The 115,343-nt window shown below is 61.1% G+C and carries 96 protein-coding genes, 4 tRNA genes, 1 other RNA gene and 3 pseudogenes (2 of these 104 running past the window's edge); 57 read left to right on the forward strand and 47 right to left on the reverse strand.

Features of this window, described 5'->3' with window-relative positions:
- The 4 genes in view from C1T17_RS10695 to trxA are tightly spaced (at most 32 nt apart) and all read left to right on the forward strand, a layout consistent with a single transcriptional unit that may run on beyond the window.
- Nucleotides 1-119: the 3' portion of a nucleotidyltransferase family protein gene (locus C1T17_RS10695; protein WP_104953437.1), read on the forward strand. 601 nt of this gene lie to the left of the window's left edge; the window shows 119 of its 720 coding nt (coding positions 602-720); its start codon lies beyond the left edge, outside the window; its stop codon occupies nt 117-119.
- Nucleotides 112-3,093: a double-strand break repair protein AddB gene (gene addB, locus C1T17_RS10700; RefSeq protein ID WP_104953438.1), complete on the forward strand. Its 2,982-nt coding sequence runs from the start codon at nt 112-114 to the stop codon at nt 3,091-3,093. The genes C1T17_RS10695 and addB overlap by 8 nt, the downstream gene beginning before the upstream one ends.
- Entirely contained in the window at nt 3,086-6,544 is a 3,459-nt protein-coding gene (addA, locus tag C1T17_RS10705) for a double-strand break repair helicase AddA (protein WP_411269189.1), read from the forward strand. The genes addB and addA overlap by 8 nt, the downstream gene beginning before the upstream one ends.
- A 32-nt stretch (nt 6,545-6,576) precedes the next feature.
- On the forward strand, nt 6,577-6,897 hold the full coding sequence (gene trxA / locus C1T17_RS10710; RefSeq protein ID WP_104953440.1) for a thioredoxin: 321 nt from the start codon (nt 6,577-6,579) through the stop codon (nt 6,895-6,897).
- 22 nt (nt 6,898-6,919) lie between these two features.
- On the opposite strand, the pseudogene C1T17_RS10715 reads toward trxA, so the two are convergent.
- The 7 genes and pseudogenes from C1T17_RS10715 to rpsD form a co-directional block, all read right to left on the reverse strand.
- Nucleotides 6,920-7,530 (reverse strand): annotated as a pseudogene (locus C1T17_RS10715) (glutathione S-transferase family protein).
- Complete coding sequence (locus C1T17_RS10720; protein WP_104953441.1) at nt 7,524-8,315, reverse strand: inositol monophosphatase family protein; 792 nt, start codon at nt 8,313-8,315, stop codon at nt 7,524-7,526. The pseudogene C1T17_RS10715 and the gene C1T17_RS10720 overlap by 7 nt, the downstream one beginning before the upstream one ends.
- 4 nt (nt 8,316-8,319) lie before the next feature.
- Nucleotides 8,320-9,546: a bifunctional glutamate N-acetyltransferase/amino-acid acetyltransferase ArgJ gene (gene argJ, locus C1T17_RS10725; RefSeq protein WP_104955152.1), complete on the reverse strand. Its 1,227-nt coding sequence runs from the start codon at nt 9,544-9,546 to the stop codon at nt 8,320-8,322.
- Nucleotides 9,547-9,599: 53 nt separating this feature from the next.
- On the reverse strand, nt 9,600-10,448 hold the full coding sequence (gene aguB / locus C1T17_RS10730; RefSeq protein ID WP_104953442.1) for an N-carbamoylputrescine amidase: 849 nt from the start codon (nt 10,446-10,448) through the stop codon (nt 9,600-9,602).
- A 16-nt stretch (nt 10,449-10,464) separates the two neighbouring features.
- Nucleotides 10,465-11,448: an agmatine deiminase family protein gene (locus tag C1T17_RS10735; protein WP_104953443.1), complete on the reverse strand. Its 984-nt coding sequence runs from the start codon at nt 11,446-11,448 to the stop codon at nt 10,465-10,467.
- Between the two features lie 71 nt (nt 11,449-11,519).
- Entirely contained in the window at nt 11,520-13,166 is a 1,647-nt protein-coding gene (locus C1T17_RS10740; protein ID WP_104953444.1) for a M28 family peptidase, read from the reverse strand.
- A 117-nt stretch (nt 13,167-13,283) separates the two neighbouring features.
- Nucleotides 13,284-13,898 (reverse strand): 30S ribosomal protein S4, encoded by a 615-nt coding sequence (gene rpsD, locus C1T17_RS10745; RefSeq protein ID WP_104953445.1) that lies wholly within the window; start codon nt 13,896-13,898, stop codon nt 13,284-13,286.
- A gap of 221 nt (nt 13,899-14,119) precedes the next feature.
- Between rpsD and C1T17_RS10750 the strand changes: the two genes are divergently transcribed.
- Nucleotides 14,120-14,428 (forward strand): chorismate mutase, encoded by a 309-nt coding sequence (locus tag C1T17_RS10750; protein ID WP_104953446.1) that lies wholly within the window; start codon nt 14,120-14,122, stop codon nt 14,426-14,428.
- On the opposite strand, the gene C1T17_RS10755 is transcribed toward C1T17_RS10750, so the two are convergent.
- The 4 genes from C1T17_RS10755 to rpiB form a co-directional block, all read right to left on the reverse strand.
- Nucleotides 14,425-15,507: a TrmJ/YjtD family RNA methyltransferase gene (locus C1T17_RS10755; RefSeq protein ID WP_104953447.1), complete on the reverse strand. Its 1,083-nt coding sequence runs from the start codon at nt 15,505-15,507 to the stop codon at nt 14,425-14,427. The two genes, C1T17_RS10750 and C1T17_RS10755, sit on opposite strands and share 4 nt — an antisense overlap.
- A 78-nt stretch (nt 15,508-15,585) precedes the next feature.
- Entirely contained in the window at nt 15,586-16,047 is a 462-nt protein-coding gene (nrdR, locus tag C1T17_RS10760; protein ID WP_104953448.1) for a transcriptional regulator NrdR, read from the reverse strand.
- Nucleotides 16,048-16,050: 3 nt separating this feature from the next.
- On the reverse strand, nt 16,051-17,391 hold the full coding sequence (glyA, locus tag C1T17_RS10765) for a serine hydroxymethyltransferase (RefSeq protein WP_104953449.1): 1,341 nt from the start codon (nt 17,389-17,391) through the stop codon (nt 16,051-16,053).
- A 27-nt stretch (nt 17,392-17,418) separates the two neighbouring features.
- Nucleotides 17,419-17,856: a ribose 5-phosphate isomerase B gene (gene rpiB / locus C1T17_RS10770; RefSeq protein ID WP_104953450.1), complete on the reverse strand. Its 438-nt coding sequence runs from the start codon at nt 17,854-17,856 to the stop codon at nt 17,419-17,421.
- 147 nt (nt 17,857-18,003) lie between these two features.
- Between rpiB and C1T17_RS10775 the strand changes: the two genes are divergently transcribed.
- Nucleotides 18,004-18,462 (forward strand): DUF3429 domain-containing protein, encoded by a 459-nt coding sequence (locus C1T17_RS10775; protein WP_104955153.1) that lies wholly within the window; start codon nt 18,004-18,006, stop codon nt 18,460-18,462.
- Nucleotides 18,459-18,623, forward strand: coding sequence for a hypothetical protein (locus tag C1T17_RS21315; RefSeq protein ID WP_189338310.1), 165 nt, complete (start codon nt 18,459-18,461; stop codon nt 18,621-18,623). Before C1T17_RS10775 ends, C1T17_RS21315 begins: the two co-directional genes overlap by 4 nt.
- Before the next feature lie 13 nt (nt 18,624-18,636).
- On the opposite strand, the gene C1T17_RS10780 is transcribed toward C1T17_RS21315, so the two are convergent.
- Nucleotides 18,637-19,293 (reverse strand): alpha/beta hydrolase, encoded by a 657-nt coding sequence (locus C1T17_RS10780; RefSeq protein ID WP_104953451.1) that lies wholly within the window; start codon nt 19,291-19,293, stop codon nt 18,637-18,639.
- 150 nt (nt 19,294-19,443) lie between these two features.
- Here C1T17_RS10780 and C1T17_RS10785 point away from each other — a divergent pair, with 150 nt between their 5' ends.
- The 11 genes and pseudogenes from C1T17_RS10785 (at nt 19,444) to C1T17_RS10835 (ending at nt 29,409) form a co-directional block, all read left to right on the forward strand.
- Nucleotides 19,444-20,451 carry a cysteine desulfurase family protein gene (locus C1T17_RS10785; RefSeq protein WP_104955154.1) on the forward strand — a complete coding sequence of 336 codons (1,008 nt, stop codon included), beginning with the start codon at nt 19,444-19,446 and terminating at the stop codon, nt 20,449-20,451.
- The gene (locus tag C1T17_RS10790) at nt 20,448-21,578 is read left to right on the forward strand and encodes a cysteine desulfurase family protein (protein WP_104953452.1); all 1,131 of its coding nucleotides are present in this window, start codon (nt 20,448-20,450) and stop codon (nt 21,576-21,578) included. The genes C1T17_RS10785 and C1T17_RS10790 overlap by 4 nt, the downstream gene beginning before the upstream one ends.
- Entirely contained in the window at nt 21,575-21,910 is a 336-nt protein-coding gene (locus C1T17_RS10795) for a 2Fe-2S iron-sulfur cluster-binding protein (protein ID WP_104953453.1), read from the forward strand. The genes C1T17_RS10790 and C1T17_RS10795 overlap by 4 nt, the downstream gene beginning before the upstream one ends.
- A gap of 4 nt (nt 21,911-21,914) precedes the next feature.
- Nucleotides 21,915-22,831 (forward strand): annotated as a pseudogene (bla, locus tag C1T17_RS10800) (class A beta-lactamase).
- A 54-nt stretch (nt 22,832-22,885) separates the two neighbouring features.
- Nucleotides 22,886-22,983: signal recognition particle sRNA small type (gene ffs / locus C1T17_RS10805), an RNA gene on the forward strand.
- A gap of 89 nt (nt 22,984-23,072) precedes the next feature.
- Nucleotides 23,073-24,701: a DNA polymerase III subunit gamma/tau gene (locus C1T17_RS10810; RefSeq protein ID WP_104953454.1), complete on the forward strand. Its 1,629-nt coding sequence runs from the start codon at nt 23,073-23,075 to the stop codon at nt 24,699-24,701.
- On the forward strand, nt 24,698-25,021 hold the full coding sequence (locus C1T17_RS10815) for a YbaB/EbfC family nucleoid-associated protein (RefSeq protein ID WP_104953455.1): 324 nt from the start codon (nt 24,698-24,700) through the stop codon (nt 25,019-25,021). Before C1T17_RS10810 ends, C1T17_RS10815 begins: the two co-directional genes overlap by 4 nt.
- A gap of 107 nt (nt 25,022-25,128) precedes the next feature.
- The gene (gene lon, locus C1T17_RS10820; RefSeq protein WP_104953456.1) at nt 25,129-27,525 is read left to right on the forward strand and encodes an endopeptidase La; all 2,397 of its coding nucleotides are present in this window, start codon (nt 25,129-25,131) and stop codon (nt 27,523-27,525) included.
- A gap of 163 nt (nt 27,526-27,688) precedes the next feature.
- Complete coding sequence (locus tag C1T17_RS10825; protein ID WP_104953457.1) at nt 27,689-27,961, forward strand: HU family DNA-binding protein; 273 nt, start codon at nt 27,689-27,691, stop codon at nt 27,959-27,961.
- Nucleotides 27,962-28,180: 219 nt separating this feature from the next.
- Nucleotides 28,181-28,257: transfer RNA gene (locus tag C1T17_RS10830), tRNA-His, on the forward strand.
- A 102-nt stretch (nt 28,258-28,359) separates the two neighbouring features.
- On the forward strand, nt 28,360-29,409 hold the full coding sequence (locus tag C1T17_RS10835) for a Glu/Leu/Phe/Val family dehydrogenase (protein WP_104953458.1): 1,050 nt from the start codon (nt 28,360-28,362) through the stop codon (nt 29,407-29,409).
- 174 nt (nt 29,410-29,583) lie between these two features.
- Here C1T17_RS10835 and lexA read toward each other — a convergent pair whose 3' ends face one another.
- The 8 genes from lexA to C1T17_RS10875 all read right to left on the reverse strand — a co-directional run bounded on the left by lexA (nt 29,584) and on the right by C1T17_RS10875 (nt 37,907).
- Nucleotides 29,584-30,282, reverse strand: coding sequence for a transcriptional repressor LexA (gene lexA / locus C1T17_RS10840; RefSeq protein WP_104953459.1), 699 nt, complete (start codon nt 30,280-30,282; stop codon nt 29,584-29,586).
- A gap of 78 nt (nt 30,283-30,360) precedes the next feature.
- A complete protein-coding gene (gene glp, locus C1T17_RS10845; RefSeq protein WP_104953460.1) occupies nt 30,361-31,536 on the reverse strand; it encodes a gephyrin-like molybdotransferase Glp in 1,176 nt (391 codons plus the stop codon).
- Nucleotides 31,533-32,021: a cyclic pyranopterin monophosphate synthase MoaC gene (moaC, locus tag C1T17_RS10850; RefSeq protein ID WP_104953461.1), complete on the reverse strand. Its 489-nt coding sequence runs from the start codon at nt 32,019-32,021 to the stop codon at nt 31,533-31,535. Before moaC ends, glp begins: the two co-directional genes overlap by 4 nt.
- A complete protein-coding gene (gene trpC / locus C1T17_RS10855; protein ID WP_104953462.1) occupies nt 32,018-32,806 on the reverse strand; it encodes an indole-3-glycerol phosphate synthase TrpC in 789 nt (262 codons plus the stop codon). The genes moaC and trpC overlap by 4 nt, the downstream gene beginning before the upstream one ends.
- Nucleotides 32,803-33,795 carry an anthranilate phosphoribosyltransferase gene (gene trpD, locus C1T17_RS10860; protein ID WP_104953463.1) on the reverse strand — a complete coding sequence of 331 codons (993 nt, stop codon included), beginning with the start codon at nt 33,793-33,795 and terminating at the stop codon, nt 32,803-32,805. The genes trpC and trpD overlap by 4 nt, the downstream gene beginning before the upstream one ends.
- Before the next feature lie 47 nt (nt 33,796-33,842).
- The gene (locus C1T17_RS10865) at nt 33,843-34,427 is read right to left on the reverse strand and encodes an anthranilate synthase component II (protein ID WP_104955155.1); all 585 of its coding nucleotides are present in this window, start codon (nt 34,425-34,427) and stop codon (nt 33,843-33,845) included.
- Nucleotides 34,428-34,434: 7 nt separating this feature from the next.
- Nucleotides 34,435-35,949, reverse strand: a complete 1,515-nt coding sequence (trpE, locus tag C1T17_RS10870) for an anthranilate synthase component I (protein ID WP_104953464.1) — start codon at nt 35,947-35,949, stop codon at nt 34,435-34,437.
- Nucleotides 35,950-35,954: 5 nt separating this feature from the next.
- The gene (locus C1T17_RS10875) at nt 35,955-37,907 is read right to left on the reverse strand and encodes a peptidylprolyl isomerase (protein WP_104953465.1); all 1,953 of its coding nucleotides are present in this window, start codon (nt 37,905-37,907) and stop codon (nt 35,955-35,957) included.
- A gap of 161 nt (nt 37,908-38,068) precedes the next feature.
- On the opposite strand from C1T17_RS10875, the gene tpiA reads away from it, so the two are divergent.
- From tpiA to C1T17_RS10905, 6 genes are all read left to right on the forward strand, one after another.
- Nucleotides 38,069-38,812, forward strand: a complete 744-nt coding sequence (gene tpiA, locus C1T17_RS10880; protein ID WP_104953466.1) for a triose-phosphate isomerase — start codon at nt 38,069-38,071, stop codon at nt 38,810-38,812.
- A gap of 88 nt (nt 38,813-38,900) precedes the next feature.
- Nucleotides 38,901-39,299 carry a preprotein translocase subunit SecG gene (gene secG / locus C1T17_RS10885; protein WP_104955156.1) on the forward strand — a complete coding sequence of 133 codons (399 nt, stop codon included), beginning with the start codon at nt 38,901-38,903 and terminating at the stop codon, nt 39,297-39,299.
- Nucleotides 39,300-39,406: 107 nt separating this feature from the next.
- Nucleotides 39,407-41,041 (forward strand): CTP synthase, encoded by a 1,635-nt coding sequence (locus C1T17_RS10890; RefSeq protein WP_104953467.1) that lies wholly within the window; start codon nt 39,407-39,409, stop codon nt 41,039-41,041.
- A gap of 54 nt (nt 41,042-41,095) precedes the next feature.
- Nucleotides 41,096-41,773, forward strand: coding sequence for a Crp/Fnr family transcriptional regulator (locus tag C1T17_RS10895; RefSeq protein ID WP_104953468.1), 678 nt, complete (start codon nt 41,096-41,098; stop codon nt 41,771-41,773).
- Nucleotides 41,774-41,831: 58 nt separating this feature from the next.
- Nucleotides 41,832-41,906 (forward strand) — tRNA-Val (locus tag C1T17_RS10900).
- A gap of 119 nt (nt 41,907-42,025) precedes the next feature.
- The gene (locus C1T17_RS10905) at nt 42,026-44,302 is read left to right on the forward strand and encodes a S9 family peptidase (protein ID WP_223262544.1); all 2,277 of its coding nucleotides are present in this window, start codon (nt 42,026-42,028) and stop codon (nt 44,300-44,302) included.
- 15 nt (nt 44,303-44,317) lie between these two features.
- On the opposite strand, the gene C1T17_RS10910 is transcribed toward C1T17_RS10905, so the two are convergent.
- The 3 genes from C1T17_RS10910 to folK form a co-directional block, all read right to left on the reverse strand.
- Entirely contained in the window at nt 44,318-45,010 is a 693-nt protein-coding gene (locus C1T17_RS10910; RefSeq protein ID WP_223262545.1) for a class I SAM-dependent methyltransferase, read from the reverse strand.
- Nucleotides 45,011-45,112: 102 nt separating this feature from the next.
- Nucleotides 45,113-45,188 (reverse strand) — tRNA-Lys (locus tag C1T17_RS10915).
- A 39-nt stretch (nt 45,189-45,227) separates the two neighbouring features.
- A complete protein-coding gene (folK, locus tag C1T17_RS10920) occupies nt 45,228-45,752 on the reverse strand; it encodes a 2-amino-4-hydroxy-6-hydroxymethyldihydropteridine diphosphokinase (RefSeq protein ID WP_104955159.1) in 525 nt (174 codons plus the stop codon).
- A gap of 188 nt (nt 45,753-45,940) precedes the next feature.
- On the opposite strand from folK, the gene secA reads away from it, so the two are divergent.
- A complete protein-coding gene (gene secA / locus C1T17_RS10925) occupies nt 45,941-48,673 on the forward strand; it encodes a preprotein translocase subunit SecA (protein WP_104953469.1) in 2,733 nt (910 codons plus the stop codon).
- Between the two features lie 122 nt (nt 48,674-48,795).
- On the opposite strand, the gene C1T17_RS10930 is transcribed toward secA, so the two are convergent.
- From C1T17_RS10930 to C1T17_RS10945, 4 genes are read right to left on the reverse strand one after another with little or no spacing between them, the layout of a single operon-like run.
- Complete coding sequence (locus tag C1T17_RS10930) at nt 48,796-49,191, reverse strand: c-type cytochrome (RefSeq protein WP_104953470.1); 396 nt, start codon at nt 49,189-49,191, stop codon at nt 48,796-48,798.
- 60 nt (nt 49,192-49,251) lie between these two features.
- The gene (gene moaB / locus C1T17_RS10935; RefSeq protein ID WP_104953471.1) at nt 49,252-49,779 is read right to left on the reverse strand and encodes a molybdenum cofactor biosynthesis protein B; all 528 of its coding nucleotides are present in this window, start codon (nt 49,777-49,779) and stop codon (nt 49,252-49,254) included.
- Entirely contained in the window at nt 49,769-51,529 is a 1,761-nt protein-coding gene (locus tag C1T17_RS10940; protein ID WP_104953472.1) for a lytic transglycosylase domain-containing protein, read from the reverse strand. The genes moaB and C1T17_RS10940 overlap by 11 nt, the downstream gene beginning before the upstream one ends.
- Nucleotides 51,526-52,275, reverse strand: a complete 750-nt coding sequence (locus C1T17_RS10945; RefSeq protein ID WP_104953473.1) for a uracil-DNA glycosylase family protein — start codon at nt 52,273-52,275, stop codon at nt 51,526-51,528. The genes C1T17_RS10940 and C1T17_RS10945 overlap by 4 nt, the downstream gene beginning before the upstream one ends.
- 168 nt (nt 52,276-52,443) lie before the next feature.
- On the opposite strand from C1T17_RS10945, the gene C1T17_RS10950 reads away from it, so the two are divergent.
- The 9 genes from C1T17_RS10950 to C1T17_RS10990 all read left to right on the forward strand — a co-directional run bounded on the left by C1T17_RS10950 (nt 52,444) and on the right by C1T17_RS10990 (nt 63,004).
- Nucleotides 52,444-54,096: an electron transfer flavoprotein-ubiquinone oxidoreductase gene (locus C1T17_RS10950; protein ID WP_104953474.1), complete on the forward strand. Its 1,653-nt coding sequence runs from the start codon at nt 52,444-52,446 to the stop codon at nt 54,094-54,096.
- A gap of 121 nt (nt 54,097-54,217) precedes the next feature.
- Nucleotides 54,218-55,735, forward strand: coding sequence for a hypothetical protein (locus C1T17_RS10955; protein WP_223262546.1), 1,518 nt, complete (start codon nt 54,218-54,220; stop codon nt 55,733-55,735).
- On the forward strand, nt 55,732-56,577 hold the full coding sequence (locus C1T17_RS10960) for a 4-(cytidine 5'-diphospho)-2-C-methyl-D-erythritol kinase (protein ID WP_104953476.1): 846 nt from the start codon (nt 55,732-55,734) through the stop codon (nt 56,575-56,577). The genes C1T17_RS10955 and C1T17_RS10960 overlap by 4 nt, the downstream gene beginning before the upstream one ends.
- Nucleotides 56,574-57,287 (forward strand): N-formylglutamate amidohydrolase, encoded by a 714-nt coding sequence (locus tag C1T17_RS10965; RefSeq protein ID WP_104955160.1) that lies wholly within the window; start codon nt 56,574-56,576, stop codon nt 57,285-57,287. Before C1T17_RS10960 ends, C1T17_RS10965 begins: the two co-directional genes overlap by 4 nt.
- A gap of 44 nt (nt 57,288-57,331) precedes the next feature.
- Nucleotides 57,332-59,053: a dihydroxy-acid dehydratase gene (ilvD, locus tag C1T17_RS10970; RefSeq protein WP_104953477.1), complete on the forward strand. Its 1,722-nt coding sequence runs from the start codon at nt 57,332-57,334 to the stop codon at nt 59,051-59,053.
- Entirely contained in the window at nt 59,034-59,399 is a 366-nt protein-coding gene (locus tag C1T17_RS10975; RefSeq protein WP_104953478.1) for a hypothetical protein, read from the forward strand. Before ilvD ends, C1T17_RS10975 begins: the two co-directional genes overlap by 20 nt.
- Nucleotides 59,396-60,778, forward strand: a complete 1,383-nt coding sequence (locus tag C1T17_RS10980) for an NAD(P)H-hydrate dehydratase (protein ID WP_104953479.1) — start codon at nt 59,396-59,398, stop codon at nt 60,776-60,778. Before C1T17_RS10975 ends, C1T17_RS10980 begins: the two co-directional genes overlap by 4 nt.
- Before the next feature lie 21 nt (nt 60,779-60,799).
- On the forward strand, nt 60,800-62,011 hold the full coding sequence (locus C1T17_RS10985) for a class I SAM-dependent RNA methyltransferase (RefSeq protein WP_104953480.1): 1,212 nt from the start codon (nt 60,800-60,802) through the stop codon (nt 62,009-62,011).
- 636 nt (nt 62,012-62,647) lie between these two features.
- Nucleotides 62,648-63,004: a hypothetical protein gene (locus tag C1T17_RS10990; protein WP_104953481.1), complete on the forward strand. Its 357-nt coding sequence runs from the start codon at nt 62,648-62,650 to the stop codon at nt 63,002-63,004.
- A 467-nt stretch (nt 63,005-63,471) separates the two neighbouring features.
- Here C1T17_RS10990 and C1T17_RS10995 read toward each other — a convergent pair whose 3' ends face one another.
- Together C1T17_RS10995 and C1T17_RS11000 are read right to left on the reverse strand one after the other, a co-directional pair.
- Nucleotides 63,472-64,698 (reverse strand): dipeptidase, encoded by a 1,227-nt coding sequence (locus C1T17_RS10995; protein WP_104953482.1) that lies wholly within the window; start codon nt 64,696-64,698, stop codon nt 63,472-63,474.
- A gap of 2 nt (nt 64,699-64,700) precedes the next feature.
- Nucleotides 64,701-67,082, reverse strand: a complete 2,382-nt coding sequence (locus C1T17_RS11000; protein WP_104953483.1) for a TonB-dependent receptor — start codon at nt 67,080-67,082, stop codon at nt 64,701-64,703.
- A gap of 626 nt (nt 67,083-67,708) precedes the next feature.
- Here C1T17_RS11000 and C1T17_RS11005 point away from each other — a divergent pair.
- The 7 genes from C1T17_RS11005 to C1T17_RS11035 all read left to right on the forward strand — a co-directional run bounded on the left by C1T17_RS11005 (nt 67,709) and on the right by C1T17_RS11035 (nt 73,812).
- Nucleotides 67,709-68,611, forward strand: a complete 903-nt coding sequence (locus C1T17_RS11005) for a LysR family transcriptional regulator (RefSeq protein ID WP_104953484.1) — start codon at nt 67,709-67,711, stop codon at nt 68,609-68,611.
- 119 nt (nt 68,612-68,730) lie between these two features.
- Nucleotides 68,731-69,939, forward strand: coding sequence for an MFS transporter (locus tag C1T17_RS11010; RefSeq protein WP_104953485.1), 1,209 nt, complete (start codon nt 68,731-68,733; stop codon nt 69,937-69,939).
- 347 nt (nt 69,940-70,286) lie between these two features.
- The gene (locus C1T17_RS11015) at nt 70,287-71,033 is read left to right on the forward strand and encodes an alpha/beta hydrolase (protein ID WP_223262547.1); all 747 of its coding nucleotides are present in this window, start codon (nt 70,287-70,289) and stop codon (nt 71,031-71,033) included.
- A gap of 111 nt (nt 71,034-71,144) precedes the next feature.
- Entirely contained in the window at nt 71,145-71,561 is a 417-nt protein-coding gene (locus C1T17_RS11020) for a cupin domain-containing protein (protein WP_104953486.1), read from the forward strand.
- Between the two features lie 5 nt (nt 71,562-71,566).
- Nucleotides 71,567-72,451 carry an aldo/keto reductase gene (locus tag C1T17_RS11025; RefSeq protein WP_104953487.1) on the forward strand — a complete coding sequence of 295 codons (885 nt, stop codon included), beginning with the start codon at nt 71,567-71,569 and terminating at the stop codon, nt 72,449-72,451.
- A 140-nt stretch (nt 72,452-72,591) separates the two neighbouring features.
- Nucleotides 72,592-72,954 (forward strand): cyclophilin-like fold protein, encoded by a 363-nt coding sequence (locus tag C1T17_RS11030; protein WP_104953488.1) that lies wholly within the window; start codon nt 72,592-72,594, stop codon nt 72,952-72,954.
- 100 nt (nt 72,955-73,054) lie between these two features.
- Nucleotides 73,055-73,812 (forward strand): IS5 family transposase gene (locus C1T17_RS11035; RefSeq protein ID WP_104953489.1). Its coding sequence is split into 2 segments (ribosomal slippage): nt 73,055-73,379 and nt 73,379-73,812, totalling 759 coding nucleotides; the frame shifts between segments, so codons are not numbered across the junction.
- Between the two features lie 315 nt (nt 73,813-74,127).
- Here the strand turns inward: C1T17_RS11035 and C1T17_RS11040 are convergent.
- The 5 genes from C1T17_RS11040 to C1T17_RS11060 form a co-directional block, all read right to left on the reverse strand.
- Entirely contained in the window at nt 74,128-74,802 is a 675-nt protein-coding gene (locus C1T17_RS11040; protein WP_189338313.1) for an MBL fold metallo-hydrolase, read from the reverse strand.
- Between the two features lie 319 nt (nt 74,803-75,121).
- Complete coding sequence (locus tag C1T17_RS11045) at nt 75,122-77,305, reverse strand: TonB-dependent receptor (RefSeq protein WP_104953491.1); 2,184 nt, start codon at nt 77,303-77,305, stop codon at nt 75,122-75,124.
- 930 nt (nt 77,306-78,235) lie between these two features.
- Entirely contained in the window at nt 78,236-78,916 is a 681-nt protein-coding gene (locus tag C1T17_RS11050; RefSeq protein WP_189338314.1) for a TetR/AcrR family transcriptional regulator, read from the reverse strand.
- A 407-nt stretch (nt 78,917-79,323) separates the two neighbouring features.
- Nucleotides 79,324-79,989, reverse strand: coding sequence for a glutathione S-transferase family protein (locus tag C1T17_RS11055; RefSeq protein WP_104953493.1), 666 nt, complete (start codon nt 79,987-79,989; stop codon nt 79,324-79,326).
- Nucleotides 79,986-81,149 carry an amidohydrolase family protein gene (locus C1T17_RS11060; protein WP_223262548.1) on the reverse strand — a complete coding sequence of 388 codons (1,164 nt, stop codon included), beginning with the start codon at nt 81,147-81,149 and terminating at the stop codon, nt 79,986-79,988. The genes C1T17_RS11055 and C1T17_RS11060 overlap by 4 nt, the downstream gene beginning before the upstream one ends.
- A gap of 216 nt (nt 81,150-81,365) precedes the next feature.
- Between C1T17_RS11060 and C1T17_RS11065 the strand changes: the two genes are divergently transcribed.
- The 5 genes from C1T17_RS11065 (at nt 81,366) to C1T17_RS11085 (ending at nt 87,670) form a co-directional block, all read left to right on the forward strand.
- Nucleotides 81,366-82,289: a 3-keto-5-aminohexanoate cleavage protein gene (locus C1T17_RS11065; RefSeq protein WP_104953494.1), complete on the forward strand. Its 924-nt coding sequence runs from the start codon at nt 81,366-81,368 to the stop codon at nt 82,287-82,289.
- Between the two features lie 121 nt (nt 82,290-82,410).
- Nucleotides 82,411-83,343: a VOC family protein gene (locus tag C1T17_RS11070; protein ID WP_223262549.1), complete on the forward strand. Its 933-nt coding sequence runs from the start codon at nt 82,411-82,413 to the stop codon at nt 83,341-83,343.
- Between the two features lie 26 nt (nt 83,344-83,369).
- The gene (locus C1T17_RS11075) at nt 83,370-84,893 is read left to right on the forward strand and encodes a bifunctional 3-(3-hydroxy-phenyl)propionate/3-hydroxycinnamic acid hydroxylase (RefSeq protein WP_189338315.1); all 1,524 of its coding nucleotides are present in this window, start codon (nt 83,370-83,372) and stop codon (nt 84,891-84,893) included.
- A gap of 22 nt (nt 84,894-84,915) precedes the next feature.
- Nucleotides 84,916-85,749, forward strand: a complete 834-nt coding sequence (locus C1T17_RS11080; protein WP_223262550.1) for a fumarylacetoacetate hydrolase family protein — start codon at nt 84,916-84,918, stop codon at nt 85,747-85,749.
- A 226-nt stretch (nt 85,750-85,975) separates the two neighbouring features.
- Complete coding sequence (locus C1T17_RS11085; protein WP_104953497.1) at nt 85,976-87,670, forward strand: acyl-CoA dehydrogenase; 1,695 nt, start codon at nt 85,976-85,978, stop codon at nt 87,668-87,670.
- A 181-nt stretch (nt 87,671-87,851) separates the two neighbouring features.
- Here C1T17_RS11085 and C1T17_RS11095 read toward each other — a convergent pair whose 3' ends face one another.
- On the reverse strand, nt 87,852-89,375 hold the full coding sequence (locus tag C1T17_RS11095) for an amidohydrolase family protein (RefSeq protein WP_104953499.1): 1,524 nt from the start codon (nt 89,373-89,375) through the stop codon (nt 87,852-87,854).
- A 152-nt stretch (nt 89,376-89,527) separates the two neighbouring features.
- Here C1T17_RS11095 and C1T17_RS11100 point away from each other — a divergent pair, with 152 nt between their 5' ends.
- Together C1T17_RS11100 and C1T17_RS22125 are read left to right on the forward strand one after the other, a co-directional pair.
- Complete coding sequence (locus C1T17_RS11100) at nt 89,528-89,710, forward strand: hypothetical protein (protein WP_104953500.1); 183 nt, start codon at nt 89,528-89,530, stop codon at nt 89,708-89,710.
- 657 nt (nt 89,711-90,367) lie between these two features.
- Nucleotides 90,368-90,646: an Arm DNA-binding domain-containing protein gene (locus C1T17_RS22125; protein WP_189338316.1), complete on the forward strand. Its 279-nt coding sequence runs from the start codon at nt 90,368-90,370 to the stop codon at nt 90,644-90,646.
- 232 nt (nt 90,647-90,878) lie between these two features.
- Here the strand turns inward: C1T17_RS22125 and C1T17_RS11110 are convergent, their stop codons facing one another.
- Nucleotides 90,879-91,757 (reverse strand): OmpA family protein, encoded by an 879-nt coding sequence (locus tag C1T17_RS11110; protein WP_104953502.1) that lies wholly within the window; start codon nt 91,755-91,757, stop codon nt 90,879-90,881.
- A gap of 632 nt (nt 91,758-92,389) precedes the next feature.
- Nucleotides 92,390-92,466, reverse strand: a tRNA-Pro gene (locus tag C1T17_RS11115).
- A 206-nt stretch (nt 92,467-92,672) separates the two neighbouring features.
- Between C1T17_RS11115 and C1T17_RS11120 the strand changes: the two genes are divergently transcribed.
- Nucleotides 92,673-94,814: a TonB-dependent siderophore receptor gene (locus C1T17_RS11120; protein WP_104953503.1), complete on the forward strand. Its 2,142-nt coding sequence runs from the start codon at nt 92,673-92,675 to the stop codon at nt 94,812-94,814.
- 62 nt (nt 94,815-94,876) lie between these two features.
- Here C1T17_RS11120 and C1T17_RS11125 read toward each other — a convergent pair.
- Nucleotides 94,877-95,748 (reverse strand): annotated as a pseudogene (locus tag C1T17_RS11125) (alpha/beta fold hydrolase).
- Nucleotides 95,749-95,834: 86 nt separating this feature from the next.
- Nucleotides 95,835-96,521 (reverse strand): TMEM175 family protein, encoded by a 687-nt coding sequence (locus C1T17_RS11130; protein ID WP_104953504.1) that lies wholly within the window; start codon nt 96,519-96,521, stop codon nt 95,835-95,837.
- Between the two features lie 269 nt (nt 96,522-96,790).
- Between C1T17_RS11130 and glf the strand changes: the two genes are divergently transcribed.
- The 4 genes from glf to C1T17_RS11150 all read left to right on the forward strand — a co-directional run bounded on the left by glf (nt 96,791) and on the right by C1T17_RS11150 (nt 101,979).
- Nucleotides 96,791-99,190 (forward strand): UDP-galactopyranose mutase, encoded by a 2,400-nt coding sequence (gene glf / locus C1T17_RS11135; protein WP_223262551.1) that lies wholly within the window; start codon nt 96,791-96,793, stop codon nt 99,188-99,190.
- 69 nt (nt 99,191-99,259) lie between these two features.
- Nucleotides 99,260-100,876, forward strand: coding sequence for an MFS transporter (locus C1T17_RS11140; protein ID WP_145958992.1), 1,617 nt, complete (start codon nt 99,260-99,262; stop codon nt 100,874-100,876).
- A gap of 262 nt (nt 100,877-101,138) precedes the next feature.
- Entirely contained in the window at nt 101,139-101,363 is a 225-nt protein-coding gene (locus C1T17_RS11145) for a hypothetical protein (protein ID WP_145958993.1), read from the forward strand.
- A gap of 46 nt (nt 101,364-101,409) precedes the next feature.
- Nucleotides 101,410-101,979 (forward strand): CC0125/CC1285 family lipoprotein, encoded by a 570-nt coding sequence (locus tag C1T17_RS11150; protein WP_104953507.1) that lies wholly within the window; start codon nt 101,410-101,412, stop codon nt 101,977-101,979.
- Between the two features lie 6 nt (nt 101,980-101,985).
- On the opposite strand, the gene C1T17_RS11155 is transcribed toward C1T17_RS11150, so the two are convergent.
- Nucleotides 101,986-102,204 (reverse strand): hypothetical protein, encoded by a 219-nt coding sequence (locus C1T17_RS11155; RefSeq protein ID WP_104953508.1) that lies wholly within the window; start codon nt 102,202-102,204, stop codon nt 101,986-101,988.
- 241 nt (nt 102,205-102,445) lie between these two features.
- Between C1T17_RS11155 and C1T17_RS11160 the strand changes: the two genes are divergently transcribed.
- A complete protein-coding gene (locus C1T17_RS11160; protein WP_104953509.1) occupies nt 102,446-102,625 on the forward strand; it encodes a hypothetical protein in 180 nt (59 codons plus the stop codon).
- Nucleotides 102,626-102,645: 20 nt separating this feature from the next.
- On the opposite strand, the gene C1T17_RS11165 is transcribed toward C1T17_RS11160, so the two are convergent.
- The 3 genes from C1T17_RS11165 to C1T17_RS11175 all read right to left on the reverse strand — a co-directional run bounded on the left by C1T17_RS11165 (nt 102,646) and on the right by C1T17_RS11175 (nt 104,749).
- Nucleotides 102,646-103,254, reverse strand: a complete 609-nt coding sequence (locus C1T17_RS11165; RefSeq protein WP_223262552.1) for a hypothetical protein — start codon at nt 103,252-103,254, stop codon at nt 102,646-102,648.
- 50 nt (nt 103,255-103,304) lie between these two features.
- On the reverse strand, nt 103,305-103,925 hold the full coding sequence (locus C1T17_RS11170) for a response regulator transcription factor (RefSeq protein WP_262982698.1): 621 nt from the start codon (nt 103,923-103,925) through the stop codon (nt 103,305-103,307).
- Between the two features lie 248 nt (nt 103,926-104,173).
- The gene (locus C1T17_RS11175; protein WP_104953511.1) at nt 104,174-104,749 is read right to left on the reverse strand and encodes a TetR/AcrR family transcriptional regulator; all 576 of its coding nucleotides are present in this window, start codon (nt 104,747-104,749) and stop codon (nt 104,174-104,176) included.
- A 92-nt stretch (nt 104,750-104,841) separates the two neighbouring features.
- Between C1T17_RS11175 and C1T17_RS11180 the strand changes: the two genes are divergently transcribed.
- From C1T17_RS11180 to C1T17_RS11190, 3 genes are read left to right on the forward strand one after another with little or no spacing between them, the layout of a single operon-like run.
- Complete coding sequence (locus C1T17_RS11180) at nt 104,842-105,336, forward strand: (2Fe-2S)-binding protein (RefSeq protein WP_104953512.1); 495 nt, start codon at nt 104,842-104,844, stop codon at nt 105,334-105,336.
- On the forward strand, nt 105,333-106,391 hold the full coding sequence (locus C1T17_RS11185; RefSeq protein WP_104953513.1) for an FAD binding domain-containing protein: 1,059 nt from the start codon (nt 105,333-105,335) through the stop codon (nt 106,389-106,391). The genes C1T17_RS11180 and C1T17_RS11185 overlap by 4 nt, the downstream gene beginning before the upstream one ends.
- Complete coding sequence (locus C1T17_RS11190; RefSeq protein WP_104953514.1) at nt 106,384-108,648, forward strand: xanthine dehydrogenase family protein molybdopterin-binding subunit; 2,265 nt, start codon at nt 106,384-106,386, stop codon at nt 108,646-108,648. Before C1T17_RS11185 ends, C1T17_RS11190 begins: the two co-directional genes overlap by 8 nt.
- A gap of 41 nt (nt 108,649-108,689) precedes the next feature.
- On the opposite strand, the gene C1T17_RS11195 is transcribed toward C1T17_RS11190, so the two are convergent.
- From C1T17_RS11195 to C1T17_RS11210, 4 genes are all read right to left on the reverse strand, one after another.
- Complete coding sequence (locus C1T17_RS11195) at nt 108,690-111,158, reverse strand: glycoside hydrolase family 3 protein (RefSeq protein ID WP_104953515.1); 2,469 nt, start codon at nt 111,156-111,158, stop codon at nt 108,690-108,692.
- Between the two features lie 8 nt (nt 111,159-111,166).
- Nucleotides 111,167-112,549: a cation:proton antiporter gene (locus C1T17_RS11200; RefSeq protein WP_223262553.1), complete on the reverse strand. Its 1,383-nt coding sequence runs from the start codon at nt 112,547-112,549 to the stop codon at nt 111,167-111,169.
- A 281-nt stretch (nt 112,550-112,830) separates the two neighbouring features.
- Complete coding sequence (locus C1T17_RS11205) at nt 112,831-114,390, reverse strand: tryptophan halogenase family protein (RefSeq protein WP_104953516.1); 1,560 nt, start codon at nt 114,388-114,390, stop codon at nt 112,831-112,833.
- 11 nt (nt 114,391-114,401) lie between these two features.
- A protein-coding gene (locus C1T17_RS11210; protein ID WP_104953517.1) for a TonB-dependent receptor crosses the window boundary here: on the reverse strand, nt 114,402-115,343 show its 3' end. 1,512 nt of this gene lie beyond the right edge of the window; only the last 942 of its 2,454 coding nucleotides appear in the window; the start codon falls outside the window, past its right edge; the stop codon is at nt 114,402-114,404.

A 115,343-nucleotide genomic window follows, 5' to 3' on the forward strand; every position in this document is an offset into this window, starting at 1 on the left:
TCTGGAACCGCGCCATCGAAGCAGGCCGCCTCTACGGCGTGTCCCATCAGGGCCTCTGGTTCGACGTTGGCACGCCACAGGCCATTCCGGTGGTCGAATCCGTCATCGCCAATGGGTGAGCGGACCAGGCCCGCCGTTTACACCATTCCGGCGCACCGCGCGTTTTCCGATGCGCTGGCGGCGGGCATACTCGCGCAGCACGGCAGCGATCCAATGGCGCTGGCGCGAGGTACGATCCTCGTCCCCAACAACCGGGCGGCTCGCTCCATCACGGAGGCGTTCGTTCGGCGCTCGGAAGGTGGCCTGCTATTGCCGCGCCTCGTCCATATCGGCGACCCTGAGCTGGATGAAACCCTAAGCGGCGCGCTCGATCCCATCGGCGTGGAGATCATCCCCCCCGCGATCCCGCCGATGGAGCGGCAGATGCTGCTGGCGCGGCTGGTCCAGCACGCCCGCGCCCGCACAGGCCAGCCCGTCGATGCCGCCGAAGCCATCCGCCTTGCCCAAGCGCTGGCCAGCACGCTCGACCAGATGCTTATTGCCCAAATCGATCCCCGCAAGATCGCAGAACTCGATATCGCCGGGGAGTTGTCGACTCATTGGCAGAAGTCGCTGCAACTCTTTGAAATTCTGCTGAACACCTTGCCAAAAATGCTGGCGGAGCGCGGCATGATCGATATGGCGGATCGCCGTAATCGCCTACTCGCGCATGTCACACACCGTTGGGCAGAAAGCCCGCCACCGGGATTTGTCATCGCGGCCGGTATCAACACCACGGCGCCCGCGATTGCGGCTCTCCTTGGGCAAGTGGCGCGGATGGCGCGCGGGCAGGTGGTGCTTGCCGACCTCGACCAGAATATGAGTGCCGATGAGTGGGACGCCATCGGCCCATTCCCGCCAGACCCGGTCACCGGCCGCAGCCGTCGCCCGCACGAAACCCATCCGCAATATGGCTTGAAGCGCCTGCTCGACCTGATGAGCGTTGCGCGGGAGGAAGTCGCACTCTGGCGCTGGGGTGGTGGTCATGACGCCCGCGCGATCCGCAGCCGCAACATCTCGCACGCCATGCTGGTGCCGCATCTTACGTCCAAATGGCGCGATCTGGACACTGTCGAGCGGTCCCTTGCGGGCGTAGAGGCGCTGGAAGTCGCCACGCCCGCCGAGGAAGCGCAGGCTATCGGGATCGCGCTGCGCGAAGTTCTGGAAACGCCGGAGCGCACCGCCGCGCTGGTGACGCCTGATCGCGCGCTGGCCACGCGTGTCGCCGCACATCTGCGCCGCTGGGGGATTGAAGCCGACGATTCCGCTGGACAGCCGCTCTCCCGCCTCGCGCCCGGCACGTTGCTGGTCGGACTGGCCGAAGCAGCCGCGGAGCATTTTGCTCCGGTTGCGATGCTGAACCTGCTCAAACACCCGCTGGTAATGCGCGGCGACAGGCGCTTAGAATGGCTGGAGAATGTCCGCCGTTTCGACCTGCTCCTGCGCGGCCCGCGTCCGCCTGCGGGGCTTGCCGGGATTGACGCTCTGATTGTGCCTCGGGAGGATGACCGCCAGCGTGTGCTCCGTTCCGAAGTGGCGTCATGGTGGCCACAGGCCCGCGCGTTGCTGATGCCTCTTGAAGCAGCATTCACGGCCCACAGCGACCTCGCGTCGCTTCTGGCGGCGCTCAGAACTACGGCCAGTGCACTTAGCGCCGACGCTGTGTGGGCAGGGCATCACGGCCATGCCGCCGCCGAATTGTTTGCCGATATGGAAGCCGCTGCGCCGCTCGGGCCGCAAGATGCCACGCCGCAATCCATTCCCGCATTGCTCGACCGGATGCTCGGCCAAGTCGCCGTGCGCCCGCCACAGGGCGGCCATCCGCGCATCGCCATCCTCGGGCTGATCGAAGCGCAACTCCAGCAATCGGACTTGATGATCCTGGCGGGGCTCAACGAAGGCACATGGCCCGCGATCCCCGCGCCAGATCCATGGCTCGCGCCGCGCATCCGGCAGGAACTTGGGTTGCCTGGCCTCGAAGGCCGCATTGGCATATCGGCGCATGACTTTGCCAGTGGCCTTGGCGCGCCGCGTGTTCTCATCACGCGCGCGCGCAGGGATGCGAGCGCCCCGGCGGTGGCTTCGCGCTTCTGGTTACGGCTTAAAGCCATGGCCGGACCGCAGTGGAAGGAGGCCAGTCGCTACGTCACCTTGGGTCGCGCGCTGGACCACGCCGCGGAGCAGCATCCCGCGCCTCGACCCGCGCCATGCCCTCCACTCGCCATCCGCCCGCGCAAAATCGCCGTCACCGATGTCGACCGCCTGAAAGCCGACCCTTATGCTTTCTACGCGCGCAAGATCCTCGGGCTGTCGGTTCTCGACGCCGTCGATGCCGACCCCAGCGCTGCGTGGCGGGGTACGGAAGTTCACCGCATCCTCCAGCATTGGGCAGAGCAGGATAATCGCGATCCGGCCCGCCTCGAACAGCGCGCCCGCGACATGCTCGCCCGAGCCGACTCCCACCCGCTGATGCGTGCGCTTTGGCAACCCCGCCTCCTCGCAGCGATTCATTGGATTGCATCACAAGTCGTTGAAGACGAAAAGAATGATCGCCACATTGCTATTGTGGAGGGCAGGGGGGAGGCAACGCTCGCAGGAGTGACACTCTACGGCGCGGCGGATCGGATTGATCGCCTTCCTGACGGCAAATGGGCCATAGTCGATTACAAGACCGGCAAGCCTCCGCGCGCCAAGCAGGTACAGGCCGGGTTTGCCATGCAACTTGGACTACTTGGGCTGATCCTGGAACATGGCGGTTTTGCGGACCAGAACGCCACAGGGATTGCAGGCGAGTTCGAATATTGGTCGCTCGGCAAAAAGGGCGACAGCTTCGGCTACCGTGAAAGCCCCGCCGATCCCGTCGGCAAGCGCGGCAAGATCGTCACTGCCGATTTCACTTCTGAAGCCCTTCAGAACTTCAGCGAAGCCGCTGCGCGCTGGCTCACCGGAATGGAGCCCTATGTCGCCAAACTGCATCCCGAAATCCCGACCTACGCCGATTACGACCAGTTGATGCGGCTCGAAGAATGGTATGGACGCGAGAAGCATGTCTAGGCCCGCCTCCGCCCTCCAGCCGCTCCACGGCGAGCAGGCGCTGGCCGCCGGACCGGACGCCCACGTCTGGCTGTCGGCATCGGCAGGAACCGGCAAGACTCATGTGCTTACGGCTCGAGTCTATCGCCTATTACTAAGTGGGGTCCGCCCTGAGAATATCCTGTGCCTCACCTTCACCAAGGCCGGCGCGGCGGAAATGGCCGAGCGTATCCACAACCGCCTTGCCGCATGGGTGCAGATGGATGGTCCCGCCCTCGCCGCCGATCTTCGTGCTTTGGGAGAAGACTTCGGCCCAGAGGCGCAGGATAATGCCCGCCGCCTGTTCGCCGAGGTACTGGAAGCTACCGGCGGCGGCCTGCGCATTCAGACGATCCATGCTTTTTGCCAGCAATTGCTTTCCGCCTTCCCGGTTGAGGCGGGTCTGATCCCCGGTTTCCGGCCATTGGAAGCGCGCGAGCAGGCGCAACTTGCGCGACAGGCATTGGCCGACATGGTTCTGGAGGCGGAAGCCACTGGCGACACCATGCTGATCGACGCGATGCAGGCGCTGAGCCTCCGCCTCGGCGAAGGCGCTGCCGAGGCATTCCTGATGCGGTGCGCGCGCCGGTTCGACGTCATGGCTGCTTTGCCGTCGAACGTGCGCGATTGGTTGTTCACGCAACTCGACTTACCGCCCGGAGACGTGGAGGACGCTATTGCTGCAGGATGCGGCGATGATGTGTTCGATGTCCGGGCGTTGTCCCGCATCGCCGCCGCCAACGCAGCGTGGGCCACTGCGACGGGGCTTGCCGATGCGGACAAGATCGCCGTCTGGCGCGCGGCTACTGCCGCCGATCGGGCGAAAACGCTTGCCGATATCGTCAGCATATTCTGCACCGCCAAGCGCGAAGCCAAGAAGCACAAGCCCAAATTGCTGGACGCTGAGCCGGATTATGCAGACCTTTGTGCACGGCTGTCAGACCATTGCTATGCGCTGATCGACTTGCGCGACCGCGCCGCCTATGCCGAACTGCTCGCGAAAGCGCTTCACGCGGGCCGCGCCTACGCCAACGCCTATGCGCAAGCCAAGCGGCAGGCCGGCGCGGTAGATTTCGACGACCTGATCGCCCGGGCGCAATCGCTGCTCAGCGAACCCGGCATGGGCGACTGGGTCCGCTACAAGCTCGATCAGCAGACCGACCATATTCTTGTCGATGAGGCGCAGGACACGAATTCCCAGCAATGGGAGATAGTTGCGGCACTCACCGAAGAGTTTTTCGCAGGAGAAGGCGCGAAGGGCGACCGCATCCGCACCATCTTCACCGTCGGCGATTTCAAGCAGGCGATTTTCGGTTTCCAGGGCACCAGCCCGCTCGCTTTCGAATATGCCCGCCGCCGCTTCGCCGACTTTGCAGAAGCAGCACAGCATATATTCCACGACCTTTCTTTGGACCGCAGCTTCCGTTCTACGCCTGCCGTACTCGATGTCGTAGACGCCACGATTGCGGCACTCGATCCCGGCGCGCTGGGTTTCGCCTCCGATAGCGTCCACCACATCAGCGCCAATCGCTACCCCGGCGAAGTCATCCTCCTCAAACCCGTCGCCGCAGGATTGCCGGACGACGAGGACGCCGACCCCGAAGGCGAGGAGGATTGGCTCTCCGATCAGGACCGCACACTGGCCGAGCGGATCGCCGAGCAGATCCGAACGTGGATCGCCAGCGGAACCATGTTGGAGAGCAAGGGCAGGGCGATCACGGCGGGCGACGTCATGATCCTTGTCCGCAAGCGCGGCGATCTTGCGCGCCTCATCGTTGCGCGCCTCTACGAAGCGGGGGTTCCGGTCGCGGGGATCGACCGCCTGCGCCTTAACGCGCCGCTCGCAGTGCGCGATTTGCTCGCCGCATTGCGCTTCGCCGTGCAGCCGGAGGACGATCTCAACCTCGCCAATCTCCTGGTTTCGCCGCTGATCGGGTGGACGCAGGACGAATTGCTGGAGCGCGCCCACTCCCGCAAGCTAGGCCTGTGGGCGCATCTGCGCGCCACCGTGGACGAGGCGCGCCTCACACATCTGCGGGATCTTCTCGCGCAAGCCGACTTCACCACGCCATATCGCTATCTTGAACAGATACTCTCCGGCCCGATGCAGGGACGTCATGCGCTAATCCGCAGGCTTGGCGTAGAGGCCCGCGATCCGATCGAGGAACTGTTGAACGCCGCGCTGGCGTTCGAGATGGATAGCCGCCCTTCGTTGCAACGGTTCGTGGACTGGTTCGACCGTGGCGATGTGGAGATCGTCCGCGACGCCGCGGCGCAGGGCGATGCCGTCCGCCTCCTCACCGTGCATGGCGCCAAGGGGTTGCAGGCGCCGGTGGTCATTCTGGCCGATGCTGCGCATGATCCCGACGCAGGCAACCGCACCGACAGCCTCGAGTGGACGATGGACGCAGGCAATCTCCCGCTCGTCTCTCCGCGCAAGACGGAGCGTTTCGGCCCTATAGCAGAGGCCTTCGAAGCCACTGCCGCTTCGGACCGGCAGGAACACTGGCGTCTCCTCTACGTCGCGATCACGCGGGCGGAGGAGAAGCTAGTCATCGCCGGATCGCTCTCCGCACGCGCCAAGGGCGTGGTGCCGGAGGCAAGCTGGCACGCTGCTGTGGAGCGCGGCATGGCGTCACTTGGCAGCGAATGGGAAGCCGACCCGCTCTGGAACGCGCGCCGCGTCTGGCGCGGCAAGGAGCAACTTGCCCCCGCCAAGCCCGATAAGCGCGAAGCCAAGGCATTCGCCGCAACCGCCGAACCCGTATGGCTCCGTAAACCCGCCCCTATCGAAGCGCGCCCGCCGCGCCCGCTTGCCCCTTCCGCGCCGGTCGAGGACGATACGCCCAATCCGCCACCTACCGCCACGCAGCGCAAGGCGGCAGAGCGCGGGAAATGGCTTCACGCTTTGTTCGAGCGGCTTCCCGCCGTGCCGTCGCTCGACCGCCGCGCCGCCGCCGACCGCTGGCTTGAAAGCATTGCGCGCGTGGAAGCGCCTTCGGAACGCAGCGCTATCATCGACCATGCGCTCGCCGTGATTGAGGGATCGCAATTTGTGGGTCTCTTTACCCCGGACGCCCTTGCCGAAGCGCCGATCGCCGCCGTGGTCGGAGAGACTGTTATCAGCGGCACGGTAGACCGACTTTGCATCGGCGACGCGCTGGTGCAGGTGGTCGATTTCAAGACCGGCAGCGCGGTTCCGGCCAGCGCCGATGAGGTTCCGGTCCCGCATCTGCGGCAGATGGCCGCCTATGTCGCAGCGCTGGCAGCCATCTTCCCCGGCCGCCGCATCGAGGCGGGGCTGCTCTACACTGCCGCTCCTGTGCTCATCCTGCTGCCGGACGCGCTGCTCGCACCCTACAAGCCCGGCTTTCCGCCCCAGCAATACAAATTGGACCTCTTGCCCGTTGAGGCTGACGGACAGACACCCTAGATACGCATCAACTTACCACAGGAGAATTCCGCATGGCCACCAAGGCAGTATCCGACGCCAGCTTCAAATCTGACGTAATCGACAGCGGCCGACCCGTTCTGGTCGACTTCTGGGCGGAGTGGTGCGGCCCGTGCAAGATGATCGGCCCGGCCCTGGAGGAGATTTCCGAGGAACTCGCCGACAAGCTGGACATCGTGAAGATCAACATCGACGAAAATCCCGATGCGCCCACGCAATATGGTGTGCGCGGCATCCCGACGATGATCCTGTTCAAGGGTGGCCAGATCGCCGCCACTAAGGTCGGCGCTGCACCCAAGAGCCAGCTTAAGAGCTGGATCGAAGGCGAGCTTTAATCCACCTAACGAAGCGGCCTGCCTATGTCAGTGGTATCATCACTGTTCGGACATAGGCGGGACGTTTCATCAACCGTTCGTACCACGCGCGCACGTTCGGCAGTTCGGGACGAGCCCAGTCCAGCGTGAACCATGTGTGGGCGTAGACGCCCAACGGTATGTCGCCGAGGCCAAGAGCCTTGCCCGACAGCCATCCCGTTTGATCCAGTGCCGCGTCCAGTGTTTTCATGAGGCTCGCGCACGCCTCCAGCGAGCGGGCAATCTGCGCCTCATCCCGCTGCTCGGGCGAGCGGCGGATGAGGTTAATGAAGGCATCACGTTGCGCGTCGGCAAAGGCGAACTGCCAATCCATCCATTTGTCGCCAATTGCACGCTCGGCCGGGCCCGCCGTCCAGAACCGCTCCGGCGCGTGGCGCGCTGCCAAGTAGCGCAGGATAGCGTTTGACTCCAAAGAGTTACACCGTCATCTTCAATTGTCGGAATAAGTGCGTTCGGGTTCATGGCCAGATATGCTTCCGGCATGCCGAAGGTGCCGCCCACATCGTGACGCACATATTCCAGCCCGATTTCCTCCGCCAGCCAAGCAACTTTTTTGACGTTGTGCGAGTTCAGCCGGCCCCAAATTGTCAGCATAGGATGCTCTGCGCCAAATCCCACATCCGCGGCGAAGCAGCACCCAATAAGCCGCGCTTTTTATCCCCCACAACATAAGGGGTCCCGTCCCGGCGCGCGAGCTTCGCGCCCGACTCGTTCAACAGCAGCGCCCCCGCCACATGATCCCATGGCAGCGATCGTTCGAACAGCGACACGTCATTCTGGCCCAGCACCAGCCGGGGATATTGCTCCGCTGCGCAACGGGGGATGTCGACCAGCGTGAACTTGCCCTCAGCCCGCTCGGCGATCTCGGCGCGCTGTTCATCGGTCATGAAATAAACGGCGAGTGCTGCGACGGGCTTGTCCGAACCACTCTCCCGCGCCGTGACGCGCTCGTCATCGATGAACGCGCCGCCGCCGAGCGCCGCGTGGCACATCCGTCCGGTCAGTGGGTCGAGTATCCATCCCGCCTGAATAATGCCATCGTTCACCAATCCAACCATAATGCCGAAAGGCGCGCGCCCCGCTGCGAAATTGCCGGTGCCGTCGATCGGGTCGATGATCCAGTTCAGCCCACCGCCTGCGCGGTCCAGCACTGCCGGATCGGCGGCGGTCGCTTCCTCACCGATCACGTCCGCTTCGGGAAGAATTTTCAGCAGCCCCTCATGCAGCCGCAGCTCGCTTTCCTTGTCGGCGATGGTCACATAATCGTCCGCCGCCTTCTCCTCGATCTCGTGCACGGCCAGGTTCTGGTATCGCGGCAGCACGACCTCGGCCGCCACGGTTTCCATCAGCGTCGCGACGGAACGATAGAGTGCGTGCATGGGCTTAGCTCCGGTAATCTGCGTTGATGGCGATATAGCCATGGGTCAGGTCGCAGGTCCAAACCGTTGCGCGGCCTTCGCCCAATCCCAGATCAACGTCGATGTCGATTTCGGAACCCTTCAGGTGCGCGGCGACTGGCGCTTCATCATAGTCATCGACAGCAAGACCCTCGCGCGCCACCTGTACGCCACCGAAGCGGATCGACAGCTTGTCGCGCTCGGCCGGTTCGCCTGCCTTGCCCACGGCCATGACGATACGGCCCCAATTGGCGTCTTCCCCGGCAATTGCAGTCTTCACAAGTGGCGAGTTGGCGATGGAAAGCGCGATGCGGTGGGCGCTGGCGTCGCTGCTCGCGCCGCTGACATGTACGGCGATAAACTTGGAAGCGCCTTCGCCGTCGCGCACGACCAGATGCGCCAGTTGTCGGCACAGATCGGCCAATGCCGAGGCGAATGCGTCCGCGCCTGCATCGTCGAAGCTCGTTAATGGCATATTGCCCGCCACGCCTGTCGCGAAGGCCAGAACGGTGTCGGAAGTCGAAGTGTCGCTATCCACTGTGATGCAGGAGAAACTCGTCCGGTTCGCCGCGCTCAGCAACGATTGCAGGAACACGGGGTCCACCGCAGCGTCAGTGAATACGTAGCCCAGCATCGTCGCCATATCCGGCGCAATCATGCCCGATCCCTTGACGATCCCCACCAGGTTCACCGTCCGGTCCCCGATCACAGCGCGCGTCACCGCTGCCTTGGCGAAGGTGTCGGTCGTCATGATCGTCGCGGCGGCTTCTTCCCAGCCACAGGGCTCCGCCACGAATGCCGCGTCGAGGCCGGCCTCCGCCTTGTCCACCGGCAGAGGCACGCCGATCACGCCTGTGGAAGAAATGAACACGTCGCTCGGCACGCAGCCCAGATGATTGGCCACACGCGCCGCAATGGCCTCGACCGCCGTCCGCCCGCGATGCCCGGTGAACGCGTTGCTGTTGCCTGCATTCACCACAAGCGCCCGCGCGTGGCCCAGCGGAATGGCGTCGCGACACCACTCGACCTCCGGGGACGGGCACAGGCTCTGCGTCGTCACGCCTGCGACCGCCGTGCCGGGCGCCAATTCGACATAGGTCAAATCGCACCGGTCCCACGTCTTGTATCGCGCCCGTGCCACGCGCAACGTCACGCCGCCGATGACCGGCAGTTCGGGGAAAGAGGCAGGGGCGAGGGGAGATCGATCTGTCATGCGGCGGGAATAGCGCAATCAGGTGACGGATCAACGTCTTTGCATGGCGCCGCTCAGATATCCTGCGCGATCCGCCCGTATAATTCCGGCCGCCGGTCGCGGAAGAAGCCCATGCCCGCCCTGTGCGTCCGTGCCGCATCCAGGTCGAGCGTCGCCACCAGGGCACCGTGCTCCTGATCGCCGACTTCTGCGAGGTAATCACCCCATTCGTCGGTGATGAAGCTATGCCCGTAGAAGCGCTGGCCTTCTTCCTCGCCTATCCGGTTCGCGGCAATCACCGGCATGCAATTGCTCACCGCATGGCCCAGCATCGCCCGCCGCCACATCCGGCTGGTGTCGAGGTCAGCGTCATAAGGTTCCGATCCGATGGCCGTCGGGTAGAACAGCATTTCCGCCCCCATCAACGCCATCACCCGTGCACTTTCGGGATACCATTGATCCCAGCAGATGCCGACGCCGATGGTGCCGTACTTCGTCTTCCACACCTTGAAGCCGCTATTGCCGGGCCGGAAATAATATTTCTCTTCATAGCCCGGGCCGTCGGGAATATGGCTCTTGCGATACACGCCCATGATCTCGCCCTGATCGTCTATCATCGCGAGGCTATTGTAGTGATGATGCCCATCCCGCTCGAAGAAGCTCGTCGGGATATAGATTTCCAGTTCCTTCGCCAGCCGCTGCATCGCCAGCACCGCATGATGGCTCTCCACGGGCTGCGCGGTAGCGAATAGCGCCTCATCCTCGACGCGGCAGAAATACAGACCTTCGAACAGCTCTGGCGGCAATATGATCTTCGCGCCGCGCGCCGCAGCCTTGCGCACATGCGTCTCCACGCGCGCGATATTTTCGTCGATGTCGTCAGTGAAGGCGAGTTGCAGGGCGGCAACGGTCACTTTGGTCATATTGGCTCCGGAAGGATCAGGCGCTCGGCATCTGCTGGCTGGTGCAATGGAAGCTCCCGCCGCCCGCCAATATGGCATCGCTGCGCAATCCGACAATCTCCCGATCCGGGAAAAATGTACGAATGGCATCCAAAGCCGCCCGATCGTTTGGTTGTCCGTAGATCGGCACCACCACCGCCGCATTGCCGATGTAGAAGTTCATATAGCTCGCCGGGATGATCTCTCCGTCCACAATCACGCGGCCGGGGGAGGGCACCGAGACCACCTCGACCCCATAAGCCTTCGCCCGCGCCCGCGCATCGGCATAGATCCCGGAATTGGGATCATCTGCTTGCGTCGCTTCCGGCACCGCCAGCACGCCGGGCGCCACGAACCGCGCCAGATTGTCGACATGCCCATCGGTATGATCGTTCAGCAAGCCGTCGCCCAGCCACAGCATGTGCGATAACCCGAGACTCCCGGCCAGCAGCGTCTCGATCTTTCCCCGGTCCAGATCCGGATTGCGGTTGGGGTTCAGCAGGCATTGCTCAGTCGTGACGAACAGCCCGGTTCCGTCGGTGTCCACCGCGCCGCCCTCGAATACCCAGGGCGCGCTCGTCACGGGCAGGTCCGTCTGCGCCGCCAACCGTGCGCCGATGTCCTCGTCGCCCGCCATCACATATTTCCCGCCCCAGCCGTTGAAGCGGAAGTCCACCAGCGCCCGCACAGCGCCATTGCGCACGCAGATCGGCCCGGTATCGCGCAGCCAAACATCGCCATGCTTCTCGACCTGCACGACCACGCCGTCGCCGACCAGCGCCCTCGCGATATCGGCGTTCGCCTGGTCCGCCGCGACGAGCCGGACTTGCTCGCCCCTGCCGCCCGCGTGCACCGCATCGGCAAAGGCCGCGATCTGCCGCTGCGCCTCCGGCAATGTGGCAGGCCACTCGGCGGCATCGCCCGGAAAGCCGATCCACACCCAGTCATGCGGCGCCCATTCGGCGGGCATAAGAAACGTCATGGGGAGGCTCCGATTAGCGCGTGAGAGTCAGCCGCCCTCTACAGGATCGGAGCCTGCAGAACAGCCCCAAACTATTGCCCGGCGCGGCTCTTGTCGCGGATTGCGCGGAACTCATCGCCTTGCACCCAGTTGGGCCAGGCCTTCGTCTCCGCCAGTTCGCGCCCGACGTCGTAATAGAGCTTGAGGTCCGCCAGAGTGCCGCTCCAGTCCCACTTTGGATCATATTCGTCCTTGGGCCCATGATAGCGATGCTCTTCATAATCCTTCGCCGCTGCGTCGCCTGCAGCGGTGCCGCCCTCCACCAGATCGTTGCCGGCCTCAAAATACAGCATCGGCACGCCCTGCTTGGCGAAACTGAAATGGTCGGAGCGATAGTAAAAGCCCTTTTCCGGCGTGGGTTCCAGCGTCCCGACACGGCCCTGCGTCTTCAATGCGCGATCCAGATACGCGTCAAGTTCCGATTTGCCTTTCCCGATCACCGTCACGTTCTTTGCGGGACCGGCGAGGCTCAGCGCATCCATGTTGACGCCGCCGACGGTCTTGTTGAGCGGCAGGACGGGATTTTCGCCATAGTAAGCCGATCCAAGCAGCCCGGATTCCTCGCCGGTCACCGCAAGGAACGCCAGGCTGCGGGCAGGCGGCCCGGCCTTCACGTTCGCTTGGGCAAGGGCGACAAGCGCCGCCGTGCCTGTGGCATTGTCGATCGCGCCATTGCAGATGTCGTCGCCGTCGGGCGCGGCCTCACACCGTCCCAGATGATCCCAATGCGCGCTGTAGAGCACATACTCATCCGGCGCGGTCTTTCCCGGCAGGATCGCAATGACGTTCTTCGACTTGTGCTTGCGGATTTCGTTGTCGAAGGAGACGGACGCCTTCACCGCGCCAACAGGCACAGCCTTGAACCCCGGTTTCTTCGCGGCCGCCGTCAGCGTGGCGAGGTCCAGGCCTGCGCTCGCCATCAGTGCCTGCGCCTTATTCTTCTGGATCCACCCGATCGCGGGTACGTCGCCCGCATTGCCATCCGCACTGTCGGCAACCTGCTGCGCGCCGGTCCAGCTCGACTGCACCACATTCCAGCCATAGGCCGCCGGCACCGTATCGTGCACGATGATAGCCGCCGCCGCGCCCTGCCGCGCCGCTTCCTCAAATTTGTAGGTCCAGCGGCCATAATAGGTCATCGCACGGCCGTTGAACGGCCCTTCCAGGCCCTGCGTTTCGTAGTCGGGATCGTTCACCAGGATGATGACGGTCTTGCCCTTCACGTCCAGCCCGGCATAGTCGTTCCACCCCTTTTCGGGAGCATTGATGCCGTAGCCGACGAACACCACCGGACTGTCCTTGACGTCGATGCGCGGTTTGACCTGATATGTGCCGACGACCATCTCTGGTCCATAGGCTGCGCTGACCGTAGCCTTGCCGCCCGTGAAGCTGAGCGGCGTGACGTTCTTCGCGGTGATCTCCACCAACGGCACGTCCTGGAACCAGCTGCCCTTGTTTCCCGGCTTCAACCCAAGCTTCTGAAACTCCGCAACGAGCAGCGCCAGCGCCTTCTCTTCACCAACAGTACCCGGTGCGCGACCTTCATAGGCGTCGGAGGACAATTCCTTCACCAGCCGCTTCATAGTATCGACGGAGATGGCGGGGGCAGGTGCAGCGGACGAAGCCGTGGCGACGGATAGCATTGCTGCTCCGGCGAGCAGGAGAGAGAATGAACGCATGAATATAAGTCCCTGAATGAGTATGGACTTATAGTGACAGCCACGCGGAGCGCCCACAACGAAAAAGGGCGGCTCCCGCAGGAACCGCCCTTTTGTAGATCGGAAGATCCGAAACGATCAGCGCGAATAGAATTCGACGACCAGGTTCGGTTCCATTTTCACCGGATAAGGTACTTCGTCCAGCGTCGGAACGCGTGTGTAGGTGATCTTTGCGCTGCCATCGGGAGCGATATAGTCAGGGATATCACGCTCGGCGAGGCTCTGCGCTTCCATGACCAGCGCCATTTCCTGCGCCTTCTTGCCCAGCGTCACTTCGTCGCCCGGCTTCACCAGACGCGACGCGATGTTGCACTTCACGCCGTTCACATAGATGTGGCCGTGGTTCACGATCTGACGCGCGGACCAGATGGTCGGCGCAAACTTGGCGCGATACACGACGGCGTCGAGGCGACGCTCCAGCAGACCGATCATGTTCTGGCCGGTGTCGCCCTTCATACGGGCAGCTTCCGTGTAGTTCTTCTTGAACTGCTTCTCGGTCACGTCGCCATAATAGCCCTTCAGCTTCTGCTTGGCGCGCAGCTGAATGCCATAGTCGGAGACTTTGCCCTTGCGGCGCTGACCGTGCTGGCCGGGGCCGTACTCACGCTTGTTGACCGGGGACTTGGGACGACCCCAGATGTTTTCACCCATCCGGCGGTCGAGTTTGTGCTTGGCGCTATGGCGCTTAGACATATGTATTCCTTAACAATTGCTACAACGTTGGCCACCTGAAAGGCAGCGTCGATCCCGGTACTCGCTGCGGCATGGCATAACGTGAATTACGCATGACGCGGCCACCGCTTCACCGGGATGCGGGGCCAATTGCGAAGGCGGGCCTATGAAGGGGGCGGGCAGTGATGTCAACCCCGCGTTCGGCTCTCGACAGCATCCCGCCCGCCGCTTAGGAACGCGGCATGACGAAACCGCTCTCCCCTGCAGATTGCCAGACGATGACTGACGTACGCAAAGGCGTCGATGCCCTTGATCAGCGCATTGTCGCGCTGTTTGCCGATCGCTTCGCCTATATGCGCGCCGCCGCGCGGATCAAGCCGGATCGCGGCCATGTCCGTGACGAAGATCGCAAAGCGCAGGTGATCGCGAATGCGCGGGCTGAGGCGGAACGGCGGGACATTCCTGGGGACGCCGTTGCAGCGATCTGGGAGACGCTGGTGGAAGCGTCGATCGCTTACGAGATGAGAGAGTTCGACCGGCTGAAAAGTTAGGGCATGCCCCGCGGCCGTGACTTGGCCAGTGCCGATAACACCCCGCGCAAGGTCCGGACTTCCTGACTGTTCCAGCCTGGCTTCGTCAGCACCGTCCGCAATTGTCGCTTGGTTGCCGGCGTTCGGTCGGGTGGGAAGAAATAGCCTGAAGCCTCCAGCATTGCTTCAAGTTGCCCGATCATCCCGTCCAGTTCCTCCTGCGGCGCGGGCGTCCCAAGGTCATTGAGCGTGGGCGAGACCAGCGACGCCTGCTTCGACCATTCATACGCGCACAGGATCACTGCCTGCGCGAGATTGAGAGAGCCGAACTCCGGGTTGATCGGGACGGTCAGGATCTTGCGCGCGACCGCGACGTCATCGGTTTCCAGCCCCGATCGCTCCGGCCCGAACACGAATGCACTCCGCCCGGTAGCCGAATGGATTTCGTGCGCGGCTTCCTCCGGCGTCACGACCGGCTTAGTGACGCCGCGCTTGCGCACCGTCGTCGCATAGACATGCTGGCAATCGGCCACGGCCTCGGAGAGCGTCTCGAAAACTGTCGCCCGCTCCAGTACAATGTCGGCGCCTGCCGCCGCCGGACCAGCGTCGGGATTGGGCCACCCATCACGCGGCGACACCAGCCGCAATTCGGTCAGCCCGAAATTCAGCATGGCCCGCGCTGCTTTGCCGATGTTCTCGCCGAGCTGCGGCCGGACGAGGACGATGATAGGGTGGGTGGCCGTGACCTCTGGCATTTCCTCACCATCCGTTCGCCCTGAGCGAAGTCGAAGGGCTCCGTCGAGCGAAGCCGAGGCTAGGTCACCGTGGGAGATCGAAGCCCTTTTCAATCGCTCCCAATTCTCGGCAATCAATGCTTCCTTCTTCTTCCGCGACCACCCCTTGATCTGCATTTCTGCAGACAATGCCTCCGCACGCGTCTCAAAAGCGGCAGACCACATCAGTTCGACAGGGCGCTTGTCGTAAGTATAGCCCCTTATCTCTCCGGATTGATGCTGCGCCACTCGCTTTTCAAGATCATCGGAATGGCCAGTGTAATAAGACCCGTTTGCGCAACGCAGGACGTAGGCGAAGAAACTCATTGGTTACGTAGGCCTCGCGATGCTCGGCCTGGCCCTTCGACTTCGCTCAGGGCGAACGGAAGGAAAAACGGGCTGGCGTCACTCACCCCCCACCTCTTTCACCGTACTCGCGAAATCCTCAAAATCACGCGCTTCGCCGAAGTCCTTATATACGCTCGCAAAGCGGATATAGGCGACGCTATCCAGCCCCTTAAGGCCATCCATCACCATTTCACCGATAGTCTTGGCCTGCACTTCGCTCTCGCCACTGGTCTCTAACTGCCGCTGGATGCCGGAGACGAGTTTCTCCATTTTCACAGCATCAATCGGCCGCTTCCGGCAGGCGATGCCGATGGACCGTGCCAGCTTATCGCGCTCAAAAGGTTCGCGTCGCCCCTCGCTTTTCAGCACCCAAACTTCGCGGAGTTGTATCCGCTCGAAGGTCGTAAAGCGCGCGCCGCACGCCTCACACTGCCGCCGCCGTCGGATCGCGCCGTTGTCCTCGGTTGGACGGCTGTCTTTTACCTGGCTGTCTTCATGGCTGCAGAAGGGGCACCGCAAGTCCTAACCCTCGTAGATCGGGAAACGCGCGCAGAGCGCCGAAACCCGCTTGCGCACATCGGCTTCGACGGCGGGATCTCCCGCTTCACCCTTGTCGCGCAGTGCCGCCAGAACGTCTGCAATCATGTCGCCGATGCTCTCGAACTCCGCCACGCCGAAGCCGCGCGTCGTTCCCGCAGGCGAACCAACGCGAATACCGCTGGTCTTTGTCGGGGGCAGGGGATCACCCGGCACGCCGTTCTTATTGCAGGTGATGTGGCTGCGCTCCAGCGCCTCGTCCGCATCCTTGCCGCTGATCCCGTAGGGGCGCAGATCGATCAGCGCGAGATGCGTGTCGGTGCCGCCGGAAATCACGTCCAGCCCACGCGACTTCAAACGCGCCGCCAAAGCCTGCGCGTTCTTCACCACCGCCGCAGAATATGCCTTGAACTCAGGCGTCAATGCCTCCCCGAATGCTACCGCCTTTGCGGCGATCACATGCATCAGCGGCCCGCCCTGAAGGCCGGGGAATACCGCCGAGTTGATCTTCTTCGCGATTGCCTCGTCATCGGTCAGGATCATGCCGCCGCGCGGGCCGCGTAGCGTCTTGTGCGTCGTCGTCGTCACCACATGGGCGTGACCGAACGGCGTCGGATGCATGCCGCCCGCGACCAGCCCGGCGAAGTGCGCCATGTCCACCATGAAGATCGCGCCGACCCTGTCCGCAATTGCCCGGAAGCGCGCGAAGTCGATATGGCGCGGATAGGCAGATCCGCCCGCGATAATCAGCGTCGGCTTGGCTTCCACCGCCATCGCCTCGACCTTGTCATAGTCGATCAGGTGCGTGGTTTCATCGACGCCATATTGCACGGCATTATACCATTTGCCCGACAGCGCGGGCTTCGCTCCATGCGTGAGGTGACCGCCCGCATCGAGCGAAAGCCCCATGATCGTGTCGCCGGGCTTCGTCAGCGCCAGCATGACCGCGCCGTTCGCCTGCGCGCCCGAATGCGGCTGCACATTGGCAAAGCCGCAATTGAAAAGCTGCTTTGCCCGATCGATAGCCAGTTGCTCGACGGCATCCGACGGCGCGCAGCCCTGATAATAGCGCTTGCCCGGGTAACCCTCGGCATATTTATTCGTGAACACGGACCCTTGCGCTTCCAGAACGGCGCGCGACACGATGTTCTCCGATGCGATCAATTCGATCTGCCCCTGTTCGCGCTTCAGCTCGTCGGCGATGGCGGCGGCGATGACGGGATCGGTCTCACCGACGGTGCGCGTGAAGAAGCCTTCGGCGCGGATCGCGTCGACATCATCGATCGAGGCTTCGGGAGCGGAGGCGAGAGTGGCTGTGCTGCTCATATGAAATCCTTCTCTGAGCGAGGTAAATTAGAGGGCAGGGGAGGTCAGTTTGGCAACGCGATCGGCATGACGCCCACCGCCGAAATCGGTAGAGAGAAATGCCTCAAGGCAAGCCTTCGCCATGTCCGGCCCGATCACCCGCGCGCCCATGGCAATGACATTGGCATCATTATGTTCGCGCGCAAGAGCCGCTGACAAAGGTTCGGAGACTAGCGCCGCGCGGCAGGCGTGATTGCGGTTCACGGCAATCGAAATGCCGATCCCGGAACCGCAGAGCGCCACGCCACGTTCGGCACTGCCGCTCGCGATAGCGGTCGCGAGTTTGTAACCAAAATCGGGATAATCCACGCGATCTGCCGTCATCGGACCCAGATCTGCGACGTCATGTCCGGCCGCGCGAAGCCAATCGGCAAGCTGCGCCTTCAGTTCCACGGCGGCATGATCGGATGCAATGGCGATGCGCATGGGGATCGGCGTCCTGCGGTCAACGGTGATTCGGATGCCGCCTCTCTAATGCGGGAGTGTGCGTTTGGCCATGTCGCGTTTGCAGCAAGGCCGCATGAGTGGCGTCATTTCCTTTCCCTCTTCACCTTGGAGCGTTATGAAGCCGCCATGTCTTCGCTCCGCCTGCCCATCACCCTTGGCTTTGCCGGGTTGCTTCCCCAGATAGCCGCGCTGGCCGCCATTTTGTGTGGCTGGCTGGAATGGCGGTTTCTAGCGCTCGCCATGTCCTACTTCTACGCTGTGACGATCCTCGCCTTCCTCGGCGGGATCTGGTGGGGCTTTGCCGCCGCGCAGCCCGGCGCACCGCAATGGCTCTATGGCGTTGCGGTCGTCCCGCAGCTTGTCGCTTTCTTCACCGCATGGCCGTGGGCCGTGGGGCAGGAGTGGCCCGGCCCCTCGCTCGTCGTGATCGCGCTGGCTTTGGTGCTGACGCTGCTGGTCGACCGCCGCCTCGTCCGCCTCAGCATCGCGCCGTCATGGTGGATGGTGCTGCGCGTGCCGCTATCCCTCGGTCTTGCAACGCTCTGCCTCGTCATCGCAGCGTTGCCAAAGGCGATACCCGCATGAACGGCACGATACTCTCCGTCCTGATGCTTGCGGGAATCGCGCTGACGGGCGGCGGCATCTACAGTCTGGCGAAGAGGCGCGACCGGAAGCAGTCTGTGCTGATGTTGGTTGCGGGGCTGGTCATGTTCGCCAATGTGGCGATCATGACCTTTCCCTTTTAGGCGACGCGCCCCATCAGCGGATCGGCGAATCCGGCGACAGTCGCATGTCGAGATAGTTGTCCACCGACTTCATAAGCTGATCCAGCTCATGTTCGAAGAAGTGGTTCGCGCCACGTATCTCGTCATGGTGGATCGTGATGCCCTTCTGGGTGCGCAGCTTGTCCACGAGCTTCTGTACAGCGTTCGCAGTCACGACTTCGTCGTTCGTACCCTGCACGATGATGCCGGATGACGGGCAAGGCGCCAGGAAGCTGAAATCATACATGTTGGCGGGCGGCGCGACAGAGATGAAGCCGCGGATTTCCGGACGCCGCATCAGCAACTGCATGCCGATCCAGGCACCGAAGGAGAAGCCAGCGATCCATGTCGTCTGCGCCTCGGGATGAAAGCTCTGCACCCAATCGAGCGCGGACGCTGCATCGGAAAGCTCGCCAATGCCGTTATCGAAGACGCCCTGGCTACGGCCGACGCCCCGGAAATTGAAGCGCAACACTGCAAAGCCGCGCTTAACGAACGTCTTATACAACGCCTGCGTGATCCGGTCGTTCATTGTGCCGCCGCCGTGGGGATGCGGGTGCAGTATCATGGCTACAGGCGCGCGCGGGCGGGGCGGGGGGCTGAAGCGCCCCTCAAGACGACCTTCGGGGCCAGGGAAAATCACGTCGGGCATGGCGCTTGCTCTTGTTATCTGGGCCGGGACATGATGCAGGCGCGCGATCGGCCTGCTTTGTCCTGTGGCTATGGCGGGTTCGCCGCCTATATAGAAGCCGCGCCCCTTTTCGCAATCAATGAGTGTAATGCGCAAGAAAGCCCATCCGTAATGTCCGCAAAGGACCGCCTGTATCTCGATTACGCCGCCACGACGCCGATGCTGCCGGAGGCAGTCGCGGCGATGATGGAGGGCATGAGGCATTGGGCCAATCCCTCCAGCCCGCATGCCGATGGCCGCGCCGCCCGCGCCAAGCTGGAGGATGCCCGCGCGCGGATAGCCAAGGCGCTCGACTGGCCGGGGCATATCCTCTTCACCTCCGGCGCGAGCGAATCCATCGCTATCGCCCTGACTCGCAGCAAGGCGGGTCGGATCGTTACGTCGTCCGTCGAACATGATGCCGTCCTGCGCGTCACGCCTGATGCAGAACGCCTGGCGGTTGGTCCCGATGGCATCGTAACCGCGCCACAGCCCGATGCGATGAACGCGATCCAGCATGCCAATAACGAAACCGGGGTAATTCAGCCTCTTGCTAACATCCCGAACCTGTTCGCAGATTGCGCCCAGACCGCGGGCAAGCTCCCGCTCCCCGCCGCCGACATGATCGCAATCAGCGCCCACAAATTCGGCGGCCCGCCCGGCATCGGCGCATTGTTGATCCGTGACCTGACGCAGATCCATCCCAGCGGAGGCCAAGAACAGGGTTATCGCGCGGGCACGGAGAACCTGCCCGCCGTCCTGGCCATGGCCACCGCGCTTGAAGCGTCGAAGGACTGGATCGCCACCGCTGCAATCCTACGCGCGAAACTGGATGACGCCATCGTTCAGGCAGGCGGCGAAGTAGTAGCCGCAAACGCCCCTCGTATCCCCACCATCGGGAGCTACCGCATGCCCGGCGTCTCCGCTCGCGCGCAGTTGATCCGCTTCGACATGGCGGGCATTTCGGTATCGGCAGGGAGCGCCTGCTCATCGGGCACGTTGAAGGCCAGCCACGTCCTCACGGCCATGGGCTGGGATGAAGCCGCGGCAGGCGAAGTCATCCGCGTCAGCTTCGGCCCGCAAACGTCCGACGCTGAAATCGACCGCTTCGTTACGACGTGGCGAGGCATCGCCGCATGATCTACCTAGATTATCAGGCGACTACCCCACTTGCGCCCGAAGCCTTCGAGGCGATGGTCCCCCTCCTGCGCGATCACTATGGCAATCCGCACAGCACCCACCGGGCAGGTCGCCAGGCGGCCGCACAAGTCGAACTCGCCCGCGATCGCATCCTGTCGGCAATGGCGCTGCCCGAAGGCCGCCTGATCTTCACGTCCGGCGCAACCGAAGCCCTGAACATCGCGATCACCGGCTTTGCCCGCAACGCACCCGCCGATCGCCGCCGCATCGTCACCCTTGCGACGGAACATGCCGCCGTCCGTGACACAGTTCTCGCGCTGGAAGCCGACGGGTACGAACCCGTCCTGCTTCCCGTACAGCGGGACGGCCTCGTCGATCTGGACATCGCCCGCGCCGCCATCAACCCCGAAACGGCGCTGGTCATTGCCATGCTGGTCAATAACGAGATTGGCGTGATCCAGCCGGTCGATGCGCTTTGCGACCTCGCCCATGCAGCCGGTGCCGTGTTCCTCTGCGACGCCGTACAAGGCTTTGGCCGCGTGCCCTTGCCCGAAAATGCCGACGCCATCGCGATCAGCGCCCACAAGGTCCATGGTCCCAAAGGCGTGGGCGCGCTCTGGCTTCGCGATGGCCTCACGCTGCCGCCGCTGATCCACGGCGGGGGACAGGAAGGTGGTCTTCGCTCCGGCACGCTGTCGCCCGCCCTTTGCGCAGGCTTCGGCGTCGCCGCCGACCTGATGCGCCAGAACCGCGAAGCCGACGTCGCTCACGTCGAAAAACTCTGGAAAGCCGCGCTCGATCTTTTCCACGGCTGGACGATCAATGGCAGCACCGACAACCGCTACCACGGCAATCTCAACATCCGCCGCGACGGAATAGACGGCGCGCGGCTCCTCTCCGACTGCCGCAATATCGCTTTTTCGCTGGGTTCCGCCTGCGCCAGCGGATCGGGCCGCCCCAGTCATGTCTTGCATGGCCTCGGCCTATCGGACAAAGAGGCGAGAGGATCGGTGCGGATCGGCTTTGGCCGGTATACAAGCGCCGCGGAACTGGAGGATGCAGCAAGGGCGATCACGCAAGCGGCGGCGCATCAGACGACCGTCGCACAGGGAGCGCACGGGTCATGACGAAAGTCACATTCATCAGCGCCGACGGCAGGCAACGGCAGGAAATTAACGCCCCCGACGGCGCGATCCTGCTGGACGTTGCGCAGGGCGCCGGACAACCGCTTGAGGGCACCTGCGAGGGCCAAATGGCCTGCTCGACCTGTCACGTCATCGTAGAGGCCGACGATTTCGCGCAACTTCCGCGCGCCAGTGAGGCGGAAGAAGACATGCTCGATCTCGCAGCCTCCGCCACCCGCACCAGTCGCCTCTCGTGCCAGATCGTCCTGACCGAAGCCATTTCGGACCTCACGGTTCGCATACCGGCGGAGAGCCACAATATGCAGGGCATGTAGGATCATGCGCCGGATGCTCCTTGCCGCCGTCCTGCTCCTGCCGACGACAGCGCTGACGGCGCGGACCAATCCGCAGCGCCTCAAACTCGACTTCCTTGAAGACGCGTCGAAGCCGGTCGCCGTCAAGAACCCGCGTCAGATCGAGGAGAAGACCGGCGGCCGCCTCGGCATTGCGCTGGTCGATGCACAAGGCAAGCTGCTCCTCGGCTTCAACCGCGACGAGCGCTTTGCGATGTGCTCGACCTTCAAAGCACCGCTTGCCGCCGCCGTGCTGATGGGCGCGGAAAAGGGGCGCTATGGCATGGACGGCACTTTGCCCGTGACCAAGGAAGACATTCTCGAACACGCGCCCGTGGTAAAGGCGAACCTCAAAAGGGCCGCATGCCTATCGCCGAACTGGCCAAAGCGGCGGTGGAAGTGAGCGACAACAGCGCGGCAAATATCCTGCTCCCCATCATCGGCGGACCCGAGGGGCTGACCGGCTTTCTGCGCGCGCATGGCGACACGGTGACGCGCCTCGACCGCGCCGAACCCGCGCTCAACGAGAATGCGCAAGGCGACGAGCGCGACACGACCAGTCCAGTGGCCATGGCGACGGTCATGTCCCGCCTGTTGTTTCAGGACATGCCCGCCGCCGCTGCGGCACAATTGCGCGGCTGGCTGGAGGGCAGCACCACGGGCAACGCCCGCATCCGTGCCGGCCTTCCCGAAGGCTGGCGGGCGGGCGACAAGACCGGAAGCTGTGGTACTGCCTATAATGACGTCGCGGTCCTGCACTCGCCCTCGGACAAGGATTATGTCCTCGCCATCTATCTGGATCGCCCCACCGTCGAAGCGAGGGACGCCGATGCTGCCATAGCCGACGCCACGCGCGCCGCGATGACGCTCCTTGTCGAGATCGAGAAGCGCAGCGGGCTCTAGGCTTCGGCGTTATCTCCACCACTTGCGCCGCACCGCCAAACCCGCCATATGCGCCGCGGGAGTCGGGCGGACGTGGTCGTCGCCAACCTGGTCAGATCCTGACGGAAGCAGCCACAACGATTTCGCTGCGGGTCGTTCCGGCTCCCACCGCCTCTCGCGATATTCCTTCAGTCGACATCATTTCGCGATCGATGGCAGGTGCGCCTTCGACAATATCGACCCAAGCGGCTAGACCCACCTGATGACCGATTCCTCGCAGCCCTATCGCGTTCTCGCCCGCAAATACCGGCCACGCAATTTCAATGAGTTGATCGGCCAGGACGCCATGGTGCAGACGTTGGGCAACGCGATCAAGCGCGGACGCCTCGCGCATGCGTTCCTGATGACCGGCGTGCGTGGGGTCGGCAAGACATCCACCGCGCGCCTTATCGCCAAGGCGCTGAATTGCATCGGACCGGACGGGCAGGGCGGCCCGACCATCGACCCCTGCGGCGTGTGTGAGCCCTGCGTCGCCATCGCCGAAGGCCGCCACATCGACGTCATAGAGATGGACGCCGCTAGCCACACCGGCGTGGACGACGTACGCGAGATCATAGAGGCCGTGCGCTACTCAGCCGTGTCGGCGCGGTACAAAGTCTATATCATCGACGAAGTGCACATGCTCTCCAAGAACGCCTTCAACGCGCTTTTGAAGACGCTGGAGGAACCGCCTGCGCATGTGAAATTCCTGTTCGCGACGACCGAAGTGAACAAGGTGCCGGTTACGGTGCTGTCCCGCTGCCAGCGCTTCGACCTGCGGCGCATTTCGGCCGAAAAGCTCGCCGCTCATTTCACCCACGTCACTCAGGCGGAGGAAGTGCAGGCCGAGCCCGCAGCCCTCACCCTGATCGCGCAGGCCGCCGAAGGCTCCGCCCGCGATGGCCTTTCGATCCTCGATCAGGCGATCGCCCATGCCGATATTTCCGAAGGTGGCTTGCTCGTCACAGCGGCGCAGGTGCGTGATATGCTCGGCCTATCGGATCGCGGTTCCGTCCGTCGGCTGCTCGGCCTAGTGCTGGAAGGGCAGGCCGCACCCATGCTGGCGGCCGTGCGGGAACAGCATGACTTGGGCGTCGAACCGCTGGCCCTGATGCGCGGGCTGCTGGAACTGGTGCACGCGATCACTGTGGCGAAAGCGGGACGCGGCGCAGATGACCCCGCCCAATCCGCCGAAGAACGCGAAGCGCTCGCCGATTGGGCATCCGCGCTCAGCTTCTCGTCGCTCCATCGCCTGTGGCAACTTCTGTTGAAGGGGCATGACGAAGTCGCCACTGCGATTCTGCCCGTCGAAGCCTGCGAAATGGCGTTGCTCCGGGCGGTGCATGCGGCGACGCTGCCTGACCCCAGTGACCTCGCGCGGCTGCTGCAAGGCGGTGTCCCGGCATCCACGGCTCCGGCACTCCCCAATGGCGCGTCGCCATCGACAGCCGCGACATCTTCCAAACCCATGCCGCAAAGTTTCGCAGCCATAGTCGACCTGCTGCGCGCGGATCGCAGTTCCGGCAGCGCCAGCATGGCGGTGACGCTTCATGACGAAGTCGGCCTGGTCCGTTTCGCCCCGCCGGAACTCGTCATCCGCCCCAAGCGTGCGCAGGACGCGGGCTTCGTTCAGGAACTCTCAAAGCGCTTGAGCGATATAACCGGGCAACCCTGGCAGGTCATGGTCGGGGACGGGCCGGTAGAACCAACCTTGTGGGAACAGGAAAAAGCCGCGGAAGATGCAGCGCGGCAGGCAATATTATCGACACCCATCGTCAGCGCGGCGATGGCAGCTTTTCCGGAAGCTGAGTTGTTGGAACCCGATGACAATCCATGGAGTGCACACGCATGAAGGACTTGAACGAAATTCTGGGCATGGCCAGCCGGGTCCAGGAGGAACTGGCCAAGGCACAGGAAACCCTCGACCATATCGAAGTCGAAGGCGTGTCGGGCGGCGGCGTAGTCAAGGTCCGCGCGACCGCGAAGGGCCGCATCGTCGGCGTGAACATCGATGAAAGCCTGCTCGCGCCTTCCGAAAAGCAGATGTTGGAAGATTTGATTGCGGCCGCCCTCAATGACGCCCGCAAAAAAGCCGATGAGGCCAGCAGCGTGGAAATGGGAAAGCTTACCAGTGGCTTACCGCTTCCGCCTGGCTTCAAGCTTCCTTTTTAAGGCTATGTTCAGGCGTCAACTTCATGATGGGGATCGCCGATTGAACGGCGGGGAATGAGCGCCCATATAGCTTGGGAAGGCGCCTGAACGCGCGCCACGGAGAATAGATGACTACGACCTATCCCCTGCTGCCCCTTCGCGACATCGTCGTGTTTCCGCAGATGATCGTTCCCCTTTTCGTAGGCCGCGACAAGAGCGTCGTTGCCCTCGAAAAGGCGATGGAATCGAACAAGGAAATCTTCCTCGTCTCGCAGCTTGATCCTGCCGAGGACGATCCCGACCGCGATGCGCTTTATGATACCGGCGTCATCGCAACAGTGCTTCAATTGCTGAAGCTGCCTGACGGCACGGTTCGCGTGCTGGTCGAAGGGAAGCAGCGCGCGCAGTTGCAGGAGCTGGAGACGCTTGCCGATCATCTCGCCGCAACGGTGGCGCCGATCGAGGATGTTGTTGCCGACTCGCCCGAGGCCGCCGCGCTGATGCGCTCGGTGGCCGAGCAGTTCGAGAACTATGCGAAGCTCAACAAGAAGCTGCCAGCCGAAACGCCCGTGCAGCTTCGCGAGATCGAAGATGCCAGCCGTCTGGCTGACGCCGTCTCGGCGAACATCAACCTGAAGGTTTCCGACAAGCAGGCGCTGCTCGTGGAGGCCGATCCCGTCAAGCGGCTCGAAATGGTGTTCGCCTTCATGGAGGGCGAACTTGGCGTACTCCAGGTCGAGAAGAAGATCCGCGGCCGCGTGAAGCGTCAGATGGAGAAGACCCAGCGCGAATATTACCTCAACGAGCAGTTGAAGGCGATTCAGCGTGAATTGGGCAATGGCGAAGGCGAAGATGCCGACGAGTTGGCCGAGCTGACGCAGAAGATCGCGAAGGCGAAGCTCAGCAAGGAAGCACGCGCCAAGGCGACGGCGGAGCTGAAGAAGCTCAAGACCATGCAGCCGATGTCGGCGGAAGCCACCGTCGTGCGCAATTACCTCGACGTGCTGCTTGGCCTCCCTTGGGGCAAGCGGTCGAAGGTCAAGAATGACCTTCGTCAGGCGCAGGAAATCCTCGACGCCGACCATTTTGCGCTGGAAAAGGTCAAGGACCGGATCGTCGAATATCTCGCTGTGCAGGCGCGCACCAACAAGCTGAAGGGGCCGATCCTGTGCCTCGTCGGCCCTCCGGGCGTGGGCAAGACTTCGCTTGGCCGTTCGATCGCCAAGGCGACGGGGCGCGAGTTTATTCGCCAGTCGCTGGGCGGCGTGCGGGACGAGGCGGAAATCCGTGGCCATCGCCGTACCTATATCGGCTCGCTGCCGGGCAAGATCGTAACGAACCTCAAAAAGGCCGGAACGATGAACCCGCTGTTCCTTCTCGATGAGATCGACAAGCTCGGCCAGGATTTCCGTGGCGATCCCGCTTCGGCATTGCTCGAAGTGCTGGACCCGGAACAGAACGGCAAATTCCAGGATCACTATCTGGAAATCGATGTCGACTTGTCTGAGATCATGTTCGTCACCACCGCGAATAGCCTCAACCTGCCTCAGGCGCTCCTTGACCGGATGGAGATCATTCGGCTTGAGGGCTATACCGAGGATGAAAAGGTCGAGATTGCCCAGCGCCATCTGGTCGCCAAGCAAGTCGAAGCCCACGGGTTGAAGGACGGCGAATTCGAAGTCACCGAAGCCGCAGTTCGCGACCTGATCCGCTACTATACGCGTGAGGCAGGCGTCCGCACGCTGGAACGTGAAATCGCACGCTTGGCGCGTAAGGCGCTGCGCAAGATTCTCGAGGGTGAATATAGCCAGGTGGTGATCACGCCGGAGAACCTTGCCGATTATGCAGGTGTGCGGAAATTCCGCCATGGCGTAAGCGAGGAAGAGAACCAGATCGGGGCCGTCACCGGCCTGGCATGGACAGAGGTCGGCGGCGAATTGTTGACCATCGAATCTGTGACCGTTCCCGGCAAGGGCGCGATTCGGACCACGGGTAAGCTTGGCGACGTAATGACCGAGTCCATTCAGGCGGCCTTCTCCTATGTGAAGGCTCGCTCGCCGGGCTATGGCATCAAGCCCAGCATCTTCACGCGCAAGGACATTCACATCCACTTGCCCGAAGGCGCGGTCCCCAAGGACGGGCCATCGGCGGGCGTGGGTATGGTGACGTCGATCGTCAGCACCTTGACCGGCATTGCCGTGCACAAGGACGTGGCCATGACGGGTGAAGTCACTCTCCGTGGTCGTGTGCTGCCCATCGGCGGCTTGAAGGAAAAGCTACTTGCGGCCCTGCGCGGTGGCATCAAAACGGTTTTGATCCCGGCCGAGAATGAGAAAGACCTGGCGGAGATTCCAGCAAACATTCGAGAGGGCCTTGAGATAATTCCGGTGAGCCATGTCGACGAGGTGCTCGCACGGGCGCTTATTGCCCCGCTGGAGGCTATCAACTGGACGGAAGAAGACGATCTCGCCGCCCAGCCGGCGCATCCGATCGGCGGGGAGGGTGAAGTAGCGGTTCGGCACTGACAGCGCATCCGGTCCCGAACACTCAATATATCAACTTCCTAAGTTGGCGTGAGGCGCAGGTCTCGTCGTTTTCTCTTTGACAGCGGCGAGGTCCTGCGCCTTAATCGCGTCATATTGCCCGCGATTCCCAATTGATCGATGCAAACTAGGGGGGTTCCATACCATGAATAAACAGGATCTAATCAGTGCCGTCGCCGATACCAGCGGCCTGAGCAGAAGCGATACCGTAAAAGCCGTCGAGGGAGTTTTTGAGGCAATCACCGGCGCCCTGAAGAGGGGTGATGAAGTTCGCCTGGTAGGGTTCGGCACATTTTCGGTCTCCAATCGCAAGGCTTCGACAGGACGTAATCCGCGCACGGGTGAAACGATGTCCATCAAAGCATCCACGCAACCTAAATTTCGAGCTGGTAAGGGCCTGAAGGACGCCGTTAACTAACGAGCAGGAATTCAGCCGTGCAATGTTATTCGCCACGGGAATAAGAAGGCGGGCTTCAAGGCCAAACGAACTAGTGCGTAAGCAAAGCTGTTATAAGCGCAGACTAGCGCCTTTATTTTTTGCTACTTTGCTTTGATATTTGCGGATTAATAAAAAGGTTGCTTGACGGTGAGGGGCGCTACGCCCTATGGGCCGTCTTCCCCGCAGTAAGCGGGTGTGGCGATCGTAGCTCAGTTGGTTAGAGCGCCGGTTTGTGGTACCGGAGGTCGTGGGTTCAAGACCCATCGGTCGCCCCATTTCGTTCGCGGCGAAGCGCACCTCCATCAATGGTTTTCCTATAGCTTTTTGCCCTCTGGCGATTTATTGCGCGATCTAGTAATTTTGTTACGAGGATCAAAATGGGCGCGGCTTGGGATCTACCAGACTTCGATGACCACGAGGGTGTCCACCTATTTCGTGACAAAGCTAGCGGCCTGACAGCGGTCATTGCGATCCATTCGACTGCGCTTGGACCAGGTGCTGGAGGCACCCGTTTTTGGCATTATCAGCACCGTACGGAAGCGATCACTGACGCTCTGCGATTGTCGCGAGGTATGAGCTACAAGAACGCTATGGCGGGCTTGCCGATGGGTGGCGCAAAGGGCGTCATTCTGGCCGATGCAGCCAAGACCAAGACTCCAGCAATGCTGGAGGCGTTCGGGCGCGCCGTGGACTCGCTGGGTGGTCGTTATGTGACGGCAGAAGACGTTGGCATTTCCGAGGTGGATATGACGGCAATTGCTCGTGGCACCAAGCATGTGTCTGGCCTTCCGGTGGGTGACGGACATGCAGGCGGCGATCCGGGGCCCTTTACCGCTTATGGCATCTATTTGGGTGTAAAGGCGGCTGTCCAACAAGGCTTGGGCAAGAGCGATATGAAGGGCATTCATGTCGCCATTCAGGGCGTGGGTAGCGTCGGCGGCGGTCTTGCCCATTACCTTGCCAGGGACGGAGCACGGCTTACGCTGGCGGACGTGAATCAGGATCGGGCCAGAGCGCTTGCGAACGAACTTGGCGGGGAGGCCGTGGAGGCTGACGCTATCATCGGCGTCAGAGCGGACGTATTTAGCCCCAACGCGCTCGGCGCCATTCTCAACGAGTACAGCATTCCCTTACTCAAGGCGGGCATCGTTGCGGGCGGCGCAAACAACCAACTCGCAACCCCGGCTGACGCTGAACGGCTGCATGGGCGCGGCATTCTATATGCGCCCGATTACGTCATCAATGCGGGCGGGATCATCAACGTCGCGCTGGAATATCTGGGGCAGGGCGACCGCGATGAAGTCAATGGTCGTATTGAACAAATTCCCGATCGTCTGCGTGCCATCTGGGCTGACAGTGCCGCCTCCAACCGGCCCGCAGCAGATGTTGCAGACGCCATGGCGCAAAAGCTGATCGGTCGCGCCTGACATGATGTCGGGCGCTTAAGCCTGCGGATCGACGCCGCTATTTATGGGAAAGCGGAAACCGCACGCGCTTTACGTTCGCGATTTCTCCGCTTTCCGCAAAGGCGCGAGGCGGTAAGTGAGCGTTGATGATGACCAGCGCCGGTCCCAATCGACAGGGGCGCTATTCCGGTCAGCCTAATTATACCGGCGCAGAAGACCCGCAAGTTTGCCCTGAACGCGAACTTGCCGCGCGTCGTAGATTTGCGGCTCATAAGCGCTGTTGGCGGGATCAAGACGAACACGCGGGCCGTCTTTACGGAAATATTTGAGAGTAGCTTCCGCGTCGTCAATTAACGCAACCACGATCTGCCCATCTCTCGCCACTTCAGTGCGCTGAATCAGCGCGAAGTCGCCGTCCAAAATGCCTGCTTCCACCATGGAGTCGCCGGAAACCTCAAGCGCGTAATGTTCACCGGAACCCAACAATGCGGCGGGCACGGAAAGCATGTTCTGACCTTCCATCGCCTCAATCGGTACGCCTGCCGCAATGCGCCCATGCAACGGAATTTCGATGACATCATTCGCTGCAATCGGAACCGAAGGCATGATCGCCCTCGCAGGCGTCTTTAGCGGAGATGCCAATGGAACAACCGCTGCAGCCCTCCGCAATTTATCGAGCCCCTCGGGAAGCTTTAAAACCTCCAAGGCGCGGGCACGATTAGGCAATCGCCTGATGAATCCGCGTTCTTCGAGCGCATTAATCAGCCGGTGAATTCCGGATTTAGATCGAAGGTCGAGTGCGTCCTTCATCTCCTCAAACGAAGGCGAGACGCCGCCTTCATCCAGGCGATTATGAATGAACGTGAGCAATTCCTGCTGCTTGGAAGTAAGCATCGTGACCTCATCCTGTAGAACGGATGAAGAACGTATAGGAAACACATTAGGTCAGGTCAAGCAGGTATGTGGGACTGCCTAAAGCGGAATGATGCTCACCGTCTCTCCAGGCATTGCGGCCGGTGAATGAGCCTTCCTGACGATCAGGCAATCGGCCTGCGCCAGAGCTTTTGTGGCGGCGCTGTCCTGCGCTGTCAGTGCGACGGCACCTTCTCGCGTAAGGCGAGCACGGAGATACTCGTCGCGATCGCCCGCAGACCCGAGTGGATTGGCCAGCGGCGCAGAACTGATGAATGGCAAAACTTGCGGATTTCCGAGCAAGTGGCGAATTAATGGTAGCACGAATAATGTTGCCGTCACATAGGCGGAAACCGGGTTTCCCGGTAGCCCCAAGAAAGCAGTTTCGCCTAACTTGCCTGCGATCAGAGGTTTCCCCGGCCGCATCCGGATTTTCCAGAAATCCAGCGTCCCACCCGCAGCCTCGAACGCCGGGCGAACAAGATCGTGGTCGCCGACCGAGGCTCCGCCGGTGGAGACGATCACGTCGGCATGTCGCGCACGATCAAACGCGGCGGTCATGGCGTCCAGATTATCAGCAACAATCCCGAGGTCTTCCACATCGCACGCGAGGGTTTGAAGCAGAGCCGACAACATGACGGTGTTCGATGACGGGATTTTACCAAGAGGGATTGGCGCGCCCGGAGCAACAAGTTCATTGCCGGTTGCAATGATCGAGACGCGCGGCTTGCGACGGACGGGAAGTGCTCCATGGCCGCCAAGCGCCGCCAGGCCAAGCTGGGCCGGCCCCAGCAAGCTTTTGGGTGAAAGCAACATATCGCCTTCGGTAAAATCGGAACCTCTGCGACGGACGTGAAGCCCAGGCAACAGGGGATCGCCAGCGGATTGCGACACGTAATCCTCAACCCGCGTTGCGTTTTCCTGTATCAGAATGCTGTCCGCGCCGGGGGGAACTGGTGCTCCGGTAAAGATGCGCGCGGCCTCTCCGGACACAAGCGGTGGCGGCAGTGGGCCTCCTGCAGCGCTCTCCTGTGTCACGCGCCATGGCCCGGCACCCGCGGCAACGGCATAGCCATCCATGGCGGACAAGTCGGCGAATGGCTGATCTCGGAGGGCCATCACATTGGCGGTCGTCCAACGTCCCACGCAATCGGCAAGCGGCGTCTGTTCTGTCGGCAGCATCTCTGTAAGTGCGAGAAGACGCGCTTGCGCTTCTTCGACCGGCAGCAGGCTCATTTCTTTATTTTAACCTTTGGCACAGGCCAGTCACCTGACTTGCCGCCTGTCTTAGATTGCAGGGATATGCCGCCAATCACCATGCCCTTGTCGAGCGCTTTGGCCATGTCATAGATGGTGAGCAGGGCCACCGACGCTGCCGTCAGCGCCTCCATCTCAACCCCAGTCTGCGCGGCGGTGCGCGCCGTGGCGGTCACGTCGACGCCGGTCGCGTCCAGCTTGAAGTCGATTGCGACGGCGCTCAGGGGCAGCGGGTGACAGAGCGGTATCAAATCCGATGTTTTCTTGGCCGCCATGATCCCGGCTACGCGCGCGACAGCCAAGACATCGCCTTTCTTGACAAGACCTTGAGCGACGGCATCGGCGGCTTCGGCGCTCATATCGATCCGGCCAGTGGCGACGGCTTCGCGCACCGTGACGGATTTCGCGGCGACATCGACCATGCGCGCTGCGCCATCCTCGTCCAGATGCGTAAGTCCGGTCATGCGTCGAGCAGCGCCCGTGTCGCCGCTTCGACGTCCGCCTGCCGCATCAGCGCTTCACCAATGAGGAAACAGCGGACCCCACGTTCTGCCATTGCATCAAGGTCGGCGCGTGTCGTGAGGCCGCTTTCCGCAACGAAGGTGCAGTCTGACGGGGCGCGGTCCACCAACTCGTAGGTCCGTGCGAAATCCACCGAGAAATCCCGCAGGTCGCGATTGTTGACTCCGATCAGCCGCGACTTCAGTTTCATCGCGCGCTCCAATTCCTGGGCGTCATGGACTTCGACGAGAGCATCCATCCCAAGCAAAAGAGCTGCGTCTTCGATCTCGGCCATCTGCGCGTCGTCCAGCGCGGCCACGATAATCAGGATTGCGTCCGCACCGATGGAGCGGCTTTCCAGCACCTGCCATGGGTCCACTATGAAATCCTTGCGTAGGACGGGCAAGGCACAGGCGGATCGCGCGGCCATGAGATAATCTTCATGCCCAGAAAAATAGGGCGCGTCGGTCAGTACGGAGAGGCAAGCCGCCCCGCCTGCTTCATAGGCAACGGCATGAGACGCGGGATCGAAGTCGGCGCGGATCAACCCCTTCGATGGACTGGCCTTTTTGACCTCCGCAATCAGGCCGTATCCGCGAGACTCGGCGGCATCGAGCGCGGCGCGAAACCCGCGCGGCGCACTCTGTTCGGCAGCGCGCGCATCCAGTGCGGCGATAGTCGTGGAAGCGCGTCGGGCGGCGACTTCCTCCCGCTTCGTGGCGCAGATTTCCGTGAGCTTGTTCGTCATGAGTAAGCAATCCAGCAGTTCAGCAGGGCGTTGGCTAACCCTTTGTCAATGGCTTCGGCGGCTTCTTCCGCCCCGGTGCGCAAATCCGTGACCGCGCCTGCCACCATAAGCGCAGCGGCAGCGTTGAACAACACGGCGTCGCGGTATGCACCGGGCGCTCCCGTCAGCAGAGCGCGCAAGGCAGCGGCGTTATGCTGGGCGTCGCCACCGCGAAGGGCCTCTATGGGGTGGTTCGGCAACCCTGCATCGGCATGAGACCATCGGCACATTGCGATGACCTCTCCGGCCTTTACGTCCGCGACATCATTGCCGCCCGCCACGGAAAGTTCATCGAGTCCCTCGTCGCCGGACACGACAAGGGCCCGTTCCGATCCCAGCGTCGCGAGTGCTTCGGCATAAATCGGGACATAGGCGGGGCGCGCGATGCCGATCAACTGGCGGCTGACACCGGCAGGATTGGCGAGTGGTCCCATCAGATTGAAGATCGTGCGGCGGTTGAGCGCCTTTCGAATTGGCCCCAGACGCTTGAGGGCAGGATGGTGATTTTGGGCGAAGAGAAAGCAGATGCCGATATCGCTAAGGGAGCGCTCTGCAATATCTGCGGCGCGCGTAAGGTCCAGTCCCAATGCCTCAAGCGTGTCCGCTGCGCCCGATCTGGAGGATGCGGCGCGATTGCCATGCTTGGCGACCGGAACATCGCACGCCGCAACTACCAGCGCCACGGCTGTCGAGACGTTAAGCGTGTGATGCCCATCGCCGCCCGTGCCGCACACGTCGATCGCACCTGCAGGAGCAGAAACGGGGATCATGCGATCTCGCATCGCCCGAGCGGCAGCGGCGATCTCGATCGCTGTTTCGCCGCGGTCACTCATCACGATCAAGAAATCAGCGATGTCTGCGTCCGACGGTCCGCCATCGAGCAGACGGGCGAATGCTCCAGCGGCAGTCGCGGCATCTAGTGGGAGGGAAGGGTCGGGGAGCATGGACATCGTCGCTCCCTTAGACGCAGCATCGAAATGCTGTCGAGCGAAACCGCTCAGGTGCGTTCTTTCACCTTCATGCCTGCTGCGGTCATGAAGTTGGCTAGCATGGCGTGACCATGCTCCGTTGCGATGCTTTCCGGATGGAATTGGACGCTGTGGATCGGCAGATCGTGGTGCCGAAACCCCATCACTGAGCCATCGTCGCTGGTGGCGTTGACGACCAGAGCCTTGGGTATGTCCTCGACGATCAGCGAGTGATAGCGCGTCGCCGTGAACGGCGAGGGCAAGCCCAGGAACAACCCCGTGCCGTCATGCGTGATCGGAGACGTCTTGCCGTGCATGAGGCCACCGCGCACCACGCGGCCGCCAAAATATTGCCCGATGGATTGATGACCAAGGCACACCCCCAGCAGCGGCTTGCCCGCATCCGCGCATGCACCGACGATGTCGAGGCTGATCCCCGCTTCGTTCGGCGTGCATGGGCCAGGCGAGAGCAGGAACGCCTCGGCGCCGGAGGACATTGCCTGGCCGGCGGACATGGCATCGTTACGGACGACTTCGACTTCCGCGCCAAGTTCCATCAGATAGTGGACGAGGTTCCAGGTGAAGCTGTCGTAATTGTCGATGACGAGGATCATGGTGCCGTCATTGCCCGAAATCGGCGTTTCGCGCAATCGCGACAGCCTCGCGGGCGGCAGCGAGCAGCGCGCCGCTCTTCGCCTCGCATTCGCGCTGCTCGTAGGCTGGATCGCTGTCGGCGACGATGCCCGCCCCCGCCTGGACGTGCATCACGCCGTCCTTCAGCACCGCAGTCCGCAATACAATGCAGCTATCCATATTGCCGTTCGGGCTGAAGTAACCGACGCCGCCTGCATAAGCACCGCGCGATTCAGGCTCAAGTTCAGCGATAATTTCGCAGGCGCGTACCTTTGGCGCGCCACTAACTGTGCCAGCCGGAAACCCTGCGAACAGGGCATCTAGCGCATCCTTGCTGCTGTCGATCTGCCCGACGACATTGGAGACGACATGCATGACGTGACTGTAGAATTCCACGCCATAGCTGTCGGTCACAGTGACGGTTCCCGCCCGCGCGACGCGACCAACGTCGTTACGGCCAAGGTCAAGCAACATCAGGTGTTCGGCGCGTTCTTTGGGGTCGGCTAGGAGGCTCTCGCGATTGGCGGCGTCTTCGGTTGCGGTTCTGCCGCGCGGGCGGGTGCCAGCAATCGGACGGATCGTGACTTCGCCGTCCCGCGCGCGCACAAGAATTTCCGGGCTGGAGCCAATAAGTGCAAAGCCCGGAAGATCGAGATAATATAGGAATGGCGACGGATTGATCCGGCGTAGCGCGCGATACAGCGCGATTGGCGGCAAGGTAAAGGGGCTGGTGAAGCGCTGCGCCAATACGACCTGAAAAATATCACCCGCGACGATGTAGTCTTTCGCCTTCAGCACCATTTCTTCATAGCGGCCCTGCGGCAGCACGGGCGTGACGGCGACATCGGATAGATCGATGGCGGGTGCGGCTTTCGGGATCGGGCCGGCGATGCGCGCAGAGGCGGCGTCAATGCGTTCGTGGGCGGCGGCAATTGCCTTGTCCGGGTCGGTAAAGCTACCGTTCCATACAGGCGCAACTAGAAACAATGCGTCGGCCAGCCGATCAAAGACAAGGATTAGCGTAGGCCGCACGAACAGGATGTCTGGCACATCGATTGGATTGGCTGTCGGTCGTCGGAGCTTCTCGACCAAACCTATCGTCTCATAGCCGAAATAGCCGACAAGACATGCCAGAGCGGAGGGTAGAGCCGCATCCATATCAGCTTTGCATTCTTCCACCAGTGCACGGAGCGACGCCAATGTGCCAAGATCTGTCGGCGCGAACGCCTCTCGGTCCGTCTGCCATTGGCGGTTGATTTCCGCTCGATTGCCCATGGCGCGAAAGACAAGATCTGGCGCAAGCCCAATCAGACTGTGTCGTCCGCGTACTGCGCCGCCCTCGACGGACTCGAGCAGGAAATCGCCCCGGTCCGGTTCGAACAGCTTCAGTGCGGCAGAAATCGGTGTGTCAGTATCCGCAATCTGCCGCTGCCACACGAGTGCGGAGCGCCCTTCGCTCAACGCCTGCTTCGCCGCCCTGTCGCCCTCTGACTCGAAACTCATGGGGATCAGGGTGTTGCGCCGTTAGCAGCACGCAGCGCCTGCTTGACCTTGGCAATGGCGGCGGCATCGCGCTTTACGCTTAGTTCCTTCTCCATCGAGCGTTCGAACTGATCGGCATATTCGTTACCGGCAACCTGCGACAATTGTGTGCGGACATTCTCCACCAGCGCCGGCTGCTTGGCAGCGTCGGCGCGTTGAATCTGGTTCAACTGGATAACGAACGCGCCTTGGTCGTTAGGTATGGCAAGCGTCTTGACGCTCTTGGGCGCCATCGAGAACAGCAGTGCGATCTCGGCGGGCGGGCGTTGCTCTCCGCGCATGAGATCCGCTCTGCGGCCTGCGACCGGTTGAGACGCGGGCAGCGGCACCCCAATGGACTTGATCGCTTCATCAAGCGGCATACCCTTGGCTACCTTCACGCGAATCTGTTCGGCAACGGCCTTGGCTTTCGCTGCGCCCTGGGCAAGCGCGAACTGTTTGGCGATCACGTCGCGGACTTTCGCCAGCGGCGGCGGAGCAGCAGGGATGATCTCGCTGACGTCCAGAAGCGCATAACGCTGGTTCGGTACAATGGGGACGAGCTGTGCATCATCATCCGCAGTCATGTCGAAGCCAGGCTTGAGCAGGGGCTGCAAGTCAGCCGAGGCCTTGAAGGCAGCATCTTGAACGCTCTGGCCTGTGGATACCACAGGTAGCGAGGTCTCGATCGAAAGGCCATTATCTTTCGCGACTTCGTCGAAGGTTGCACCTTCCGCGACTTGATCCTCAATCTTGCCCGTGAAGTCGCTGATAAGCTGTGCGACCTTCTGGCTTCTCAGCGCTGCGACGATCTCAGGGCGAACCTGCGAGATGGCGCGCTCTGGCACGACATCGGTGCTGGTCACGCGTAGCACCTGCCATCCAAGTCCGGTGCGTATCGGCCCGACCAGGCCATCCTTCGGAGCAGCAAAAACAGCCTGCGCGACGGCGGCATTAGCATCGCGGGCTAGCGCTTCCTTCGTCTGCTTGGGCAGCGACGCCACTGCAAGGCCAGCGGCCCGTGCGGCATCCTGCATCGACTTGCCGCCTTTCACGTCGGCAACGATGGTCTTTGCCGCTGCTTCGGTGGGCAGTACGAGACGATCGACATTGCGCGTTTCGCTGCGCGCGTAATGAGTTCGGTTGCTATTGTAATAAGCTGCGATTTCGGCATCGGTGGGGTTCGCTGCTCCAGCGAACCTTGCAGCATCGATAAGCGCATAGCGCAGGCGCCGTTGCTCCGGAATCGTATAGCGCTCAGCGTTCTTAGCGTAGAAATCCCGTAGCTGTGCGTCGGTCGCCGGCGTTTTCGGTGCAAAAGCAGCAGCAGGGATCGCCGCGATCCGTCCCGCCCGTGCTTCGAGCAGCAATGAAGCATAAGGCAGCACTAGGCTGTCGCTCAAGCGCACGCCGAGGCCTGCCGGCCCTACCAGTTGCTTGCCGATCAGATCGCGCGCAATGTCGTCGCGAAGCGTCTGTTCGTTGACGCCTTCGCGGGCCAGAAGCTGACGAAACAAGTCGTCGCTGAACTTGCCGGATGCATCCTGAAACGCGGGGATTGCTGCAATCTGACCATCCACCATGCGCTTGGATACGCTCATGCCCTGATCGTCTGCATAGGCCGAAACCGTCAGGCCCGCGACAAGCTGGTCATAAACCTGCTCGACGGCGCCCTTCGCCAGAAACTCGTTGATTTGCAGCCCCGGATTATTCCGGCGCTCCTGCTCGAAAACTCTCTGCGTGCGCGATTGAAGTTCGGTCAGCGACAGCTTCTCTCCGCCTACCTTTGCGGCCGTACCTCCGCCGCCGCTAAGCGAACCGAGACCGCCGGTGTTGGTGATATCCCCGGCCGCGAAAGCGAAGGCAATTACGGCCAAAAAGCCCAGCGCGATGAACGCCCCGATCTTGGAACCTAGGAAACGGCGGAAAAAGCTGAGCATGATTGTCCGGAACTGATGGGCTGAGAAGCGTTGCCCGCCGCTTTACGGTCGAATCCTCCCGCTGTCGAGTGGGCCGGGTTTAAGGGCCGCAGGGGTGGACAATGGCGGGCGGGCCGCTATCGACTGCGCCGCAACATCCATTTCGTGCAGGAGATAGGACAATGGCCAGGCGCAAGCTGGTAGTCGGCAACTGGAAGATGAACGGGTTGCGGGCGCACCTCCCACAGATCGCTGCAATTGGCGAAGAGGCTGCGGCTTATCCGTCTGTAGAGACGGGCCTTTGCGTGCCCGCTACGTTGATCACGATGGCGAACGAAGTCAAAGGCGCGGCCTTCATCGGCGGGCAGGATTGCCACGCGAAGGGCAACGGTGCGCACACCGGATGCCTGGCTGCGGACATGCTCAAGGAAGCCGGCGCCACCTGGGTGATCGTCGGCCATAGCGAACGCCGGGCGGATCAGGGAGAAACGGACTCCGATGTAGCAGGCAAAGCGCTCGCCGCGCATGCGCAGGGTCTTAAAGTGATCCTCTGCGTGGGCGAAAGCCTTGAGATTCGCGATAGCGGGGAAGCTCTGTCGTTCGTTCTGGCACAACTCGAAGCATCACTCCCGGAGGGGGCGGCGTCCGATTGGCTGTCGATCGCCTACGAGCCAGTATGGTGCATCGGCACCGGGCGCATTCCGACCATGGATCAGATCGCAGACATGCATGGCTCGATCCGCAATGCGTTGGTCCAACGCATCGGCGATGACGGCAACGCCATGCGCATTCTCTATGGCGGTTCGGTCAACGCCGCAAACGCTGCGGAAGTGTTCGCCGTCGCGGATGTCGATGGCGGCCTTGTCGGTGGCGCAAGTCTGAAGGTCGAAAGCTTCGGACCGATCATCGCGGCAGCCGCGGCATAATGCCTGATCCCGTTGCGAGGTTGAACCCTCGGCTCAACCTCGCTATGTGCGCGGCAACATATAATTTCCCGGACAGTTTAGTCGCATGATCTTTACCTTTCTTCTCGTCGTCCAGGCGATCATCGCCGCAGGGCTGGTCACGGTGATCCTGATGCAGCGCTCTGAGGGCGGTGGTCTGGGCGTCGGCGGCAGTCCTTCGGGCCTGATGTCGGCACGCGGTGCGGCCAACTTCCTGACGCGGGCGACGACGATTCTCGCGACGCTGTTCGTGGGGTTGAGCGTGGTGCTCGCGGTCATCGCGTCCGTTCAGCACGCGCCAAGCAATATCGATACCTCGCTGGCGAAGACGGCTCCGGCAGCGCCGGCTGGCAACAACGCGCCACCTCTCGCCGGCGGTGATCCGCTTGCCGGTGCCGCGCAATCGGTCAGCAATGAGACTGCACCGGCCATCAAGACCGGTAACGAGACTGTGCCGCTCGCCAACTAATCGTCGCGTTTCGATCCAGCAAAGTTCTTCGCTCGAAACTATTTTTGCGAGCGCGCGGATTCGCGCGCTTGCCCAACTCGTTTGTAAAAGGCTAAGCCTCTTATCCCATGGCGCGGTATATATTCATCACCGGCGGCGTGGTCTCCTCGCTTGGCAAGGGCCTCATGGCCGCCAGCCTTGCAGCATTGCTGCAAGCACGAGGATATCGCGTGCGAATCCGCAAGTTCGATCCGTATCTGAACGTCGATCCGGGGACGATGTCTCCCTATCAGCATGGTGAAGTATACGTCACGGACGACGGTGCCGAGACGGATCTCGATCTTGGCCATTATGAGCGCTTTACTGGCGTTCCCAGCCGCCAGTCCGACAACGTAACCCAAGGCCGCGTCTACCAGACGATCATAACCAAGGAGCGTCGCGGCGATTATCTGGGCGCCACGGTTCAGGTGATTCCGCATGTCACGGATGAGATTAAAGCGTTCGCTCTGACCGACACCGACGGCATCGACTTCGTGCTGTGCGAGATCGGCGGGACAGTCGGCGATATTGAAAGCCTGCCGTTTATGGAGGCGATCCGTCAGCTTCATAATGACCTTGGCCGCAATCAGTCGATCTTCGTGCACGTAACGCTGGTGCCCTATATCGCGGCGGCGGGCGAATTAAAGACCAAGCCGACGCAGCACAGCGTCCGTGAACTGACGTCGCTCGGCATCCAGCCGGACATCCTGCTATGCCGTTGCGAACAGCCCTTGCCGGATAGCGAGCGCGCCAAGATCGCGCTGTTCTGTAACGTGCGCAAAGAAGCCGTAATCCCCGCATTGGACGCGTCCAGCATCTATTCCGTGCCTGCCCAATATCATGCCGAAGGCCTCGACGAGGAAGTCCTGCGCGCCTTCGGGATCGAGGACGCCAAGCAGCCGATACTGGACCGCTGGGACGACATCATGGACCGGCATGCCAATCCGGAAGGCCAGGTCACGATCGGCGTGGTGGGCAAATATGTCGGCCTTCCCGACGCCTATAAGTCGCTGCACGAGGCTCTGGTTCACGGTGGACTTCACAACCGCGTGAAAGTCCATATCCGCTGGATCGATGCGGAACTGTTCGAGAAGGACGACGACAGCATCACCGCTGCGCTTGAGCCGATGCACGGCATTCTCGTTCCCGGCGGCTTCGGCGTGCGCGGCAGTGAAGGGAAGATCGCCAGCGTCCGCTTCGCGCGCGAGCGTCGCGTGCCGTTCTTCGGAATATGCCTCGGCATGCAGATGGCATGCATCGAAGGCGCTCGGAACACGGCGGGCATCGAAGACGCCTCAACCACGGAATTTGGCGAGACCAGCGAGCCGGTCGTCGGCCTCATCACCGAATGGATGGGGGCCGAAGGTCTGCAAAAGCGCCAGCATGGTGGCGATCTGGGCGGCACGATGCGGCTGGGCGCTTATACTGCGAAGCTTAGCGGCAACAGCGTAGTCGCGGGCATCTACAAGGCTGACGAGATCAGCGAGCGGCATCGGCATCGCTATGAAGTGAACGCTGGGTATCGCGAACCCCTTGAAAAAGGCGGACTGATGTTCTCCGGCATGTCGCCGGACGGCACGCTCCCGGAAATCGTTGAGCGGCCCGATCATCCCTGGTTCGTCGGCGTGCAGTTCCATCCTGAGCTGAAATCCAAACCTTTCGATCCGCATCCGCTATTCGCCAGCTTTATTGAGGCTGCCGTCAAGCAGAGCCGGTTGGTCTGAGCACGACTTGGCTTCTTCGGCCTCTCGTCGCATAACGTGCTGAGGGAGTGTCGCATGGATATCAGCACATTATATCCGAAGATGCCGGAGCACAGCCTGCTACGCTCGCTCGGACCAGAAGATCTTGCGCACCTGCTGGTCGACGCACGCGAGCATAAGGCGAAAAAAGGTGAGGTGCTGCTGCAGCAGGGGGACAAAGGTGATTTCCTCATCATCCTACTGGACGGGCAGGCGCGCGTCACGGTCTATTCCGCAAATGGTCGAGAGATCGTTCTGGAGTATGCGACACCTGGAACGGTCTTGGGCGAAATCGCGCTGATCGATGGCGGCGTCCGCAGCGCCAGCGTCATAACGATGGGCCCGGTGCGATATCTTACTTTATCCCGCCCGGTATTCGAGCGCGTGATCGCCGCCAATCACGGCATTGCCCTCCGGCTCATGCGTGAAATGGCGATGCGCCTGCGACTGGCGAACGAGACCATCGAGACGGATCGCGCATATGGAGCAGCGCCCCGACTGGCGCGCTTCCTCATGCGATTGCTCAAGAACGCCGAGACAAACGTCATTTCGCTCAGCCAGACAGAACTTGCGATGTTCGCGGGCATCAGCCGGGAGAATATTAACCGGCAACTGGCGCTCTGGGCGCAGGTCGGGATCGTAGAACTGGAACATGGCAAGATCCGAGTTCTGGAAGTAGATCCGTTGGAAGAAATCGCCGACGCTATGGAGTGAGCGCGCAGCGCCACCTTGACAGCTACGCAGTCCAATGCCAATGCGCGGCTCCGTTCGGGGGCGCGTAGCTCAGTGGTAGAGCACACCCTTCACACGGGTGGGGTCGCAAGTTCAATCCTTGCCGCGCCCACCATCCCCGAATACATCGTGAATCATAGCGCGGCCGCTGCCAGAATAGATGACATGCGGCCCTTCCCTGATGTCCAGACTGGTCCTAGGATCGTCGGCCAAGTTACAAAAGGATTGGAATTAATGGCGTCGAAGCATTGCGGCTGGAGCATGTCCGTCTATCTGGCATTGTCGGTCGTATTCAGCCCTTATGCGCTGGCGCAAGCCGCCAAGGCAGACGCGGTGACGGCACCAGCAACGCAGCAACTCACGCTGGAGCGGGTGTTCGCAAGCCCCGACCTGTCCGGTCCGCAACCCCGCGCGCTCAAACTGTCGCCGGATGGCACATTGGTGACGCTCTTGAAACCCCGCGCCGACGAGAAGGAACGCTATGATCTATGGGCCATCGACACGCGCACCGGCGCGGAGCGTATACTCATCGATTCGAAGAAGGTCGGCAGCGGAGCTGCGCTCAGCGAAGCGGAGAAGATGCAGCGCGAGCGCGCCCGTATCGGCGACAGCAAGGGGATCGTCGCCTATGACTGGTCGCCTGACGGCAAGCAGATCATGGTTCCGCTGGACGGCGACCTGTATCTCGCCAACCTCTCGGGGCAAGTGAAGCGGCTGACCAACACGCCGCAGGGCGAACTCAATCCAACGGTCAGCCCGGCAGGCGGCTATGTTTCCTTCGTCCGCGACGGCAATCTCTTTGTCGCCGATGCTGGCGGTCGCAGCGAAAAGCAGGTGACGCGGGGAGCATCGGAGACGGTGAGTTGGGGCGTCGCGGAATTCGTGGCGCAGGAAGAAATGGACCGCACCACCGGGCATTGGTGGGCACCGGGTGATCGCTACATTGCCGTGGCCCGCGTCGATGAAAGTCCCGTCGGTATCGTCACGCGCGCGGCGATCGGGGCAGACGGCACCAGTGTCTATTCGCAGCGCTATCCCAAGGCCGGAACGCGGAACGCGCTGGTCGACCTCTATGTGATGAAGCCGGATGGCTCGGCACAGGTGAAGGTCGACCTTGGCAGTGATCCCGATGTCTATCTGGCGCGCGTCAACTGGTCGAGCAAGGGCGACACGCTGTACGTTCAGCGCGAGACGCGCGATCAGAAGCGGCTCGATCTGCTGGCCGTCGATCCTGTGACGGGCAAGTCGTCAGTCGTTCTCACCGAGCGTGCGAAGACTTGGATCAACCTCCACTCCAATTTTCGGGCGCTGGCCGATGGCAGCTTCCTGTGGTGGTCGGAGCGCACCGGGCATGGCCATTTATATCATGTGAAGGGCAGTAAATGGACGACCCTTACCGAAGGTCCATGGGAAGTCCGTCAGGTGCTTGGCGTCGATGAGGGCAGGGGCCTTGTCTATTTCACCGGCAACCGGGAAACCCCGCTGGAGGATCAACTCTACAGCGCCTCGCTGAAAGGCGGCAAGCGACCCGCTGCCCCCCGCCAGCTAACCGCCAGCGGCTGGTGGAACGAGGCCGTGATGGACAGCAAGGCCACGCGGGTAATCGTGAGCCGGAGCAATACGGACAATCCCAAACAAGTCTATCTGGCCGACGCCAGCGGCGCGCGTCTTCGCTGGCTGTCGGAAAATGCCCTGAACGCCAGCCATCCCTATGCCCCCTATCTGGGTGCGCATGTGAAGACCGCGTTCGGTACGTTGAATGCCGCGGACGGCTCCACGCTCTACACGAAGATCATCACGCCGCCGCTGGAGCCAGGGAAGCGCTATCCCGTGTTCATGATCCATTATGGCGGCCCCGGTGCGGGGCGGCAGGTCACGAACCAGTGGAGCGGAGCGCTCAACCAATATCTCGTCCAGCAGGGCTGGATCGTCTATGCGATCGACAATCGCGGGACGCCCGATCGCGGCAAGGCGTTCGAGGATCAGATATACAAGGCGATGGGCACGGTCGAGGTTGACGATCAACTCGCCGGAGCCAAGTGGCTCAAGGCGCAGCCCTTCGTCGATCCCGCACGAATCGCGACCTATGGTTGGTCCTATGGCGGATATATGACGCTGAAGCTGCTTCAGAAGGCCCCTGGTACATTCATGGCGGGAATCGCGGGTGCGCCGGTGACCAAATGGGATTTGTACGACACGCACTATACCGAAAGATATCTCGGTGATCCCAATGCGAAGAACAGCGCCTATCCTGCGTCGGGAGCGATCGAGGAAGCGGCGTTGCTGAAAGACCCGATGCTGCTGATCCATGGCATGTCCGACGACAATGTGGTGTTCGAAAACTCGACCGCGCTCATGGCAAAGATGCAGGGCAGCGCGACGCCGTTCGAAACGATGGTGTATCCCGGCCAGACGCATCGCGTGGCTGGCCCGAAGATATCGGTGCATCTGTGGCGCACCATCCTCGATTTTCTGAACAGGCACGATCCGAAAGCAGCAGATGCGCGGTAATATTCCCGTTTCGGATTAGCGAATCGCAATAAGAGATTTGCTGAGGCCCGCGAACTTCTCTCGTGCAATCTTCGCGTCCGGGAACAGTGCGGCCATCTGACGCGCCGTCAGCAGATTGACGGTCTGCACGTTTCGCATGGCATCGTGAAAACTGGCTTCCGGCCCGCGAAATCCCAGCTTGTGTTTGGTCAGTATGCTCGCGCGCACGGATTCAGGCAGCCAGTGGAAGAATAATGTTCGATAATGCGGTTCCAGCGGGAAACCGTAGTTCGGTGTTTGCACGAAATAGTGCGGGGCAAGCCTTTGAATTTCTTTCGCCATTGCAGTGATTTCTGCCCAGTGACCGACATGCTCGATGACGCTGTTAGAATGGACGATATCAAAGCTATTGTTGGGATGCTGGGCCAGATTGCAAGCATCGCCGCCCAGCAGGCGATATGGCGGATCGTTCCTCGCTTCCGCGCCAATGTTGATGATAGTTATGTCTAGCGGTAGGTGCTGCCAAAGATCCCTGACGCCTTCCCAATATGCACGTGTGCCGCCTAGATCGAGCAATCTTATAGTATCCTTGCCCACCGCGATGCGGTCCAGCAGGCTCTGTAACATGTAGAACCGCTTACGACGGAACCGGTTAACGTTCGCGGCGGGAGACGGCACCCCTTCTATTGATGTCACACCCGCACGTTTCGCCCTGTCTTCGGATATCATCAATGATCCCCCTCACGCTTTGCGCCAAAGCCTTATCAACCGACATCGAATTGCGCAAAGCACATGCTGGCGCGAACTTGTCAAAGCCCATTCATTGGAAAGTGGTGAGTCCAGCTGGGTTCGAACCAGCGACCTACTGATTAAAAGTCAGTTGCTCTACCGACTGAGCTATGGACCCACGGCGCGACAGATTGCCGGGCGATGCGGTAGCGGTGCCCTAAAGGGGGTTGGCGTGATGGTCAACCGGCATCCTGCGAGCGAGGCGTGCGGATAGCTGTTTGATGGTATGGCCGCTCACCGGGTCGCGCCATTGCGGCGCGATCTCGGCCAGCGCATGCAGGACGAATGTCCGATCCCGAAAGGCGACATGCGGAATGGCCAGCTTGGGATCGGACCAAATGCCGCCGGACCAAAGAATGATGTCGAGATCAAGCGTCCGCGCGCCCCAGCGCCGATGACGGCGGCGACCATAGCGGTCTTCGAGTCCGTGAAGGTGAAGGAGGAGACCAGGCGGCAACAGGCTGCTCTCGATGATCGCGACGGCATTGGCATAATGGCGGTGGGAGGGCCCCAATGGCGCGGATTGTAGGATAGCAGAAGCCGTCACCAGAGAAAGCGGCGTATTATTTAGTAACCCGAGGGCCGCGTCCACCAACGCCGTCGGTCCCAGGTTTCGGGAAAGCGAGCGGTTCGATCCGATCGCAACGGCATATGTGTAGGAAGGCGCGCTTGCTTCGGTCATCCCGGGCGGATTATCGAACGATGGCGGCATTGCAAATGTGCTTATGTCCGCAGCCATGCGTGACGTCGTATTCAACTCGTCGCCGACACCACTCCAATTGACTAAGCCCCAGCCGCCCCCTACATCGCGGGCGCATATAGGCTATGGTCCGTAAGGGCCTGTCCGCCCCCGGAAACATAGGAAATCGCATGTTCGGCGCACTCGCCAAAACGATCTTCGGATCATCCAACGAACGTTATGTGAAGTCGATGCAGAAGACGGTCGATCAGATCGCTGCATTCGAACCGCAGATTTCCGCGCTTTCCGATGAAGACCTTGCCGCCCACACCGTCAAATTCCGCGAGCAACTCGCCAGCGGCAGTTCGCTGGAAGATATTCTGCCCGAAGCATTCGCGACAGTCCGTGAGGCTGCACGGCGCACGCTTGGTCAGCGCCATTACGATGTACAGATGGTGGGCGGCATTGTCCTGCATCGGGGCGAGATCGCCGAAATGCGTACCGGTGAAGGCAAGACGCTGGTGGCGACCACGGCAACCTATCTCAACGCCCTTGAAGGCAAGGGCGTGCATGTGGTCACCGTAAACGATTATCTGGTACGGCGCGACTGCGACTGGATGGGGCAGGTATATCGTTTCCTTGGCCTGACCACGGGCGTCATCGTGCCGAACATGCGCGAGGATGAGCGTCGCGAGGCTTATGCCGCCGACATTACCTATGCGACGAACAACGAACTCGGTTTCGATTATCTGCGCGACAATATGAAGTATGACCGTGCATCGATGGTGCAGCGGCCTTTCAACTACGCGATCATCGACGAAGTGGACTCGATCCTGATCGACGAAGCGCGCACCCCGTTGATCATATCCGGGCCGACGGACGACAAGTCCGATCTGTATCGATCCGTCGATCTGATCGTGAAGCAGCTTTCCGACGAAGATTACGAGAAGGACGAGAAGCAGCGCAACATCACGCTGACCGAGGACGGCACCGAGAAGATCGAGCGTCTGCTGGAGCAGGCGGGGCTGATCGAAGGCACGAACCTTTACGACTTCGAGAACACGCAGGTCGTCCATCACGTCAATCAGGCGCTGCGCGCGGTGATGATGTTCCGCCGAGATATCGACTACATCGTGAAGGACGACAAGGTCATCATCATCGATGAATTCACCGGCCGCATGATGGACGGACGGCGCTGGTCCGATGGTCTGCATCAGGCGGTCGAGGCTAAGGAAGGCGTCGAGATCGAGCCGGAGAACCAGACGCTCGCCTCCATCACCTTCCAGAACTACTTCCGTATGTACCCCAAGCTCTCGGGGATGACGGGCACTGCCGCGACGGAAGCGACCGAGTTCTTCGAAATCTACAAGATGAACGTCGTAACGATCCCCACCAACGTGCCGGTGCAGCGGATCGACGAGGAAGACGAATTCTACAAGAATACGCAGGACAAGTTCCGCGCGATTGCCAAGGCCATTGGCGAGAAAGCAAAGATCGGCCAGCCGGTTCTGGTCGGAACCGTGTCGATCGAAAAGTCCGAAATGCTGTCCGACTTCCTGAAGGAAGAGGGTGTCGCTCATGCGGTGCTGAACGCACGCTTCCATGAGCAGGAAGCGTATATCGTTGCGCAGGCGGGCCGTAAGGGCGCGGTCACTATCGCAACGAACATGGCGGGCCGTGGCACTGACATCAAGCTTGGCGGCAATGCCGAATTCCGGATCGAACAGGAACTCGCCGACACGCCCGAAGGCCCGGAGCGGGATGCGGCGATTACCAAAATCGAAGCTGAAATAGAGGCGGAAAAGGCCGAAGTGCTCGCCGCGGGCGGCCTGTTCGTGTTGGGCACCGAGCGGCATGAAAGCCGCCGCATCGACAATCAGCTGCGGGGTCGGTCGGGCCGTCAGGGCGATCCGGGTCTCTCGCGTTTCTACCTCAGCCTTGAGGATGATTTGCTCCGCATCTTTGGCCCGGACACGCTGTTCGCCCGCATGATGAACAATAACATGGCCGATGGCGAGGCGATTGGTTCCAAGTGGCTCAGCAAGGCTATCGAGACCGCGCAGAAAAAGGTTGAGGCGCGCAACTATGACATCCGCAAGCAGGTCGTGGAATATGACGACGTGATGAATGACCAGCGCAAGGTCATCTACGAACAGCGGTCGGACATTATGGACGCCGGCACGGTGGACGATGTGGTGATCGACATGCGCCATGAGACAGTGAACGACATTGTCGCAGACGCCTGCCCGCCCGGTACCTATCCCGAGCAGTGGAATGTCGAGAGCCTCAAGACGCGTAGTGCCGAGATTCTCGGTATCGAGCCTGACATCGATAGCTGGTTGAACGAAGATGCGGTCGATCCCGAAGTGCTGGAGACGCGTCTTTCAGAACTGGCCGACGCGCAGGTTGCCGAGAAGATCGCGGAAATGGATGCGGAAAGCTGGCACGGCGTCGAAAAGAACATCTTGCTCCAGAGCCTCGACCATCATTGGAAAGAGCATCTCTCCACATTGGATGCCCTGCGTCAGGTCGTCCACCTGCGGGCCTATGCACAGAAGACACCGATCAACGAGTATAAGCAGGAAGCTTTTGCTCTCTTCGAGCGGATGCTGTCGAATATCCGCGAGGATGTGACCCAGACGATCGCGCGGGTTCAGTTCCGGCTGGAAAGCGATCCGCTGCCGCAGTTCGATCTACCGGTGCTGCCCGACTTCATCACCACTCATATCGATCCGTTCACCGGGGAGGATGACAGCGCCGACCGTGATGGCGGCCCTTCGGGGTTCGTGACGACGACACTGCCCCGTCCTCAGGTGGGGGCCGCAATGGGTAACCTTTTCGAGGGGCAGGACATTAGCCGCAACGCGACTTGCCCCTGTGGTTCGGGCCTCAAGTACAAGCATTGCCACGGGCAGCTAGCCTGACAGCGGCTCATCGGGTGGCCACAGGCGGCACATAGCATATGGCCACCCAATTAAGCTTGTCTCAGAGCATCATTGAAGCCGGATTCAAGCCGGGCCTAAACCTCAACTAGGCGTATATTCCTCTACTTCGCCCTCAACGTAGCAAGATATGCGATCACATTGGCGCGCGCCGCAGCATCGTTCATACCGGCATAGATCATTCTCGTTCCCGGCACCGTCGCGGACGGCTTCTTAAGCCAGGGATCTAGAGACGCGGCATTCCATGTGATCTGTGATTTCTTGAGGGCTTCTGAATATTTGAAGCCGGGTCTGCTGGCGGCCTTTTTTCCTATAATTCCTGACAGATTCGGGCCGATTCCGTCACGGCCACCGCTTTCGACACTGTGACACATCTGGCACTGGAGAAATGCTTTCTTTCCCGCAGCCGCATCACCCGCCGCGGATGCCGGCGCCGCCAATGGTAGTAGGCCGATCGCCATCAGCGGAACAGCGCGAAACAGCAAAGTGGCATGGCTCATATTTTAGATATCCCTGAAGTCTGATCGATACACATAAGGATATGTCGGATGAATGCCCGCTTACCGCTCGCGCAATCGGGGCATTAACTCTACAAAGTTGCAAGGCCTGAAACGATTGTCCAACTGGGTAATCAATATCCCGTCCCAAGCGTCTTTTACAGCACCGGTCGAGCCAGGTAACGCGAAAATATAGGTGCCCCTGGCGACGCAGGCGGTCGCGCGCGACTGTATCGTGGACGTGCCGATCTTTTCGTAGCTTAGCCAACGGAACAACTCGCCGAAGCCCGTAATTTCCTTGTCCTGCACGCGAGCTAGCGCTTCAGGCGTTACATCGCGCCCGGTGACGCCCGTGCCGCCAGTTGTGATTACACAGTCAACTTCAGGGTCATCGATCCATGCATGAAGATGCGAGACGATGGCGTCCTTGTCATCACGTTCGATATAACGCGCCGCAATTGTATGACCGGCAGTCTCAATCCGATGAACTAGCGTATCGCCAGACTTGTCTTCTGCAAGGCTGCGGGTGTCGGAAACAGTGAGGACGGCGATGCGAACGGGTATGAACGCAACACTCTCGTCAATAGGCACTGGCGACTTTCCCGCCCGCACCCAGCCGCACCAGCGTGGTGCCCTTGGTACTTGGGAATCGTGGCCACATGCCTTGCGCCATTCCCGTCATGCAATCGGCGCTACCCTTGGCCTGCAATTGATATACCCAATAATTGCGCATCACGATGTTCACGTAAGCGCGGGTCTCATAGTAGGGCAGGGACTCAATGAAGAGGAGCGGATCGCCGCCATCCTTAACCTGATAGTTCCAGCGCTCCACAGGCGTCGGTCCGGCATTGTAAGCGGCCATAACCTTCGGCAGTAGGCCACCCGTCGCGGGCATATCGCGCAGTTGCTCCAGATAACGCTGCCCATATTCCATGTTGATGGACGGCGTATGCAATTGCGCCGTGGTGACGTTCCCTCCTGCCACATCGCCAGCGGTGCCCGTGCGCACCTGCATCAGGCCGTGCGCCCCTGCACTGCTGACGGCATCGGCGCGAAAACCAGACTCTTGCAATGTGTGCGCGAAGACGAGCGCGGGATCGACCCGCCATCCGCCACCAGGTTTCCAGTTAGGCGCAGGGAAACGCGCGGAGGTGGCGGGTTGCTGACCCGCCGGTCCGTTATGAGCGAGCCAAAGCTGCGTTGCAGGTAGGTTCAGCGCCCCCGCCAGCTTCAGCAGCGCATCATATTGCGCATTGCCGCCAAGCCTCGCCTGATAGCGGATAGCCATGTCGGCCATATCGTCGCGACCGATCTTTGCGAAAGTCACTGCGGCTTGAGCGTTGGGCACGTCCTTGAGCACGCTCGGCAACCCGTTATTGCCAACTGCAGTCATGGCAACGTTCTGGGCTATACCTAACGTTTCGCGCGCCAGCATGCCATAGAATGTCTCGTCCGCCTTCGCCGCAGTCTTGAGCAGATTGGCAACCTTCGCCGGTTCGCCGCAGTTCATGTAAGCGCGTGCTGCCCAATAGGCTCCCGCTGCTCGCATATCGGTGTTGCCAGCCAGCGCAGCCACATTCGCAAAAGAAGGCGCTGCCGCCCGACAATCATTCTGCCGCCATGCCGCAAGGCCGATCGTCCAGTGCGCCTGCACGGCCCAGTCGCCGCCAATGTTGTCGGAAAGTGCAATGGTTGCTAGGCGGCGTGCGTTGGCATCGTCGTTTTCAATATAGTAGGACCAGGCGACGCGCTGACGCCATTCGGTGCGTCCTTCCGGCGTCAACATCGGCTCTACAGCCGTGATCTCGTACTCCGCAGCGGCCGGGTTGTCAGCCTTTATGAGCGGGATGACTTTCGTGCCAAGCGCTTGGGCGACAAGGTCAGTCTTCACCGAAGCGACATATTCGCGGCGTGGAGCAGCGCCTAGCCAGACGAGCTTCTGCACTTGTGGAAGGGTCGGCAGGATCTGTGCGCCCCGCTTTTGAGCGAGGCGGCTCAGTTGATCTGCCTGCGGCAACCACGATGCCTTATTTACCAATTCCAGAAGATCGAACAATTCGACCCTGGGAGAATTTTTCGCCAGATAAAGCTGCGCGAGAGCGAAGGGCCGTATGACATCACCTTCGCCCAAAGCCGCGATCTGCGCCTTTGCGTCGGCCCAGCGTTGGCCATCCAACGCAGCGAAGATCGCAGTGTATCTCGCGTCTCCAGTCAGCACAGGCTGAGTAGCGAGAGCCGTGAGCGGTTCTATAGGAAGAAGATCATCCGGCGCGGCAAAGGCGGGGGTCGCCATCGCTGTTGTACTCAACAAGGCCAATGAAGCAAGGGAAGCGCGGATCATGCAGGCAGAGCCTCAATCAAAAGTTGCAACTGGCGCCAGCACCCCATTTTCGCGGCAGGCTGCTTCAACAGGAGCCGCGGGTGTAATGTCGCGATGCTGTCCACACTGCCCCCTTTATGGTTAAGGGGGCGTAAACCAATGGCGTTCCCCGCGTCAACCGTCTGCAAAAGTGCATGTTTCGTCTTGTCGCCAAGCAGTAGCAACCGACGAGGGCCAACAAGAGCGATGTGATGGCGCATCCGATCGGCCAATTGGGCGGCATCGCTGTCGGAAAATATGCCCCCAGCCGGCCGTAGAACCGCCAGCGAGGAAAGATAGATATCCGATCTCTTCAAGCCGACTGCTGCCATCATGGCATCGAAAAGCCTACCTGCCTCGCCATTCAATAGCGTTCCGGCTTCGTTATCTTCAGGGTCAGGCATGTCGCTGATGACCATGAGGGTAGGCGCCGCCTCACCTGTTGGCACTGCTCGACGTGTCCGACTGGATAGCTGCGGCCAAGACATTTCCAGCAGGCCCATATCGGTCGCCAGCCAGCCTTGAAACGCCTCTAGTGTATCGGGCCATGATGCGGTGGGAAGCTGGACCGCCCGCTCGACCGGCATATCGGATATAGCGGCGGGACGAGGAGGCTGGAGCCAATTTACCGGTATTTCAGACACAGCCTGAGTGACACCGGCCAAATCCCACCAGTCGATCAGCGTATCGACTGAAACCTCTATTTGTGATTCCCCCGCGAAATCCATAACCCGCTAAGGCACAGAGGTTGACGACCGCGTCAAGAAAAGTCATCGCCCAATCTGTCAGGACGTTTTTGGAAAGCGCCAGCCGGATGCGAATCTGCGGCGTTTGACAAACGAAGCAGCGGAACCATCACGCCGTGCAGGGCAGTGGTATCCTTGAGGAGGTATGGGATGAGTGACCGGGAATCGATGCCGTATGACATCGTAATTGTGGGCGGCGGGCCTGCGGGGCTTAGTGCGGCGATCCGGCTGAAGCAGTTGGCAAATGAAGCGGGCAGTGAACTGGCAGTCTGCGTGTTGGAAAAAGGCTCGGAAATTGGCGCGCATATTCTTTCCGGCGCGGTGATCGATCCAAAGGCGCTGGATGAGCTTCTTCCCGATTGGCGGACATCCGGCTGTTCGCTTGCTGATGTGCCTGTCACTGACAATCGCCATTGGGTGCTCACCGCCAAGGGACAGTATTCGATGCCGCATCTGGCGCTGCCGCCGTTCATGAGCAACGATGGCACCTACACTGGGTCACTCGGCAACCTGTGCCGCTGGCTGGCAGAACAGGCCGAAGGGCTGGGCGTCGAGATATTTCCAGGCTTTGCCGCTGCTGAAATCCTCTACAATGATGACGGCTCCGTGAAGGGGGTCGCGACTGGAGACATGGGGATATCTCGCGAAGGCGAACGCAAGGGCGACTGGCAGCCTGGCCTTGAGCTGCATGCGAAATACACCTTCTTCGCAGAGGGCGCGCGCGGTCATCTTACGAAGATACTGAAGCGACAGTTCGATCTGGAGGCCGATTGCAGCCCACAAACCTACGGCCTCGGCATGAAGGAATTGTGGGACATTGACCCTGAAAAGCATCAGCCAGGCCTCGTCATTCATACGCAGGGCTGGCCGCTGACGGATGCCTATGGCGGCGGTTTCCTTTACCATCAGGCCAATGGGCAAGTCGCGCTCGGCTTTGTCGTGGGCTTGGGATACCGCAATCCCCATCTCTATCCGTTCGAGGAGTTCCAGCGCTGGAAGCAGCATCCTTCGATCCGTCAATATCTGGAAGGCGGTCGCCGCGTGTCTTACGGCGCACGTGTCATCAACGAAGGCGGCTGGCAGTCGGTGCCCAAGCTGGAATTCCCTGGCGGTGCGTTGATTGGTTGCTCGGCCGGCTTCGTTAACGTACCCCGTATTAAGGGCACGCACACCGCGATGAAATCCGGTATGTTGGCGGCGGAAGCGGCTTTCGCGGCGGTGCAGGCGGATCGGGCAGGCGACGAACTCACCAGCTATGGCGAATCGGTGCGCTCAAGCTGGATCGCCACCGAATTGAACCAGGTCCGCAATGCGGAGCCACTATTGGCGAAATATGGCAACAGCATCGGCACCGTGTTAGCGGGCATCGACATGTGGATGCGGCAGCTCAAGATTGGGTTGCCCTTCACGCTGAAGCACAAGCCAGACAATGAGAAGCTCTGGCGCAAGGAACATTGCAGCAAAATCGCCTATCCCAAGCCCGATGGGGTGATCAGCTTCGATCGTCTCTCTTCGGTGTTCCTGTCGAACGCCAATCATGAGGAAGATCAGCCGGTTCATCTGCAACTTAAAGATCCTGCCGTACCGATCAGTTACAATCTGCCGTTCTATGACGAGCCGGCGCAACGCTACTGCCCGGCGGGTGTTTATGAAGTTGTGGGTGAAGATGAGGGTAATCCGCGATTTCAGATAAACGCGCAAAACTGCGTGCATTGCAAGACCTGCGACATCAAGGATCCTACACAGAATATCAACTGGGTCGTGCCCGAGGGCGGCGGAGGACCGAACTATCCCAATATGTAAGCGTCTGATCCTGACCTTCGCGATCACCGTTGCAGCGCTTCCCGGCGGTGCCGGGGCGGTGGTCAACACGCCTGCGCTTGATGCCTATGCTCGGGCGCGGTTGGCTGATGGAGATGGCTCCATGGACCTCGCTGTCAGAGGATATGCGGAGGCAATGGCGGCCGATCCGGGCAATGTGGCGCTGGCGCTCCGGACTTATCGGCAGGCGCTGGAGGCAGGGGACACGGCGCTAGCCATGCGGTCGGCGCGTGTGTTGGATCAGTCCGGAGTTTTACCGCGTGATGGCACGCTGCTATTCGTCCTAGATGCATTGGGCCGGAAGGACTGGAATGCTGCACGAAAGTTGGCGGACCGGTTGAAAGTCGAAGGTAATTTCGCATTTCTCTCGCCGTTTCTTTCAAGCTGGATTTCCACCGTAGATGGGCCTTATTCCGCCCCAGCCGTTGATGAGAAAAGCCAATTTGGAGCGCTGACAGCGCGTTATCTCGACGAACACGTTGCTTTGCAGGCTTTGGCGCGCAAGGATGTGGCGGCGGCTAAACCCGCGATTTTGCGCGCGCTTTCCGTGCAGACATCGACTCTCGCAGGACTGCGGATTGCACTGGCAAGGCGACTTGTCGCTCTTGGCCAGCGTGAGGACGCAATCGCGCTACTTGCTCTGGATGATCCGGCATTGCGCTCGACAAAACTGGAGTTGGCGAATGCACGCCAGGTTTCTGAACTCGCGCTGACGCCGAAGCAGGGTTTTGGCAGAATCCTGGCGCGGCTTGCGGATGATGTGGGGGAGGGAGACAGTCGACCGCTCGCTCTTGCGTTGGCGCGTCTGGCCAGCATCTCCGATCCTGCCAGCGGAGAGATGCGCCTGCTCCTTGCGCGGCAGCTTGTACTGTCCGGATATGCGGACATTGCGGTTGTCGAGGTTGGAAAGATCCAGAATGACTCTCCATGGGCATCCGCTGCCAACAACCTGAAGATCGCCGCCCTGGCGCAAACAGGCAAATCGGAACAGGCGCTTGCGCTGGCGCGCGATACCGTTGCTCGGTCTGAAGCTTCGGCGGCGCAATATCTTCAGCTTGCCAATCTTTTGTCTGAAATGCAGCAGTTCGGGCCTGCGGTGGACGCGTATCGGGCGGCGCAGGGACGTTTTGCAAAGGGGGCGGTGCCCTGGTCGCTCTATCTTCTGGAAGGCAGTGCACTGGAACGTAGCGGCCGATGGAGCGAAGCAAAGGTGGCTCTCGACAAAGCGATGGCGCTTGCCCCGAACGAGCCAGTCGTTCTCAATTATCTGGGGTATGCGCAGGTGGAACGTCGACAGAATGTGCCGGAGGCATTGTTGCTGCTGCATAAAGCACAGGCGCTTCGTCCGGAAGATCCCGCGATCGCAGACTCGCTGGGGTGGGCGCATTTCGTCGCAGGCGATCCGCGCAATGCGGTGCCGATGCTTGAAAAGGCGGCGGCCGGGGCACCGGGCGACGCCACCATCAACGAGCATCTTGGCGATGCCCTTTGGGCTGTCGGACGCCGGTACGAAGCGCGCTATGCCTGGGCCGCTGCGCGTGTCTTTGCGGAAGGTGATGCCGCGACGCGGATCAACGGCAAGGTACGCAGCGGCTTCAGGCCGGAGTTTGCGGCACCTTGAGCATCGCCGCCTACGACACCGAAATAGCCTATGCCAAGATCAACCTCGCTCTGCATGTCAGGCGTCGGCGCGCGGATGGCTATCACGACATCGAGAGCGTCTTTGCCTTTGCCGAGGATGGCGATGTTCTCAGTGCGGCCGCCCGGTGCGACGGCATACTAACGCTTGCGATAAGCGGGCCGTTCGCTGCGGGTCTCGATAGCCAATCGGATAATCTTGTGCTTCAGGCTGGACGTGCACTTCAGAAACATGGCCCAGCGGGGGCTGGGGCTGATATCCACCTGGTGAAGAACCTTCCTGTAGCCGCAGGGATTGGCGGCGGATCGGCGGACGCAGCAGCAACATTACGGCTACTTGCGCGTCTGTGGTCTGTCGATACGGATATGCAGCATATCGCCGCTGCTCTTGGGTCCGATGTTCCGGCTTGCCTGCCAAGTCGTACGTTGTTTGGCACTGGGCGGGGTGAAGAGATCGACTTTCGCGAGATAGCGGGGCTGTCCGGATCTCCGTTGTTACTGGTCAATCCGGGGAAGGGGCTTTCCACTGGCCCTGTTTTTGCGGGATGGGATCGGCAGGACAGGGGCGTGCTTGCCGCCAAGAATCTCGTCGATCTGGCCAGCGATGGACGTAACGATCTTTATCCGTCGGCTGCCCTGCTGGTGCCGGAGATCGATGACGTGCTGCGCTGCCTTTCCGTTCAGCCGGGTGTCACCTTGGCGCGCATGTCCGGATCGGGCGCAACGTGTTTCGCCCTGTTCGAGAGCGTCGTTGCACGTGATGCGGCGGCGTCTGCTCTCCCGAAGCAGTGGTGGCGCATGGCGACGCGGATCAGATCGTCATGAGCGAAATCATGACCATCATTCCAGCGCGCAACAGCAATGTCCTCATCATTGCCGATCATGCGTCCGCGCACGTGCCTGCGGACATTGACCTTGGAATTGCGCCACAGTTGCTCCGTGAACATATAGCCATCGATATAGGTGTGGCTGAAGTCGCGCGGTTGCTCTGCGAAGCGGCGGGCTGCGGCGCCGTTTTGGCAGGTGTTTCCCGTTTAGTTATAGATCTCAATCGCGCAGAAGACTCAGCCGGGCTTATTCCGATCGAGAGCGACGGGCATCCCATTCCAGGCAATGTGGCAGTGGATCGCGATGCGCGTCTGAGACGCTTTTACCATCCTTATCATGCTGCGCTGACCGCTTCGCTCGACGGGATGGATCGGCCGTTCATTCTCTCCCTGCACAGTTTCACGCCGTTGTTATCCTCTCGGGATGAACCGCGTCCATGGGATATCGGCATCCTGTACAATAAAGATGATCGTGCCGCGCGTATAGCCATACCGCTGCTGGAAGCTGCAGGGTTGAACGTCGGCGATCAGCTTCCCTATTCCGGCGCGATCTTAAACGCGACGATGAATCGCCATGCCGAGGCGCGAGGTATACCCTACTTGGGCGTGGAGATGCGGCAGGATCTCGTTGCCGATAAGATGGGGCAGGGCCGATTTGCCCAGTATCTGGCTCCTGTACTGGAAGCTTGCCGTAACGCTCTTGCGTAAACGGCTGCTTTTTGGAAAGAGGCCCCGGCATAGAAGGGCCAGTCATGACACATAATTTCGATAAGTCGAAGCTCCCCAGCCGCCACGTTTCCGTAGGGCCTGAGCGCGCGCCGCATCGTAGCTATTATTATGCGATGGGTTTGACCGAGGAAGAGATCGCACGACCCTTCGTCGGCATCGCCTCGGCTGGTAATGACAGTGCGCCTTGCAACACTACGCTGAACGCACAAGCGGACATTTGCCGCGATGGCGTCAATCGCGCAGGCGGCATGCCGCGCCGGTTTAATACGATCACGGTCACTGATGGCATTGCGATGGGCCATCAGGGGATGAAAAGCTCTCTGGTCAGCCGCGAAGTCATTGCCGATTCCGTGGAGCTTTCCGTCCGTGGCCATTGCTACGATGCGCTCGTTACCTTTGCCGGGTGCGACAAGTCGCTGCCGGGCATGATGATGGCAATGCTGCGGCTCAACGTACCGTCAATCTTCGTTTATGGCGGTTCAATTCTTCCCGGCCGTTTTCATGATAAGGACGTCACTGTCGTAGATGTGTTCGAAGCGGTTGGGCAATATGCGGCGGGCGGATGTCCGCTCTCCGAATTGACGGCCCTTGAGAAGGTGGCTTGCCCCGGTCATGGCGCATGTGGCGGTCAATTCACGGCTAACACCATGGCGTGCGTTGGCGAAGCGATTGGCGTTTCCCTGCCGAACAGCAACATGGCCCCGGCACCCTATCGCAGCCGTGAGGAGATCGCCGTTGCGGCAGGTGAGCAGGTCATGGAGCTGCTGGCCCGAAACATTCGCCCCCGCGATATCTGCACGCGCGAAGCGTTCGAGAATGCCGCGCGTGTTGTTGCCGCGACCGGCGGCTCGACCAATGCCGGTCTCCATCTGCCCGCCATGGCGAATGAAGCCGGCATCGCGTTCGACCTGTTTGACGTTGCAGAGATATTCAAGACGACGCCCTATATCGCGGACTTGAAGCCCGGTGGCCGTTATGTCGCGAAGGACATGCATGAGGCGGGCGGCGTCTACATGCTGATGAAGACGATGCTCGACAATGGGTTGCTGCATGGCAATTGCATGACCGTAAGCGGCAAGACGCTGGGCGAGAACATCGACGAAGTTACCTGGAATCCGGAGCAGAAGGTCATCTACGACGTCAAGACTCCGCTCAGCCCGACGGGTGGTGTGGTTGGTCTCCGCGGTTCGCTGGCGCCTAACGGAGCGATCGTGAAGGTGGCGGGAATGCATCGCCTGCAATTTACCGGGCCAGCGCGCGTATTCGACTGCGAGGAAGACTGTTTCGAGGCGGTCGAGAATCGGGACATCGCAGAAGGCTCCGTCATCGTCATCCGTTACGAAGGGCCAAAGGGCGGCCCCGGAATGCGGGAGATGCTCTCCACCACGGCCGCGCTCTATGGGCAGGGGATGGGGGAAAGCGTTGCTCTCATTACTGATGGGCGCTTCTCCGGAGCGACACGGGGCTTCTGTATTGGCCATGTCGGTCCCGAAGCTGCCGATGGCGGCCCGATTGCACTGGTGGAGAATGGCGACATCATCGCCATCGATGCTGAGGCGGGCACGATCGACCTTCAGGTTGACGAGGCGGTGTTGGCGGAACGCCGCGTAGCCTGGAATCCGCGCAGGAACGATTATCAGGCCGGCGCGCTTTGGCGCTATGCACAGAATGTCGGTCCGGCCTATCAGGGAGCTGTGACGCATCCTGGAGGTACAGCCGAAACCCATGTCTACGCGGACATCTGAATGCCTGCTGGTCGCAGCGCTGCTCCTGATGAGCGGCTGCGATCAGCAAGGTGGGGCGGCGGTCGCCAAGGTCGATCCGGACGCGCCCGATACGGTTCGCTGCCAACTGGCGGGTTCCGTCAAGCCGGAGCCTGTGTGCCGCATTGAAGTAGCGGGAAATTTGCTGACCATCCGTCATCCTGACGGGGGTTTTCGCAGGTTCCGGATCGTCACGGACGGGCGGGGCCTGATTGCGGCGGATGGCGCTGCGGTCGCCGGGGTCACGATAAGAGAGCCAAATCATATCGCCGTCGATGTGGATGGCGATCTTTACGATTTGCCCGCCACCTTCGCCTCGGTGCAATGAGCGCAACTCCCATTCTGACCGCCGCGCAGATGCGTGCGGCGGAGCAGGCGCTGTTCGCCACAGGCATCCCTGAATATGACGTCATGGAGCGTGCCGGCGCTGCCGTTGCCGACGTCGTCTGGAGAGCGGGCGGACTGCGCGACACGCTGGTGCTCTGTGGTTCGGGCAATAACGGGGGCGATGGCTTCGTCATTGCCCGCCTGCTTCGCGAGAGGGGCTTGGCCGTGCGAGTGGCCGCCAGCGCCGACAGCCGAACGCCTTCCTCGCGGCAAGCACGGGCGCTGTGGAACGGGCCCGTCGAGGACGTTCTGACTGCCCGCCCCGCGACGCAGGTGGTTGACGCATTGTTCGGCACCGGCCTGACGCGCGGCCTTGATGATGGGCTTGCGGCGAAGCTCTGCCAATTGGCGGGAGAGGCACGGCTTACCTACACGGTTGATCTGCCGAGCGGTGTGCGCACCGATGACGGAGCGTTGCTTTCGGACGTTCCGCTGTTCGACATCTGTGTTGCTTTGGGGGCGTTGAAGCCTGCGCATGTTCTGTACCCTGCCGCATCTCGATTTAATCGTCTGATTTGTGCCGACATCGGGATATTGGTGGAAGATGCCGCTGTTCGAGTTCTTGCTCCGCCAAGGTTGTTCGTGCCGGCAGCCAATGCGCACAAATATACCCGTGGCCTCGTGGCGGTGCTTGGTGGGGCCATGCCGGGGGCGAGTGCGCTGGCGGCCTTGGCGGTGGCGCACAGCGGGGCGGGTTATGTACGGCTGATCGGCGCTTCTCCTATGGAGAGCCTTCCCCATGCGATCGTTCAGCAACAGGACGGCACCGCCACGGCGTTCGGGGACAGGCGCATTGCGATCAGCCTGATCGGGCCGGGAATGGGCCGAAGCGACGAAGCTGTCGCACAGGCGCGCATTGCTCTCGCTGCGGGGCATCCCGCCGTCATTGATGCCGACGGATTGCTGGCGTTGAGGAGCCTGGGATTTGCGGCTCTGCCGAACCGCGCCATTCTCACCCCGCATCAGGGCGAGTTCGATTCGTTGTTCGGCGCGCTGTCCGGCAGCCGGATTGCGCAGGCCCAGCACGCCGCAGCCCAATCCGGGGCGGTGGTCATATTGAAGGGCAGCCACAGTATCGTCGCTGCGCCCGATGGACGGGCGGCGGTTTCGCACGTCGCATCGTCCTGGCTCTCCACGGCGGGAACGGGGGACGTGCTGGCCGGGATCTGCGCGGCCCGGCTGGCCGTTACGGGCGATCCTTTCCACGCGGCCTGCGAGGCGGTGTGGCTGCATGGCGAAGCGGCGCGGCGAGCGGGGGCGGCTTTTGTCGCGGACGAATTGATTACCCATTTGCCAGCGGCTATCGCGTCCCGGCTGTAAGCCAAGGACAAGCCGCTGACCATCGATACCATAGACCCCGACCTGATCGTCCGCCTCGCCGCCAAGGGTGACGGCGTGACCGGCGACGGGCGCCACGTCCCGATGAGCGCACCTGGCGACCGGTTGGAGGCTGGGAGCAGCAACGGCCTGATCCGTGGCCCGCATCATATCGAACCGCCGTGCCGCCATTATCCTATCTGCGGCGGGTGTCAGTTGCAGCATGTCGATGACCAGAGCCTGTCCGATTTCGTGCGCGACCGGGTGATCGGGGCGCTGATGGGGCAGGGTGTCGTGCCCGGCGTGGTCCACGCTCCGCATATCTCTCCGCCGAACAGCCGCCGCCGTGCGTCGCTGCGGGCCGCGCGGTTCGGCAAGAACCTCCATCTGGGGTTTGCGAGCGAAGGCAGCCACCGGATTGTGGACATGCAGATGTGCTTCGTGCTGCATCCGGCGCTGTTCGCGCTGGTGGCGCCGATCCGTACGCTGCTGCATCCCATGGTAGGGGACCGGCGGGCGGTACATGTGCGGATGACCTTGACCGATCAGGGCGTTGACCTGTTGCTGGAAGGGATTGAGGTCGAGGGGCTTGCGGCGACCGAGGCGCTGACGGCGTTTGCCAGCACGCACAAGCTGGCGCGGCTGACGATCGACGATGGCTATGGCCCGCAGACGCGGTGGGAGCCGGACCCGGTGACCGTCAGCTTCGGCGGCGTCGCGGTGCCTTTCCCACCCTTTGCTTTCCTTCAGGCCACGGCCGATGGCGAGGCGGCGCTGGTGGAGGCGGTGCGGCCTGCGATTGGCCCGGCGGCGCGGTTCGCCGATCTGTTCAGTGGTCTGGGCACGTTCGCCCTGTTGCTGGGGGCGGGGAAGACGGTCTATACGGCGGAGGCGGCGCGCGATCTGGTGCTGTCGCTGAAGAGCGGTGCCAATCGTGGCGGCAGGCAGATGGCGGTCGATCATCGCGATCTTTTCCGCCGTCCGTTGATGCCGGCGGAACTGGACCGGTTCGACGCCATCCTGCTCGATCCGCCGCGAGCGGGTGCGCGCGAACAGGTGCTGCAACTAGCGCAGTCGGCGGTGCCGGTGATCGCCTATGTGTCCTGCAATCCGGGCAGCTTCGCGCGCGACGCGAAGCTGCTGACCGAGGCGGGCTATACGCTGGAGAGCGTGCAGCCGGTGGGGCAGTTCCGCTGGTCGACGCATGTGGAACTGGCAGGGGTGTTCCGGCGGTAGTTTGGTGGGCCGGGACGGGTCGAATGGCTCGGAAGGTCACGAAAGTCACGCTACGTCACCCCCCAGTCGGGGCGTTTTCAAGCCGGCTGAGATTTGTGCGGTAGTGCTTCTGCGGGTGGGAGGCCCGCCGCGGTATTCCCGTATAAAGCTGTAGCTGCGGACGTATCGGATGCCACACACTCCAGGCTCCTGCGTGCGCAGGAGCACGATGGCGCTTGTGCCGCATTGTTGGGGCAGATGCATCACTTTCTCCCCTCGTCACAAGAGTTCAGGCCAGCCGAAGGCCCCCGCCTGAAGTGTACGCAGCCTTTTGCTGCTCAGGACAGCTTTATGGCGCTGCCAGCCGTTGCGCCGTCGGTCTTGGTCGCCAGTGCAGCTTTGCAATCGGTGTGCCGTCGGCTGACCTGCCCTTGCGCGAGGTGCGGTTCGGGCCGGAGGGGGTGCGGCGGAGATTGCGTGCAGGGCGTTAGGCTTGAGGCACGGGCGGGGGTGTAGCGGATGGGGTGGGGTGTAGGACAGGGGAATGTCTTAGATGGGTGGATAGCGGAATGTCAGCTAATTGAAAAATTACTGACATAGCTGCCACTTGAACGTGCTGTCGCCCCGGGCAATAGACGGTGCCGATACATGCGAGGAGTGGCACTGGTGCAAGAGCTGTTGTTTGATGAGATGTCCGGTCACGACTCTCAAATTGAAACCATCCTTGTTGATCCGGTTGCGGAGACTGTCACAGTCAGCTTCCTTTCCTATCCGACCGATCAGTGCCGAGATCGCATCCCGCTCAAAATCCTGTTCACGAAAGTTACGTCCGTCAGTACCATCGCGGACATCAAGGAACTTGCAAAAAATAGGGGCTTCGGAAATGTTGTCCAGTGGCATATTTCGAAGAAGGAGGGGACTTCGTTCATTTCGCTTACGGGTGGCTATCTCGCGATCACATCGCGCGATGTTCCCACTGTGATGGACGGACCTGAAATGTCCGCTTCCGAGTGATCCCGTATTTATTTGAAATGTTAGAAACTGGTCGTGAGACGTCCGGCAGGTATTTTCTCTCACGATGGATCGCCCGCCCGAAAGAGGACCGGCAGCTATAGCATCATCTCCGCTGAAGAGCCGACAGTCTAAAATCGGCCCATCTTACGCAGTTCGGGTGTGAACGGCGACGTCCCGTCGAACGTCCGCTCCTGTCAGGAGCTGCCATTTGCGTGGATTGGCGGGAATGCCAGCAATGTCCCACCTCCCGTCTACTGATGTCGACCCTTTGTCGCCGCTCAGGGCATAAGTTTAGCTATCCCGCAGCGGACGTTCTGCTTCCTCTTCGCTAAGGGTTCCCTGCGCAGGCCGAACGCAGCTTCGGCATCCGCGTGCGATGCACGGGCGTCATATCTAACGCCGGCAGTCGCCTCGCTTTGGCGACAATTCCTTCAACACCCATAAGGCGGGCAATTCGTGATCGGGAATCACTTTGACAACTTGGCGGCTTCGGCTGCCGCCAAAACCCGCAGTACATTTCCCGACCATATTTTGGCGATGTCGCTTTCCGAATAGCCAGCCTTAAGCAGAGCAGCCGTTATCTTGGGCAAGGCCTGTACGTCCTCCATTCCGACCACACCACCTCCACCATCCCAATCCAGACCGATACCGACATGGTCGGGCCCGACCACCGTCAGTGCGTGCAACATATGCGCCATGAAATCGTCGAAGGTTGGCTTGTCCGTGTCAGGATAGAGCTTATCGATCTCCTGCCGCTTGGCCAGCAGTTGCGTCCGCAATTCCGGCGACATCTTTGCACCGTCTCGCATCTGGCCGAACAGGGCCATCATCGCCTTTTGCCGTTCCGGATCCGGCTTGATGGCGCGCAGGTAGCTGCCGTAAGCGTTCATCTGGATGACCCCGCCCTTGGCCGCAAGCGCCTTCAAATGCGCGTCATCGATATTGCGAGGATGATCGTAGACCGCCTTGCATCCCGAGTGCGTCAAAAGCACCGGCGATGTGGACAGCGCCAGCAGATCATCAAGCACCTGGTCGCTGCTATGCGAGGCGTCAGGCACGATGCCGAGACGGTTCATCTCCTTGAGCAGATCCTTGCCAAGGGGACTAAGGCCGCCATAGCGCGGCTTCTTGGACGGATCGGTCGAGCTGTCGGCGAATTGATTGTGAGCAAAATGCGCAAAGCCCGAAACGCGTACGCCCATGTCGTGGAACAGGTCGATCAGCGACACGTCCTCGCCCAGCGGATAGGCGTTCTCGATCGACATATAGACGATCCGCTTGCCTGCAGCCGCGATCGTTGCCGCATCCTTGGCCTCCAGTGCCAATGCGAAATTCTTCGGGTCCGCTGCGACCATCTCCCTGATCGACACGCCGCGAATCACCGCAAAATCGCGCGCCTTGCGAAAACCCTCGACGGTCAATGGCCCCTGGCCGGTATAGATGGCCCAGAAGCCACCATCCAGGCCTCCCTTCTTCATCCGGGGCAAGTCGACCTGCGTGAAGTCGCTCAGGACATCATGTTCCTCCTCGATCGACCAGCCAGGTTGATCGAGCGAGGCCGGGGTATCGAGGTGGCTGTCGAGCGTGATCATCCGCTCGTGCAGTTTCGCGGTGGGCTTCGAGATCGTCTGAGCATGCACGGACGCGATCGGGAGCAGCGCGACCAGTGCAGCTCCCCAAAGGTAATGCCGCATGATCAGATCTCGCCGGAAATGGTGAACTGGAAGGTACGGGGCGAAAGCGGCCGGAAAAGGCCGTCGCCTGTAACCGATGTCGAGATGAAGGATAACACATCCTTGTCGAAGATATTGTCGACGTTGATTCGGGCTTTGATCCCCTTGACCGGTCCAAAGGTTATGCCGTCACCGATATCCACGTAACCGCTGAAGACCGTATAGGCTGGCACACTAGAGCCCGGTGCGTTGGTAAAGGTCGACCAGCGGCGCGACGTATATTTGCCAGAGATGTTGCCGACCAGCCAGCTTGCCGGTTCGATAGTGACGCCACCGCTGACGATCCACTTGGCACTGTCGGGGATATATTTGTCGGCGATCATGATCGGCGTCGCCGCCGGGATATCGTCCTTGAACTTGGCATTGTTGTAAGTGACGTTGAGGTTGCCATAGGCCAGGCCATTCAGGAAAGACGGCTTGTAGGTGCCGCTGAATTCAACCCCATAGGACTCCACCCGGCCGACATTCTGGAAAAAGGTTTCCGTCGCCGCGCCAGCGCCCGGCAGGAAGGTCGTGATCGACTGGATGCGATTGTCGAACTTCGTGTAATAGGCCGCCAGCGATGCATAGACTTCGCCCTGGTTGGTGCGAATGCCCAGTTCCATATTCTTGGACCGCTCCGGCGAAGGCTGGGGCACGACAGCGGCCGTGCCGGGCCGCGTAACCGAATAGATGTCATCCATGCCCCTGGGCAACGCCATGTTTTCAGCGTAGGAGGCAAAGATCTGGGAGCGTCCGTCGATCTTGTAGAGCAGGCCCGCCATCGGCAGGAACATGTCCTTGTACTGCGCCGAGTTGCGCTGCGGCCCCCATCCGGGAACGCCGACGCCCCCCACGAGGCGGTAATAATCGTCGAAATCGCGATAGCCGTTGTGGACATAATCGAGGGCCAGGCCCTTGAAACCGAAATCGAGCACGAGCCTGTCATCGGCGAGCGACAACGTGTCTTTCAGGAAGACCTGAGTCGTATCGCGCTTGGAGCGATAGTCGCGGCGCAGATATACCAGTTCGGCGAGGTTGGGTGCGCTGTCGGGGCGGCCATCGGTCGTGTTGTAGCGAGCCTGGGTACGGTGATATTTATCGACCTCTCCCCATATGCCCGCCTCGACGGTGTTCGCGCCCATCTCCCAATGCAGTTTGGAAACGATACCGTAGCGATCACCGCCTACGCCCGAGCGGCCGAATTGCACGCCTTTTGGTGCGAAAACGGCAAGCCCGGCCTGCCTTTGCGGAGTGTAGCGGCCCAGCGAGTTGGCATAGCCGTCAGGCGACACGCCATAGCCATTCTTGTCCTCATAATAGGCCGTCGTGTCCCACCATACGCCCTCGGCGATGCCGGCGTGGACGGTGCCGCCATACAGCTTGTCCTTACGGACGTTGATGGCCAAATTGTAGTTCTGCACGTAATTGGCATTGGAATAATAGACACCGGGCGCCGTCGCCAGTGGCGAAAAGCCGGGCGCAGTGTTAAGCGGCACGGTGCTGAGATAGGCATAATCGCGGCCGCAATTCCCCTCCAGATCCCGGCTCACGCAATTATACTGGCCGCGCGTGATCGTGGGAGAATCGTAGTCGAAAAAGTCGTTCGAGACGAACTTGAGGCGCGCCCAGCTGTCGCCCCCCAGGTCGGCGTGGATCTGGCCTTCCCAATGTTCACGATCGACAGAACCTGGACCACGCCACAGGTCGCTGTTGAGCTTGGTTCGACTGACATAAGCTTTGAACGGGCCAACCTTGCCGGTGCTGAAACGAATGAAGGTTCGCTTGAGATCCTGGTCGCCAAAGCTCTGCGAGACGAAGAGGCCAAGATCGTCCTGGGGCGCGATGGAATTGTACTGGATGACGGGGCCGAGCGTAGAATAGCTCGGGAGGCCAACATCGCCCGCGCCAATCGACGCAACCACCGCGCCCAAATTTTCATTATCGACATAGCGGAATACCGGGCTTCCGCCGAAGGCATCGCTGCGGCCAGTAGGGATACCATCGACCAAGAAACCGATCTGGTCCAGATTGAAGGCGCGTGTCTGGACGCTGTTGCCGAACTCGTAGAGACCAAGAGCGCCGTCTGTCTGCACATTAAAGCCGGGAAGCTGTTCGAGCATCTTAAGGCCCGAGATGCCCGAAGGCGCAGACAACAGTGCCTCCCGCGTGATCGCGACGGTGTTGGTGATCTTGTCTTCGCCGATTGCTTCGGCAGATTGTGAGATACGGCGGCCGGTGACAGTTATCTCCTCGTCATTACCTACTTCCGGTTCCTGTGCATGAGCAATGCCAAGCGTTCCGGCGGCGCACGCGAGCAGTAAGGCTGTGCGTGAAGAAAAGCGAATGAACGAACTGGCTGACATTAATGGCTCCCTGTTTCTCAACGAGCCGATCAGGGGCATCTAATGGTGCCGCACCTCTCCCTTTGATGATCAAGTCAGGCCCCTTGCTGTGCGCCCTCATTCAATGCGTCTTCTTGTGAAACGAAAAGAACTTGAGACCCCGCTATAGACCAATGAGATTTTTCTCGGCTTGTGGGCCAATGATGGAAGTACAATGCGCTGCCGGGAAGAACGGCTGAGGCTCGCGGCGGGCAAGAAGAGGACAAAGCAGGCACGCATCTAATTAAAGCTCAACTTCCCTCCATCGGTCAAAGACGACCCTTTGTCGCCATTCGGCCGCCAATTTTACGTACCTAGATGCGGTCTGTCCGCTAACCGGCAGGTCGCAACCCAAACCAAGTCGTTCGCCAAGGGCACAGCAAATGTCCGTTTCTGATAGCAGCCGCAATTCTGCTGGGAACGACAATCCGTACGGTTCAAAATTGGCCAGTGGAGTGGCCAGACCTCAGGATTTCGCCGCCGGTCGGCTCCCAGGCTCAGGAAGGCTGAAGGAACCTGTCGGAACCCCGAAGCGTGGCGGGATCTTACAATGTTGAGCGCATCTCACCACTGTTGCTGTTGCGGCCGCGCATCGGCACAATGGCGACGTGCAGCTAAACCGGACCGATCTCGCTGACTTCAGCTATTTTCTTGCGATTGCGCGGCATCGCAGCTTTCGCCGTGCGGGGCTTGAAGTCGGTGTCAGTGCGTCGGCGCTAAGTCATTCGCTGAAAGGTCTCGAAGCGCGCCTCGGCGTGCGCCTGCTCAATCGCACCAGCCGCAGCGTCACGCTGACCGCAGCGGGCGAGGAACTGCGCGCTGCGATCTCCGCACATTTCGATGCAATTGGCACCGCCGTTGACGTGCTGAACCGCTACCGCGACGACCCGGCCGGTCGCATCCGACTGAATGTGCTGGAACACGCGGCGACAATGTTGCTTGCACCGGCACTGCCGAGCTTCATTCAGCGCTATCCCCATATCGAGGTCGACGTGGTCGTCAGCAATGACATGGTGGATGTAGTCGAGGCAGGTGCGGACGCCGGCATTCGCTATGGCGGAACCGTACCCGAGGACATGGTGGCGCAGCGGCTGTTTCCCGACATGCGTTGGGTCGCGACGGGTGCGCCGGCCTATTTCGAGCGGCACGGCACACCGCTTCATCCGAACGATCTGATGTCGCACAACTGTCTTCGCTTTCGTCTGGGGGATGACAGCCGCTATGCCTGGGAGTTCGATCGCAATGACGAGAGCGTTGCCGTCGACGTGCCCGGCGCGATCACCATCGACAACAGCGCCTTGGCGCTAGAGCTCGCTCGACGCGCCGCTGCCATTGCCTATCTGCCGGAGCCGCTGGCGTTGCCCGACGTAGCGCGCGGCGACCTGCGGATCGTGCTTGAGGATTGGGCTTCACCTGGTCCGGGCTTCCATATCTATTATCCCGGGCGGCGACAATTACCGACCGCGCTCCGTCTGCTCATCGATCACATCCGCGGAGATGATTGGCGCTGATCGTTGAGCAGCGCTCACTGGTTCATCAACGCAGCACCGTCTAATCCGTCGCGTCGGCACTCACCATAATATGCCTGTCCCGGAACGTCCCGGGGCGATTGGATGAAAGTGAGACCGTAATGGCAACCAGCGCCGACCTCGAACTTGCAGCGATGCAGTCGCCGACGCGAGCGGGCAGCGGTGGCTGGGGCGCTGTGGTTGCCCTGACGCTGTGCGTGGCAACGCTGATCGCGTCCGAATTCATGCCAGTGAGCATCCTCACCCCGATCGCCATCGACCTGCGCCTGACCGAAGGTGCGGCCGGTCAGGCCATTTCCGTGTCCGGCCTGTTCGCGGTTCTCGCGAGCCTGACGATCACGTCGCTGACCCGTGGACTTGATCGCCGCAAACTTCTCCTTGGTCTCGCCGTGCTGATGCTCGTGTCGGGCGCGATGGTCGCGTTCGCGCCGAACTACGCGGTGTTGATGGCGGGTCGAGCGCTGCTCGGCATCGTCATCGGCGGGTTCTGGTCGATGTCGGCGGCAACCGTCATGCGCTTGCTACCCGAGGACCAGGTGCCTCGGGGCCTTGCAATGCTGAACGGCGGCAATGCGCTGGCGACCACGATCGCAGCCCCGCTCGGCAGTTTCCTGGGGCAGTATATCGGCTGGCGCGGCGCCTTCTTCATCGTCGTTCCGCTAGCCGCTACCTCCTTTGTCTGGCTGTGGCGCGCGCTGCCGCAGATGTCCTCGCCGCGCGATGCGCGTGCCGCCAACGCGCTCGCCGTGCTGAAGCGGCCCGAGGCGCGCATCGGCATGGCCGCGGTCGCGCTGCTGTTCATGGGGCAATTCACGCTCTTCACCTATCTGAGGCCGTTTCTTGAGGGCGTGACGCAGTTGAGCGTCTCGCTGCTCTCGCTTGTGCTGCTGGGCATGGGCGGCGCGGGCCTCATCGGCACCTGGCTGATCGGGCGCGCCGTGACGCGGAGCCTGTCCGCCACCTTGATTGTCGCGCCCTTGGGCATGGCGGCGATTGCCATTGGTCTGATCGCGTTTGGCACGATGCCGCTGCCCACCGCCGCTCTGCTCGCCGGCTGGGGTCTAATCGGCACGGCGCTTCCAGTCGCATGGTGGACGTGGCTCAGCCGCACGCTGCCCGACGATGCAGAAGCGGGCGGCGGACTGATGGTCGCGGTCATCCAGCTGGCGATCACGCTGGGCGCGGCGGGCGGCGGCCTGCTCTTCGACGCCGCCGGGCACCGCGCGACCTTCCTTGCCAGCGCGGTCCTGCTCGCCGGTTCAGCCCTGCTCGGCATGCTCGGCAACCGCAAACCCTCAATTCAGGAATAGTCGGAGAACTTAGATGAATATCGAATCGCAAAGCACCAGCCATGCTCAGGTGAGCCGGCGGGGCATCCTGCAACTCAGCGGCGCAGCCGTCGCCGCAAGCAGCCTGATGGCGCTGCCCTCCACAAGCTCCGCCGCCGCCCATGGCAGTACCGATTGGGACAAGGTGTTCCCCAAGGGCAGCCGTGTCGATCACCGCAAGGTGAGCTTCAAGAACCGCTACGGCATCACACTGTCCGGCGATCTCTATCTGCCCAAGGACCGCGGAGCCGCTCGGCTGCCCGCGTTGGCGATCAGCGGTCCGTTCGGTGCTGTGAAGGAGCAGTCGTCGGGGGCTCTATGCACAGACGATGGCAGAGCGCGGCTTCGCGGCGATCGCGTTCGATCCATCCTATACCGGCGAAAGCGGCGGCGAGCCGCGCAACGTCGCCTCGCCCGACATCAACACCGAGGATTTCAGTGCGGCGGTCGACTATCTTGGCCTGCAAGCCTTCGTCGACCGCGAGCGCATCGGCGTGACCGGCATCTGTGGCTGGGGCGGGATGGCGTTGAACGCGGTCGCCGTGGATAAGCGGGTCAAGGCGGTCGTGGCTGTCACAATGTACGACATGACCCGCGTGATGGCGAAGGGTTATAACGACAGTGTCACGCTTGAGCAGCGTACGCAGATGCTGGAGCAACTGAGCCGGCAGCGCTGGGAGGACGCCGAGCGGGGAACGCCTGCATACGGCCCGCCGATGAACGAGCTGAAGGGCGGCGAGGCGCAGTTCCTGGTCGACTATCACGACTATTACAAGACGCCGCGCGGCTTCCATCCCAGGTCGGTGAATTCGAACGCGTCGTGGACGGTCACCAACCCGCTGTCGTTCATGAACATGCCGTTTCTGAGCTACATAAAGGAGATCGCGCCGCGACCGATGCTGCTGATCCACGGGGAGAAGGCGCATTCGCGCTACTTCAGCGAAACCGCCTTCGCTGCCGCCGCCGAGCCGAAGGAACTCCTGATCATAACCGGCGCCAACCACGTCGATTTGTACGATCGCAAGGACAAGGTCCCGTTCGACCGGATCGCCGAGTTCTTCGGCCGGAGCCTGTAACTCATGTGCATGAAATATATTCTCGGCGCGGCGACACTCATAAGCGTTTCATCGCCAAGTGCAGCGGACGCGCAGGCGCGGCCAAACTCGTCCCAACTAGGAGCACCTCGCATGGAAATTAGTCGCAAGGCGGACATGAAGACTGTCGAAGGGCCGGCGGAATATTTTACCGGCAAGGCGACGATCACTGGCCAGTTCCAGCGGCCGGACCCCTCGCGGGTCAGCGGCGCCATCGTCAGGTTCGAACCCAGCGCCCGCACGGCATGGCATACGCATCCGGCGGGCCAGACATTAATCGTCACCGAGGGCGTCGGCTGGACCCAGATCGAGGGCGGACCGAAGTTGGAATTCAATGCCGGCGACATCCTTTGGTGTCCGGCTGAGCATAAGCATTGGCACGGAGCCACGCCGCACGAACCTATGACCCACATCGCTATCCAGGAATCGGTGAATGGCACGCCCGTTACCTGGATGGAGAAAGTGACCGACGAGCAATATCTCGCGCCGCTCAGCGAGCCGAAGGAGTGAAACTCATGATCCTCGAAGAAACATTCACGCTCGCCAATGGCGTTGCCATTCCCAGGCTCGGCCTCGGCACCTGGCGGATCGACGATGATGCGGTGGGGCAGGTCGTGCGTGAGGCCATCGGCATCGGCTACCGCCACATCGACACCGCTCAAGCCTACGGCAACGAGCGTGGCGTTGGCGAGGCCGTACGCGCCAGCGGCATCGAACGCGACGCGCTGTTCGTGACCACCAAGCTTGCCGCCGAGTGCAAGAGCTTTGCCGAGGCGCGTGAGCGGATCGACGGGTCGTTGAAGGCACTGGGTCTCGATTATATCAACCTAATGCTGATCCACAGCCCGCAACCTTGGGCCGAGTTCCGCGAAGGCGAACACTTCTTCGAGGGCAATCTCGAGGCGTGGCGCGCGCTCGAGGAGGCCTATCGGGCTGGCAAGCTTCGTGCGATCGGCGTCTCCAACTTCGAGGCGCCCGATCTCGACAATCTGTTCGATCACGGCAGCGTAGCGCCGATGGTCAACCAGATCCTAGCCCATGTCGGCGACACGCCGGTTGATCTCATCGACTACAGCCGCAGCAAGGGGCTGCTGGTCGAGGCCTACTCGCCGGTCGCGCATGGCGCGGCGCTCAAGAACGGGAAGCTGGTCGCGCTGGCGGATAAATATGGCGTCGGCGTCGCGCAGCTCTGCATCCGATACTGCCTGCAACTCGAGCTGCTGCCGCTGCCGAAGTCTTCAAGCGCCGAGCATATCCGTGACAATGCCGCCGTTGACTTCATCATCTCCGATGAGGACATGACGGCGCTACGCGATGTCGGCGATCGCATCGACTATGGGGAAGCAACCGCCTTTCCCGTGTTCGGCAAGAAGCGCCAAGCCGCCGGATCGGCCGAATGAGCCACTCATCGCGTCTTGCTCCTGTCGGGTTGGTCATTGCCCTGCTGACCGGAGCTGGATGCGGGCGCGCCAAACCGAGCGGTACGGCGGCGCCGACGGAGCAATCGATAGCTAAAAGTTCGCCGGTAAGGGCGCCTACCATGATGACCGTCGAGATTGTATCCGGCTCCCGCAGCTGGACCGTGCAGATGAATGATGGTCCTGCGGCGCGCGACTTCCTCGCCCAGCTTCCTCTGACCCTCATTCTCAAGGACTATGGCGGGAACGAGAAGATCGCTGATTTGCCGCACCCGTTGACGCGAGAGAGCGCGCCGGAGGCCGTGACGCCACAGGCAGGCGACGTGGCCTTCTACGCGCCGTGGGGCAATCTCGCGATCTTCTATCGCGACGGGCATCACTCGCCGGGGCTTATCCGCCTTGGCCAGCTTCGAGGTGACGCTGCGAAATTCGCCGGCACAGAGCCGCTTTCGGTGACGATCCGTCGAGCCGAACGCTCCGAGTGAATGTCGCTTGGGACCGCGAACGCGTTATGACGCTCGCTAGGCTCAGGACCCATTGATGTGAGCGTCACGATCTGATTCAGGCTCCGCGAGGAGACCGTAGATGAGTGACCTTTACTGGCTGACTGATGAGCAGATGGCACGTCTGCAGCCGTACTTCCCCAAGAGCCACGGCAGGCCGCGGGTGGATGACCGGCGGGTGCTGAGCGGCATCGTCTTCGTCAATCGCAACGGGTTGCGCGGGTGTGATGCGCCGAGCGCGTACGGCCCGCACAAGACGCTCTACAATCGCTGGAAGCGTTGGGGTGAACGGGGTGTTTTCCTGCGGATGATGGAGGGTCTTGCGGCAGCGGAGGCCGTACCGAAGACCGTCATGATCGACGCGACCTACCTGAAGGCGCACCGCACGGCGTCGAGCCTGCGGGTTAAAAAGGGGGTCTTGGGCGGCTGATCGGCCGCACCAAGGGCGGCATGAACACCAAGCTGCACGCCGTCAGCGATGCGGACGGACGGCCCTTGAGCTTCTTCATGACCGCCGGACAGGTCAGCGACTACACCGGCGCGGCAGCCCTGCTCGACGACCTGCCGAAGGCGCAATGGCTGCTCGGCGACCGTGGCTATGATGCGGATTGGTTCAGGGACGCCCTGGAGGCCAAAGGCATCCAGCCATGTATCCCAGGTCGGAGATCGCGCAACGAGCCGGTCAGATACGACAAGCGGCGCTACCGGCGCCGCAGCCGGATCGAGATCATGTTCGGTCGCCTGAAGGACTGGCGCCGCGTCGCCACGCGCTACGACCGATGCCCGACGGTCTTCTTCTCCGCCATTGCTCTCGCTGCCACCGTCATCTTTTGGCTATGACCAATGAGTCCTGACCCTAGTCAGTTGCGGCGGCCGCGACGCCCCTGCCTCTCCTCCGCGACTGCTCCGGGGGAGGCGGGGTCTCAGGCCTGGACTAGTTAGCCATCATCCAGTTTCAATCACGCCAAATGCACGACCTCCCGAGATTATCGCTGCGAGAATGAGCATGTCGCCTCCTTCCGGCCACAGGGAACAGAGCAGCCGTCGGATCCAGGAGATCGGACGGCTGCCACCGCCTAGAACCGATCCAGATCCGAGGCGAACGTCACCGGCCCTTTGTAATGCATGGCGATCGCCGCCTTCGCTGCCGGGATCTCATCCTCGTTCATGCCAATGTGAGTCAGTACAAGTGCTTTCGCGCCGGCTCGCTGTGCCATGAGCCCTGCCTCCGCCGGGGAGAGGTGTTGGACATGATAATGTCGGGATACGGCCTCCAGCGCCGCTGGGGAAGCATCCGGCCGACTCGCCGGCGACTGTAATCGCGATGTTGCCGATCCTCCCGGACCAGCCGTCGCTCAACTCCACAACCTGGACCGTCTCGGCCGGCGACACGCGGCTGCGTTCACGGATATTGGCCGCCGCCTCGGTTGCAGGCAGCATCGCCTGCACGAGCGCATCCACGGTGGCTTTGGTTCCAGGCGGGCCGTAGATCGTGATCGGTGCCGGCGCCAGCACCTGAAATCGCCGCGACAGGAGCGCGAACAGTCCGCCCGTATGGTCAAAGTGAAGGTGGCTGATGAAGACCGACTGAATCTTCTCGAAGGGAACGCCCGCTTTGCCAACCTGCTGAGCCGCGCCATCGCCAACATCCACCAGGATCATCTGGTCCCCTGATATCAGGAGGTTCGCCGGCTGAGCGCGGGCGGGCCGTGGAATCGGCCCGGACGCGGTGCCCAGAGTCACGAACGTGGGGTCGGTCGCCGACGCAGCTCCAGCCGATAGAACGATTGTAGTTGCGGCTGCGACAGCAAACTTCATCTTGCTAAGCATCCTCAGTCTCCCTTGAATTCCAGTAATCATTTCCGCGTGTGTGCTTGCTGCTCGCCGGCTTTCGCTGTCTTCAGAAGGCGCCGGCACAAGGGAAGCCCCTCTCGCCGACAGAAGAAGCTCCGGCCGCTCTCGTGAGGATGATTGGCCAAGCGTCAGCCTGGAGACATTGGGATTCACAGTCCCGATGCCGACGAGTGCGCTGCGGAAGCTGCCCCTACAAGCGATTGGCTCAGTAAGGATCATTATTCCAAGCGGCACAGCTGCAGTTCCGGACTGTTTCGAATACATGATCAGCAGCGAGCCTTCTGCGGCTAATCCTTCAGTAATTGAAGCGCAACCGTACACCCAGCTCCCGCGGCCGTCCCATGTCCCAGCGCAGGTTGCCAACCAGGGTCAGCAGATTGAGGCCACCTGTCACATACTCCTTATCCGCGAGGTTCGTGCCAAACACCGCTATGCTCCAGCGCTTGTCGGCCGAGCGGAGCTCCACCTGCCCGTTCAGCAGACCATAGGAGGGCACGACCAGGGCATCGACATTGCTTGCTGCACTCGCCTGCTCGCTGCGCCAGGAGTAGTCCAGGTTGGCGGTCAATCGCACACCGGACGCCAGCTCGACGCGATACTGCCCGCCCAATGTATAGGACCAGCGCGGAAGGCGCGGCAGCGGACTGCCGAGGTTCACGCCTACACCTGGATTTAGCCTGTCGAATGCGCCCTCCAAGAATGCGCCACTCACGCGAAGACGGAACGCGTCGGTCACGGCGAAGTCGGACTCCAGTTCGAGGCCATAGATGTGGGCCTCGCCGGCATTCTCTAGAATTGACGTCGGCGCTTGCGGAGCTGGTGGTGGCGGAGTGTATTGACGATTAATCTGCATGTTTTTGTAGTCGGTGTAAAAGAACGTGGGGTTCACGCGAGCCCGGCCATTCCAAAACTCTGTGCGCGCGCCGACCTCGAACGAAGTTACTTCCTCGGATTGAAAGGGGATTGTATCAGCATTGGCAGGCACGATGTTGAAGCCGCCAGCTCGAAAACCCCTGCTGACCGTCGCGTAGGTCATGACGTCTTTGGACCAGTCGTACTGGACCCTCAGAAGGGGAAGAACCATGTCCTCGTCTGAGCTGCCGGAGTTGGACATCCCTGCTACTGGGAGGATGCTGAGCGTGCGGATACTGATCTCTTCCTGCCCAACTCGCAGCCCCCCCGTGACCGAAAGGCGTTCCGTCACATCAAGCGTGAGATTTGCATATGCGGATAGGGATTCTCGCCTCGTCAAACTGCTGGCTCGCGCTTCGTTCACGATTCCGGCTGCGTTTGGTGAGAACTGACTGCCCAGCGTCTCTAGCTCTTCCTTATAGTAGAACAGGCCCCCGACATAATGGAACTTGGTTCCCAGATCCCCGATTGCCTGAAGTTCGTGCGACCACGATTCGATGCTATTTGTGCTACCTTGCCGGGCAACATGCGCCGGGCTGCCGTCCAAGTCGTTGCTATAAGTATCGTCAATCTGCGAACGACCGCTGAGCCACTTCAACTCAAGCGAATCGCTGACCTGCCAATCGGCCACGAAGCGCAAGTGGTTGGCCTTTGTGTCGTTGAAATTGTCGATTTGTAGCCCGCCATAGGTGCAGTAGGTGCACGGCGAAGCCAAATCCTGCGTGTAGCGCGGCAAGTTCGTCGGGCGGCTATTCCATCGCGCAGCCAGGGTGCCGGTAGGGCTGATCTGGGAGATATAGGTGCTGGAGCCACGGCTTTCGCTTTCAGAAAGCTCGTAGCTGAGATCAATTGTGATCGCGTCGGTCGGCCGAAATCGCACCTGCGCACGAGCGAGCCGATTCTCAGTGGCACCTCCCTTGCGATCCCCGATCACTTCGTCGACATATCCGTCGGTCTGCATCGTGGCGCCCGTCAGACGAACCGCTAGCTTGTCACCTATCGGGACGTTAAGCGCACCGATGAGGTCGATGCGGTCGTAACTCCCGTAGGTTCCTTCTAAAAATCCCTCAAAGTCTTCGGTCGGCTTTCTCGTGCGGTAGCGGATCGCGCCGCCGATGGAGTTGCGGCCGAAGAGTGTTCCTTGCGGCCCTCGAAGGACTTCAACCTGCTCAATGTCCATCGCCCGCAACACATTGCCTGAAATGCCGGGATAGTAAAAATCGTCGATGTACAACGGCACGGAAGGTTCACTGCCGTTGCCCGCACGAATTTGCCCAAGGCCGCGGATCCAGAAGGTGGCACTGTTTGCGCCGGGTCCGTTGGTCTGTGAGCCGATTGATAGGCTAGGCACGAGGCCTTCAAGCCCTCGCACAGATTGCACGCCACGCGCCTGCAAATCTTCGCTTGTTATCGCCGTTACGGCCACCGGCGTGTCTTGCAGGTCTCCACTGCGTCGCTCTGCCGTGACGATGATCTCGTCGAGAGCCGGGTCAGCAGATTGTGTCTGGGCGTGAGCGGCCGACGTCACGACAATACAAGCGGCCGAGGCGAAAAGCGCAACTTTCATCGGATCCTCCCATTTGCCCTGTCTTGTTGACAGGCGCGTATTGAACCAAAGTGTGTCGAAAGGCACAGACTCGGGAGTCGGCCCGCTCTGGTTTGCTTCATTCGCAGCAACCGTGATGTACAGCTATTATATTCCAAGTCAAATAGATTGATTGGAGTTGCATTGCCCGTCCGGGAAGTCGCCTGCGTACACCCGGCTGTTCATGTCGTTGGAGGTCGCCGAGCAATCCTGCAGTACACAGGGCAGATGCGTCGCATCGATGGCCGCGTCTAGCCTCTGTTATAACCGGCATCCATTTGGACCGTAGCCTCAGCGATCCGGCACGACAGGCTGAGGGCGGCAGCGTGGGTACGGCATAATGGACCTCTGGGCAAAAAGCAGGATCTCCATCGGCGGAATGCGGATGGTGCCGTCCCTCGCGATCCCGGTTAGGCTGAGAAGTTAATCGCCGGGTTGACGCCTGAAAGGCTGTTCGACCGTGAGCGATGATGGATGACCTGCAATGCTGCACAGCCGCCGCCCGGGGCGCTAGATCAGACCTGCGCTGGCGTCCGCAGGTAAGCATCGCCGGTCAGTACCCGCCCCGTCTGCCATCGACGCGTCCGCCGCCGGTTGAGCCCGTGCACCACCACAGCGGGCCGCCGCGAAGCCGCTAGTCCTGCTTCCGTACACGCGCGCTAGTCGACAGGGTTGCTGCGTTCGCGGCGTTGCGAGTACTAGCAGCCCGCCGGCGCTAGGTCCGCACCGTTGCGGGGCACGAACTCCGATACAAAGAGGACTGTTATCGCTCTGCCCGGGACAAGCTATAGGGCGAGAGGAGCGGTTCCGCACAGCCGGCCGCAAGTGCGTGGCTGGCGTGAATAACCGGGGTGTGTGCCCGTGGATGTCGATAGGGACGCCGAAATTCTCCTCCGGCCTGGGCCAGAAATATCACGATCTGGAGCGGAATACCCGGTCAACAGCGCGCGCGGCAATGACGTCTGCCTCGATCGGAGCGATACCGAAAGCTCTCAAGGTCAACGTGCAAAATTGCTGCGCTGACATCATCGCGCGAGCGTGATCGCCATCAAGTAAAACTCGGTTGACCAGCGCGCCACCCACGCCGATGATGAATGCCGCTCCCGTTTCGACAGTGTAAAGCGCAAGGCGGCCCTGATCGAGTCCGAGGCGGATGTCCGCTACGACCGGGCTATTGGTCTGGGAATCCGCACTGATGTTTTCGAACAAAAGATGCGCCAGCAACCGGGCGTGCGCCGCGTTTTCAAGTGCTTGACCGGCATAAACCGACAATCCCGTGGCTATCCGCAACGCCGGGTCTTTTTCATCTCCATTGGCGGCGCTGGCCAAGGCGTCAAACTCGTGCCGGGCAGTGTCAAGAAGCTCCGCTACCAGCTCATCCTTGTCGGTAAAGTGGTTATAGAAAGACTGCTTGGAGATTGCGGCCAGTTGGATGAGTTCATCGAGACTTACGACGCTATGGTGGTGCCGCCCAAACAGCTCCTGGCCCGCGCGCAGAATCGCTTCGCGGGTACGCCGCCAACGCGGGTCTACGCGCGTGGTATCTGCCCCGTCGGCCGGGTCGGGGCGGGATGGTCGGGACGATTGCGTCATGGGATATTCATCCTTCATTCGGTCGGGCTCGCAAATAGTGCGGCCGTCATTTGCCGTTATCGAAGATGCATTATTCTGGACTCCGGATCAAACCCGGTCTTCAGCAGGCGGGAGTAGCCGCGGCGCGGTCTCCTGGGAAGCTTTGCAGCGTTCGTACCCAAGCCCTCGTCGCGCATTCACGCCTGCGCAGAAACCATATTGCGCACCTCGCCCGACATTCCTGTTAGTATAGTCAATTAAGTCCGTCGCAGGGCAGGCGTGCCTGATAACGTTGCGCTCGAACCTTTGCGCGGACGCAGGCATCAGAGCGGCGTCGATTTCGCCCTGTCCAGAACCCGTCTACAGTGCGGCGTCCCTATGGGATCCTGAACCGCAAAACGTCTGTCCGACCCATATCGCTGGCTGTCTCACCTGCCGCCGATAACCGCCTGACTGGACAACGCCGCGCGCAGCTTCATATCGTCCGCCACGACCGGCGCCAGTTTCGGACGGGTGAACACCGCCTGCTGCAGTGCGCTCAGGCGCGGAAATTCTGGCAAGCGCCCCGCGACATGCGGGACCATGCGCCACGCCGACAGCACGGCAAGATACAAGTCGCAGATCCGCATCTCGCCCGTCAGCCATTGCCGGTCCACGAGTTGATGTTCAAGAAAGTCGAAGGCGTTTGACAGCCGTCCGATCGCGGCCCCGCGAACCGCATCCGCACCATCAGCATCCTCGGTCACGCGCCCGGGATGGAAGACCGCCGACCAACTCGGGTGCAATTCGGTCGCGATATAGCCGATCCACGACGCCACCTGCGCCCGCCCCAGGAAATCCGGCGGGAGCAATTCCGCCTCCGGCACCAGATCGGCGATAAGTGGCAGGATGGCGCTGTTCTCCCGAATCCTGTTCCCGTTTACGGCCAGCACCGGCACGCGCTGCAGCGGGTTGATCCGGCGATACACCTCGCCGCGATGCTCGCCCGAAGAGGTGTCGACGACGACGAGTTCGTGGTCGAGATCGCCCTCGACCAGCGCCAGGCGCGCGGCGAGCGAGCAACTCATCGGCGCGTGATACAGGGTGATGGTCATGACGCGGTGCCGGGCTCGACCAGCTGCGGGAACAGGCGTCTGGCATTGCCGCTGAAGATCGCCTGCGCGTCGCCGTCGCTCGCGAGACTCACCTTGAGCCGGGCCAGCAATTTGGTCACGGCAGCCTCGGGTGTGAACGGCCAGTCGCTGCCATAGAGCAGGTGCTCCGGATCGGCGAAGCTTCGCAGGGCCGTCAGCAACCGCGGAACTGGCGCCCCTGCGAGATCGAAGTGGAGCTTGCGCAGCGTCGCCAGGATCGCATCTGGCGAGGTCCCGGCCATACCCGGCATGATCGCGGCCGCCATGGCGATGCGATCGACCAGTACAGGCATCGCGGCGCCGGCATGAGGGATGATGAAGCGGATTTGCGGATAGCGCTCGATGCATCTGGTCAGCACCAGATTGGTAACCGCGCGCGTTGTCTCGAACATGAACTCCAGTACCGGCGCAGGCACCGTCGGTCCGGGTTGGATGCAGCCCGGGCAATGCGGCGAGGTCGGATGCAACAGCACCACCGCGCCGCGGCGGTTGAGCTCGGCATAGACAGGATCGAAGCGCGGATCGCCGGGATAGATGCCGCCGCTGTTCGACTCGAGAATGACGCCGTCGGCACCAAGCTTGTCGAACGCTGCCGTGACCTCGGCGAGCGCGCCCTCGACATCCGGCAGGGGCAGCGATGCGAAGAAGCCGAAGCGCGCCGGATGCGCGGACTTCAGCCGCGCGGCTTCGGTGTTTACCGTTCGCGCCAGCTGGCGCGCAGCCGCGTCGTTGCCGAAATGGACGCCCGGGGAGCTTATCGACAATATCGCGGTGCCGATCCCGAGGCGGTTCATCATCGCCAGCATCTCCGCTTCGCTCCAGGCCGGCAAGGCGGGCATGCCGTCGGGCTTCACGTGCCCGGCGGCGCTGGCCGCGCTGCGATATGCGTCCGGGACGAAATGGGTATGGACGTCAATGATTCCGGTGGCGCCAGATGGGTGTCGCACGACCGGTTGCGCCGCGTTCGCAGGGTTGCTCGAAGCAAAAGCGGCAATTCCGGCCACGCCGGCCGCCAGCATCGATCGACGGTCCAGGTCCGTCAGGGCGCTCTGCACGTGGACTGGGCCCTTCGGCGGGTGCGGCGCATGTCCGTGATTCTCCACCCCGACGCATTCTTCCATTGATCTCTCCCTCGCCGTGCCACCCCACGCCCGAGTGTCGGGGCGTTGCTCGCGATGCTAAGCCGAACTAGATTTAAAGTCCAATATATTGCCGCGGCGCGGCGATGTGAGGGCAGATTCAAAGCACGATCCGCGTAACTTTCTTGATTTCTACTGGACGCTAAGTCTAGTTACGCGAGAGTGCGGCAATAGCAGACGGGTCGCGGAGAGAGCTGGATGCAAAAGGTCATTATCACGTGCGCGGTCACAGGATCGATTCACACGCCGAGCATGTCGCCGCATCTCCCGATCACTCCGGAGGAGATCGCCGCCGATGCTGTCGCTGCCGCCCACGCGGGAGCGTCTGTGATTCATCTCCACGCGCGGCATTCCGAAACCGGCAAGCCGTCGCCGGATCCCCGCCTGTTCGCCGAGTTCCTGCCCCGCATCAGGCAAGACTGCGACGCTATCCTCAACATCACCACGGGCGGGGGCATGGGGATGACCATGGACGAGCGGCTGGCGGCGGCCTTGTGGGCCAAACCCGAGCTCGCTTCGATGAACATGGGCTCGATGAACTTCAACATCTCGGGCGCGGCCAGCCGGATCACGGAATGGAAGCACGATTGGGAGGAGCCGTTCCTCAAGAACACCGCCGGCGCGATCCTGTCGAACACATTCCTCGAGATCGAGCGGGCGGTGCGCGATCTGGGCGCGCACGGCACCCGCTTCGAGTTCGAATGCTATGACATCAGCCACCTCTATAATCTCGCCCATTTCGTCGATCGCAAGCTGATCGAGCCGCCTTTCTTCGTGCAGGGCGTGTTCGGCATATTGGGTGGAATCGCCGCGCATCCCAACCACCTGATCCACTTCAAGGACACTGCCGATCGGCTGTTCGGCAAGGAATACCGCCTGTCCGCCCTCGCCGCCGGGCGCCACCAGCTGCCGATGATCACCCTAAGCGCACTGCTCGGCGGAAATGTCCGCGTCGGGCTGGAGGACAGTCTGTTCGTCGGTCCCGGCCGGCTAGCGGAATCGAGTGCGGTGCAGGTCGCCGCAATTCGCGCCATCTTCGAGACGCTCGGGATGGAAGTGGCCTCGCCGGCGGAGGCGCGCGCCATGTTGGCGACCAAGGGTGCCGACAGGGTCGCCTTCTAGCCGCGTCCCGGCTTTGGGGCCTAGGCGGTCCTGCTTGCCCTTTCGGCGGCATTATATTAAACTATAAGTCAAATAGATTTGGCGAGAAGCATCTCGCCGACCCGTTCAGGAGCTGGATTCCATGTCACTGATCCGTGTTGAAGATGTTGAGTTTGTTCGCTTTTCAGCGCCGGACCTGGCCGAGATGCGACGCTTCCTGACAGCATTTGGCTTATTTGACTTTGGGGATGATTCTCCTGGTGTGCTCCGCATGCGCGGCACCGGCCCGGCACCGTTCGTGCATGAGACGATCCAAGGCGAGCCGGGCTTTGCCGGCCTTGCCCTGCGCGCCTCCAGCCTCGCCGATCTGGAGATCCTCGCGAAGGCGGAGGGGGCCGAGATCCGGCCTGCGGAGGGCCCGGGAGGCGGGCATGTTATCAGTCTGGCCGACCCCGACGGTTTTCCCGTCGACGTGATTGCCGGCAAGGCACGGGTGCCCGAGATGCCGCATGGCGTGCGCGCACCCTGGAATGCCGTCGATCGTCGGGCGCGGACCGGTGAGACCAAGCGCGTCGTGGCGGGACCTGCCCACGTTGCACGTCTCGGCCATGTGGTCATGTCGGTATCGAACATCGGCGCCACGTGGCAATGGTGGCAGAGCCGGTTCGGCCTGCTCGTCTCCGACGAGGTCCGTGCGCCGGACGGCAATGTCGCCGCCCTTTTCATCCGCTGCGACCGTGGCCGTATCGCGGTCGATCATCATGCCTTGAATTTTGCGTCTATTCCTGGCGTTCCGGCGCGCTTCCACCATGCTGCGTTCGAGGTTGCCGATCTCGACGATCTGATGGCGGGCTCGCATCATCTCCAGCTCGAGGGTTACCGGCACGATTGGGGCGTGGGCCGCCATATCCTCGGCAGCCAGGTTTTCGACTACTGGCGCGACCCCTGGGGGCATCGGATCGAGCACTGGACCGATGGCGATGTGTTCGATGCGAGCGCCGCACCCAACGTGACCGACATCCCTACGATGATGGGCCACCAATGGGGGCCGCAATCGCCCGCCGATTTCGCTTGAACAGTCGCTTCTTTGGATCGGGGCAAATGACAGACCGAATTTTCGAATGCGACGTCGCGATCGTCGGAGCCGGGCCCGTGGGTGCCACACTGGCGGCGCTGCTTGGGCAGGCGGGGATCAGGGTCTTCGTCGGCGAAGCCAATGACGAGGTGTACCCGCTGCCGCGCGCCGCGCATTTCGATCATGAGATCATGCGGGTGTTCCAGCAGCTGGATATCGTCGAACCGGTGCTGCGCGCGACGACACCGGCGGACCACTATGTCTTCCAGAATCAGCATGGGCAGGCCCTGCTGACCTTTGACCTCAGGTGCCCCGCAGATACCGGCTGGACCGGCTATATGATGCATCAGCCAGGCGTCGAACTGGCGATCCGCGCGCGGCTCGCGGCCAATCCACTCGTCGAGCTGATGACCGGGTTGAGCTATGCGGGATTTGAGGAAACGGGCGACCGCATCGTCACCAGCTGGAATGCGAAGACGGGAGAGGTCATCGTCCGGTCGCGCTATCTGGTCGGTTGCGACGGCGCCTGGAGTCCTGTTCGCGAGGGCCTGGGCATCACACTTGACGATCTGATTTTCGACGAACCCTGGCTGGTGCTCGACCTGATCGTCGACGACGACAATCGGCTGCCGCGTCACAATATTCAATATTGCGATCCCGGCCGACCCACCACCTACGTCGTGATGGGCGACAATCGCCGGCGTTTCGAATTCATGCTGCTCCCCGGCGAAACCGCTGAGGAGATGCTGCGGCCCGAAACGATCGACCGACTATTGTCGCCGTGGGACAGACACGGGCTGCGCGAAGTCGAGCGGAAGGCGGTCTATCGCTTCCACGCGCTGATCGCGCAGCAATGGCGGCGCGGCCGGATATTTATCGCAGGCGACGCCGCGCACCAGATGCCGCCCTTTGCCGGGCAGGGCATGTGCTCCGGCATCCGCGACGCGGCGGCGCTTTCGTGGCGCCTGGCACTGGCGCTTGGCGGCGCCGACGAGGAGCGGCTGTTCAAGAGCTATCAGCTCGAGCGGGAGCCGCACGTGCGGATGATCACGCGCGCCGCGATCGAGACCGGCCGCGTCGTTTGCACGCTCGATCGGGAGATGGCCGCAGCCCGCGATGCGCAGATGCTCGCCGATCGCGCAGCCGGGGTGCCCATGCCGGACATCAGTTCGCCGAACCTCGCCGTTGCATTCGGTCTGCCCGCAACGCCGCACGCGGGGGAGCGCTTCATCCAGCCGGTCGTCGGCCGCGAAGACGCCGCACCACAGTGGATGGACGATCTGCTGGGGCGGGGGGCGTGGCTCATCGGTGAGGGACCGGACATCGCGGTCGATCCCGGCTTACCCGATCTGCGCCTGTTCGACGTGGATTCGTCCGCTCTGGCTCAGTTCGCGCCGGCGCTGCGCGCATGGCTGGGCAACGCAGGCGCGCGTGCGGTACTTGTGCGCGGCGATCGCTATGTGTTCGGTACCGGGACTCCCGCTGAACTGGTTGCTGCCTATGCAGAACAGGCCGGCCTGCGCGCCAGGCTGGAAGTTGCAACCGCCTGATGCTCTTGTTGGAGACTTCCCCTTGAAACTTGTCCGCTTCTCGACTGACGACATGCCCGTGCGCTTCGGTATCCTGGATGGAGAGACCATCGCTCCGCTCGACGCGAAGATGCAGGATGCCCGTGAAGTCATTGCCCGCTGGGACGAACTTGTGCCCCCGAAGGGCGCCGACGGCAGGCTCGGACTTGGCGAAGTCACGCTGCTCGCTCCGATCGCGCGGCCCGGGAAAATTTTCGCGATCGGGCTCAACTATGCCGATCACATCGCGGAATCGCAGCTCGGCACGCCCGAGCATCAGGTGTGGTTCACCAAGGCGCCGACTGCAGTCAACGGACCCTATGACAGGATCGAAATACCAAGCGAGCCATCCGCCGTCGACTATGAGGCCGAACTGGTCGCGGTAGTCGGCAAGGGCGGGCGCGATCTGACCCGGGAACAGGCGGCGGGCGCGGTCTTCGGCTATTGCGTTGGCAACGATGTCACCGAGCGGGCGTGGCAGCATCGGACGCCGCAATGGGCGCTCGGCAAGTCTTTCGATACCCATGCCCCGATCGGGCCCTGGATCACCATTGCGGAGGGTGCGGGTGACCCGCATGCCCTCGACATAAAGAGCTGGGTGAATGGTGAGCTTCGGCAAAGCTCCAACACCAGCCATCTCGTGTTCGATATCTGGGATCAGATTGCCCATCTGTCACACGCGATGACGCTCGAGGCCGGCGATCTGATCTTCACTGGCACGCCGGGGGGCATCGGCGCCGCGATGAGCCCGCGCCAGTTCCTCCAGCCCGGTGACGTCGTACGAGTCGAGATCGAGGGGTTGGGCTTCATCGAGAACATAGCCGCGTTGCGGAGTTGATTGCACGATGCCCGCCACGATGCGCGACCGATGGAAATGAGGAGCAAGATAGTGCGATTCGGAAGCGTGGCGTCACGTTATGAAAGTCAGACCGCGGCGCTACACAGCTGATCTATGATGCGGCGTCTGGGACGGCCATCTTTGACGCGCACGCGATGCTCGCCGATCGTTCGGGTGCCGAGGACATCCTCGGGCATCCTCTAGCCTGATTGCACGGATTAAGATCATGACTTTCACCCCCGCCACCGCCGAGCAGCGCTTCGTCCTCAAGCATATCGTCGGCCTCGCCGAGATCAGTCCCGAAGCGGCTGAAATGACTGACGCGGTGCTCGAAGGGGCAGGCCAGTTCGCCGCAGGCGAATGGGCGCCGCTCGACCGGCTCGGCGATACCGACGGGCCGAAATGGAGCGAGAACGGCGTGACGATGCCTGCCGGCTTCGCCGAGGCCTACAAAGCCTATGTCGAGGGCGGCTGGGGCACGATCGGATCGCCCGAGGCCTTCGGCGGCCAAGGCCTGCCGGTCAGCCTGTCGATTGCGGTACTCGAGACCCTCGGTACCGCGAACATGGGCTTCGGGCTCGCCCCGATCCTCACCGTCGGCGCGATCGAGGCGCTAACCCATCACGGCACGCCCGAACAGCAGGCGCTCTACCTCCCGAAACTCGCGACCAGCGAATGGACCGGCACGATGAATCTCACCGAGCCCCAGGCAGGTTCGGATGTCGGCGCGCTCAAGACCAAGGCCGAACCGGTCGGCGACGGGACGTTCCGGATCAAGGGCACCAAGATCTTCATTTCGTTCGGCGACCACGACATGGCCGACAACATCGTCCACCTCGTCCTCGCTCGCACGCCGGATGCGCCTGCCGGCACCAAGGGCCTGTCGCTGTTCCTCGTCCCCAAATACCGGCTGAACGCCGACGGCAATCTGGGCGCGTTCAACGACGTTCGCGTCGTCTCGATCGAACACAAGATGGGGCTTCACGCCTCGCCGACCTGTGTGCTCAGCTTCGGCGACCATGACGATTGCATCGGCGAACTCATCGGTGGCGAGATGGGCGGCATCCGCGCGATGTTCACGATGATGAACAACGCCCGCCTCAACGTCGGCCTTCAGGGTGTGCAGGTCGCCGAGCGCGCCACCCAGCGCGCCGTCGCCTACGCCCGCGAGCGGGTGCAGGGCGTCCGCGCCGGCGCGCCCGCCGCGATCATAGAGCACCCCGATGTCCGCCGCATGCTGCTGCGCATGAAGGCGCAGACCCAGGGGTCGCGCGCTCTGGTCTATTACGCTTTCGGCCAGCTCGACCGTGGCCGCGCCGGCGACGGGGCCGCGCAGGCCCGTGTCGAATTGCTCACCCCGCTCGCCAAGGCGCATGGCACCGATCTCGGCAACGAAGTCGCCAGCCTCGGCGTGCAGGTCCATGGCGGCATGGGCTATATCGAGGAGACCGGCGCCGCCCAGCATTTCCGCGACGCGCGGATCACCCCGATCTACGAAGGCACCAACGGCATCCAGGCCGCCGACCTCGTCGGCCGCAAGCTGAGCATGGACAATGGCGGCACGTTGCTCGCGCTGCTCGCCGAGATGCGCGGCGATGCCGAGGACGCCGGGCTCGCCCGGCTGATCGACGCCTGCGAGGAAGTCGCACGCAATTTGCTCGCATCGGAGACCGACGATCGCCTCGCGGCGAGCTATCCGTTCCTGACGATGCTATCGGTCGCAGTGTGCGGCTGGCTGATGGAGGAAAGCGGCCGCGTCGCCGCCCGATCCGAAGGCGACCCCGCCTTCCTCAAGATGAAGACCGCCGCGGCACGCTTCTATGTCGAGCAGATCGTCCCTGAGGCAATGGGGCTCAAGGCGGCGGCGCTGGCCAAGGCCGACATTCTTTACACAATCGATGCGGAGATGTTCGCCGTATGAGAGAACTTGAAGCAGGATCCGGTCGGCACCTATCTTGTCAACGATCAGTTTCTGTCGATCGTTCTTCTCACCTCGAGGAACCGGCTTAAGCGCCAACTCGACACCTTGCCGGCCATCGCCGGCGCGGGGAAGCTGCCGCTATTTCAACATAAGTCAATTAGCACGCGTAGCGTTGTCCCGCTCATCGCGAATTCGCAGTGGCCACGCGCCGCCTGACGGCGTCGAGATCGGCCCGGGAATGATAATAACCTGCGCGGACGACGCCGTCGATCTCCCCCAAATTCCCAACGTCCAGCAAGGGATTGGCGTCGAGGATCACGAGATCGGCGTTGTATCCAGTGTCGATCCGGCCCATTCTCCCGTTGCGTCCGAGGAACGCCGCCGGGTTGATCGTCGTCATCTGCAAGATCTTGAGCGGCGACAGCCCCGCGGTCGCGAGTTCACGAAATTCCTGCTGCAGCGTCTGGCCAGGCGAGGCATAGCCGCCGCCATCCGTGCCAGTCATCATCGGCACGCCACTATCCGCAAGCAGCTTGGTCAGCATCAGGTCGCGCGCATACAGGCGGCGATAGATGTTGCGCGATTCCGCAGGCAGTGCGCGGAAAGTTCTGGTGACCTCCTGCCAGCTCTCGATGTCCGATTTCGGCATGTACTGCAGGAACGGATCGCGCTGATAGGCTGGATCGTCTGCCAGATACTGGTTGCGGATGCGCACCAGTGTCGGGACGTGCCAGGTGTGATGCGCGGCGAACAAACGGGCGAGCGCAGCGCAGCGCTCCGGATCAAAGGTGGATATCGCCCTGCCCAGGCGGGCGATGTGTTCTGGTTTAGCAAAGGCTGCCGGATTGATCAGGGTTTTACGAAGCCGCCACATCACGAATCTGTCGAGATAGGGTAGCTGGATCGGTGGGGCCGTCATCCGGGGATGGTCCGCGGATTCGGCAAATAGCTCGGCATTGGCACGCGAACAGGCGATCCAGATCGCGTCACCGGGTCCGAGATGCTCGATCGAACGAAAGCCTTCGCGCGCGGCGCGGGCCGGGTCGACGCCAGGCTGGAGATGGCCGACCGCGCTCAGTCCTTCCGCTCTGGCTGCCGCCAACGTCGCCCAGAACACGTCCGGCGCCATCATGCCGACCTTGATGAAGTCCGCGCCAGCTACTTTCTGGCGCTTGATCTCGCTTTGCGCGGCTTCCGGTGATCCGGCGTTGAAGGGGATCAACACAGGCCCGGGCATGGCAAGCAGGCCGGGGGTCTCCCCGGTCAGAGGCAGACGATGCTCGCGACGATCCTTCAGGTCTTCCGAGGTTCCAGACATCTGACGGAATCCGGTCACCCCGTCGGCAAGCATGAGCGCCAGCGCACCTGTCCGGTCGCGATCGAGCGCGTGGACGTGCATATTGTTATAACCGGGTACCAGGAACTTCCCGCGCGCGTCGATGCGCCTTACATTTCCCAAGCTCGCTGGCGCCGCCATTGGCGAGACTCTGACGATCCGGCCCGCATCGATCTCGACCGCCATGTTCGGCGTGAGTTTGCCGTCGCGCGGATCGACAATCGTCGCACCCTCGATGCGTAGCGGACCGGAGGGCGGGAAAGCGACGACCGGTCGCTGGGGGGCGCCTGAAAGTACCCAGATCAGGCCCGCAAGAACGACCAGAACGATAGTGAGCAGCAGCATCCGCTTGTTCAGCTTCAATCGCATGACGTCCTCTCCGGCTTTCAATCTTTGCCGTGTATAATGGACTCAACGTCTAAATGTCGAGTCGGCAACGATGCTCAGGCATCGTTCGGGGTGTGAGACCAGCGCGGTTCGTGTTCAGTGGGGAGGGTGGATCATGAAAGCACGCGCTCGAGATGTCAGCCGCAGACTTCGAGGGAGCGCGAGGGCTCACATTTTTCGACCGCGGCGCAGCGGAGCTTTCGGCCACGGTGCACGGCTTCCGCTCAGCGTTCCGCGACTGGGTCGCCGAGCAGACGGATTACTTCCGCGAGATCGCGGAAGCCACGCTTGCCCATATGCCATCGTCATCACAGTAATCCTCTTCATTGGGCCGCGACTGCAGCTCAATTGTGCCATTGGCTGAACCGCTCGCGGAAGATGATGATCGCACATCGTTCGCGGACGAGTGCGCGATCTGCTCCGGTGGAGCATCCTAAGGCAGCTTTGGCGTTGTGGCGTCCAAAAGCTGTTCGACCGCTTGCGGCCAATTTCGGACAACAGAGTTTATTTCTTGGTTGTGATCCCTAACGGCGTCCTTGGCTAGGTAGTTTGGCTGCTGGATATCAAGTTTTGTTCTCGTCACTATAGCGTCGTGCCACGGGCTTTCGATGCCGGTGGGGATGTTTGTGGTATGGAATTTGGGAAAGCAGTACGTTGATGGAGCAAATCGGAGGAAACCCGGGCACGATTACCTCGGGCTATTAATCCCTCCCTCTCCGCCAGTTAAACCTTGTTCTTGAGCTTTTCGGCACCTTCGTGGGGCAAAGAACCGAACGATTCAAACCGGTTAGTAGCCATCTTGCGTTTTCTAGCACCCTTTAGCTATTTCCAAAAACCAGTGGACTATGAAGGATATCAATGGCTTATCGGGTAGTTAAATAACCGTATAGGTGATAGGGTAAGCTCTATGGGAAAGCTAAGCGTTAGACGCATTCGGGCCATTATTGCTCGGGGACGGTACGGCGGGAGACAACTTGTTCCTTTTGGTCTGCCCAAGGGGATGTAAGACGTGGGTGCTTCTCTACACACTGAACCGTCGGCACCGTCAAATGGGCTTGGGTTACGTTGACCTCCTAACGTTGGAAGATGCTCGCGATCAGGCCATAGAGCTTCGGCGGACAATTAAACGAGGGATCAATCTGTATGCTAAAAAAGGAGAAGGCGAGGGAGAAACCAAAAGTGCGAGTAACAACCTTCAAGGATATTGCCGAGGATTGCATTGCCGCGCTCCTGCCCGGCTGGTCGAACCCTAAGAGCGAGGTTCAGTGGAAGCAAACGCTATATACCTATGCGCCGGGTTCAGGACTGTCGCCAGAGGCGCGAAGATGGACCTGAGGCTCGTGAGGTGATCACCGTTCACGCCGCATCCCCGGTCGCCTAGTCTGCTGCCAAGCGCATTTAGCGACCATGCAGACAGGCCGGCGTGACGGTCGCATCGGTCAAGTTATGCCAAAGGGCGGGGTGGGCGAAGCCACCCCGCGGTTCTCACAGTCCATCAAGACCTTTGCTGACCAGGATGTTTACCGCAACGCGGCGATTCTGCGCCTTACCTTCGGGTGTATTATTGTCCGCCAGTGGATCCGCTTCCGACATTCCGGTAGGTGTGAGCATACGATAGGGCTTCCAATGGCAGGCCTGCTGGAGATAATTGACCACCCGGCCGGCCCGCTTCTCGCTTAGCGCCTGATTGAATTCCGGGCTGCCGGTAGAGTCGGTGTATCCCACAACAAGCAACAAAGCGTTATCCATGCCCTCGGCAGCTGCTGCCGCCGCGCAGAGATCGTTCTTCGCCTGAGGAGCCAGTTCAGCCTCGCCCGTGTCGAAGTTCACGTTCGTCGTGCCCTTGATATTGTACTGGCCAATATCCCCCATGCGGCCGCGCAGCGCGTCTGTTGCTGCACTTTGTTCGGTAAAGCGCTGGTCCGTCCCATTATGGATCATCGATGCGGTCTTCAGGTCCTTGTTCTGAAGACTGATTTGGCTGGCGATCAGGCCATCAGCCGATTGCAGGGTTTTGATGGTCACTGGCAGACCTCCCAGCAGGGACGTCGCGGCAAGCCTGTTCCGATCCAAGCCGAAAAGTCCTTTGCTGGCGCTGATGCGGGTGGCATCATTGACCGTGACGACCTGTTTGGTGCCGTCGGCGGTAGTGACCTGCACCTTGTCGCCGCTGCGCGCGGAGATGATGCCCTTCACCTCGGGTCCCTTGGACGTCGCAGTTTGCTCCGCCGCGCTAGTATCGGAAACAGTTACCGCCAAAGGTGCCGCTGGCTCCTGCGTCTGCGCATACGCGCTAGGCGAGGCAGCGCTGGCAAACATGGCAAGCAACGAGGGAACTGTTAAGCTTTTTAGCATTAAATTCATTGTGCTACTCCTTCAAACTCGACCAATGAGGCCTGCAAGTCGCAGCTTCTCGTCCGCCACCGGCTGCGCGATCGCGCGGCCGGCTCCCAGAACCCCTCCATTTCCATCTCGTGGCGTGCAGCTCAAAGCTGCGCCTGAACGCGATGGATGATCTGCGTGTTGACATCAACCTTTCGAGCACATGAACAAGCCGGCGAGGCGAGCAGAAGGGCCGCTAGTTCGCGCCAGGCTTGCGACGAACCGTTGCAGAGGCGGTATGCCAGCTATCGTTTCACCCTCTGCTACAATCGCTAGGAGAATTTTGAACGCAGGCTCGCCCAAATAGACGCGATTGGCAGTGACCAGTTCACCAGTCTTCAGATTGGATCTGGCCATGGCTTGAGCAAGGTAAACTGATAGTTGGGAGAGATGCCTGTATCCCTCCCTTCCGACAATTATTTTCCTGAGTGCGCGACAAGCCGGACAGCGAATGTCGTGTGGCGTTCGACAATTCGCGCCTCATCTCTTCCTAGCGATTGTCGGTGAACTATTCAGCGGGGGGAGCATATTGAAACCAGCCATTATTCAGCACCGCAGCCCGTGATGACGGCCTGCCCTTCTTTTTGAAGGCAAGGGCTGAGTTGGAATGGTGATGGTCGGGGAGAGAGGATTCGAACCTCCGGCCCTCTGCTCCCAAAGCAGATGCGCTACCAGGCTGCGCTACTCCCCGACGCGTCGTGTCCTAGCTACTCAAGTTCGCTATGGCAATGCCAGATATGCAGTGAGCCAAAACCTCGAAACATACTCCCGGCAATGTTTGCTATTGATAATCGTTATTAGAACACATACGAGGTCGGCTTGGGGCGGGGGTCGATGGCAAGTGATGCCGACGAAGGATGCCTACCGCGGTGGTGATTACGTGTTCAGAGGCAGCTTATGACATCGAAGCAGGTTCTTCTTTTTGGCAGCGCGCTCGCGGCATGGGCGCTGCCGTCGGCAGCGTCCGCCGCTGACGGGGAAGCGAATGCCGAGAATGAGATCGTGGTGACGGGGCAATATACCTTGCCTGACAAGATCGATACGGCGACAGGGCTTGGCCTGACCGTCCGGGAAACACCGCAATCCGTCAGCATTATCACTGCGCAACGCATAATCGACCAGAACCTGATTACCGTAGCGGACGTCATCCAAAACGGTGTCGGCGTGGCTGTCAATGAAGTCGATGATGTGCGCAACAGCTTCTATGCACGCGGGTTCGAGATAAGAAATTATCAGATTGATGGCGTACCGATGGCCTGGACGCTGGCGGGGAACGCGGGGGAGACGATTGGCGACGTATCGATCTATGATCGCGTAGAGATCGTGCGCGGGGCGACCGGACTGCTCTCCGGCGCGGGCGACCCGTCGGCGTCAGTGAACCTCGTTCGCAAACATGCCGACCAGCAGGAATGGACCGGCTACCTGAATGCCAGCGTCGGTAGCTGGGACACCTGGCGCCTTTCGGGCGACATTGGAGGTGCGGTGACTTCCGACGGTCGGCTGCGCTTTCGCGGCGTTGCCCGCTATGAGGAGGGCAGAAGCTATATCGACCTCTACAAGAACAAGAAACTTGTTCTCTACGGTGTAATCGACGCCGACGTAACCGAGGATACGCTGCTTCGCGTCGGCTTCAGTCACCAGAAAGGATCGCCTACGGCGCCTGCATGGGGGGCGCTTCCCTCCTTCTATAGCGACGGCAGCTTCGCCGTGTGGCCCCGGTCAAAGACGGCATCGGCCGACTGGACCTATTGGGATACTACCAATCAGAATTTCTTTGCGACGCTTTCCCATGACTTTGGCAATGGCTGGAGCGCGACCATCAACTATAACCGGATGCGCAGCGCGCAGTCGACTGAAATCCTCTACCTTTACGGATTGGTCGACGTGGCGACCGGTAACATCCAGTACAGCAACCCCTATAAGGATGAAGGCGAAAGCATCCAGAACAGCTATGACGGCCAGATTAAGGGTCGCGTCAATTTTTTCGGACGCGATCATGACGTAGTGCTGGGGGCGCTGCACAGCGTTCAGAATCGGAACGACGTGACATATGCTGCGCCATTTCCCTTTCCTGCCGATGTTTCTTTTGCGAACGGCGGGGGGAGCGGGTCTTTCCCTTATCCCGATTTTTCCGGAGTAGGTACGTTGTCCATACAGGAAAAAATTACGCAAACGGGTTATTATGGCGCGTTACGTCTGAACGTGAGCGATGCGTTCAAGCTGATCGGCGGCGGCCGTCTTGCCAGTTGGAAATTGTCCGGCTTTAACTTCGGCCCGGATCGCAGCTACAGCGACGAGGATGTGTTCATTCCCTATGTCGGCGCTCTGTATGACCTGACGCCGAATCATCGGGTCTATGCAAGCTTCACGAAGATCTTCCAGCCGCAAAGCGCGCAGGATCGCTTTGGCGCATATCTGCCGACGATCTTTGGCAAGGCATACGAAATCGGATTGAAGAGCGCGTTCTTCAACGAAGCGCTTCAAACGTCCGTGGCGTTGTTCCGGATCGAGCAAGACGACTTGGCGCAGCCCGATATCGGATTTGAGATTCCCGGCGGACTGCCGGGATCGCAGGCATCCTTTGCCGACGATGTCGTCAGCAAGGGCTTTGAAGTGGAGATCACGGGTCAGCCGATGGAGGGGTGGAACGTGAATGTCGGCTATAGCCAGTTCAAAGCCGAGAACGAAGCGGGCGATGCCGCCAATACCGATCAGCCGCGCAGATTGCTGAAGCTGTTCACGACGTACACGCTGCCGGGAAATCTCGACGGCCTCACTGTGGGCGGCGGAGTCAACTATCGTAGCAAGGCGTATACCGATGGTAGCAACCCGGTCACAAACACGCCGTTCCGGTTTCAACAGGATGGTTACGCGCTGGTGAGCCTCATGGCGCGCTATGCCGTTAACGATAACCTACAGTTGCAGGCTAATATCGAGAACCTGACAGACAAGACCTACTACAGCCAGATCGGCTTCTACAGCCAGTATCGGTATGGCGCGCCAAGGAACTTCAATGTCAGCGCGAACTATCGATTTTGACCGAGCCTTGCGCACTACGCCGTGCGCGCAAGGCATCAAACCGTCGGCTTACGCGATCCTGTTCAAGACTTGCCGAGGAATGTTTTAAGATCCGCCACGAAGCTGTCGAAGCGATCGTGGTGGACCCAGTGGCCCGCGCGTTCGTAGCTGGTGACGCTTGCCTGCTTGAAATGATCGGCGCGTCCGTCCTTTCCGGGATGGTGTGCCCAACTGTCTGCGCCGTGGACAAGCCACACGGGACAATCGATGTTATGCCATAGCTCATGAAGCTCGTCGTCGGTTATGCCCATTGGCAAGGCGGAACGGACATAGTTGTCGAACTTCCAGCTATAGCTGCCATCCTCGTTCCGAAACGTCCCGTGGACCGTCAAATGGCGCGCCTGTTCGGCGGAGAGATGGCCGTTCGCTTCGCGCATCCGCGCATAAGCCTGTTCCAGCGTAGGATAGCGCTTCGTTACTCTCGCGCTGAGGGCACGACGTTCGTCGATCCAGGTCCGCCAGCGTTCCCCGACCGGCGTTTCCGGCTTATGATCGAGCGGTGATATGCCAAGCCCTTCGATCACGGCCAGCCGCCGCACGCGTTCAGGATGAACGCCGGCATAGCGCAACGCAATTGCGCCACCCAAAGAATGCGCCACAATCGAGACTGGACCCGAGCTGCTCTGGTGGATCAACTGCGCCAGGTCGGACACGTAAAATGCCATCGCATAGCTGCGTCCGGCGACCAGGCGCTGTCCCCATGGCCACGCAAATCCGGGCAGACAATATGCCATTCGTGACGCAGAGCGCGGGCAACCCAGTCCCAGTTTCGCGCGTGGTCCATTCCGCCATGAACAAGCACCAGCATCGGCGCGTCCGGATTTCCCCAATCCAGATAGTTGAGTGCCAATCGTTGCGACACGAAACGGTGAGAGGTCGGCCCGAAATCGTCCATGCTGGTCTCCTTCCAAGGCCAAGCGGACTAGCGGAAATTATCTCTGCCGCAAGCGTGAAGCTTGTGAAGCCTCGGAAACCACCAGACTAGTTGTCCTCATCAGCCTCCTCGATATCGGTCTCCGGTTCCTGGCCCGCTCGATAGGTCGGCGCGATCGGCGGGATTACATAGCTGAACGTGATGAGACCCACGATCGCTATGCCGATCCGCCACTCCCAAAAGGTGGCGACAATGGCTCCGCAGATACAAGCGCCGGCGCTGGCGCCATATTTCAAGCTGGTTTTGGCAATGAAGTTTTCCGCCAGATGCGGGTTCAGAAGCCCGCGACGAACACCATAGAACCAGCGCAAGGTCCACATCACTGCGGGCGCGGTAAGCGTCCAGGCGTAGACGGCGGCCCCGGTTTGCGCGTTCACCGGGTCGTGGATATGCTCGATAAATGGCCGGACCGGGAATGGCGTGACGCTTACTGCACCAAGAAACAGCAGCGTCAGGAGGTTGAATCCGTGATCGGTCTTTCGCCACAGCTTCCCGCTGAAATGCGAGTAAGTCCAATAGAAGCCGATCACGATGAAGCTCAAGGCGTAGGAGATATATTGCGTGCCAAGCATCGCATATTCTGCTGCCAGCAACTTTCCCGCGTCTGGACTTGGCAGCTTCAGATCGAGTACGGGCAGGGTGATCGCAATTGCCAGCACCGCATCGATAAATGCCTCCGACCGGTCGGTTTTTCGTTCGCTGCCTTTACCGCTCAATAATGGTCGCGTCTTCATGGGAGCGTACAACTCCGGCTGATCATGGGGTCATTCGATCGGCACGAAAGACGTTTCGCACCAAGCAGTCGAGCCGCTGTGGCGAGAACCCACCATTCCAATCTGCCGGATTATCCATCGCTCAACTTTGTCAGAGACTGGTGCACAGAGGTTCTGGCTCCTTGTTAAAGGAGGTTATTGCGCGGGCGTTTTGGCGTTTTCCGGGTGGAACGGCAGTCCCGGATCGTGCCTTTTCAATCTGTTAATGCAACAGCCAAGGTACTATCGAAATGGAGAAGGCGTTACTGGACCCTGCGGCCGGACCTGCTGAGGCGGGAGCCGCAGATGGCCTCGACATAATCTGCTTCAGTCATTTGCGCTGGAATTTCGTTTTTCAGCGACCCCAGCATCTGATGAGCCGCTTCGCCCGGCATGGCTCCGTGATGTTTTGGGAAGAGCCGATATATGACGATAACCTCGAAGCGCCTTTTCTACAGCAGGAGACATGCTCGAAGACTGGAGTGCGGGTGCTGACGCCGCATCTGCCGACACATAGCGAAGTCCCGGAAGCCGGCATATTGAAAGGCTTGCTCGACAGCGTCATCGCCGATGCGCAAGCGCCCCTGGTCCGCTGGTATTACACGCCGATGATGCTTCCTTTTTCGGCGCATTTGGCTGCGGATTGCGTCGTCTATGACTGCATGGATGAACTGACGGGCTTTAAAAATGCGCCCGGTGAGTTGCTGTCACTGGAGAAGGCGCTGTTTCAGCAGGCCGATATCGTCTTCACTGGCGGGTACAGCCTGTATGAAGCCAAGCGGCATCTGCACCCGAACATCCATGCCTTCCCCTCAAGTGTCGATGCCGCGCATTTCGCTGCGGCGCTGCGGGACGGCGAAACGCCGTGGGATATGGCGCACATTCCGGGGCCGCGCCTTGGCTTTTACGGCGTTATCGATGAGCGTATGGACCTCGACCTGCTGGCAAGCGTAGCCGATGCGCGTCCGGATTGGTCGCTCGTGATCTTGGGACCGGTCGTCAAGATCAGTCAAGACGATCTGCCGCGCAGGCCCAATCTCCATTTCCTGGGGCCGAAGAGCTACGCCGAACTGCCCGATTACCTGCGCGGGTGGGATGTCGCGTTGATGCCATTCGCCATCAACGAAGCGACACGCTTCATCAGCCCGACGAAAACACCCGAGTATTTGGCGGCCGGCCGTCCGGTAGTCTCAACGCCGGTGGCCGATGTTATACGGCACTACAGCGGCTTGGAAGCTGTATATATCGCTGACGGCCCCGATCGGTTCGTCGCCGCATGCGAAGATGCCCTGTCGCTGGCGGATAGTCCCGAAGGCTGGCGTCCGGAAGTGGACGAGATGCTGGGCCAGAACAGTTGGGACAACGTCTTCGCGCAGATGGCGAGCCTCATAGGGAAAGTCGTCAGCCGCGAACGCTCCGTGCAGCCGATCGTCTCGCCGACTAATTGGCCATCTCGTCATTCCAGCCGCTACGACGTCATGGTGGTGGGCGCGGGCTTCGCCGGAGCAGTGATGGCCGAGCGGCTGGCGGCCGGCTCGGGCAAGCGCGTGCTGGTCGTCGATCGCCGTCCGCATGTGGCGGGGAACGCGTTCGACAAGCTCGACGATGCAGGCGTGCTGATTCATCAATATGGCCCGCATATCTTCCATACCAACTCGGAGGATATTTTCGCCTATCTCTCCCGTTTTACGCAGTGGCGGCCCTATGAGCATCGCGTGTTAGCGGACGTGGACGGCATGCAGGTGCCGATCCCGATCAACCGCAAGACGCTGAACATGCTATACAGCCTTGATCTGAAGACCGAAGAGGAAGCCGCAGCTTTTCTTGCCAGCCGCGCAGAGCCTGTCGATGTCGTGCGCACGTCGGCCGACGTGGTGATCTCGGCCGTGGGCCGCGACCTCTACGAGACGTTCTTCCAGGGCTACACGCGCAAGCAGTGGGGTCTCGACCCGTCCGAACTGGATAAGTCCGTCACCTCCCGTGTACCGACGCGGACAAACCTGGATGATCGCTACTTCGGCGACAGCTTCCAGGCGATGCCGCTTGAAGGATACACCCGGATGTTCGAGCGTATGCTGGACCATCCGAATATCGATCTGCTGCTGGGGATCGATTATGCGGAGGCGCGCGCCGCCTATCCGCATGACCATCTGGTTTTCACCGGACCGATCGATGAGTATTTCGGCTATCGCTACGGTGCCCTGCCGTACCGGTCGCTCCATTTCCGTCACGAGACACTGGAGCGGCCATGGCTTCAGCCAGTGGCGGTCGTCAATTATCCGTCGCAGAACGTGCCCTACACGCGGATTACGGAGTACAAGCATCTGACCGGGCAGGAGCATCCCAAGACCAGCATCACCTACGAGTACCCCAGTGCCGAGGGTGATCCCTATTATCCGATCCCGCGGCCGGAAAATCAGGCTTTGTTCAAGCGCTACGAAGCGTTGGCGCTTGCGCAGTCGGATGTCACCTTCGTCGGGCGCCTCGCGACCTACCGTTACTATAATATGGATCAGGTGGTGGGGCAGGCGCTTGCGACCTATCGTAGGCTCGCGCCGACGCTCGACAGGCATGTCGCGGCGGATGTCGTGCCGAAAACAGCAGCGGCTACGACACGTCGGGTCGCTCCCGCGCAGGCAAGAGTAGCTTAGCATCTGACAAATCGAAGCCCTTGCGCAGCCGCGTGCGCAAGGGCTTCCGCGCTACGGGACAGGACAGTGTTGGCGCCACAGCAAACCGTCAGCCCCGGAGAACTCCAGAAAGGCATACGCTATCTGTTGATGGATGCCGCGGCGGCGACCGCCATCGGTGCGCTGAACAGCGGGGTCGTGCTGCTCGCGCTCGCGCTTCATATCGGCGCGACCAATGTGCAGATCGGCTTGCTGGCCGCGATCCCGCTGCTGACGCAGATCATGCAGGCCCCCGCCGTGAAGCTCGTTGAGAAGGTGCGGCGGCGCAAGCTGATCTCCGTCGTGTCGGTGTTCGTGGCGCGGCTGGCGCTGCCGATCTACGCCGCCGTGCCTTTCCTGTCCGACAGGAATGTCGCCGCGATGGTGCTGATCGCCGCCGCGCTGCTCCACTACGGCATGAACGCGGTCGGGGCGTGCTCCTGGAATAGCTGGATTCGCGACTTGATTCCGTCGGATCGGCTTGGCCGGTTCACCGCGTCGCGCACTGTATATGGAACGACCGTCAGCACATTCGCCACGCTTGGCGCAGCCGCCGGCCTACACGCCGCGCAGGGCTCCGAGCAGGCGGCGGATCAGGTGTTCACGGTATTGTATCTTCTGGGTTTCGGTTTCGGACTCATCAGTACCGGATCACTCGCGCGAGTCCCTGAACCGGTGATCGGTTACAGCGCTCCGGCGGTGCCGTTGCACAAGATGCTGTGGGCGCCGCTGCGTGATAGCAACTTTCGCAACATCCTGCGCTTTCTGGCGAGTTGGCAATTTGCGACGAACCTCGCGACCCCGTTCTTCACTGTCTATTTCGTCAAGGAACTGGGATTTCCCGTCGAATTCGTCCTGATCCTGACGATCGTCAGCCAGTTGGCGAACATCATAGTCATACGGTCATGGGGCCGCCTGAGCGATCGCTTCACTAACAAGTCGGTGCTTTCCGTCGCCAGTCCGCTATTTATTCTTTCGATAGTCGGCATGATCCTCGCGACGGAATTCCACAGTCATGAGGCCCGCATGGCCTATCTGGTCGGCCTGCATGTCGTCATGGGCGCGGCGGGTGCGGGCGTTGGTCTTGCGTCCAGCAACATCGTCATGAAGCTCAGTCCCTCTGGCGCGGCGACGCACTACATGGCGACCAACGCCCTGATCGGCGCGCTCGCTGCCGGAGTCGCGCCGATAATCGGCGGCTTGGGCGCTGACCTGATGGCGCAGAACCGGCTGGAGTTGAACCTAACCTGGTTCGCGCCACAGGGCGCGCGGGAGCTAGCGTCGTTGACGCTGGCGCATTGGCAATTCTTCTTTTTGCTCTCGGCGCTAATGGGCCTCTACGCGCTGCACCGCCTCGCCACGATACAGGAGCCAGGTGCCGTGGAACGCTCCGAGGTCGTGCAGCATGTGTGGTCCTCCGCTCGCCGATCGCTCCGCAACGCGTCGTCGGTCGCCGGGCTTCGTCTGGCGATCGGCTTCCCCGGCGGCGAGCTTATCAAATTGCGGGAACGTGGACGGCTTTTGCTGGAGCGGCTGTATGAGACGGCGGGAAGCCATCGCGAGCAGAAAGTGAGGGCGGAAGCCGTTGGAACGCTCCTGTCCTCCGCGTTCAAGGAACCATCCGATGATGGCAGCGCCTTTGACGACCTTCTTAGCCGCATGAAGTAGCAGGCCAGCCTTTCATAAGCGGCCTGCGCCCATTCAGCTCTGGCCTTCTCCTCCGCTGTAGTGGCTTGGGCCATTCGTAGCACCCAGGACAACAGCCGCAATCCCGAAAGTCATAGCCGCACCGGAGGGCAGACGCAGGGCACGGCGGTCGCCGCTGAGCATCGGACGCATTCTATTAGACTAGGTTAAGCGCCCCTCTGCTTTCTATTTTGGCGGGTGAACTTTGTGCAGTTTTCGGAATTTTATCGCTTTGGCTCACCCATTGGCGAAGATCATGATTCCGGACGAAGACCCTCCCCAGAACATTCCCGATCCACCCGCATCGCAAAAAGACGCGGCGCATACGGAAAGTGGCGCGCCTACAAATAAGGCGCATAGCGATGTCGGCGATGGCACGTTGACCGGCTCTGTACCTGCGGGGCTTACTCCGGAAGAAATGGAAGCGCTCGCTCGTTCGGACCAGCCTGGGGAGCCAGGTACAAGCTAGGCTAGATTACCGTACCACCCCAGCAGATATCTATCAGGAGCATGACATGCGTAGTCCCGCTATCGCAGCCACGTCGATCGCCCTTGCGTTGGCAGGGGCACTCGGCGGGTGCACCACCGCAACCCCTTATCAGGCGCTCGACCCGCATGGAGCGTCGGCGGGCGGTTATAGCGACCAGCAGATTGAGGGGAACCGCTACCGCGTGAGTTTCGCCGGCAACAGCATGACATCACGCGAGACGGTAGAGACCTATCTGCTCTTCCGCGCAGCCGAACTCACTACGGCGCGGGGCTATGACTGGTTCGTCATGGCCGACAGGGACACCGAAAAGCGAAGCCAGGTCTATGCCGACCAACCTTTCGCTCCCGGACCCTATGGCTATTGGGGGCCTCGCTGGCGTTACTGGGGGCGGGGCGGCATAGGTTGGCGAAGCTGGGACCCTTTCTGGGGCGATCCGTTCTGGGACCGCTCCATCGATATCCGCACGGTCGATCGTTATGAGGCAACGGCGGAGATCGTGATGGGGCGCGGCCCCAAACCCACGGATAATGTTCGCGCGTTCGATGCCCGGGATGTGATGTCGAACCTGCGCTCACGTATCGTGCAACCCAAATAGCGACTGTCAGAGCGACAGCCGTCGCCCCGCGCGCGCCGTGGAAAAGGTGTCCGGGCAATCGGAAACCGCCGATGGCATTCTGATCGATCCGCCGTTAATCCGCTCAAGATAGAGTTCGGCGAGCGCAATATGCGCGCGTATCGCCAAAGGGTGACTCGCTGCCTGAGCGCGCCCGAGTTCAGTTTCGGCACGCGCCTCGAAATAGCTTAGGTCTTCATCCGACATGACAAGTCTTTCAATGTGGAGACTGATCTATACGGATGATTACGTCGGTGATCCTTTAAATAGGTAAGCATTATAGAGGCTTAGAGATTGTTACGAGGGGCGTGCGGATGCATTGAAGGGGCTTTCGGATGGCTTCGCTTTTCAGGCTTCATCATCACATGCATCATGTTCCCGCCAGGAACGGAGACCCCGCCTGACCGGTTCATGCATCAACTTCAGCATCCAGTTCAGGAGATCAGCGATGGCGCAAAAAGGTGGAGGCGGGAACCCCGGTGCGATAACCAGCAAGGGCGGCGATCCCGGTGCTGGCGAGAAGAGCAAGACCACAGGCGGCAAGGGTGGCGGCGGCCGTTCAGGCGGCAGCAAGAGCGGTGGCGGCGGCAATAGCGGCTCTGCCTCTTCCGGCGGTAAAGGTAAGTAGCGCGGTTGGCCTCATGCGGATCAGGACGAAAGCAGTTGTACGGTAAGCGCCAGCCTCTGCGCATCCTTCCGGGCCACGTGGGCCATGGGCAGTCGAGTCAAGGCTGCTTTCTCGGCCGATGACACCGCAGGCGGCGTCAACTCCATGGTTTGAAAAAGCTCGCCGAGATACCTGATCTTGAAGGGGAGTGGCGCTTGGCAGGCAAGGCACAATACCTCAAGCCAATACGCGTCCAGATCGGCATCGGTATAGATATCCAGACCCGCCGCCGCATGTGCAAGTTCAGCCAGCACCTGCCTTGCCGGCAATCCTCGCGATTGGAGCATGGTGCGGCTGATCCCATGCAACGCTTCGGCTTCATCAGACCATGACCAATATCGCCAATGCCAACTGGGCTTAATGAGCCAGCTCTGAGACGGTCCGCCTACGACAGCCAAGGCCACTTCGATCGGAAAAGATTCGCCATCATCAGGAAGGCATGACGCCTCGAAATCGATGATGGCGACGTTGCTCACGTCGCCGTCGCTCGCACGATCCTGATCTGCTGCGCATCCACTGGCTATGCCTCGGCTGTCTTCCGGAAAACCCGGACAGGCATCGATCCTGACACGGCCCCAGGTTTCAAGCAAGGCATCCGAAGATTAACGCAAGGTAGTGGATGGGCGCAACGCGACGATTGTCATTTCGGCAGCGCAGGCTCGAGCAGCATACGCGTAGCGAGCAGGGCCTGAAGCCGATTGGATACTCCCAGTTTACGGAATATCGCGGTGAGATGGGCCTTGACAGTCGCCTCGCTCAAATCAAGATCGGCAGCGATCTGCTTGTTCAGCGCTCCGCCCGCAAGCGCCATCAATACCCGTAGTTGCGCCGTGGATAATGTCCGCAACCGCGCGTTAAGATCCTTTATGCCGCTATGGGATGGCACATCGCTTGGGAACACCGGCTGTCCATTGAGCAGGGTGTCAACGTGGTCTGCCAGTTCGTCCAATCCTTCCGTTTTGAGAAGGATGCCGGCTGCCCCCAGTGCTTTAGCCGTTGATATGACGGCAGGCTCAGCCCTGGACGATAGAATGGCGATAGGTGTTTCGGATATGGCCTGCCTGAGCCTAAAGAAACCAGAGAACCCCACGGCATCAGGCAGTTCGTAATCAAGGACGAGAAGCTTGTATGGCTTTCGTCGATAAACTAATTCCTCAGCACCTGCTATGCTGCCAGTTTCGTCAATGGCGAATTCCGGATGTCGATTACGCAAGGCAACTTGAAGCCCCTTCAGGGCGACTGGGTGATCGTCTACAAGCAATATCCGAGTTTCCGGCACACTGCATCCAGTCTTATAGCATCCTAACCTATGTTATGATGATCCCGTCTTCTGTTTATGTCTAGTCTTAGAACCATAAATTTATTGCGAGTAACGATTTTCAGGATTTTGTATTTGCGGATTACACGTTTCCGGATCAGTTTTTGGAACGATCCACTGCTGATTAAGTTTCGGATGAAAACAATAGGTATGATAAATCCTAATCTATCTATTGATCAAGCCGTCTTTGTCTAACGCCGTAGTCCCTCAACCAGTGTATCGACTAGCTTTATCACGCTTGCTCTCCAATCCTGCTGATCGCGGATGATGAACATTCCGACCAGAGCCAGCAACAACTCTTCGCCTGTAATCCCGGCCGCCAAGGCACCTGACCCGATCGCGTTTGCCAGCAATTTGTCCAAAGCCGCAATCATCCGACCGGACATCTGTGCGGAAATATCGGACGTTGTATCAGCTGCAAGAGCGAAGGCCGTGACCATGCCCTTCTTCGTGGCAATCGTATCCACTGCGGCATGGAGCCATTGCTTCAGGCTACCAACGGTATCGTTATCCAACACCAGGCGGTCGGCCAAGCATATCAATTGATCGACTTCGCGCCGATAGACAGCTTCGTACAAGCCTTCGCGGGAAGGGAAGTGACGATAGAGCGTCCCTATGCCGAGTCCTGCGGTGCGTGCCACGGCCTCTAGGCTTGCTTTTGCTCCACCACTCCCGAACACATCTTTGGCGGCCGCAAGCAAGCGTTCCCTATTACGTTCCGCATCGGACCGCACCTTTCGCTTGCCTGTATCTTCCCCCAAGTTCATCTTTGCCCTTCAACCACCATTGTAAAACGGAGCCTCCCTCCGTATAAAGGTTATGGCACATCCTTGGTGCTAGCACAGATCGGAGCTTTGTCATGACTCCCGCGATCAGCCTGACGATCAACTATTCAAAAACAATCGTCGATATCGACGATCCGCGTATCACATTGCTGGATTTGCTGCGCGAGAGGCTTCACCTGACTGGAACCAAGAAAGGATGTGATCGCGGTCAGTGCGGGGCATGTACTGTCCTGGTGGACGGACGGCGCGTCAATTCCTGCCTGACGCTCGCGATCAGTCATGATGGCGCGGATGTGCTGACGATCGAGGGCCTGGCTCAGGGCGACACGCTTCATCCGGTCCAACGGGCCTTCATTGAACATGACGGGATGCAATGCGGCTTTTGCACGCCGGGGCAGATCATGAGCGCTATCGGCTTGATCCGCGAAGCGCAGACGGGCGATGACCCCGAACGCGTGCGGGAACAGATGAGCGGCAATCTCTGCCGTTGCGCGGCATATATCGGGATTACACAAGCAGTTCTGGAAGCGCGGAGGCAAGTCACCGCCGACGCAGGAGAGATCGCATGAACCAGTTCGAATTCGTGCAGCCGTCGACGGCTGCGGATGCGATCGGCGCGGGCCTCACCCCCGGCGCGGCCTATCTCGGGGCGGGCACCAACCTGCTGGACCTGATGAAGGGCGGCATCGCTACGCCGCAGAAGATTGTGGACATCACCAGGTTGCCCGGTCTCGAGCAGATCGAAACCCTTGCCAATGGCGACGTTCGAATTGGTGCGCTGGTGCGTAATGCTGATCTTGCGCACGACACAGCGTTTTCTGCTCAATTCCCGGCAGTCGCCGAAGCGCTGCTCTCGGGCGCGTCGCCCCAGTTGCGTAATGCAGCCACAGTTGGGGGTAATTTGCTCCAGCGCACCCGATGCCGATATTTCTTCGACACCGCGGCAGCGTGCAACAAACGCGTGCCTGACACCGGCTGCGACGCGCATGGTGGCGACAACCGCTCGCACGCCGTACTCGGCTGGAGTGAAGCCTGTATCGCCACGCATCCGTCGGATTTCTGTGTGGCGCTTGCTGCATTGGACGCGATTGTTGAGGTAGAGGGGCCAGGCGGTGGCCGTGAGTTCCCGCTGGTCGATCTTCATCGGCTTCCCGGATCGACCCCGTGGGAGGAAACCATATTGGCGCAGGGCGACCTGGTCGTGGCGATCCGCTTGCCTCATGCATCGAGAGCCTTCAGCACGCATTCCCGCTACATCAAGGTTCGCGAGCGCACGTCTTACGCCTTTGCGCTGGTATCGGCGGCCGCGGCGCTCGTTATCGTGGACGGCAAGATCAGCAGGGCGCGACTGGCCTTCGGCGGCCTTGCAGCGAAGCCATGGCGGGCCGAAGCGGCGGAAGCGCTGCTCGTTGGCGCAACCCCTGACCGCGCGACTTTTGAAAGTGCGGCCAAGGCCGCATTGGCCGACGCCGCGCCTTCTGGCGACAACGAGTACAAGATCGCGTTGGCGGTCAGGATCGCAGTGCGGACGCTGCTCCGCGCCGCAGCCGGAACGCCCGACCGGCTGCCTGCGCTCCCGGCGTCCCCCTTCGCCGCCTTAGCCGGAGAAATCCACCATGACTGATATCGACCAGGGTTTCATGTCCACCCAGCAGCGGCACGGCTCTAACATCGGACAGCCGATGACCCGGCGTGAGGGCGTGCTGAAGGTGACGGGGAGCGCTCCCTATGCCGCCGATCGTCACCCGGCAAATCTGCTGCACGCCGTCATGGCGGTCAGTAGTATCGCGAATGGACGAGTTGTTTCTCTCAATGTCGCTGCGGCCAAGGCGCACGAGGGTGTGGTCGACGTCATGACGTCAGCGAACAGGCCCCCGTTGGCTCAGGACCCGGACGAAAAATCCCACCCGTTCATGTTCCGTATGGATCTGCTGCAAAACGACCGGGTGCGGTACGACCGCCAGCCTATTGCCGTGGTGATCGCGACATCGCTTGAGGCCGCGACTGAGGCCGCCGCATTGCTATCGCCGGTCTATGAGGCGGAAGCGCCGCTCGTAGGACTGGATGCCAGCGAGGCGTTCGTGCCGCAGGCTGTTGGCGTCGGCAATCCCGCCAGTCACAACCTTGGTGATGTGGCGGAGGGCCTCTCCACTGCGGAAGTGCTGGTGGAGGCTGTTTACGAGACGCCCACCCAATATCACAATGCCATGGAGCCACATGCGATCGTAGCCGCATGGGATGGCGACTCCCTGTCGATCGACACGCCCAGTCAGGGTATGGCGCTGGCGCAGGGACGCCTCGCCGGATTGTTTGGGGTCGCCCCAGAGAACATCCACATCCGCAGCCCATATCTGGGCGGGGGCTTCGGGTCGAAAGGCTTGGTGGCGGGACCGCAGGTGCTTGGCATTCTCGCAGCGAAACTGGTCGGCCGTCCAGTCAAACTCGTCCTGCGACGGGAACATATGTACGGGCCGGTCAGCCACCGGGCGCCGACGCGTCAGACCTTGCGCATCGGCGCGGACAAGGTGGGCCGGATAGTTGGCTTGTCGCATCATGCGCGGACCGTCTCCAGCACATTTGACGACTTTTTCGAGCCGTCGGCCGATGCTTCGCACACCCTCTATGCCAGCCCGGCCATTGCGACCAGTCACGAAGCGCTTCGCGTTCATTCGGGGACGCCCGGTTTCATGCGCGCGCCGGGAGAGGCCAGCGGATCGATCGCCCTGGAATGCGCCATAGACGAAGCGGCTTATGCCTGCGGCATGGACCCGCTCGCTTTTCGCCTCGCGAACTATGCCGAGGTAGAGCCGATATCCGGCAAGCCGTTTTCCTCCAAAGCGCTGCGGGAGTGCTACGCGCGAGCGGCGGAGCAGTTCGGTTGGGAGCGTCGCAGCCTTGCGCCCCGAACGATGCGTGACGCGGATGGCCTGTTGGTTGGCTGGGGAATGGGCACGGCAACCTTCCCCGTGGTTATGTTTGAAGGACATGCCCGCGCAATCCTGCGGGATGATGGCCAAGGCGTTGTTGAGACTGGCGCGCATGATATGGGGCAGGGGGCGTGGACCGCCTTCGCGCAGATTGCGGCCGACAGCCTCGCTCTCGACATGGCGCAGACGGAGTTCCGTTCCGGAACGTCTGACTTGCCTGATGCGGGAATCGCAGGCGGTTCAGGACACACCGCAACTGTGGGTGCGGCGATAAAAGCGGCAGGCGATGATGTTATCGCGCAACTCTCGGCGCTTGCGACCAATGACCGCGCCTCGGCGCTCTACGGGGCCGGCAATTCGGGTACATTCGCGCATGCCGGGCGTCTGCATCGCCGAGATGACGAGACGATCAGCGAACCTTATGCGGACATCCTGCGTCGGGCAGGCAAGGCCCAGATCGAGGGGAAAGGAACGGGCCGCGCTGATGCTGCCGCCCAAAACGAATATGCTATGCATGCCCATGGAGCGGTCTTTGCCGAAGTGAAGGTCGATCCTGATCTAGGCCAAGTGCGTGCAACGCGCGTGGTCGGCGCATTCGCGGCGGGCCGCATCATCAATCCGCGCATGGTGCAGAGCCAGCTTTATGGCGGCATGATCTGGGGCGTGTCGTTCGCGCTGCACGAAGAAGCAGTGGTGGATGCGCGATCCGGACGTGTGATGAATGCCGATCTTGGTGATTACCATATTCCGGTCAATGCCGACGTGCCTGCCATCGAATGCATCATGGTCCACGAAGACGATCCTCATGTGAACGCGCTCGGCATCAAAGGCGTCGGAGAGATCGGTGTCACTGGGACAGGTGGAGCGGTCGCAAATGCCTATTGGCACGCGACCGGCATACGCCCGCGCCATTTCCCCATCGGACCGCACGTGTTGGTGAGCAGCCCCGCCTGATTATGGAGTACTGAACTACAGCGGCTGAGGCAGCAAATGCCTTAGCCGCACTGGTTCATGGGCATACTCACATAATCCAACTTGACGTCCGAGATCGCGAGATCAAGCGCACCGTTCGCTTCGACAAAGAAGGGTGCGGTGATGGCGCGCATATCGGCACCCCTTGCGGCAAAACATTGCAGCGGGATTGCCAATCGCGACCATTGCCCCGGCTGTGCCGCGCCCAAAGCTTTGTCGATCGGGACAAAGCTCGTCTTGTCGTTGTTGGCAAGACCGACCTTCACCGTACCCGCTGGCTTCGCAGCCAGGCGATATTCGATAACCAGACTGATTTCGCCATTGCTCTCACGCGAAAGGTCAATCGCGCGGGGCGCGGTGATGGCAATATGGCCGCTGCCCTTGCCGCTCCAGACGAAGCGGCGCGCGTCTTCCTGCGCCCGGCGGTCTATACCCGATTGCATGACGGTTTGCGTCTCGAAGGCCCAGCCGGGCGGCGTTCTGCCCTGTCCGTAAAAGATGCCCGTCGTGGCCTCGGCCATGCCTGCGGGCCGGTTTTCGTCCAGGCGGCCAACCTTGCCTGGCGCTGCGTAGCTCAGACCATATCCGAACGCGAACAGCGGATCATAACCCGGATCGCGGCGATTAAGCACATACTGGTCGGGCCGCTTGGGCCAGGAAAAGCTGAGCTTCCCCTTGAAATCATGGTTCACTGAGCCATCCTGCTTTGTGAACAGCACGTCCGCGACGCCGCCGCCTTCGCTACCCGGCAGGAACGCCGCGACGAAGGCATCCGACGCGTTCATTTCCGCGTTCACCCATAACGGGCGGCCCGACAGGAATACGGCGACCACCGGGATGCCTGCCGCCTTTAGTGACTTGAGCATCGCAAGGTCGGCTTTGTCGCCGGGGCTGTATTCTAGATTGGGAACGTCGCCCTTGAATTCGGCGTAAGGCTTTTCGCCGAAGACGACGATGGCGGCGTCTGGCTTTTTCGTGAACTTGCCGTCTGGCGCGTAGCTGGCAGTGCCGCCCGATGCCTTAACCGTTTCCTCGATCCCCTTCCAGATCGACTGCGCATTCGGAAAGGCGCTGTTGGGCAGATCAGCGCCTTGCCAGGTTATCGACCAGCCGCCTGCCGGCTGGCTGATGCTGTCCGCTGCTGCTCCCGCGACAAGAATATTGGCGCTGGGCTTCAACGGCAGCACACCTTCGTTCTTCAGCAGAACCATCGATTCACGCACCGCCTGCCTCGCAAGCGCGCGATGAGCGGGGGAGGCGATGACATCGAACTTACCTGCCGCATCGCGGGACGAGGGGCGTCCACGATCGAACGTGCCTGAACGCAGCTTGACCCTTAAAATACGGCGCACCGCGTCATCCAGCCGAGCCGCCGAAATGACGCCGCTTTTCGCTTCATTCAGCGTGTTATCGTAAAGCTGCTTCCAGCCGGGACCGGAATACATGAACATGTCCAGCCCAGCATTGATCGCCTGCGGGCAGTCCTCGTTGGAGCAGCCCTTAACCTGACCATGACTGTTCCAGTCGCCGATCACGAAGCCATCGAAACCCATGCGATCCTTCAGTACATCCGTGAGCAAGCTCTTGTTGCCGCTCATCTTCTCGCCGTTCCAGCTTGAGAAGCTGGCCATGACCGATTGCGTACCGGCCTCGATAGCAGCCGGATAGCCGCCCAAATGCACGTCGCGCAGTACCTGTTCGGAAACGCGCGTGTCGCCCTGATCGCGACCGCCGGTGCCGCCGTCGCCGAGGAAGTGCTTGGTGGTGGCGATCAGGTGCGTGGGGCTTAGGAAATCGCGGGTGCCGACTTTGCCTTGCACGCCCTCGATCATTGCGCCCGCATAGTCGGCGGCGATCTGCGGCTCCTCCGAATAGCTCTCATAGGTGCGGCCCCAGCGGTCGTCCTGCACTACGGCCAATGTCGGCGCGAAGGTCCAGTCGAGCCCCGCTGCTGCGGTCTCCAGTGCCGTCGCTTCGCCGATCTTGCGGATCAGGTCGCGGTTGCGGGCGGCGCCCAAGCCGATATTGTGGGGGAAGAGCGTCGCGCCGACGATATTGTTGTTACCGTGGACGGAATCGGTGCCCCAGATGATCGGTATCTTGGGCGCTTTGTCAGCGCGAGCCATAGATGCATCATAGAACTCGTCGGCCAGCTTCAGCCATTTGGCGGGCGATGCATATTCATCGTCATAGGGGCCGGAATTACCGCCGTTCAGGACCGAGCCGATCTTGTAGGTGACGACATCGGCGGGCTTTATGGAGCCGATATCGACTTGAATGATCTGCCCAACCTTGTCCTCTATCGACATAGCCTTCAGCAAGGCGTCGATCCGCTTCTCCACTTTGGCATCCCGCTGCGGCTGTGCCTTCAAGGCGGGCCATAGCTCTGGATGCGCGACAGGCGAAAGTTCGGGCGCTTGCGCCACGACCGGGGCGGAGATCAGCATCGCGGCCATAGCGAACAGCGATGTGCGGGAAGAAAATTGGCTCATATCGTCTCCTAGGCCTGGCCTGCTTCGGCATCGGCTCGTCTGAGTGTGAAATTGGAGGTTGTGCGCAGGACGCGCAGGATGGGGCCGGTCATGACTGTCGTAACGACGGCCATCACGACAAGGATGGTGAACATCGACTTCGGCAGGAAGCCCAAATCGTAGCCAATGTTAAGAACGATCAGTTCCATCAGCGCCCGCGTATTCATCAAGGTGCCGAGCAACATGCTGTCGTGATGAGGCAAGCCATTTGCGCGACCAGCGAGATAGACCGGCACTATCTTTGCGACGATGGCAAGGACACAGACGATGGCGAGCCATTGCAGTTCGGTAGCGCTGGTTAACCCGAGGAGATCGGTGCGCAGGCCTGTGAAGGTGAAGAAAATCGGCAGGAAGAAGACAAGCACGAACTGCCCGACTTGATGGTGCCAGGCATCCACAAGCGCGCGATGCTTATGAAACAGCAGGCCAGCGGCAAAACCGCCGAAGATAGCGAAGATACCAAGGGAGTAAGTGCAAATTGCGAGCGCGAACATGATCGCCAGGAGGATCGCGATCAGGTTCGGCTGCAGCCTGCCATCTACTATGGGGAAGCGCGCAACCAGCCACTCTGCCAGAGGCACGCCGACAAAACGAAGCGCCGTCACGAACAGCAACAGCCCGCCGAGGTGGAGTAGCAGATACGCCCCGGACAACTGCGCGGTGGCAAACGCCGAAATGCAGGCGAGCAGCACCCACCCCACGACATCGTTTATCGCCGCAGCGGAAATAGCGATGATGCCGACATCGGTACGCATCATCCCATATTCGCTGAGGATGCGGCCCAGGATCGGTACGGCGGTGATCGCAACGGCTACGCCGCAGAACAAACTGTAGACAAGCGGGTCGATACCGGGCGCCAACGTCGCGGCGGACAGACGACCTATCGCCACGCCGATGGCCAGCGGCGCCAGGATCGATGTCGCGGCGACGAACAAGGTGGTGTTCCGCAGGCGCGGAACGCGGAGCCGCCCAAATTCGAATTCGCTGCCGATCTGAAACATCAGCAGGATGAGCCCGATCTGACTAAGGACGGTTATGGACGGCTCCGGCCGCGATCCGAAGAGCGTCAACGATGCTTGCGGGAACAGATGACCGAAAAGGGACGGGCCGAGGAGTAGCCCTGCAACGATCTCACCGACGACGCCGGGTTGACCTATTTTGCGAAACAGGCCGTGCATCAGCCGGGCAGCCCCGATCATGACGATCAACTGGAGGAGCACCGTGAAAAGGAGATGCTCGGTCTGATGGATCGAGGCCGTCATGCTGGCATCAGACGATGGTAGGGCCAGTGGCCAGTCGGGTGGCTTGGTCGCGAAAAGACTGAACACCAAGATCGGAGCATAAACGATCACAGGCAAGATCAGCGCTGCACGCAGGTTCGATACGCCCGATATTCACCCGGCGAGAGGCGGCAGGATCGCGCCGCCCAGAAGGGATCATGCTGACGGATGGCACAGGCTTGGCCAGCGGAGGGAAAGAGCCGTGAATGATCGTCACCTTTTCCTGCAACGTCATCACCGACACCAGATCGGCGGCACGCGCTTCGGCGGAAATCGTGCGATCTCAGGAGCCGGGGCGGCCAGGCATGTGCCGAGCAACATGCCGACAAGCAAAAGGTGAAACTTGGGTATTCTCATCGAGATTGCAGGCTCGCGATTGTTTTGTGAGAGGAGTCTGCATGAAACCGGTTCAGCAGCGCGCGATGATCGGGCAAATGAGCGACGGCCCCCGCAGAGGCGGCTTTCACTCGGGCGAACGCCTCACGTGCATCCGCTGCGCCGGGATAGCGCGCGGCACCCGCTGCCAGCTTGGTCTGGAATCCCATGCCGTAGAGGATGTAGTGATAGCTCGGAGGCAGGAACGTCTCCAAGTCGACGATAAAGTCGAAGCGCGACGGCGGCCTGCTGCGCCACTGCGCCAGCATGTCGCGCAAGGCTTCGGGGATCGTGGCCGGGTCGGCATTGTCCCGCCAGTAAGCCGTGTCCGTGCGGCGCGTGATGCAATAATGCAGTTTCAGGAAGTGGACGATCCGCTCGAACCGTCCCGCCATCGATCGGTTGAAGCTGCGCGCTGCGGCATCCAGCAGCGCGCGGTCGCCCGGTACAAGGAAATCCCCGATCATCCGCAGCGCGCTTTCGATCAGCATGATACCGGTGGATTCCAAAGGTTCGAAGAACCCGGCGGAGAGGCCGACCGCCACGCAATTTCCGATCCACTGCCGCTCCCGATAGCCGGTCGCGAAACGCAGTTGGCGCGGCGTCAGCGCATCGCCATCCTTGCCGACGTAGCGGCGCAAGGTCGCCTCCGCTTCATCGTCCGAACAATGGCGGCTCGAATAAACATAGCCTATGCCGCGCCGTTCGGTCAGGCCGATGTCCCACGTCCATCCTGCGTCATGCGCGGTCGCCAGCGTATAGGGCCGCACCGGCGTGTCAGGGCGGGCATAAGGCACCTGCATCGCCAGCGCGCGATCATTGAACAGCGTGTCGCCGCAAGACGTAAATTCTGCCCCCAGCGTCCGCCCGATCAACAGCGCGCCGAACCCGGAGCAATCGAGGAAAAAGTCGCCTTCGATCCTTTGCTCATCGATCAGCAGCAGTGCGGCGATATCGCCATTTCCCTGCCGCTCGACCGTTGCGACCGTGCCTTCCACACGCTGGACTCCGGCCGCCACGGAGATATCGCGAAGATAATCCGCAAATCGCGCCGCGTCGAAATGATAGGCGTAATTCATCGGTCCGGAGAAATCCGGATCATCCGGTCGCTTTGGTGCGCGGCCAGCGCGGATCACTTGCTCCTGCACAGTGACAGCATCGGCCCACGACGGGCGAGTTGGGTTTGTGTCAGCAATCCAGTGCGGCAGCAGCGCTTCATCCTCGCCGCCGATCGGCAGATTGAACGGATGAAAATAGCTGTCGCTTCCGTCCGCCCAGCCTTCGAACAGCACGCCTTGCTTGAAGGTGGCATTCGCGCGGACGAGAAATTCCGCCTCGCTGATGCCAAGATTGGCGAGCGTCGAGCGAATGGTGGGGAATGTGCCTTCCCCCACGCCGATGATGCCGATCTCGCTGGATTCGACCAGCGTGACATTGGACATCTTCAGTGTGCGAGAAAGATAGGCGGCGGCCAGCCATCCGGCCGTGCCGCCGCCCAGAATGACGGCTCGACCAGGGGAGGGAGTGTCGGTCGTCATCAACTTGTCCTTCAGAAGTTCGCGCGGGCGCGGACGCCCCAGGTGCGCGGGGGCTGAAGGTTCGACAGGAACACCGGCTCGTAACGCGGCGCGCCAAACGCGCCTGCACCAGTCCGGATCTTGTTGTTCTCGATATTCTGGACGAACGCCTCGACCGAATATTTCCCATCTGCCGGGGAGAAGCGGATGGACGCGTCCGACCGGAAGTAGGCCTTCTGGCGATCCCAATCCGTGCCATTGGTGCCACGGTTTGGCATATTATCTGCCGGAAGGTTGGCGCTCACGAACGGGTTGCTGTCGCCGTTGAAGTAACTGAGCCAGCTCTTCGTCTCATAATGCGTTGTGAAGCGCGGAGTGATCGTCGCTCCGCTGGCGAGTTCGAAGTCATGCTCGTAGCTGACCGTCGCGGAGAAGCGCGGCGCATGTGCCAACTCATTGCCCTTAAGCTGGGCGACCGAAGACGCCTTGCCGCCGTCATATAGCCGTCCGTCGACACTCTCCAAATCCTCCAGCTTGGTCTTCTGGATCGTGCCGGAGAATTGGAGGCGGTCATTGTCCGTCAGATTGGCGTTCAGCTCAGCCTCAAGGCCATAGGCTTTCGCACCCTCTGCATTCTGCGTGACGATCTGGCTGCGCACCACATTGCCAGCGGCATCGCGGAAGGTGACCGCCTGGTTGACCTGATAGCCCTTGAAGTCCGAATAATAGGCGGCGAGGTTTAAGGTCACGCGACGATCAAGGAACCGCGTTTTCAGACCCACTTCATAGTTGGTCAGCGTTTCCGGGTCGGTGAGACCAGCGTTATCCTGAATGTTGCCCGACTTGAACCCAGTCGAGAGACTTGCATAAGCCAGGGTGCCCGGAGCAACGTCCGCATCGACGCGGGCGAGGTAGGTCAGCTTGTCCCACTTGCCCTTGACGTCGTTGTTCGAGATGCCGAAGCCGGGGAGGAG

The sequence above is a fragment of the Sphingobium sp. SCG-1 genome (assembly GCF_002953135.1).
GTDB lineage: Bacteria > Pseudomonadota > Alphaproteobacteria > Sphingomonadales > Sphingomonadaceae > Sphingobium.

Excerpts from the sequence above, each read along its gene's own strand:
- addB (WP_104953438.1), top strand. The coding sequence starts at position 112 with ATGGGTGAGCGGACCAGGCCCGCCGTTTACACCATTCCGGCGCACCGC.
- addA (WP_411269189.1), top strand. The coding sequence starts at position 3,086 with ATGTCTAGGCCCGCCTCCGCCCTCCAGCCGCTCCACGGCGAGCAGGCG.
- trxA (WP_104953440.1), top strand. The coding sequence starts at position 6,577 with ATGGCCACCAAGGCAGTATCCGACGCCAGCTTCAAATCTGACGTAATC.
- C1T17_RS10720 (WP_104953441.1), bottom strand. The coding sequence starts at position 8,315 with ATGCACGCACTCTATCGTTCCGTCGCGACGCTGATGGAAACCGTGGCG.
- argJ (WP_104955152.1), bottom strand. The coding sequence starts at position 9,546 with ATGACAGATCGATCTCCCCTCGCCCCTGCCTCTTTCCCCGAACTGCCG.
- aguB (WP_104953442.1), bottom strand. The coding sequence starts at position 10,448 with ATGACCAAAGTGACCGTTGCCGCCCTGCAACTCGCCTTCACTGACGAC.
- C1T17_RS10735 (WP_104953443.1), bottom strand. The coding sequence starts at position 11,448 with ATGACGTTTCTTATGCCCGCCGAATGGGCGCCGCATGACTGGGTGTGG.
- C1T17_RS10740 (WP_104953444.1), bottom strand. The coding sequence starts at position 13,166 with ATGCGTTCATTCTCTCTCCTGCTCGCCGGAGCAGCAATGCTATCCGTC.
- rpsD (WP_104953445.1), bottom strand. The coding sequence starts at position 13,898 with ATGTCTAAGCGCCATAGCGCCAAGCACAAACTCGACCGCCGGATGGGT.
- C1T17_RS10750 (WP_104953446.1), top strand. The coding sequence starts at position 14,120 with ATGACGAAACCGCTCTCCCCTGCAGATTGCCAGACGATGACTGACGTA.
- C1T17_RS10755 (WP_104953447.1), bottom strand. The coding sequence starts at position 15,507 with ATGAGTTTCTTCGCCTACGTCCTGCGTTGCGCAAACGGGTCTTATTAC.
- glyA (WP_104953449.1), bottom strand. The coding sequence starts at position 17,391 with ATGAGCAGCACAGCCACTCTCGCCTCCGCTCCCGAAGCCTCGATCGAT.
- rpiB (WP_104953450.1), bottom strand. The coding sequence starts at position 17,856 with ATGCGCATCGCCATTGCATCCGATCATGCCGCCGTGGAACTGAAGGCG.
- C1T17_RS10775 (WP_104955153.1), top strand. The coding sequence starts at position 18,004 with ATGTCTTCGCTCCGCCTGCCCATCACCCTTGGCTTTGCCGGGTTGCTT.
- C1T17_RS21315 (WP_189338310.1), top strand. The coding sequence starts at position 18,459 with ATGAACGGCACGATACTCTCCGTCCTGATGCTTGCGGGAATCGCGCTG.
- C1T17_RS10780 (WP_104953451.1), bottom strand. The coding sequence starts at position 19,293 with ATGCCCGACGTGATTTTCCCTGGCCCCGAAGGTCGTCTTGAGGGGCGC.
- C1T17_RS10785 (WP_104955154.1), top strand. The coding sequence starts at position 19,444 with ATGTCCGCAAAGGACCGCCTGTATCTCGATTACGCCGCCACGACGCCG.
- C1T17_RS10790 (WP_104953452.1), top strand. The coding sequence starts at position 20,448 with ATGATCTACCTAGATTATCAGGCGACTACCCCACTTGCGCCCGAAGCC.
- C1T17_RS10795 (WP_104953453.1), top strand. The coding sequence starts at position 21,575 with ATGACGAAAGTCACATTCATCAGCGCCGACGGCAGGCAACGGCAGGAA.
- C1T17_RS10810 (WP_104953454.1), top strand. The coding sequence starts at position 23,073 with ATGACCGATTCCTCGCAGCCCTATCGCGTTCTCGCCCGCAAATACCGG.
- C1T17_RS10815 (WP_104953455.1), top strand. The coding sequence starts at position 24,698 with ATGAAGGACTTGAACGAAATTCTGGGCATGGCCAGCCGGGTCCAGGAG.
- lon (WP_104953456.1), top strand. The coding sequence starts at position 25,129 with ATGACTACGACCTATCCCCTGCTGCCCCTTCGCGACATCGTCGTGTTT.
- C1T17_RS10825 (WP_104953457.1), top strand. The coding sequence starts at position 27,689 with ATGAATAAACAGGATCTAATCAGTGCCGTCGCCGATACCAGCGGCCTG.
- C1T17_RS10835 (WP_104953458.1), top strand. The coding sequence starts at position 28,360 with ATGGGCGCGGCTTGGGATCTACCAGACTTCGATGACCACGAGGGTGTC.
- lexA (WP_104953459.1), bottom strand. The coding sequence starts at position 30,282 with ATGCTTACTTCCAAGCAGCAGGAATTGCTCACGTTCATTCATAATCGC.
- glp (WP_104953460.1), bottom strand. The coding sequence starts at position 31,536 with ATGAGCCTGCTGCCGGTCGAAGAAGCGCAAGCGCGTCTTCTCGCACTT.
- moaC (WP_104953461.1), bottom strand. The coding sequence starts at position 32,021 with ATGACCGGACTTACGCATCTGGACGAGGATGGCGCAGCGCGCATGGTC.
- trpC (WP_104953462.1), bottom strand. The coding sequence starts at position 32,806 with ATGACGAACAAGCTCACGGAAATCTGCGCCACGAAGCGGGAGGAAGTC.
- trpD (WP_104953463.1), bottom strand. The coding sequence starts at position 33,795 with ATGTCCATGCTCCCCGACCCTTCCCTCCCACTAGATGCCGCGACTGCC.
- C1T17_RS10865 (WP_104955155.1), bottom strand. The coding sequence starts at position 34,427 with ATGATCCTCGTCATCGACAATTACGACAGCTTCACCTGGAACCTCGTC.
- trpE (WP_104953464.1), bottom strand. The coding sequence starts at position 35,949 with ATGAGTTTCGAGTCAGAGGGCGACAGGGCGGCGAAGCAGGCGTTGAGC.
- C1T17_RS10875 (WP_104953465.1), bottom strand. The coding sequence starts at position 37,907 with ATGCTCAGCTTTTTCCGCCGTTTCCTAGGTTCCAAGATCGGGGCGTTC.
- tpiA (WP_104953466.1), top strand. The coding sequence starts at position 38,069 with ATGGCCAGGCGCAAGCTGGTAGTCGGCAACTGGAAGATGAACGGGTTG.
- C1T17_RS10890 (WP_104953467.1), top strand. The coding sequence starts at position 39,407 with ATGGCGCGGTATATATTCATCACCGGCGGCGTGGTCTCCTCGCTTGGC.
- C1T17_RS10895 (WP_104953468.1), top strand. The coding sequence starts at position 41,096 with ATGGATATCAGCACATTATATCCGAAGATGCCGGAGCACAGCCTGCTA.
- C1T17_RS10905 (WP_223262544.1), top strand. The coding sequence starts at position 42,026 with ATGGCGTCGAAGCATTGCGGCTGGAGCATGTCCGTCTATCTGGCATTG.
- C1T17_RS10910 (WP_223262545.1), bottom strand. The coding sequence starts at position 45,010 with ATGATATCCGAAGACAGGGCGAAACGTGCGGGTGTGACATCAATAGAA.
- folK (WP_104955159.1), bottom strand. The coding sequence starts at position 45,752 with ATGACCGAAGCAAGCGCGCCTTCCTACACATATGCCGTTGCGATCGGA.
- secA (WP_104953469.1), top strand. The coding sequence starts at position 45,941 with ATGTTCGGCGCACTCGCCAAAACGATCTTCGGATCATCCAACGAACGT.
- C1T17_RS10930 (WP_104953470.1), bottom strand. The coding sequence starts at position 49,191 with ATGAGCCATGCCACTTTGCTGTTTCGCGCTGTTCCGCTGATGGCGATC.
- C1T17_RS10940 (WP_104953472.1), bottom strand. The coding sequence starts at position 51,529 with ATGATCCGCGCTTCCCTTGCTTCATTGGCCTTGTTGAGTACAACAGCG.
- C1T17_RS10945 (WP_104953473.1), bottom strand. The coding sequence starts at position 52,275 with ATGGATTTCGCGGGGGAATCACAAATAGAGGTTTCAGTCGATACGCTG.
- C1T17_RS10950 (WP_104953474.1), top strand. The coding sequence starts at position 52,444 with ATGAGTGACCGGGAATCGATGCCGTATGACATCGTAATTGTGGGCGGC.
- C1T17_RS10955 (WP_223262546.1), top strand. The coding sequence starts at position 54,218 with ATGGACCTCGCTGTCAGAGGATATGCGGAGGCAATGGCGGCCGATCCG.
- C1T17_RS10965 (WP_104955160.1), top strand. The coding sequence starts at position 56,574 with ATGAGCGAAATCATGACCATCATTCCAGCGCGCAACAGCAATGTCCTC.
- ilvD (WP_104953477.1), top strand. The coding sequence starts at position 57,332 with ATGACACATAATTTCGATAAGTCGAAGCTCCCCAGCCGCCACGTTTCC.
- C1T17_RS10975 (WP_104953478.1), top strand. The coding sequence starts at position 59,034 with ATGTCTACGCGGACATCTGAATGCCTGCTGGTCGCAGCGCTGCTCCTG.
- C1T17_RS10980 (WP_104953479.1), top strand. The coding sequence starts at position 59,396 with ATGAGCGCAACTCCCATTCTGACCGCCGCGCAGATGCGTGCGGCGGAG.
- C1T17_RS10995 (WP_104953482.1), bottom strand. The coding sequence starts at position 64,698 with ATGCGGCATTACCTTTGGGGAGCTGCACTGGTCGCGCTGCTCCCGATC.
- C1T17_RS11000 (WP_104953483.1), bottom strand. The coding sequence starts at position 67,082 with ATGTCAGCCAGTTCGTTCATTCGCTTTTCTTCACGCACAGCCTTACTG.
- C1T17_RS11010 (WP_104953485.1), top strand. The coding sequence starts at position 68,731 with ATGGCAACCAGCGCCGACCTCGAACTTGCAGCGATGCAGTCGCCGACG.
- C1T17_RS11015 (WP_223262547.1), top strand. The coding sequence starts at position 70,287 with ATGGCAGAGCGCGGCTTCGCGGCGATCGCGTTCGATCCATCCTATACC.
- C1T17_RS11020 (WP_104953486.1), top strand. The coding sequence starts at position 71,145 with ATGGAAATTAGTCGCAAGGCGGACATGAAGACTGTCGAAGGGCCGGCG.
- C1T17_RS11025 (WP_104953487.1), top strand. The coding sequence starts at position 71,567 with ATGATCCTCGAAGAAACATTCACGCTCGCCAATGGCGTTGCCATTCCC.
- C1T17_RS11030 (WP_104953488.1), top strand. The coding sequence starts at position 72,592 with ATGATGACCGTCGAGATTGTATCCGGCTCCCGCAGCTGGACCGTGCAG.
- C1T17_RS11040 (WP_189338313.1), bottom strand. The coding sequence starts at position 74,802 with ATGCTTAGCAAGATGAAGTTTGCTGTCGCAGCCGCAACTACAATCGTT.
- C1T17_RS11045 (WP_104953491.1), bottom strand. The coding sequence starts at position 77,305 with ATGAAAGTTGCGCTTTTCGCCTCGGCCGCTTGTATTGTCGTGACGTCG.
- C1T17_RS11050 (WP_189338314.1), bottom strand. The coding sequence starts at position 78,916 with ATGACGCAATCGTCCCGACCATCCCGCCCCGACCCGGCCGACGGGGCA.
- C1T17_RS11055 (WP_104953493.1), bottom strand. The coding sequence starts at position 79,989 with ATGACCATCACCCTGTATCACGCGCCGATGAGTTGCTCGCTCGCCGCG.
- C1T17_RS11060 (WP_223262548.1), bottom strand. The coding sequence starts at position 81,149 with ATGGAAGAATGCGTCGGGGTGGAGAATCACGGACATGCGCCGCACCCG.
- C1T17_RS11065 (WP_104953494.1), top strand. The coding sequence starts at position 81,366 with ATGCAAAAGGTCATTATCACGTGCGCGGTCACAGGATCGATTCACACG.
- C1T17_RS11070 (WP_223262549.1), top strand. The coding sequence starts at position 82,411 with ATGTCACTGATCCGTGTTGAAGATGTTGAGTTTGTTCGCTTTTCAGCG.
- C1T17_RS11075 (WP_189338315.1), top strand. The coding sequence starts at position 83,370 with ATGACAGACCGAATTTTCGAATGCGACGTCGCGATCGTCGGAGCCGGG.
- C1T17_RS11085 (WP_104953497.1), top strand. The coding sequence starts at position 85,976 with ATGACTTTCACCCCCGCCACCGCCGAGCAGCGCTTCGTCCTCAAGCAT.
- C1T17_RS11095 (WP_104953499.1), bottom strand. The coding sequence starts at position 89,375 with ATGCGATTGAAGCTGAACAAGCGGATGCTGCTGCTCACTATCGTTCTG.
- C1T17_RS11100 (WP_104953500.1), top strand. The coding sequence starts at position 89,528 with ATGTCAGCCGCAGACTTCGAGGGAGCGCGAGGGCTCACATTTTTCGAC.
- C1T17_RS11110 (WP_104953502.1), bottom strand. The coding sequence starts at position 91,757 with ATGAATTTAATGCTAAAAAGCTTAACAGTTCCCTCGTTGCTTGCCATG.
- C1T17_RS11120 (WP_104953503.1), top strand. The coding sequence starts at position 92,673 with ATGACATCGAAGCAGGTTCTTCTTTTTGGCAGCGCGCTCGCGGCATGG.
- C1T17_RS11130 (WP_104953504.1), bottom strand. The coding sequence starts at position 96,521 with ATGAAGACGCGACCATTATTGAGCGGTAAAGGCAGCGAACGAAAAACC.
- glf (WP_223262551.1), top strand. The coding sequence starts at position 96,791 with ATGGAGAAGGCGTTACTGGACCCTGCGGCCGGACCTGCTGAGGCGGGA.
- C1T17_RS11150 (WP_104953507.1), top strand. The coding sequence starts at position 101,410 with ATGCGTAGTCCCGCTATCGCAGCCACGTCGATCGCCCTTGCGTTGGCA.
- C1T17_RS11155 (WP_104953508.1), bottom strand. The coding sequence starts at position 102,204 with ATGTCGGATGAAGACCTAAGCTATTTCGAGGCGCGTGCCGAAACTGAA.
- C1T17_RS11160 (WP_104953509.1), top strand. The coding sequence starts at position 102,446 with ATGGCGCAAAAAGGTGGAGGCGGGAACCCCGGTGCGATAACCAGCAAG.
- C1T17_RS11175 (WP_104953511.1), bottom strand. The coding sequence starts at position 104,749 with ATGAACTTGGGGGAAGATACAGGCAAGCGAAAGGTGCGGTCCGATGCG.
- C1T17_RS11180 (WP_104953512.1), top strand. The coding sequence starts at position 104,842 with ATGACTCCCGCGATCAGCCTGACGATCAACTATTCAAAAACAATCGTC.
- C1T17_RS11185 (WP_104953513.1), top strand. The coding sequence starts at position 105,333 with ATGAACCAGTTCGAATTCGTGCAGCCGTCGACGGCTGCGGATGCGATC.
- C1T17_RS11190 (WP_104953514.1), top strand. The coding sequence starts at position 106,384 with ATGACTGATATCGACCAGGGTTTCATGTCCACCCAGCAGCGGCACGGC.
- C1T17_RS11195 (WP_104953515.1), bottom strand. The coding sequence starts at position 111,158 with ATGAGCCAATTTTCTTCCCGCACATCGCTGTTCGCTATGGCCGCGATG.
- C1T17_RS11205 (WP_104953516.1), bottom strand. The coding sequence starts at position 114,390 with ATGACGACCGACACTCCCTCCCCTGGTCGAGCCGTCATTCTGGGCGGC.